Below are 115,343 nucleotides of genomic sequence, written 5' to 3'. Positions count from 1 at the left end.
TGTTGAAATCTTAATGATTTTAGCAGCAGTTGGCTCTTCTATTATTGGCTATTGGGCAGAAGGCGCCATCCTAATTTTTATCTTTTCTTTAAGTGGCGCGCTAGAAACGTACACAATGAACAAAAGTCGGAAAGAAATTACCTCGTTAATGGAAATACAGCCCGAATCAGCCTGGCGCGTTCAAAATGGACAAACACTGCGCGTCCCTTTAGGTGACTTGGACATTGGTGATTATATCGTCGTAAAACCTGGTGAGCGAATACCAGTTGATGGGGTTTTACATACTGGCCAAAGTGCTGTAGACGAATCAGCCATCAGCGGTGAAGCTCTTCCTGTCTCGAAGTATGAAGAAGATGAACTATTTGCAGGGACAGTCAATTTGTCAGGTGCCATCACGATAGAAATGACGAAGCCCAGTTCTGAAACTTTGTTTCAAAAAATAATTGATTTGGTTCAGTCCGCACAAAGTGAAAAGTCCCCTTCTCAGCAATTTATCGAACGCTTTGAAGGTCGTTATGTGAAAGTCGTTCTTGCAGGTTTTGTCATCATGCTATTTGCGCCACATTACGTTTTCGGTTGGGATTGGAACACAACACTTTATCGCGCTATGGTCTTACTTGTAGTAGCTTCTCCTTGTGCACTTGTCGCTTCTATTATGCCTGCCACGCTTGCGGCCATTTCTAACGGCGCAAAAACAGGAATTATCTTCAAAGGTGGTATGCATTTAGAAAATCTGAGCTTGGTTCGTGCTATCGCTTTTGATAAAACGGGCACATTAACACGCGGTCAACCTGAAGTTACAGACTTTGTTATTCGCAAAGGCGCAGATCCTCAACTGACAATGGCAAGAATTGCAGGAATTGAGACACAATCGAATCATCCTTTAGCAAAAGCTATTAGTGATTTTGTTGTTTCTAAAGGAATTGTTCCATTGCCTAACTTATTAATTGAAGATATTCCAGGTAACGGCTTAAAAGCACTGATTGAACAAGAAGAATTTCTCGTCGGTAAGCCGAAATTTGTTGGCGAACAGCTAGCAGAAGTTTTTGAAAATGGGCTATTGGCGAAACTAGCCAATCAAGGAAAAACGGTGACCTTCGTTCGAGACCGCGAAGGAATTCTTGCCGCTATGGCGTTAAAAGATACAGTTCGTACTATTACCAAGACAACGATTAATGAGTTGGAACAACTAGGGGTTTACTGCATTATGCTAACAGGTGATAACCACAAAACAGCAGCGGTGATTGCCAAAGAAACTGGAGTCACTGACTATGTCGCAGAATGCATGCCTGCTGATAAAGTAGAAGAAATAAAAAAATTGTTAAAAAAGTATAAATACGTTGCGATGACAGGTGATGGCATAAATGACGCACCTGCTTTAGCAACGGCAACAACTGGCATTGCGATGGGTGCTGGAACCGATATTGCACTGGAAACCGCTGATGTTATTTTGATGAAAAACGATTTATCACGCATAGTCTACGCAATCAAGCTTTCACGCAAAATGCAGCGGATCGTCAAACAAAATATTTTCTTTTCTGTTTCAGTCATTATTTTATTGATCATCTCAAATTTTTTTCAGACGATTACTTTGCCCATTGGCGTCATCGGACATGAAGGCAGTACCATTTTAGTTATTTTAAATGGGTTGCGTATGTTGAATCGCAGCATATAAAAAGAAGGCATTCTGAATGAGTGACAATTCAGGATGCCTTCTTTTTGAAATGTCGCCGTTCTTTCATGACAGCGTTAATCTGCCCACCAATTATTAATACCATAGCCGAAATATAAAGCCAAAGCATTAAGATAATCACGCCTCCGATGCTACCGTAAGTTGCTGAAAAATTACCAAAATTGCTAATATAAATTGAAAATAGATAGGAAATCACCAACCAACCGATTGCGGCGAATGCAGCGCCTCCTAAGACGCTTAAAATATTCATTTTTACGTTTGGAGCTAGCCAGTAAATGATGGCACAAGCAACAAATGTAATAATCGTTGGGATGGTAAAACGGATTGAGCTCCAAAGTGCAAGAAACCCTTCTTCCAATCCTAGAAACGAAAAAATCAACAAGCCAAGCTGTTCACCGAAAACGGGCAATGCTAAAGCAATAATCAAAATCAAAATTAGCAAAATAGTCATCAAAATAGACATACCACGCGCGATGAGAAGCGGACGATTTTCTGTTACTTTATAAGACGTATTCAACGACTTGATTAACGAATCCATCCCTAAACTTGCTGACCAAATCGTCGCTAAAATCCCAAAGGACAACAATCCAGTGTTTTGACTTGTCAAAATCTCTTGTAATGTGCTTTCAATCAGCACATAAACCTCTCCAGGTACCACTTCTTGCATATAACTAAAAATTTGCTCTTCTGACAAAGATAAATACGGTAAAAGGGTTACTAAGAAAATCAGTAGAGGGAAAATGGACAATAGGAAAAAAAACGCCAACTGTGCTCCTAGTCCTGGCACGTCGACGTCTTTAATCCGTTGCAACAATTCTTTTAAAAACCCGCTAGTCGTTGTTACATCAAACCTATTTAAACGGGCGCGTTCTTTACTATTAGTTGGTTGTTGCCCTACAGGTTTCATCGGGACAAACAACCTATAATCGATTTTGGGAATTTGAACTCCCATTAGCTTGATTTTTTGTGTGACCGGCATCGTTTGATGATGATCCAGAAGTGCTATCGTTGTCTCCTAAAGAAGTGCTTGGTGATGGATTGTCTTCTTTGACGGCTGATATTACATCATCTTTTGTTTCAACAACAGCAGCTTTTGTATCCATAAATACCTCTTTTGTTTCGAGTGCCATTTCTTTTACTTGTGGCGTCATTTCTTTCAATTCATTTACTTTACTGCCAACGTAAGAAGCATCTTCAGAAATACGAGAATATAGGTTTTGTGCTCTTTCAGCTTGATGCTGGAAAGCCTGTACCAATTCATCTCTATTTGATGCATAGTATTTTGCGCTATTGCTTGCTTTTTTTGATTTTTGAACAACATCGTTTCTAGTATTACTGTCGAGTAATGAAACAATAATTCCTACTGCTGCCCCTACTAATAAACCTGTCATTAATTTGTTTTGACTCATCCTAAATTCCTCCTAAGATAAAAATAATTTTTCACATCTGTTTAGAATTTTCCCTAATCTTAAAAATTTTAAACGCTAATCTAAAAGTTATTTTTAAAAAATAGCTTGACTATCTTTAGAAAATTTCGGAATATTATGTTTACAGGAGGTTTTACAGATAAAAAGGAGAGATAGAAGGGGGAGAGATTATGTCACAAGTTGAAGAGTTATTGGGCACAATTAGCGGTTACATCTGGGGACCGCCTTTATTGATTTTATTAGTAGGTACTGGAATTTTCTTAACTGTCCGTCTCGGTGTTCTACAGCTTCGTCTATTGCCCTATGCCTTGAAACTAGTTTTCACTAAAAATACGGATAAAAGCTCTGAAGGAGATATCAGTCACTTTCAGGCACTCTCCACTGCCATGGCTGCTACAGTCGGTACCGGTAATATTGTTGGTGTCGCAACAGCGGTTATTCTCGGCGGACCAGGTGCTATTTTCTGGATGTGGTTCTCAGCATTCTTCGGGATGGCCACGAAATACGGTGAAGCGGTTCTCGCAGTCAAATACCGTGTAGTGGATGCTAAAGGTCAAATGGCTGGCGGACCTATGTATTACTTGGAGCATGGATTAAAACAGAAATGGCTAGCTGTTTTATTTGCTATCTTCGGTGCCCTTGCTGCGTTTGGTATTGGTAATGGCACACAGTCAAACTCAGTTGCTTCGGTTGTTCGTGATACGTTCAGCGTGCCCACATGGATTACAGGCATTATTTTAACCATTTTTACGGCGTTGGTTCTGCTCGGTGGAATTAAGAGCATTGGACGCGTTACTTCATTCTTTGTTCCTTTCATGGCATTGTTTTACATAATCGCAGGAATTATTATTATGATTTTGAACATGGAATTGATTCCAGGAGCTTTTGCTACAATTTTCAGTGCTGCCTTTACAGGTGAAGCAGCAGTTGGTGGTGCTATTGGTGCCGCTATCCGCTACGGTGTGGCACGCGGCGTCTTCTCCAACGAAGCAGGACTTGGTTCCGCTCCGATTGCAGCAGCTGCTGCCATAACAGATCTTCCGGGACGTCAGGCATTGGTGTCTATGACACAAGTGCTTTTCGATACAATCATCATTTGTTCGATTACAGGTGTCACCATTGTCATGTCGGGTCTTTATAAAGACGAGTCACTGGAAGGCGCTGCTTTAACAACTGCTGCTTTTGAACAATTTTTAGGAAGTGCCGGTCCACTTGTAGTGGCGATTGGCTTAATTTTCTTTGCATCCTCTACGATTATTGGATGGTCTTATTACGGAGAGAAATGTTTCCAGTATTTATTCAAAAATCCAGCATTGTTAGTCGTTTATCGCATTGCTTTCGTAGCTATGGTTTTCGTCGGTGCAACCGTTTCACTTGATGTTGTTTGGACGTTCTCTGACGTGATGAATGGTTTGATGGCGTTCCCGAACTTAATTGGTCTTCTTGGTTTGTCTGGCGTTATTGTCTTCGAGACAAAACGCATCGTTGCTAAAATCAAAGAAGAAAAAGAAGCAGAACGCTCTGGCAATTGACATTGCATTTGAATAATGAAATGATAAAGTATACCCATCCGAAAGGCAGGAACTTATCATGGACTTATCAACACCTTCTCCAGAGAATGTTAGCTTTATGATTGAAGAAATAAAAGCAAAATTACGCATGGTCAATGTAGATGCAATGAAAGCTGAGCATTTTAATGCATCTCAATATGAAGACTTGCATGAGCTTTACGAAGTTGTCGCAAATCGCGATAAATTTAGTACGAGCGAAATGCAGGCCATTGCTACTGAGCTTGGTTCTTTACGTAAATAGGATAATTAAAATCCCCTGAAGGAGTCTCCTTTAGGGGATTTTTGATTTGATGCTGTTAATATGCCTGTCGGAGCAAAACGGTCGTTTCAGCTTTTCTTTTTGGCTAGCTTCAACGACCTGCTCCTCGGGTCATAACCCATCCCGACTATGCGCCTGTAAACATGTCGCTTCGCCGGTCTGGTTTATGCCTGTCGGAGCAAAACGGTCGTTTCAGCTTTTCTTTTTGGCTAGCTTCAACGACCTGCTCCTCGGGTCATAACCCATCCCGACTATGCGCCTGTAAACATGTCGCTTCGCCGGTCTGGCTTATGCCTGTCGGAGCAAAACGGTCGTTTCAGCTTTTCTTTTCATAATGTACGACATACCAGCCGCCTTCTTTTATGACAGTTTGGATGCTGAGTAGTTCGAGTCCTGCTTGTTCTCCCCATTCAGCTAGTTCTTCGCGTTCAGGCAACCGGTATAGGTTGTCGAATGATGAGAAAAAGCTATTAAAGACATTGGCAAAAGGTGGGCTGTCACTACCTCCGGCAATAGGTGTAATGATGGATAACATGCCTTCTTCTCTAACCCAGCTAGCCAATTCGTTGAAAAGTTCTTGACGTTTTTCAAGGTCGATATAGTGAATGACGTTGTTCATCATGACCATATCTTGTGGGTTGTCAGGTTTGTATTTCCAAAGATCTGCTTGTTCGATTGTAATATTTTTGTTTTTTTCCGTTAGTTTCTTCGCAACTTCTATTACTGAAGGGCTGATTTCAATGCCTGTGAAATGTGTATTTGGGAAGCGTTCAGCTAACTTTTTAATGTAGCCACCTTCACCGCAGCCAATATCTAATACTGAATCCGCATGTGTTTCTTTTAAGCGTCTAGCTATTTTAGGTAAGGCCAATACTTCTAACAAACGACTTGTTTCAGCTACTGTCGACGCATGTTTTTCTTCATCGTAATGAAGACGCTCTTGGTTACGCATCATGTCTGGATAACTTAAAAGTGTCGGAATGTGCAATTCCATCATTTCTTTCAGTAGCACACCTGAAGAATTATTGCCCTTTGGTTTTGGCAATTTCCAGGCATTCCACGTTTTGTAGCGATTTCTTTCCACCTCTTTTAAATGACCGATAGAAACCCCAATACTCACCCACTGCGTTAAAAGATCTTCATCAAGTTGCAACGCATCTGACACGTCAAATTTTGTCATGGGTCGATCAAACGCTTTAAACAAATCTAGCTCATAGCCGACATATGCGTGCCAGCTATACAAAAAAGGTTCGTTCCGTTTCATATACATCCTTGCCTTAAACATCTTCATTACATCAATCATATGAGTCCCTCCGTTTTCCATGGATAATCTTCTTCCGGTGTATAATACCTTAATTCTTTCGTATCTTTAGCTAAGTCTTTTATACGGACTGGCATAATGCCTCCTTGAATAAATCGGTCTCGAACGTTTTCTTTCCACATGCCTAGTCCTGAAACATTCAGCATTTGTTTAAAATGAAGAATTGGATCTTCTTCCATTCGTTCAAATGTTCGCTGACGTAAGTAACTCACCGGTTTAAATGGAAACGAATAAGCCAGTGCGGCTAAATGACTTAGCTGGATAACATGGTCCGCCCGTTTATAGCGAACCTTTTCGTACCATTTCAAATTAGTAAGATCGGTTTGTTGCCGTTCAAACATATCTGCCGTTAGTTCGCCGAGAACATCGGCATCTTGAATTGCCATGTTCATGCCTTCTCCGGCCATTGGATGAACCGCATGACTGGCATCTCCAATAATAGCCTTATTGTCTTTTACATATGAATCAGCATGATACATTACAGGAATCATTAATTGTATTTTTTTCCAATCAAGCAATTGCTGTACATAGCCGTCTACTACAGGTGCTAAGTCTGTATAGAGTTTATGAAAATGACTAATTGGTTTTTCTTTTAATGCTTTGTAATCTCCAGGGGGTATTAAATAAACACTGCGAACCTGATCGTCCGGCAGTGGAAAAAGGCCCAAAAAGCGATTGTATGTAGAAATAATTTTACCATCTGTAAAATCTTCTGCACGTGGAAACGTCACTGTTAGAAAGTGGTGGTTGTAAGTAGTTTGTTTGACCTCAACTTCCATCGCTTTACGCGTAACCGATGAACGCCCTTCTGCTCCGAAGAAGAACTGTGCTTCTACTTCAAATTTTTCTGTCCCTTTTTGAAGCAAAGCTGTACCGTCTCCATACCCTTTACAAGCCACACCCTTTAAATAGTGGAAATTATCAAACGCACAAGCGGCTTTTAAAATGACGGTCTTTAATTCTTCATGATGCATCATATAAGCTGCATTGTACTTACCCGGCAGCACACTATAATCCATGAACGATTGATCTTTTACTTGCAAGGAACTTGAAAGTTCCAGCATATCTAAAACTTTTATTTCATTTGAGCGATTGCATATTTGTTCGTACAGTCCAAGACTATCGAATATCTGCATACTTTTTGGCTGTAGCAGTTCTCCCTTATAAGTAGGTGCCTTAACAACCATTCGTTCAGCGAGAACTACATTGACACCACGTTGCACCAATTTCAAAGCAAGCGTCAGCCCTCCAATGCCCCCACCGCCAATGAATACATCTGCCTTCATCCGCATCATCCCCTTGTGGCTCTTTACCCTAAATTCAATGGAATGAAAACCCATTAAATGCTTCAACTAAAAAAAGAAGCCCACGAATGGACTTCTCTACACAAGCTATTTTTAAAGTTTATTGTAAGCTACAGCAAGTTCTGCTCCAACTTTTGCATTATGCTTCACTAATTCGATATTAGCGACCAAGCTTTTTCCTTCAGTCAATTCTTTCACTTTACCTAGAAGGAAAGGAGTTACTTCTTTACCAGAAATGCCGTTGTCATTTGCTTCAGCCATTGCCTGTGCAATGATGCCGTTAATGAATGACTCTTCTAGAGCATGTTCTGCTGGAATTGGATTGGCAATAACTGCTCCGCCTTTGATTCCTAAATCCCATTTCGCTTTTAAGACTTGTGCAAGTTCTGCTGCATCGTCACTGCGGAACGTTAAGTCAAATCCGCTTGTACGCGTGTAAAATGCCGGCATTACATTTGTCTGATAGCCGATAACTGGAACGCCTTTTGTTTCAAGGTACTCCATTGTTAAGCCGATATCCAAAATCGATTTTGCACCTGCACACACAACAGCTACTCCCGTATTGGATAACTCTTCAAGATCAGCTGAAACATCCATCGTCGTCTCAGCGCCTCTATGCACCCCGCCTATGCCGCCTGTTGCGAAAACACGAATGCCTGCAAGTTCTGCACATATCATCGTCGCAGCCACCGTTGTAGCACCGATTTTTTTTGTAGCGATTAATTGGCCGATATCCCTTCTTGAAACTTTAGCAACACCAGGTGTATTGCCGAGCAATTCAAGCTCTTCTTCAGACAAACCAATTTTAATCTTGCCATCCATAATGGCAATGGTTGCTGGAACTGCTCCATTGTCACGGATAATTTGCTCGACCATACGAGCCGTTTCGACATTCTGTGGATAAGGCATACCGTGTGAGATAATCGTCGATTCGAGTGCTACGATCGGTTTTTTGCCCTCTAGTGCCTGCTGTACTTCAGTTGAATAAGATATCATGTTTGTCATTGTAATTCCTCCAGTTCTTTTTGTAGTTGTACTGCCGTCAATTCGTGCCGTACTGTGTCGTTACTTGCTAGCGTTTTTGCTGCATTCATCATACCTGTACGAATAATTGTTTCGAATTCTTGATCCTCCATGACACTGTGGACAATGGCACTTGAAAATGCATCGCCAGCCCCTGTTACATCGGTGACTTGATTGACTTGCATAGAAGGATAATAACGAATGCCGGTAGAATTCCCAGCCATTGCTCCTTCTTTTCCAGCTGTAATAACTACAGCTTCCGCTCCTCGATTTACTAATTGTTGAACTGCTTGTTGCCAGTCATCTAGTGAATCGATGGACACTTGCAAATATTTACTTGCTTCGTCACGGTTTAAGATTAGCCAGCTGATTCCAGTCAAATCTTCACTTAACCGATCCATTTTTGGAGCAGATACGGGAATGACCGCCAGCGGGATTTTATTGGCAGAAGCTAACTGTCTTACATATTCAACAGTTTCCAGAGGACAATTTAAATCGATGACGAGAAAAGCAGCTGATAATAGCGTACTGTCATTTTTAGAAATATACTCCGGTGTCAGAAAATCGTAAATTTTCATATCAGCCATCGCCAACAGCATTTCACCATCGGGTTCTAAAATGGCTGTGTATGTTCCCGTCGAAAATCCTTCGACAGCTTTGGTTAGTTCAGTCGACATAAATGAGTTTGACGCTGACTCGATTAACTTCCATTCTGAATCATTGCCTACAATGGACAAGAGTTTAACAGAATGACCGAGTCTTCCTAGATTCTCGGCTACATTTCTTGCCACTCCACCAACGCTACCGGATACTGATGCAGGATTTGACGTTCCCATCTGCGCTCGATGTTGAATCAGAAATTTTCTGTCGACATTGGCACCACCGATGCAGATCACCGTTTTTTCTTCTGGCAACACATAAGCACGTCCTAAAATCTTTCCTTGTTTCATTAAGTTCGAAATAAAGTTGGCAAGCGACGGTCTAGACATATTCAAGTGTTCTGCCATCTCCTGCTGTGACAAATAAGGGTTTCGCCGGATCAATTCCAACACTTCTACTTCTTTTTGATTCATCGTAACACCTCCAAATTAAACATTTGTTTAAACTATAAACTTTTATAAATAAAATAGCAAGTAAAAATATTAATTCGAATATCGTGATAAATTGTTGCAGGTAGTAACTGAAAATTGCTACTATAGACAGGATGAGAGGAGAGATTTATTTGACATCATTTAATGAAAAGTTATCTCGCTATGCTGAACTGGCTATAAAAGTGGGAGTAAATATCCAACCTGGTCAACAACTTTATATTGCTGCAACCATTGATTCGGCACCATTCGTTCGTTTACTTACAGAAAAAGCATATCAAACAGGGGCTAAACAAGTCTATATTGATTGGGCTGACGATACCGTTACACGGCTGCGCTTTGAATTAGCGCCAGAAGAGTCGTTTACTGAATTTCCTGCCTGGAAAGTACAAGAGCGTGAACAATTAGCAGAGCAAGGTGCTGCATTTATTAGCATCGTGTCACAGAGCCCGGATCTATTGACGGGAATTGATGCGACACGTATTGCAGCTTCACAAAAAGCTACAGGTCAAGCATTGAGTAAATATCGGCAGTATGTCCAATCAGACAAAATTAGTTGGACAGTTCTTGCAGCACCTTCCCAAAAATGGGCAGCTAAAGTATTTCCAGACGCACCAGCAAATCAGCAAGTTGACATGCTATGGGATGCCATTTTCAAAGCTGTACGTGTAGACTTAGATCAACCAATTGAAGCATGGGCTGAGCATGATCGCTTATTGCATACCAAAGTCGATTATTTGAACGACAAAAAATATGCGAAACTTCATTACACATCACCGAAAACAGATTTGGAAGTTGCTCTTCCAGCAGGACATCTTTGGTGTGGTGCAGGTTCAGTTAACGAAAAAGGCGATACATTCATGGCAAATATGCCAACTGAAGAAGTATTCACCGTTCCTCATAAAACGGGTGTAAACGGCTATGTTTCGAGCACAAAACCACTGAGCTATGGCGGCAATATTATTGATGACTTTAAAGTAACGTTTAAAGATGGGAAAATCATCGACGTGACTGCAGCACAAGGAGAAGAAGTCTTGAAACAATTAGTTGCTACTGATGAAGGTTCACACTTCCTTGGTGAAGTGGCGCTGGTTCCTCATCAGTCACCGATTTCTGATTCGAATATTCTTTTCTATAACACATTGTTTGATGAAAATGCTTCAAACCATTTCGCTATCGGAAGTGCTTATGCATTCTGCCTTGAAGGTGGGAAAACCATGTCACAAGAAGATTTGTTGAAAAACGGCTTGAATCAAAGCATCACACATGTTGATTTTATGGTTGGGTCTTCTGAAATGAATATTGATGGGATCTTGGAAGATGGTTCCCATGAGCCGATTTTCCGCAACGGCAATTGGGCATTTTAAGTATCGATAATTCGACACTTATTTTTTGCTTCGATATCGGGTATACTTAATATTGATAATTACAGTTTAGAGAGGAGTTATCATTATGTTTTACGATCTTACCGTAGTACTTGGCTTTATGGCCGTAATCTTCATGTTTTTCTTTACGCTTCTTCACTTTCTTGGGAAAGAGCTCCACACGCACGACGCAGAACATGTAGATCCTATTCCTGAAAAAAAATACTAAGCGATAAAAGCCGGTTTCTTCATTGAAGCCGGTTTTTATGTTTGTTACTATATCTCTTGTTCTATACGAGCAGAAGGTTTTAATAAAATACCTGTTACCAGATCATTAAGTGGTCTAGCCACTCAGTCTACTCTGTATGAAAACAACTGTAATTTTCCCTTCCGCTATGTTTTAGGTTCCTTCGACACTTTCACTTAGTCTTCTATAATGGTAAAATCCGTACTAGTTAGCGTCTTTATTTATAGGAGGAATTCACGTATGTTTTCTGCAACAGCTATTGGGATTGATTTAGGAACTGCAAATATATTAGTGTATACAAAAGAAAAAGGCATCATCATAAATGAACCTTCTGTAGTCGCATTGGATGCGAAAACTCGGAACGTCTTAGCGGTTGGTAATGAGGCGAAAGCCATGCTTGGCAAAGCTCCTGACTCTATTGATGTGATCCGCCCTTTAAAAGACGGCGTTATCGCAGATTTTGATGTAACAAAAGAACTTTTAACAATTATTATGCAAAGAGCTGCTAAGCAATTAGGCAGCGCTTTTCGTAAGCCTAACGTTATGGTCTGTACACCTTCTGGAGCTACCACGGTCGAACGCCGCGCTATTCACGATGCAGTGAAACAAGGCGGTGCTAAGACCGTTCACTTAATCGAAGAAACTGTCGCAGCAGCTATTGGTGCGGATTTACCAATTAGTGAGCCGGTTGCAAGCGTTATTGTAGACATTGGCGGCGGCACAACAGAGGTTGGCATCATTTCTTTTGGTGGTGTGGTTTCTTCAAATACAGTCAAAGTGGCAGGCGATCGCATGGATGAAGATATCATTCATTATGTCCGCAAAAAGTACAATGTCTTAATTGGCGAACAGACTGCTGAAAATATCAAAAAAGAAATTGGCTATGCACCTGTTCCACATGAAGCTGAATACATGGATATAAGGGGCCGCGATATCTTAACCGGATTGCCGAAAAACATCAACTTAAGTTCTCACGAAACACAAGAAGCGCTGAAAGAATCGCTATCTGCCATTTTAGAGTGTATCCGTGCGACCTTGGAAAATTGTCCTGCTGAATTATCAGGCGATATGGTTGACCAAGGTGTCGTTATTTCTGGAGGTGGTGCATTGCTAAAAGGCATGCAAGAATGGTTATCAAAAGAAATTTCGGTACCTGTTCATATCGCGCCACACCCTCTTGAGTCTGTCGCTATTGGCACAGGCCTATCACTTGGTATGATTAAACAACTCGAAAAAATGTCACGTTGATCAGTAAAAACCAGGAGGCTGTCCCAAAAGTCATAAAAAAGACTTTTGGGGACAGCCCCTTTTTTTATTTGTGAGAAAAGACGATTTTTATGTGAAATCTGGAGATGACTTTCCCGATAGTACGGAGAAAGTGTGTTCAGTCCTATCCAAGAGCAATCGGTCGTTCAGGCGATTCCTCTTCCTGGGCCTCGATAAAGTGCATGCGACGTTCGGGATTGTGGCATGGACCTACAATCTCCTAGAAAGTAGCGGGCATTCGACAACTGCTTTCAAGGGACTTATGAGACAGCCCCCTGGTTTTCTTCGGTTCGAGAACCTGTTTTCTAAATTTTTATAAAAGACAAGCCGTTAACAAAAAAAGAAAGTTAATAGATGACTTTTTTCCTGATTTTTTGCATTATGTCAGTTTCAATTCGTATTTTTCAGACATTAAGATTAAACTTAATAAGTATCAGTCGATAAGGGGGAACTATAATGGCTTTATTAGACCAAATCTTAGAGTACAACGAAGCGTTCGTAAAGGAAAAGCGTTACGAGGAATTTATAACGACTAAATTTCCGGATAAAAAATTCGTCATTCTAACATGTATGGATACACGACTTTTAGAAATGCTACCGAAAGCGATGAATTTCAAAAATGGGGATGCGAAAATTGTTAAAAGTGCCGGAGCTGTCATCAACCACCCATTTGGTGGTATTATGCGCAGCCTACTTGTAGCTGTATACGAACTGAATGCAGATGAAATTTATATTGTTGGCCATCATGACTGCGGCATGTCTGCTATAGATCCTGATGTAATCCTTGATAAAATGAAAAAACGAGGAATAGATGAAAAGACCATTGAGATGATGAAGTATTCAGGAGTCAATTTAGAAGGTTGGCTTGGTGGATTTGACGACGTAGCAGAAAGTGTCGCTCATAGTGTCGACATGGTACGTCATCACCCCTTACTAGTCAATACAGTCCCAGTTCATGGCCTGGTTATTGATCCAACTACTGGAAAATTAGATGTTGTTGTTAATGGAAACGAAAACCGCTGAGAGTTTCTCAGCGGTTTTGTTTTTGGTAATAGATGTAATCAAGCGCTATGCCTTCTTTCCCGAATTGCCGTAGCAAAGACGTTACCTGCCCCCTGTGATAGCTAGCATGATTAACAAAAGTGAATAACATTTCTTCTCTAGTTGTGGAAAAATCATCTCCGCGCATATTTCGATAATGGAGCGTTTCTTGCCACTTCGCTTCAGGTAAAGAGGCGAAAAATAATTCCATTTCAGCATGAAGCAACATAAAACTTTCTGCTGCTTGTTCCGTTGTTTCTACATCGAAATGTTCAAATGTCGGATTCGCTACACCTGACATTCGAAGCAACCACAGTTTTTCCACGCCTAAAACATGCTCTGTTGTTTCTTGAATCGAAGCAAAAGAATTGATTCCTTCTTTTTTATAAAGTTCTTCGCCTAAATCTCTAACGTGTTGCAGGCAGGCTAATGTGGCCCATTTGTGATAAGAGAACATTTTGTCTTTGTTCAATTTGCACACCTCTCTCTACCGCTACTCACGATTCAAACCAACGTCGCGTATCTTTCCACCATTTTTTATAGGTGGCCTTGCCCTTTCAAAATTCTTCCTCGATTACTGAATAATAAAAATGGTCTTTCCACTCACCATTTATATAGAGAAAACTCTTCAACAAGCCTTCTTGTCGAAAACCCGTTTTCTCCAACACGCGAATAGAGCCCACATTATCCGGAGAAACATAAGCTTCGACTCGGTGAAGACGAAGCTGTTCAAAACCAAAGACCGTCATTAAGTTGACTGCTTCTGTAGCAATCCCTTTACCGACATACACCTTATCAATCGAATACCCGATCAAAGCACTTAAAAAAGGCATCCGTTTCACGCTGTACACGGAGATGTGTCCAATCAACTTATTGGTATTGTGTTCAAAGATCCCAACGCTATATTCTCGATTTTCTCTCGCTTGATAAATCGATTCCCGAATTTTTTCTCGCTGAACGCTCGCTGAGAAATAGCTGTCTCGATGACGTGGTTCGTAGACAGACCAGTATTCCCGGTTACGAAGCAGCAATTGCACCATTTCCTCTGCATCTTCAACCGCTAAACTGCGCAGATAGCATGTCTGCCCTTCAAAAAGCAAGTTCACACTAGGCCTCAGTAGATGTTAGTGAAATGAATTCCTTGGCATCTTGAACACATAAGGCAATTCCTTTTTCCCAAAACGCCTGTTGTGTAATATCTTCGCCTAAATGCTTCATCGCTAAGTCTTCTGCTGACATTACCGCTGTATCACGAAGTAAAGCCATGTACTTTCCTTCAAAACTATCCCCTTCTTCTAAAGCTTTTGCGTATACGCTCAAAGAGAATAAATAACCAAAGGTGTAAGGGAAATTGTAAAAAGGTACTTGGGTAATATAAAAATGCAATTTGGATGCCCAGAAATGTGGATGCGTTGACGCCAATCCGCCCGCAAATCCTTCTGTTTGAGCCTGCTCCATTAATTCATTTAATCTAGCTGCAGGAACAACACCATTTTTACGTTCTTCATAAAAACGAGTTTCAAAAAGGAAGCGCGAATGAATGTTCATGAAGAAAGCAACACTACGCTGAACTTTATCTTCTAGCAACGCAATTTTCTCTTCATTGGACTTGGCATTTTTCACAGCTGCATCTGCCACAATCATTTCCGCAAATGTAGACGCTGTTTCTGCGACATTCATAGCATACGAACGGTTTAACGCGTGAACTGGACGAAGAGCGAAAGAATGAAATGCATGCCCAAGTTCATGAGCCAAAGTTGCCACATTAGACATCGAGCCACTATAAGTCATGAAAATACGCGATTCTTCACCTAATGGCAAGCTTGTACAAAATCCGCCAGGTCGTTTGTTCGGACGATCTTCTGCTTCGATCCAGCCATTTTCAAATGCTTGCTGTGCGAATTGCTCTAGTTCCGGACCAAATTTTCCAAATTGCTTAAGGATAAATTCTGCTCCTTCTTGATAAGAAAACTGTTGCGTACTTTCCGTTACTGGTGCATCCACGTCATACCAATCCAGTCCGTCTTTTCCAAGTAGTTTTCCTTTTTGGTTTAAATAATCAACAAAAGGCTGTTTGTTTTTACTAATAGCTCCCCACATCGCATCTAAGGTTTCTTGCTTCATGCGATTAATGTGTAAGGGTTCTTGAAGGGGATTGTCCCATCCACGTTTTTTATACGTTTCCAAACGAAAGCCACCAATGGAATTCAAGGTTTTGGCAAAGAATTCTTCTTTCTCTGTCCATGCTTCCTCTAATTTTTGGTAGGACTCTTTTCGAACTGCTGCATCTTTATGAGAACTCAGATTATTCGCTTGTCCTACCGATAATGACTTCTCTTCGCCGTCCACTGTGACTGTAACGTTAATTTCGCCAACTAGCATATCGTATAATTGGCCCCAGCTGTGATACCCGTCAATACTTAACGCGGTAATCAAGCCTTCCTCTTTTTCAGAAAGTAACATTTTTGCCTCGTCACGCCACTCGTTTAAGACAAATGTAAATTTACGTAAAGACTCTTCGTTTAATAGTTCATTCCATATGCCATCCTCGGTCTTTACTAAATCTTGTTGGATTTTCTGAAAAGAGTTTTGGAAGCGCGCAGATAAGGTCGAAGCTTCACTTTCTAAAATACCTGCTTTTTTATCTTGTGTATTTTGTGCCATCAAACAGCCAATAAATGAACCTGCTTGACTGAGATGGCGCATTACATGGCTCATTTGTTCAAGCAAGTCAGCAACTTTTGGTGCATCTTCTTTCGTCGTTAGTACTTCAAACTTTTGGACGTGCGCTTCAAATTCAGAGAGTTTGTTTACTGCTTCGTCCATATGTAACCGCAATTCCCGCGATTCACTTCCTCCTGGAAATAGCGTGTCCAAATCCCATTGTTCTGGATAGGTAACTGTCATAATTTCTCCTCCTGATAAACTAAATTTTCTAAAAACACTTCTTTAGTATATCATTTTTCTTTCCGAAACCGGAACAATATTCCACTCTTCAAGCTAATACTTCACCTTATCGACATGTTTAGGGATTTTTTTGGAAAAGGTTAATTGTTGATTGAAACGACGACAGGTATACTAAAATGAAGGAGGGATTCTGCATGATTCGTATTTTACTTATGACAATTTCTTTTATTGCTGTCGTTGTCATGAATACTTTGGCAAATACCTTGCCGTTAAACGATCAAACTACAGGTGACGTGTCTAACCGACTGTTAGTGTTGTTTACACCAGCCGGTTACGTATTTTCAATTTGGTCCATCATCTATCTTTTGCTGGCTGTTTGGATTGTTGCTTTCTGGATACGTTTAAGAAAAGGACAGACCCCTTCACACAAGATCACTTTGTTTTTTGTCTTAAGCTGCCTGTTCAATATAAGTTGGCTCTTGTTATGGCATTATGAATTTTTTGCCTGGTCCATTGTTGCCATGCTTGGCTACTTGATAGCATTGATTGCTCTTTACCTGCAATATGGAAATTCGGAAAGATCGTTTACTGAACGGCTGCCTATTTCAATCAATATGGGATGGATTAGTGTAGCCACTATTGCCAACATCAGTTTCGTCTTAACTTTTTACAATTGGAGCGGTTGGGGATTGAGCGATCAGCTGTGGACAGTTATTATGTTGACAGTCGCGACTGCAATCGCTTTGCATATTCGGTTTCATCATATGGATATTCCTTTCGCTTTGGTCTTTATATGGGCGTTCATTGGAATTGCTGTTAAACACGGCACAGACGAAATGTTAGTAACAACCGCATCTCTTTTCTTGAGCGGCGTTATCTTAACCGGTATTTTGCTCATAAAAAAAAGAACGGCACCTACTCAATAAATCTGCGAGAGACTCGATTAGAGCGAGCTTGTCTGCAGATTTTTTGCATTCACATTCAACTAACATAAAAAAGAGATTCGGCTATTCCACCGAATCTCTTTTTTATGTTAGCTGTTTAGTTTAGTCAATAAAATCGGTTCACCTTTTGTTACCAATACAGTATGTTCGATTTGCGCGACCAATGATTGATCCGGTGTTATAAATGTCCAGCCATCACCTGACTCGATAATGTGCTCGGCTTTTTGAGAGATAAAGGGCTCTACTGCAAGTACCATGCCTTCTTTTAAAATCGTCGTCTCCCAAGCATCGTAATAATTTAAAATATGTTGGGGCGCTTCGTGAAGTGATTTACCAATGCCATGTCCAGTCAAGTTTTTGATGACGAACAATCCTTGCTCTTTCGCTTCACGTTCAACAGCCTTACCAATTTGGTTGAGTTTTGCACCGGCTTTGACTTTCGTCATCGCGCGGTCAAATGCCGAAGCGGCTGCTTCACAGATTTTTTCTTTTTCAGCATGTCCTTCGCCTACGACAAATGAAATTCCTGTATCAGAGAAGAATCCTTCATATGACCCCGAAACATCGATATTCACAATATCTCCATCTTGGATGACACGGCTACCTGGAATACCATGAGCCACTTCTTCGTTGACGCTGATACATGTATATCCAGGAAAATCATATTCTGATTTTGGACCGGAAACGCCACCCAGCTCCTCAAATAATTGACCGCCCAGTTCGTCGATTTCTTTTGTCGTGACTCCAGCTTTTGTGGCAGCTTTCATCGCTTCCCGAATTTCAGCCACCATTTGGCCAGCTTTTTTTAACATTTCAATCTCTTTTTCATTAGTTGCTATCATCAATGACCCTTCTTTCAAGCTTTTCTATTCAAGAATTATACCACAAAATTAAAAGGGATTCTCTTCTACAGGTCTAACTAGTCCTGAATCCAAAGATTGAAAAGAAGGCTGTCAAAAGACAGCCTTCTACCATTTCAAGCTTCTGCATCTACCAATTTCGGTGCAGCCGCAAAAAGTGCAGCACAGACAAAAGCAGCAAGCAAGAATACCGGTATCATGTAAGTTGCATTATAAATGACCGAATAGATGATCACATTGCCTTCAGCAAACATGCCGAAGAACAAAATACCTGTAATAACATGGACCAAGTAGCGCAACACAGAAGCGATTAGCACTCCCACTACTATAGCCGTTATCATTTTACCCGTTTGCTTAGCTTGCGCATGTTGCATATACTTTGCACGCATAATGCCTGCTACCCCAACAACTCCATACGCTAAAATATAATCCAGCAAGACCTGCATGACAACAAACCCAAACGATAATGGGGTGACAGAGATAAATCCAGAAACGATTTGCAGGAGCCCGACTAAAATCCCAGTTAGAATTCCGGCACCTGCACCTCTTCTAAAAGCAATTAAAACAATTGGAATCATTACCAAGCTGACCGAGCCGCCTTGTGGCATCCGGAAAGAAATGAAATCCAACACAAATCCAAGAGCCGCGAAAATTGCAATTTCTGTCATCAACAATACTTTTTTATTTCTCATGACTTCCTCCTTAGGTGTTGTGTACATCACCAGAAGGGTCGTGAATAAAACCATATTAAAAACGACGTCAGGACAGAGCCTGGCGTCGTTGTAAGAGCCGGTTTCCATCCACATCCCTGCGCAAGTGTTAACTTACAGGTTCAAAGGGTAAGAACAAATGTTCACTCTCAGCAAAAGCTCCCCTTGTGGTGTATACAACTATATTAACAGTCACCTGTATTGTACACAACGCTGTTCTTTTATGCAACATCGTTTTAAGATGATGTGATAGGGTAAAGATGAGAATAGTTACGATACTTGAAAGGTGGTGGAGGCAGCCGGGATATTAGGCTTGCCAAAAGGATGATTGAATTGTTAAAAGAATTGATAAAGATTCAAAGTGATACCAAAGAGGGTGCCAACAAAGCTCTTCTTTTCTGTGCCGATTGGCTAAAAACCAAAGGAGAATCCGTGAAGGTTCATGACAATAAAGGCTACTTGATGTTGACAGCTGTTAAAGGGCAAGGAGAAGAGACGATTGTCTGGAATGGTCACGTTGATGTAGTTCCGGGTCATAAAGAGCAATTTGTACCTGTTGAAGAAGGAGATCGACTTTATGGGCGAGGCGCTGCTGACATGAAAGCCGGAGTTGCAGCCATGATGCAGGCGTTTGTCGAACTCGACAGTTCCCTCGTAACTCGCGAAGTGCAGTTACATATTGTCACTGATGAAGAAATTGGCGGACGCCATACATCCAAGTGGCTCGTCGAACAAGGATTCCACGGTGATTTTGTCATTTGCGGAGAACCTACCGGATTAAAAGTCGGACTTCAATCTAAAGGGATTTTGAGAATGGATATGGTTTTTAAAGGCAAACCTGCTCATGGTAGTCGTCCATGGGAAGGAATTAACGCCATTGAATCTGCGATGAAATTCCATCTGGCCGTCGCCGATTTACCGTTCCGAAAAGAATCCACCGAATATTACGAGCAACCTTCTGTCAATCTGCCCATCATCAAAGCAGGAGAACGCTATAATGTCGTTCCTGAGGTTTGTGAAATGTCTTACGATATCCGTTTTATGCCAGGACAGCAAAAAGAAGAAATCGTTCGACAATTGGTGGACTTGGCTGAGACTTTGAACGTTACTATGGATTATAAAGCTTCGGGATCTACACCTCCTCTAACAACTACAAAAGACAATCCATTTATTCAAAGCTTGCAAAAAGCAATTACAGCTACTACACAACAACAAGCTGTTTTGTTTGGTCAGCACGGCGCAGCCGACACACGTTATTATGCAGCCGTAAACGGCGGTGAAGGTGCCATTGAATTTGGACCAAGTGGTGACGACTGGCATGGCAATGCGGAATATGTAACGATTTCAAGTGTTCACGCATACAAAAACATCTTGCTGGCACATGCGCAACTGACGTAAGAGGTTTGCATCATAGAGAACTCGGGAAAACAACAATCACTACGATTATGAATGGAGAGATTTAAATGGCAATTGGAAGACTACTGAAATCTGCAATCAAATATGGCCCTATAGCATATCCTATTATTCGCAAAGTATTAAACAAAAGAAAACAAGGCAAAGCAGGTCAATCTCCTACTAAACAGCCTACTAAAAAACGCTAATAAAAAACGTTCCGGCATATATGCCAGAACGTTTTTTATTAGCATGAAACAGCTACTCTTCTTACATAAAAAAGTGAACCTCTCAGTATTTAGAGAAAAGTGAATATGCATTTTCGCACATTTTAAACGTAAGGAATTTCTTGCTGTAAAGCCAAGTACCCTGTTTTGTTTTGATCAGAAGGTCGCTTCGCCGTTTCTTCAGCTTCGCTATCTTTTGGTGTCTTCTGTTCTTGCTGTTCTTGTGCTTCTATAATTTCCTCAAAAGACAGTGGGTTTGCTGGTGGCAGTTCAGAATTTTCTATGGTCCACGCTTCTTGATAGTTTTCGAAAAATGCGTTTGCCATCGCCTGGTAACCAATTACGTTCGGATGAACATCGGCTGGATTTGGAATTTTATCCACGCCGTTTGCACCAAATGGTTGGTCTACTGACACAAAAATAGCACCCGCTTTTTCAGCTGACAATCGAAGAATTTCATTAAGTCGATCCAGTTGTTTGGACGTGCCATTTTTTTGACTTTCACGGACGTGAGGGTATGCAAAATAATAGCCCATCACATAAACAGTGGCATCTGGAGATTTTTCGGTAAGCTCAGATAAGATTAAGTCCATATTTTTTCTTGCTCCATTGAGCGCAAAATCTACTTGACGTTGTTGAAAAGTCAAAGAACCTTGTTTCGAGTCGTTTTGTACTAAACGCAACAGATCATTTGCTCCAGCTGATATCGTTATCAGATTAGCTGACCCAAGCACTTTTTCCGCCTCATCTGTTTGTATACTGTCTAACACATCAGCCGTTGTAAATCCAGGAAATGCCAGATCTTTCGAGTAAAAGGCCACGGGTTGATTGCGTGTTAGTTCTTGATGGATCAAATCGGTATAACCCGTATCTATTTGTTGATTGGGTGTTTGTCCTGCTGCTAGTGAATCCCCGATTGCCACATACGCGGCAGGGATTTGTATCGCTGCTTGCGCAGAGGCCGTTCCACTAAACAATAGAAATCCAGCCATTGCTGCCATCCAATACTTCTTCATCTCCATCACCTCTTAGAATGCCCAGTTTCCGTTTCGGAAGATAGGCTCTTTTGAACCATCAATCGTGATGCCATCAATATTCATGTGCTCACTGCCTATCATGAAATCTTCATGGACAATTGACGTGTTAAGGCCGATAGCTGCTAGTTGATTGCGCTCTAAATCGCGTGCACCTTCGTAGCAAGTAGGATAAGAATCACCAATCGCTAAATGATTTGAAGCATTTTCATCGAATAAGGTATTGTAAAACAGAATATTCGAATCGGAAATTGGAGAATGAAATGGCACTAATGCCACTTCTCCCAAATAAGCTGCCCCTTCGTCGGCGCTAATCATTTCGTCTAGAAGTTCTTGTCCTGTTGCTGCTTTGGCCTGAACAATTTTCCCTTTTTCAAAAGTCAGTGTAAATCCATCAATCACATTTCCCTGGTAGACCAGTGGCTTTGTGTTCTGAACGATGCCATCTACTCCATGCTTCAACGGAACGGTGTAAACTTCTTCGGTCGGCATATTCGCAATAAATGGATTTCCTTGAGGCGTTTTTGACGCACCAGACATCCAAATGTGCTTGTCTGGAAGTTCAATAGTTAAATCCGTTCCAGGTGCACTATACTGCAATTTCACGTAACGTTTATCGTTTAATTGCGTAGCTCGTTTCTCTAACAAGGCGATGTGGTTTTTCCAAGCTTCCACTGCATTGCCTTCACCGATTCGTACAGTTTTGAAAATAGCTTGCCATAAAGACTCCATTTGTTGTTCAGCCGGCAAGTTGGGAAACACTTTTTGTGCCCATTTTGAGGACGGAATTGCAACAATCGACCATGCTACTTTATCCGTTCCAACTGCTTGACGATAGCGCTCTAACGCTGTTCCTGAAGCTTTTTGCCAATCGGCCAAACGTTTTGCTGGAATTCCAGTTAGCAAGTCCGGATCTTCCGCATCAATCCACAGGAAAGCCCCACCCGTATTAACAACTTCATCTCGCTGTAAGACAGACCATTCTGGATATTCTTTAAATGTGTCATCAGGAGCTAATTCAAAATGCGTTCGTGTCAATACCGGATCTTCGTAGTTAACCTGTACACGTTTAGCACCTGCTTCATAAGCTTTTCTAACGACAATCCGCGTAAATTCAAGCGTGTCAATTGTTGTATTAATGACGACCAATTGTCCTTTTTGAACATTTAATCCGACATAAACCGTTAATTCAGCGTATTGTTCAAGCTTTTCATGAAAATTCATCGCTTATTCCCCTTCGCGGCAATGGTTTTGCTAGATCCTTCGATTAACTTACCACCATGAACAATTTTTTGAACAGGCTTAGAAGGCAATTCTTTCGTAAATTTTTTATAATGACGTTCATCAGCATACGCCAACAAAGTCAATACTTCACCATCAGCCCCAGCTCTTCCGGTTCTCCCTGAACGATGTAAGTATTGCTCAACGGTTTGTGGAACATCGACGTGAACCACATGCGTCACCAAATCGATATCCAATCCACGTGCCGCTACTTCTGTTGCAATCAAAACGGCGACTTCCCCTTTACGAAAAGCATCTAATGCTTTTTTGCGTTCATCTTTTTTCATTTCAGAATGCAATGTGACGATTTTCGCGTCACGGAATTTCAATTTATTTTCCTTCATTAGCAACTGATCTAAGTTATTCACAAACGCTAATGCTTTCATGTCTGGAATATGCGAAATGCTGCGCAGCAATTCCGTTTTATCACGTTCATCCACTTTGATGAATGAATGCGTCACTTTGCCAAACATTGGTAAATCTGCAGCTGTTACTTGCAGACGCGTTGGATGTTGCATTAACCGTTCGGCAACTACTTCTATTTCTTCTGTAATGGTCGCAGACACAAGAACCAATTGGCGGTCATGTTGCGTTTTTTCAATCAAGTCTTTCATAATCCCACGGTGCTCACGCGCCATTAACTGATCGCCTTCATCCAATACCAACATACGGATTTCATGCATTTTCAATTTTTTCGTTTTCACTAATTCATTTAGACGTCCCGGAGTTCCAACTACAATCGTTGGCTTTTTCTTTAGCTTTTCTAATTGACGCTGCATATTTGCACCACCAATCAACTGCGTAACGGTTACGTCTGTTCCTTCTGTCCACTCACGTAAGACATTAACGATTTGCATAGACAATTCCTGCGATGGCGCAACGATCATTGCTTGTATCGCTGGTTTTTCTGGATTTACTCGTTCTAATATCGGCAAGACATATGCCAAAGTTTTACCAGAACCTGTTGGAGATTCTGCTACGATATCATTGCCTGCTAACATTTCTGGAATCATCTGGTCTTGAATCGGCATTGCCGCTTCAAATCCAGCCTTCTCCCATTTCTCTTGCCATATTGGACTTAGTTCTTTTATAAAAGTCATTTGCGATTCCACCTTTTTTTCAATGCTTTTAGTGTACCATATTTGCTGTTTTATCGCCTTTTTGAAACTGGAAAAGTGTAAGCCTCCGTAGCATCCAATCACGATCAAAGTGCAGTCATTTCTATTTTCTTAAATTCAAAAAGCCAGCCCGGATACCGGACTGGCTCAGTCGATTATTCAGTTGCTTCTTTTCGTCTGTAAACAATTTCTTTTTCGGCTTCAGTGACTGGTCGAACAGGCTTTTTAATAAAGAAAGCCAGTATCAATGATACGAGCGCGATAAAAGTAGAAACGAAAAACGCGAAGTTAATGCCGTCAAGCATGGCTAAGTTCAAAATACTCTCCGGAGAAGTTCCACTTGCCGCCAATTCTTTCGCTGACGATTCGGTGCGTGTGTTCATGATGGTAATTAAGAAAGCTGATCCAACAGCCCCTGCCACTTGCTGCAACGTATTATTGATTGCTGTTCCGTGAGGATAAGATTTTATCGGCAAGGTATTCAAACCGTTGGTCATAACCGGCATCATAACCATTGAAATACCAAACATCCGCAATGTGTAAATTACCATAATACTGACGTAACTAGAGTCTAAGCTCAATTGGCTAAACATATACGTCGTTAAAACAACTAATGACAACCCAGGAATGGCCAACACTTTAGCGCCAAAACGGTCGAAAAGTCGGCCAGTAATCGGCGACATAAAGCCCATAATTAAAGCGCCCGGCAACATTAACAACCCCGAGTTAATCGGTGAAATTCCTTTGATGGTTTGGATATAAATCGGCATTAAAATCATTGCTGAGAACATAGACATGGAAAGAGAAATTGAAATAGCAGATGATAAAGCAAACATCGGATATTTATAAATTCGAATTTCCAGTAAAGGCTCATCTAATTTTAATTGGCGGAACCCGAAAACAATTAAAGATATCACACCTATTGCGATTGTCACTATGACAGTGGCATTGGTCCAGCCGAGCGTTCCGGCTGAACTGAACCCGTATAAAACACCGCCGAATCCTAAACTTGAAAGAGCCAACGAAGCTTTATCAAGTGATATATCTCTATTTTGGAATGTTAGGTTCTTTAATTTGAATATCCCTAAAGTAAGAGGAACTAGTGCGATCGGTAAGACAATCCAAAAGAGAACACGCCATGAGTAATGCTCGACGATAAATCCAGAAAGAGTTGGGCCAATTGCAGGTGCAACGACCATAACCAGTCCGAATATCCCCATCGCAGATCCTCGTTTTTCAACAGGAAAAGCAGCAAGCATAACGTTCATTAATAAGGGCATCATCAATGCTGCCCCAGAAGCTTGGACCATTCTGCCGATTAGCAGAATGCTAAATGTTGGCGATATTGCCGCCAATAACGTGCCGAGTGCAAATAATGACATCGCCACAATGAAAATCGAACGATTGGAATAGCGCTGAATGAAAAAAGCACTAGCAGGAATCAAAATCCCGTTAACTAGCATATAGCCTGTAACTAACCATTGTGCTGTAGAAGCGGCTATATTTAAATCGATCATAATTTCAGGCAATGCAATGTTCAACAAAGTCTGATTAAAAATCGCTACGAACGCGCCGGTAAAGAGAATGGCAATAATGCCATAAGGTGGTTTTTTCTGTTCTGTCATATTTTCATTTCCTCCATACATCTTACGCTTTTTCTATTTCTTCATTTAATTATTCTATACCGGTTGTATATTTTTTTCAAGTCAAATGTTTTATTCATCTTAAATCATTGATTTGAAAGCATTTTTAACTTATTATAAAGATAGACTAACGGTATAAAGGTGAGGTATATGAACCCGAAAAAACAGCAAATTTTAAGCGCAGCCTACAAGCTGTTCATCAATAAAGGCTATAACCCCTCTTCTATCCAAGACATACTCGATGATGCTGGCGTGTCTAAAGGAACTTTCTACAACTATTTCGGTTCCAAATCTGAGTGTCTTATGGCAATCATGGAATCTATTGGCAGTGAAATTCGCCAGCAACGATTAGCCGCAGCACTTGGAATGCTAACCAACGATCCAGAGGTTCTGGCAGAACAACTGTCTATTCGCATCAAGCTGAACCTTGAAAAAAATCTATTTTCTCTCTACGAAAGCATCTTTTATTCACAAGATCCGGAACTAAAAGCATTTTCCATTAAACAATATACGTTAGAAATGGAATGGATTTCTTCACGAATCGTAGATGTTTTTGGCAAAGAAGCAGCTCCTTACGCATTAGAAAATGCGGCTTTTGTCCACGGCTATGTACAGCAACTGATTCATTTATGGCGTCTCGTTTCTGTGGAGGAATTACCGGCAGAAAAACTCTCTTCTTTTGTCGTCCGCCGCTTACAAGCAACGATAACTCTTCAAATAGCAGCGAAAGACCATTTTATTGGCAAGCTCAAATTACCAATCGCCACTTTAGCAGATCACGTTAGCATTGAAGAACTTGCTATGCTATTAGAAGCTTATGCTCGAAACTTAAAAGATCATGCCAACACACAGCAATTAGTGCAGTTTCTAGCAACAGAACTCGCCACAGAAGCGCCGAGAAAAGCGTTAATTGAAAGTGTCCTAACGACTTTAGCTAATGACAAACGGATCGAAGCTGAACTGTCGATACTCATAGAACAAGTATGGAAGCATTTAGACGAGTTGGCATAAAAAAAGCGAAGCCACAACTGGCTTCGCTTTTTTTCGACATTTGCTTTTGTGTGCATTTCATTACTAGTAGCTATATTGTCTGCCAGCAAAATGGGGAGCCCATGCAAATGTGAAATCGTTTCTTTGTACATTAAAACTGATTTTTTCTGAAGTTAAGTTACCAGCTGTCAGTTCTTGCTATATTTCGGCAATCGTCAGTTCAACAAATCGACTCTTGCGATAGGTTGCTGATTTTTCATCACACATGAACATGGCTCCTACTTTGTATCAACCATTGAAAAAAGCCAGAATCAACCGGCTTTTTCATTGTCTGTATAAGTTTTCATTAATTCATAAAGTGAAGTTTCATATAATTGTCTGCCATTGATCTTAAATACATTTTGTTCGACTAACCCTTGAATGATGGTTTCACGTTTATCTGTGAATTTTGACTCGGGCACTTGTTTCATTTTCATCGTTATCTCCTTCTGGAAGTATTCTTTTATCTTTACCCTATGATTTATCTCTTTAAAACCTGTAACTCAGTAAAGTTGTGTCAAAAATAAAAAAAGAGTTTAATCAGCGCGTTTCGCCAATTAAACTCTTTTTTTATTTTTCTAGCTCTAGCCAAGCCACTGCTTCACAATGCGTTGTCTGTGGGAACATATCAACAGGCTGTACTTCTTTTGTGCGGTAGCCACCATCTTCTAATATGCGCAAGTCACGCGCAAGTGTAGCCGGGTTACACGATACATAAACAACACGCGATGGACGCTGCTTGAGAATAGTCCGTAGCAACTGCTCATCACAGCCTTTACGTGGTGGATCGACCACTAAAACATCCGCCTGCTTGCCTTCTTTGTACCAGCGCGGAATCACTTGTTCCGCAGGTCCTGCTTCAAATAAAGTATTCGTTAAACCATTTAGTTCAGCGTTGCGTTTAGCATCTTCAATCGCTTGAGGAACAATTTCTACACCCATAACAAATTTAGCTTGCTTTGCAAGGAACAGAGAAATCGTCCCAATGCCACAATACGCATCAATGACGGTCTCCTGTCCCGTTAATTGAGCGTATTCAAGCGCTTGACCGTAAAGAATTTCTGTTTGTATCGGGTTGATTTGATAAAAAGAGCGTGCTGAAATTTCAAAACGAACGTTACCGATCCGATCTTCAATCACATCTTTGCCCCAAAGCGTTACGGTTTCGTCACCAAAAATAACATTGGTTTTTTCATGGTTGATGTTTTGGACAATCGATGTCACTTCTGGAACAGTTGCTTGAATCAATTCAATTGCTCGTGCTGAATGAGCAAATTTCTTTTTCTTAGTGACTAAAACGACCATAATTTCTCCAGTCGCTCGAGCTTTCCGAACTACTACGTGGCGAAGCATACCGCGGTGTGTGGCTTCTTCGTAAGGTTCAATGCCTATTTCCACTAAGTTGTTTTTCAAAGCGACCATAATCGCATCTGCTTCAGGTGTTTGAATCAAACATGTATCCGTATCTGCAATGTCATGAGAACGCGGCTGATAAAATCCAGCGACCACTTTGCCGTCTTGTGTACCAAAAGGAATTTGAGATTTATTGCGGTAGCGCCACGGATCTTCCATACCTTTAACTGGATGTACCGGCACATCTGGTAATTTACCGATACGCGTAATCGCGTCCCGCACTAATTTTCGTTTAAAAGTCATCTGTCCTTCGTAGGACAAGTGCTGAATTTGACAGCCTCCACATGTATCAAACACTGGACACGGAGCTGTAACACGAAAAGGTGAAGCTTGCTGTATTTCGATTAGCTTTGCAAAGCCATAAGATTTCAAGGTTTTTAACACATGGACCGAGACATCTTCTCCTGGCAAAGCGCCTGGGATAAACAGCGGATAGCCATCAACTTTTGCTACGCCTGCACCGTCATGTGTCAAATCTTCTACATGGACCGTTAGTCGATCGTTTTTGTTTACTGGTTTCAAAAAAATTCACTCCATTTCACATCTACTTATCATACAACAAAAAAACGCGTCAGGCAAAAGCCTGTACGCGTTCCTAATTTTTTTCTTTTCTAGCGGGACCATCTTTCAGAGAGAACCAGAAACCAAAAATAATGGCTCCGAACAACACTAGAAATGGTGCATAAAATATCATGAAATCCTGCATGAATAATGCCTCCTCTTATGCGTGGTAATCTGATTTGCCTTCAACGTAATCCTTATCGAACAAGAACAGACGGAACAACAAGTAAAGCGATGGCAACAACAAGAACAGCCCTGCGATAAATGCAATGATCAAAGCAATCGCCATGGCTTCATTAGTAAAGCTGTCATATATCGTCAAATACGGATACAGCAAGTACGGGTAATGGGATGCACCATACGCGAAGAATGCTGTAAAGAACTGCCCCATTAATAAAATAAAAGCCCAACCATAATGACGCTTTTTCCAAATTAGGTAAACCGTTCCAGCAAACAATAAGAACGACAATGCGAATGCCCACCATAAATCAAGAATGCGAGCGTAATGCTCTGGATTGTGGCCACGCAGTTCGTAAATAATCCCGGTTGCAGTAACGATTGCGGGAGCTGCCCAAACGAGCGCATATTTACGCATCAAATCAGTCGCTTTCGCATCACCAGCTTTCGATGAGTACCAAGTTAAAAATACCGACGAAATATAAAGAACTGCTGTTAAACTCAAAACGACAATACTCCACATTAACGGACTGGTGAACAATGCCCAGTAATCCAAGTAAGGCTGGCCATTATCAAGTTGGATAAAGCCACCTTCAGACATGGCAAGAACTGGTGATAATGCCGCTGGTAACAACAGCCCAGACAACCCATACATATAGATATAACCTCTATGATTGATTTTTGCTCCGTAAGTCGCAAAAGCGTAATAGGAACCTCGAATCGCCAGCAGTATCAATGCTAGACTAGCTGGAACTAATAAGGTTGTACCGTAGTAAAAAGCGGTTTGCGGGAAAAATCCGATAATCCCAACAAAGAAGAAAACAAAGAATACGTTGGTAACTTCCCAAACTGGTGACAAGTAGCGCTGAATAACCCCTGTCAAAATATGTTGCTTGCCAACAAACGAGCTATAGGCATTAAAGAAGCCGGCGCCGAAGTCAATCGACGCCACAATGACGTATAGAAACAGAAACAACCATAAAACAGAAATCCCAATAATTTCTAGAGTCATTCTTCTTCACCGCCTTTGCCATTTTCACGTGCTGCTAATTCTTTTTCAACGGGGTTGCGTCTATACATTCTTGAAAGAACAACAACCGTCCCGATTCCTAGAATCAAATACAAGCCAGCAAACAAAACAATCATCAAGTCCACATGACCACTAGTAGTTGCAGCTTCATCAATCTTCATATGACCTCGAAGAATCCAAGGCTGGCGTCCTACTTCTGTAAACCACCATCCTGCTTCAATAGCCACGAGTGCCAAAGGACCTCCTGCTACTGTTAGCCAACGGAACCATTTTGTCCGTATAAACGACCAGTTACGCCAAGCCGCCACAACATAGACAAAGGAGAAGAAGGCTAGCCACATCCCAATAGTGACCATCGTATCAAAAAGATAGTGAATCCATAATGGTGGAATTTCGTCCTCTGGGAACTCATTAAGACCTGTTACTTCAGCAAATGGATTACTGTGCGCCAGTATGCTTAAAGCATACGGAATCTTAATGGCGTACTTCACTTCTTCACCATCTAGAACTCCAAACATGACCAAACCAGCATCTTCTTCGGTTTCAAAATGCCACTCAGCAGCTGCCAATTTTTCCGGCTGATACTCTGCCAAATACTTACCAGAAAAATCACCAATTAAAGCCGTAGCGACAGAAAATACCAATGCTAATTTCATCGTCAAGAACAAAGCTTTTTTGTGATAAATATGCGTAGAGCCACGTAACATTCGGAAAGCCGCAATAGAAGCCAGTAAAAATGCGCTGGTCATGAAAGCTGTCGCCATAACGTGCGCTACTTTTGTCGGTACTGCAGGACTAAACATCGCCAGCAGCGGGCTGACGTTAACCATTTCACCATTTAGTATCTCAAAGCCCTGTGGTTGGTTCATAAAGGCGTTGACAATGGTGATAAAAACGGACGATGCGGCTGCACCGAGTGCAACCGGAATCAGTAGCAGAAAATGCTTCCGCTGATCTTCAAAGCGATCCCATGTATAAAGGTAAATCCCGAGGAAAATTGCCTCGAAGAAAAACGCAAAAACTTCCATAAACAATGGCAACGCAATGACGTTCCCTGCTAATTGCATAAAATTCGGCCACAGCAGCGATAACTGCAAGCCGATCGCTGTACCGGTTACAACTCCTACAGCTACGGTTATAACAAAGCCTCTTGCCCAACGGCGAGCCATCAAAATATAATGTTCATCTTTTTTCTTAATCCCCACCCACTGGGCGATCATAATCATGAGTGGTACCCCTACGCCGATTGTTGCGTAGAGAATATGGAATGATAAAGTCAAAAGCGTTAGAATACGACTCAGAAAAGCTGGATCTTGGAATTCCAATCTACTCGTCTCCTTTTTTCAAACATGTAATTTACTGTTTCCTTAGTTCCTATTGTACATCAAACGCACTTGCCAAAACTCTTCCTAAGCCTTGGTATCACAGCCAACTTTGAATAAGCTGTGACAAAAACGAAGTAAAAAGAATTGAAATTTTTCTCAATTTTTAGTATTCTATAAAGAACAAAGAAAAAGGGTGATTCATCATGAGAACAAAACGGAAAGTATTTGCTTATATCACAAGAGGCGATGATGAAAATCGTGAATTGCTTGTATTCGAATACAAAGGAGAACCAGAAGTTGGCCTGCAAGTTCCAGGTGGCACAATCGAAGACGGCGAACTATTGATCGATGCATTATACCGAGAAGTAAAAGAGGAAACAGGCTTGCCACGTGAAGTTCTTGACTTTGTAGGGAAAATCCACAAGTATACGTATTATCCTGAACATCAGGATAAGGCATACGAACGGAATATTTTTCAATTTGAATATACCGGAGAACCTATTGAATTTTTTGAACACATGATTAAAAGCCAGGGCCGTGATAACGGCATGACGTTGTTATTCCGCTGGGAATCGATTAAAAATCTGCCGCAGCTTGCAGCAGAACAAGACAAAGCAATCGAACTACTTTAGAATGTCACAAGATAGTAACTAGCAAACGGGGCTGTCCCAAAAAGTCATGAACAATGACTTTTTGAGTACGGCTTCTTTTGTTTCTGAAAATGTACACCGAGTTCTATATTCTTGACAGCAATCCAAAAAACAGACGGTGGAAAAAGAACTCTTTTTCCACCGTCTGTTTTATTTTAGAGACTTACCGGACGACTTATTTTTATTTACGGTCTTTTTCGTTCAATGAATCAATCGGCACATACATCTCAATATGACTAGCTAAGTTTTCGAATACAGCTGGCAGTAACCCACCATACTCTCCATCTAAATTGAGTAATACTCGTTCTTCTGTCGTTACTGTAATTTTGCTGGCTTTAGCATAAATTACATGAGAGTCCGATAAATGTTCACCCCGAAGAGCTAAAGAGGCAACACGGATAAACTCAGCCATATTGAGCTCTTTTAAAATTAATAACGTAAACTTCCCGTCGTTAATACTAGCATCAGGCGCTAATTTTTCAAATCCTCCAACCGAATTAGTCAATCCGATCAAAAACATCATGGCACTGTCATCAAAAACTTGACCATCGTATTCAATCCGAACACGTGAAGATCGAATCGAAGGCAGCATCTCGATGCCTTTTAAATAATAAGCCATTTGACCGAGAACTGTTTTTAACTTGCTTGGAACTTCATACGTTAGCTCCGTCAGCCTGCCGCCCCCTGCAATGTTAATAAAATACCGATCACCATTCATTAACCCTATATCCACAGGAATTGAATCACCTTTAAGAATAATATCAACAGCTTTTGTTATATCGCGTGGAATATGAACAGCGCGAGCAAAGTCATTGGTCGTTCCCATTGGAATAAGACCCACTTTGGGACGATTTTCAAAAGGAGCGATTCCTGAAACAACTTCGTTTAACGTACCGTCTCCACCCACAGCGATTACTAAATCAAACTTCCGCTCTACAGCAAAAGCTGCAGCTTGAATGGCATCGCCTTCACAAGTTGTCGCGTGACAAGATGTTTCGTAGCCCGCTTTTTCCATTTTTTCTAGCACTTCAGGCAAGTGTTTTCGGAATAACTCACGGCCGGAAGTTGGATTGTATATAATGCGTGCACGTTTCATGAGATTCAGCCTTTCTGGACTTTCTGTAAAGATCGACAAAACATTTTCTAGGTAAGCAGTTATAGGTTTTCTAAAAATAGATCATTCATTTATGTTAGTGCTTTTTGAAATGCTTGACGTAAGTCTTCATAAACGATTTGCCAAAAACCATTGTTATATACAAATCCATCTGAAATCTCACCAATAACGGTCTTCAAGTGATGCTCGTATTGGGGATCATCTTTATCCGGAAGTACCGATTTCTTTTCATCGACAAAGTTTTGAACTTTAGGAGCTCGTGGACCCCAAGTACCCAGAACCTTGCCGTCTTCTGAGAGAATAATGTATTTGGGAATTGAACGTCCACCATTGGTTAAATAACGATCCATCAATTCGAGATGTTCATCACGGTATACGCAATGAACCTCTAAATGAACCGCATCTGTGATTTTTCGCAGGATGGCATTATTCATCATCGCATCGCCACACCAATCTTCAGTAATAACCAAAATATGAGGTTGCTTTTCTTTTAGCAACGCCATAAATTCCGTGTCTTCTGGAAGGTTAAACTTCTCATAGATGCTATAGGACTTTTGCTGATTCGACTCCATTTGAGCCATATAACTTTCCAAAGTAATGCCAGCTTCAAAATACTGCTGCTCCGTCATCATACAATCACGTCTCCCTCTTCCTACTTTCTACTAAACAGCCGGTTCCTCTCGAATTAGAAGGTTCATTCACATGAATTCAGTTGAAATTACAAAATACATCAAGCACATGCTATTGATCCAAACTTATCTTTACTACCAGTTTACTGTTATGTAGCAAAGTCTTCAAGGCTTAGGTGAAGAAATGCTGATTTACAGCGGTGTAAGTCACCACTAATTAACGGTCAACTTAAAGACGTCTAAAGTTTAACTTAGTTTCACTAAGCATAAAATTAACTTTTACCTGCAATTCTCCTAACTAAAAGCAACCGGTTCCAGCACGAAGCGCGTCCATCGGCTAAACGAAGCTAAAGACAAACGGCTTTTTCTTAGCTTTAGCGAGAGCAATGCTCAAAGTGGCCGGTATTGCTTTAACTTTACCCAACCCATAAAAAAGGATGATCCATAATGGACCATCCTTTTTTATGGGTAAAGCTTATCTTTTAGCAATTTCTTCAAGAAGAATTTTATTAAGCAATGGCGGATTTGCTTGCCCTTTAGTTTGTTTCATGATTTGCCCGACAAGGAAACCAATTGCTCGATCTTTACCGTTTTTAAAGTCTTCAATCGATTGTGGATTATTGTCAAGAGCTGCTGTAACGAATTCACGCAATGTGTTCTCATCAGAGATCTGAACAAGTCCTTTCGCTTTAACGATATCGTTCGCGTCGCCGCCTTTTTCAATCAATTCCTTAAAGACTTTCTTCGCAATTTTAGATGAAATGGTGCCATCTGAAATCAATTTGATCATACCAGCCAAACCTTCTGGTGTTAATTCCGTATCTTCAAGTTCTTTTTGCTCAGCGTTCAAGTAAGCAGATACTTCGCCCATCAACCAGTTAGATGACAGTTTCGCATCGGCACCAGCAGTTACTGTCGCTTCAAAGAAATCCGAAATTGGTTTTGCTAGTGTCAGAACCATAGCGTCATAAGAAGACATGCCTAGCTCTGAAACATAACGAGCTTTTCGTGCATCTGGCAATTCTGGAATTTCTGAACGAACGCGTTCTAGCCAAGCATCATCAATAACGATATCGACAAGATCAGGTTCAGGGAAGTAGCGATAATCGTCAGATCCTTCTTTAATGCGCATCAACAAGGTTTTTCCTGTGGATTCGTCGTAACGACGTGTTTCTTGCTCGATAATCCCACCGGACAATAACACTTGCTCTTGACGAACTTGCTCATGCTCAATCCCTTTACGAACAAAGTTGAACGAGTTTAAGTTTTTCAATTCGGTTTTTGTGCCAAATTGTTCTTGACCAAACGGACGAAGCGAAATGTTCGCGTCGCAACGCAATGATCCTTCTTCCATGCGTACATCAGAAACGCCTGTGTACTGAATAATGGCTTTGATTTTTTCAAGATACGCATACGCTTCATCAGCTGTACGAATATCTGGCTCAGAAACAATTTCGATTAATGGTGTGCCTTGACGGTTAAAGTCAACCAATGAATGGCCTTTGCCCGTGTGCGTTAGTTTCCCTGCATCTTCTTCCATATGAAGACGGGTAATGCCAATCCGTTTTTTCTCGCCTTTTACTTCAATTTCAATCCAGCCATGCTCACCGATTGGCTGATCAAATTGTGAAATTTGATAAGCTTTCGGGTTATCTGGATAAAAATAGTTTTTGCGATCAAATTTCGTGTGGCGCGTAATTTCGCAGTTTAATGCAAGTGCCGCTCTCATTGCCCAGTCCACTGCTGTTTTATTCACTACTGGTAAAACACCTGGATAGCCAAGGTCAATGACGTTCGTATTGGTATTTGGTTCCGCACCAAAATGAGCCGGTGCTGGAGAAAACATTTTAGATTCTGTTTTTAGTTCAACGTGGACTTCAAGTCCGATAATTGTTTCAAAATTCATTGTGCTGCTCCCTCCCATGTCTGAGGAGTTTTTTTATGGAAATCCGTTGCTTGTTCATATACATCTGCAACGCGATAAACGGTTTCTTCGTCGAAGTGCTTCCCGATAATTTGCAAGCCTAGTGGTAGACCATTTTCAAATCCACAAGGTATTGAAATGGCTGGTACACCTGCTAAGTTAACTGGAATTGTTAAAATATCGTTTGCATACATTGTTAATGGATCGTCAATGATTTCACCAATTTTAAATGCTGGTGTTGGCGTTGTTGGACCAACGATGACATCGTATTTTTCAAATGCATCATCAAAGTCTTTTTTGATCAAGGTCCGAACTTTTTGTGCTTTTTTGTAGTAAGCATCGTAGTAACCTGAGCTTAGTGCATACGTTCCAAGCATGATGCGGCGTTTGACTTCATCGCCAAATCCTTCAGAGCGCGTGTTCATGTAAAACTCAAGAAGACTTCCTGCTTTTTCTGTGCGGTAGCCATAGCGAATACCGTCAAAGCGTGACAAATTTGATGATGCTTCAGAAGAAGCAAGAATGTAATAAGTTGCTAATGCGTATTTTGAATGAGGCAGTGAAATTTCTTCACAAATTGCGCCTCGTTCTTCAAGCACTTTCAAAGCATCAAGAACAGCTTGTTTTGCTGCTTCGCCAACACCTTCAGCAAAATATTCTTTTGGAACACCGATGCGAAGACCTGTAATGTCACCCGTCAATGCCGCAGTGAAATCTGGAACTTCAACATTAGCAGAAGTTGAATCTTTGTCGTCATATCCCGAAATCGCATTTAACAGGAGTGCGTTGTCTTTTACAGTTCGTGTAATTGGACCGATTTGATCTAACGATGAAGCATAAGCAATCAACCCAAAACGCGAAATTCGTCCGTAAGTAGGCTTCATGCCAACTACGCCACAAAAAGCAGCAGGTTGACGAATTGAGCCACCCGTATCTGATCCTAGCGAAAACGGAACTTGTCCTGACGCAACTGCAGCAGCAGACCCGCCTGAAGAACCACCCGGAACAGTTTCAAGATTCCATGGGTTTTTTGTTTTTTTGTAATACGAGTTTTCGTTAGACGAACCCATTGCAAATTCATCCATATTTAATTTTCCGACGGTCACCATTCCAGCAGCTTTTAATTTGTCTACGACTGTTGCATCGTAGATTGGATTAAACCCTTCTAAAATACGGCTAGAAGCCGTTGTTTCAAGACCTTCTGTGACAATATTGTCTTTTACTCCGATAGGCAAACCAAATAAAGGTCCACGTTCAGCAAAAGGCACACTATCCATTTCTTTTGCAAGTTGTGTTGCGCGTTCTTTGTTTAACGCAAGAAATGCATCTACTTTGGGTTCAAGAGCTTCGATGCGTTCAAATGCTTTTTCAGTCATTTCAGCAATCGTTATTTCTTTTGTATGTATCATTTCTTGCAATTGTGCAGCTGTTTTTTCTACCAATGACATCTTTAGTGCCTCCTTCCGACTACTCTAAAATTGTTGGGACTTTAACTTGTCCGCCTTCATGTTCTTTCACGTTTTTCATAACCAAATCACGATCTAATCCTGGGATTGATTTATCTTCTCGTAAAACGTTGACCATTTGCAATACATGCGTCGTTGGTTCAACATTTTCCGTATCCAATTCACTTAACAATTCCATTGCGTTGGTAATTGCTTCTAATTGATCTGCAAAATGTTCCGCTTCTTCATCAGTAATTGCAAGTCTCGCCAAATGAGCGACTTCAATTACTTCTTCTTTAGTCATTTTCGCCATTTTTCTACACCTCCGGATTCAGTAAACATACGCTATATTATACCATTTTTCTAAAAAAATAAATAGGGACAGCCGCATGGCTATCCCTGTTTTAACATAAATTATTCGTAAATGTGAACAAACGGTTTAGTTTCTCCCGCTTTTTTCAAAACCAATGCTTCTGGACCGTTAGTCGAAGTAACACTAACTTCAACTAATACATTTTCAGGAAAATGTTCTGCCACTAAACCAGTCACGTATTGTGTAAAACCAATCACTTCAGCTGCTCCAAAAAATTGGATAGGGATTTCAATTTTCAATTCTTTTAGTTCATTGTTCTGATAAAAACCTGTCCCGATTACACTTGTAAAATTAGAAAAGTAGATTTCCACGTCTTGTTTGAAATTGCGAAAAGCCGTATCGATGTCTCGGTAACGTTCATCTGAACCTGAAGTTGGAAACAGCACATACGCTTCGTTTACTGCATTCCAGTTGGCAACAGTTTGTTTGCCACCCGGTGCAGCACCAGAAGCAAAATACGTACCTGGTACCATTGCATTTCCTGCGTTTTGTTTAAAAAGTCCTACTACGATTGGTACATCCGCTAGTCCTTCTTTTTCGCGTAGGCGTTTAACAATTTCGTCGGCCATGCGCTTGCCTTCTTTTCCGATTTGTGCTTGAGGAATTTCCTGTTCGTAGGACATTCCGCCTTCAGAGCTATAATACATCGTATTCAAGGCCAGACCTATTGAGATACCACCAAGCCGAATTTTCCCCTCATCCGTCTTCACTAAATAGTTCTGTTCGGTAATGTGTGCCAGTATTTCTGCAGGCGCACGTTCACCTGCTTTTTTCTGCTCTTCAGTTCGTTTGTCCGCAGCATTTAAACCTGCTGGATTGTCTGTACTGGTGCGTTGTAGCCAGGAAGTGGCATCTTCATCCGTGATTTTCTGCCCTTCCTGGAAATAATAATCGTCAGGCGAAAATTGTTTTTGCGACAAGCGCAACAACCCATTTTCTGTCTCCACAATATCGTAACGAGAATTTAGGCGATTAACGATTTTCCCTCTTGTGGCACTTTCTTTATATGGCAGAAGCGTACGATAATATTGATCATCCAGCTGCATGCTTGGAATAATCGCCGTCTCTACTTCTTCTTTTTCATTTACTACTTCTGCTTCCTCATCGGTCTCGGAAGGAACACATCCCGTTAGCAGCAGCAAGCTGATTGGAATCCACCACATACGCTTCATGTTAAAATCTCCTTATTTGTTCAATTCCTCAACGAGACGTGCTTCGTCCCAAATCTCTACTTTAAGCTCGCGCGCTTTATCGAGCTTTGAACCTGCTTCTTCACCTGCAATAAGCAAATCTGTTTTCTTGCTCACGCTGCCTGACAGCTTGCCTCCAAGCGCCTCAATTTGAGCGCTAGCCTCTTGACGAGTCATTTGTTCCAGCTTACCTGTCAAAACAATTTTCTTTCCTGCAAATGCATTTGCACCTTCTTCGATACGTACTCGTGTACCCGTATAAGTTAGATTGACGTTCGCTTCGTGCAAACGTTCCACCAATGCACGAACTTCTTCACTATCAAAATACATCACGATAGAATCCGCCATTTTTTCGCCAATTTCATGTATTTCGACTAGTTCTTCTTTTGTTGCTGCGATTAATTGTGCTAACGTTCCAAAATGTTCGGATAAAATACGCGCTCCTCTTTCGCCAACATGGCGGATACCCAGACCAAACAACAATTTCTCCATCGAATTGCTTCTAGAAGCCTCAATCGCTGCTACTAAGTTGGATGCAGACTTGTCACCCATGCGATCCAGTTCTAGCAATTGTTCTTTTGTTAGCTTGTAAATATCAGAAATGTCGTGAACCAAGCCTTCCCGGTACAATTGCTCAATCACTTTTTCACCAAGCCCGTCAATATTCATCGCGTTACGTGACACAAAGTGAATGAGTCCTTCTGTGATTTGTGCCGGACATTGCGGATTGACGCAGCGAAGCGCAACTTCTCCTTCGATGCGAACTAACTCGCTATCACATGCCGGACAATGAGTCGGCATTTCAAAAGGCAGTTCTTCTTCAGTTCGTTGATCAAGAATGACAGCTACGACTTCTGGAATAATGTCTCCCGCTTTTCGAATGATCACTTTATCGCCAATTCGAATATCTTTTTCTTTGATCAAATCTTCGTTGTGCAAAGAAGCACGTTGCACAGTCGTTCCTGCAACCGATACTGGATCTAATATCGCCGTTGGTGTCACAACTCCCGTTCGCCCAACACTCAATTCAATATCGCGTACAGTCGTCATTACTTCTTCTGCCGGAAATTTATAAGCTGTTGCCCATTTTGGACTTTTCGCTGTAAAGCCAAGTTCTTGCTGGTATAAAAATTGATTGACTTTAATGACGATGCCGTCAATTTCATAGGGCAAGTCATTTCGTTTGTCAGTCCACTTTTCAATATACGCCAATACTTCTTCAACAGTCGTACACACTCGGCGTTCTTTATTTGTTTTAAAGCCGAGACCTGCAAGATAATCAAGGGATTCATCGTGGTTTGATAAATTATATGTTTCCCCGTCGCCACCAATTCCATAAATAAAAACATCCAAATTTCGGCTCGCTGCAATTTTAGGATCCAATTGACGTAGCGATCCTGCCGCAGCGTTTCGTGGATTGGCGAATAGCTCTTCGCCTCGTTCACCACGCTCTTCGTTCAAGGCATGGAAGGATTTTTTGGGCATGAAGACTTCGCCGCGCACTTCAAGCGAGACGGCTTCTTTTAATTTGAGTGGGATAGTACGGATGGTTCGCAGATTAACTGTGATATCTTCACCAATGCGACCGTCTCCGCGTGTTGCTCCTTTGACGAATTTACCGTTTTCATACAACAGTGATACCGCAAGACCATCAATTTTCAGCTCGCAAACATACTCAATCTTATCACCTGCACCACTGCGTACTCGTTTATCAAATTCATGTAAATCCTTTTCGTCAAAAACATTAGATAAACTGAGCATTGGACGTTCATGCGTGACTTTATCGACAGTTGAAAGTGGTGCTCCGCCAACACGTTGAGTTGGTGAATCTGGGAAAACCAGATCAGGATAAAGCGTTTCTAAGTCGATTAATTCATTCAGTAATTGATCATATATTGCATCCGGAACGGCCGGTTTATCGAGTACATAATAAGCATGACCATAGTTCCGAAGCATTTCGTTTAATTCATTTACACGTTGTTCTGCTTTTAAGCGATCCATCTAGTTTCCTCCCGATTATACTTTTTCAATCGGCGCAAATTTCGCCAATAAACGTTTAATGCCGACAGGACTTGGAAAGGCAATATCAAGTTCGGTTTGTTCGCCTTCGCCTTTAACGCTAACGACCGTTCCGGTACCCCATTTTTTATGCGTTGCTTTATCGCCCGTTTTCCAACCCAACTTTTCACTGCCTGACTGATTATAGCTAGGACGCGTTACAGCGGGTCGTTTCGGTACTTGTCGATAACTGGTTGCAGCACCAGCACGATGGTGCGCTCGTGTTTGTTCAATCAGCTCTTCTGAAATCTCCGAAATAAACCGTGAAGGCATATTGAAATTACTTTTCCCAAACAATGTGCGTGAAGAAGCATGCGTCAAATACAATCGCTGTTCCGCACGCGTAATGCCTACGTAAGCAAGACGACGTTCTTCTTCTAATTCTTCGTCATCGTTATTTGATCGCGAATGCGGAAAGACGTTTTCTTCCAGTCCAATGATGAATACGACAGGAAACTCCAATCCTTTTGCTGCGTGCATCGTCATTAAAATAATCGGGCCGTCTGCATCTTCTTCGTCATCTAATGAATCGATATCCGAAATCAATGCTAAATCGGTTAAGAAAGCGACTAATGATTTGTCGTCACTTTGCTTTTCAAAAGCTTTCGTGACGGATAAAAACTCTTCCAAGTTTTCTAAACGGCTTTCGCCTTCTATGGTTTTATCGTTTTGCAACATTTGGCGGTAGCCCGATTTCTTCAGTATTTCTTCTACCAATTCCGTTACGGATAAATACTCTTGCATTTGCGTAAAACTATCGATCATCGCGCGGAATTCCAAAGCTGTCTGTGCCGTCTTCGGTGTTAACCCCATAAAGTCAGCTTCTTGCAATGCATCCATAATCGTACGATCTTGTTCAATCGCAAAACGTGCCATTTTCTCGAATGAAGTTGCCCCAATTCCACGCTTTGGCTCGTTGATGACACGAGCTAAAGACAAATCATCGTCGTTGTTGGCGATCAAGCGCAGATACGCCAGTAAATCTTTAATTTCTTTACGGTCGTAGAACTTTGTTCCGCCAACGATGGTATAAGACATATTCGATTTAACGAACATCTCCTCCATAATTCGTGACTGCGCATTCGTACGATACAAAATCGCAAAATCAGAAGTTTTGTATTGTTCTTCCTCCATTAACCGCTGGATCGTTTGAACAACAAATTGTGCTTCCTGTCGCTCATCTCCTGCTTTATGCAAAGTGATTGCTGGACCTTCGTCGTTATCAGTCCGCAATTCTTTCGGATAGCGGCTGGTGTTTTTTTGAATCACGTCATTAGCTGCCTGCAAAATACGCTTTGTCGAGCGATAATTTTGCTCAAGCATAATGACTTTCGCATTTGGATAATCTTTCTCAAACGACAAAATGTTCGTGATATCCGCTCCACGCCAGCGATAAATCGACTGATCTGAATCGCCAACCACACAAATATTTTTGAATTTGCTCGCTAATTTTTGAACCAGCTGATACTGGGCGTTGTTCGTGTCTTGGTATTCATCTACATGGATATAATGGAATTTATTTTGATAGTATTCCAATACTTCAGGAACGGTATTAAACAAATTCAACGTCGTCATAATCAAATCATCAAAATCCAGTGACTGATTTTTCTTCAAGCGTTTTTCATATGCTGTATAAACATCCGATACTGTTTTTTCGTACGGATTAAATTGATTCATGTCCGCTGCAAACTGCGATGCATCAATGCATTCGTTTTTTGAAGATGAAATCGCATTTAACATTGTTCGCGGTTCGTATTTTTTCGGATCTAAATTTTGTTGTTTTAAGACATTTTTAATAACAGTCAATTGGTCTGTCGTATCTAAAATCGAAAAACTTTTCGACATTCCTAACTTATCGATATCGCGTCTCAATATACGTACACACATTGAGTGGAACGTAGAAGCCCACATGCGTTGTCCGGTTCCATGCCCTAATAAGCCATCAATCCGGTTACGCATTTCACGCGCTGCTTTATTGGTAAACGTAATGGCTAAAATATTAGATGGATACACTTGCTTTTCTAGCACCAAATAAGCAATACGGTGCGTCAATACACGTGTTTTACCTGATCCCGCACCTGCCATGATTAGTAGAGGACCTTCTGTCGTTTTGACTGCTTCTGCTTGTTCCGGATTCATTCCGTTTAGTAAACTTTTTGTTATCAATTCCATTTCGCACCACCTCGAACATTTGTTCTTACTAGTATAACGATTCATCAGCCGTTTCCGCAACTGCCTCGACGGTTTCCATCGCTTTTTCGATACTTTCATATATGATGTTGCCGACAACAATGGTATCCGCAATTGCAGATGCTTTTTTTGCCATATTTGCTGAATCAATGCCCCCGCCATAAAACAAGCGGGTTTCACATAGAACACTTTTCACTTTTTCTGTTAACTCCATGTCACCAAACATACCGCTGTATTCCAAGTAAAAAATAGGCAAACGGAAAAAATGTTCAGCCATGCGCGCATATGCCAAAACATCTTCTGTCGTTAAATCTGTTTTTGCTCCGGTTAGTTTTGCTGCTTTACAGTCAGCGTTTAGAATACAGTAGCCTTCTGGAATCAGTTCATCCCAATCTAAAATTTCGCCATATTCACGAATTGCGCTATGATGAAGGCCTTTAATCCACAGTGGATTGTCGCTGTTTAAAACCGTTGGGATAAAATAATAATCAAAGCCAGGCGCCACAGCGGCAATTGCTGAAACTTCGAGCACGAGTGGCACATCGTAGCGCTGTACACGTTCTGTTAAGCAAAGGACATTGTCGAGTGTGACATGATCACTGCCACCAATCAAGATGGCATCAGTCCCGGATCTGCAAATTCGTTCCAAATGTTCATCTGTGATCTCTTTTGCCGGATCTAATTTAAAGACATGTTGCCATGTTTTGAAATCCACCATTTATCACCTAACTTTATCTCAGTTATCATCTATTTAGTATAACAAAAAAACCGAACAGAGTCGGCTCTCTGTTCAGTCTTTTGGAAGTTCAAATGGTTTTTCATCTGGATACAGACGTTCCAACATTCCATCATAAGCGTCATTGCCGTAGTTCAAGCAACGGCGCACACGAGAAATTGTTGCAGTACTCGCGCCTGTTTCGTTCTTTATTTTTTCATATGTTTTTTTCATGCGCAGCATATGTGCTACTTCCAAACGCTGGGACATCGATTGGATTTCACTAATTGTGCATAAATCATCAAAAAAGCGATAAGCCTCTTCTTTATCTTTTAAAGCCAAAACAGCTTCAATCAACTGATCTGTCTGATGGCCTCTTATTTTGTCGACTTGCATGCAGCTTCAACATCCTTTCCTTGCTCTGATCATCAATGCGTATAGCTGACAGTTTGCTCTATTCCTGGGGCAGTCGGAACGATATGAATCCACGTTTTTCCTGGCACTAGTTTTACCGGCTCTCCATTTGCAGTTGGCACGAGCATTCCATCAAGTGAACTCCACTCTATTTCACGAACGCCTCCTGCTTGGAAAAGTAAAGCCGCTCCACCATTCGTCAAATCAATGGATTGGCGCCCTTTCGAATCGATCGTTTGGTGAGGCGCTTCAAACACTAAAATATTTGAAACTTCGACAATTTCTGATGTTTCTTTATCGGTCGTTAGTTTGCCACCGGAAGACCGGCTATACAAATGCGTTTCTCTATCATAGGCATAGTCACTAAAAAACAGCTCATTTGTTCCATACTCCACACTTACCGAAAGAGCCTGTTCCTCTAGTTTAGCATTTTCGAACGAGTCATAGAAATAATAAAGCGATTTCCCACTGTATTCCGTAGAAGCTTGCGTAATCTTCATGGCTCTTGAAACATTTTCCATTGAGATATAGGAGTTGTGAGGCGCCACTCGGTCAGATGATCGCTGAAATAAAGTTCCGTCATGTTGGATACCATTGACATGATCAACCACTCCAGATTCTAGCAGTACTTTGGCATCTGGACTATAGCCGTGAGCTACAAAAAAGCCATCGTATGCCGCGGCCAGTTGGACAAAATATTCCCGTGCACTACGAATTGGCCCCAGTGTTTCTGGAAAATCACTTTGATAAAGCGCAACAAACCGCGTGATATCATATTCGGCAATCATTTCAAAGACCATGTCTGCATTTGTCAGCCCCGTCTGCGGGCGGGCATCTGGATGATTATTAATGACCGCCATGACAGTTCGGCGATTTGTTGGTGGCACTGCCCGTTCTCCCGTGAACGGAGCAGTCGTTAAAACCTGGTCCCCCACTGGCTCTTCAGTGGGATCCTTTTTCATAATCAGCCAAAAGCCTGTAGTAAATGCTACTAGTACTCCGAGGACTAGCAACGTAAAAACCCAATTTTTCATATCGCTTACCTCATAAATGATGGAAACAAGATTTTTTTATTCATGACATCGTAAATGCCCTTTTGCGTAATCCGTACATATGGTAAATGAGTTGCCTGCAAAAACAATAACGTATAAACCGCATCACCATGCTTATAACCACGTTCGTTTAATGACTTTTTTAATGCTTTCTCTTGATCAATCAACTCTTCCATTGGCAGATTTGACATCACACCGCCATAAGGCAGCGGCAGAGATTCGATAATTTCGCCGTTTTCGGTCAGAATAATACCACCTTTAATGCGCTTTAATTCGTTAAACGCAAGCCACATATCTTCGCGATTTTTTCCGATCAGAATAATATCACCTGTACTGGTATACGAAGAAGCGAAGCCGTCCAAGCCCGGTGCAAAACCTTTAATCAACGTATTCACACGCCATTGTCCTTTTTTATCGATAAGCATCAAAAAGCTTTCATCATGCGATTTTGATAAGTTGGCGTCATGTGTATCAACACTGACCGTATAAGGTTTCGTAATGACATCATTAATCATTTCAATTCCAAAAGGCATCGAAAATTGGAAATCACCTTCAGTTAGTTCATAGTCAAGATCAAGGTCAGGCAAAATCGACCAATCGATATTCGACAAAGATTGAACTTTTTTTCCATCTTTTTTCAGCCATACGCCTTTTGAGATAACCCCAGATGGCACCGGATTATCCATGCTATCGAGAATATTCAAATTGGCGTAACGCCCTGTTGCGATTAAACCATGCAAGCTTGTTACATTGTAGTAGCGTGCCACGTTATAAGACGCCATCATATACGCATCAATCGGTGGCACACCGGCCTCAAGTGCAATTTTAATGCACAAATCCATAACCCCGTCTACATGAAAGGCTGGAGTTGAGCCATCAGTCGTCATCATTAACTTGTCAAAAACGTTTAACTCTCGCTCGACAATTCCTTTTAAAAGATTTGGCAGATCAGGTCGAATCGAAGAATGCCGAAGTGTAACGCCATAGCCATGAAGCAAACGCATCTCGACTTCATCTACCGTCATCGCCTCATGATCTCCATCAGCTCCAAGCAGCCTCATCCGCGCCAGAGTCTTTTCCGAAGCACCTGGGAAATGACCTTCGATTTTTTTCAAGCCCATTTTGGCTTTTTGAATCCAATACAACATCTGATCATCGCCTGCCATTAGTTTTGGCCAACCCGTCAGTTCCCCACCAAGTAATACATCTTGGCGATCTAACCATTCGCCCACTGATGTGGAAGTAAATAACTGATCTTCATTATTCAATTCTGTCTGCGAATCAAAACGTGTCCACCAATAAAAGCTAAATGGCAATTTCGCTAATTGATCTAGCAATGAAAACGCTTTCTTGTTTTCTAGCGCTAAAAAGAAGGTTAAGTTGTCCGAAAGGAACATTGTCGTTCCTCCTTGAGCCGCATAATCTGCAAAGCTTTGTGGATTATACAATTGTGAAGGATGAACGTGAGGTTCTATGTATCCTGGAACGATAAGTTTATCCGTCATATCAACCACTTCAGTAGCATCGTCAATTTTCGGCATTTCTTTCCCAGCATAAACAATACGATCTCCAGAAATCCATATAGTACCTGTTACCCATTTCTTAAAAATCCCGTGAAGGTACGTTGCATTTATCAAAACGAGATCCGGCGCGATTTCTTTTGTAACAATCTTCAACTGATTTCGAATCTCTGTGTTCTTCCATAACGGATTTACCATTTGCCGGCACCTACTTTCTAATAGTTCAATACTTAATATCGTAGCATAATTATACAATGAAATACAGTTATTCCCTGTAAAAACAAGCATGTTTTAAGTTACTCAGGACACAAAAAATCCACGCATAGCGCGTGGATTTTTTATCAGCTACTGATTATTGATTGGATCGCTAAAAGGTTTTAAAACGTCTTTTTTCTCTTCTTCTTGGAAAGTCAAAACATCCGTAACAGAATCATATGATTCTCCGTAAAATTGTTCATCTTTATACGTATGGATGTCTTCGTACATTTTTTGCATGCCTTCGAAAATCTGTTCTTCTGTTTCACCGCTTGGCGTCCAGTACAAAATTTCCATGGAATTTTCTTCACCTGTTGCTAATGAACGACGGCAATAGCCAATAGATGACGCATGTTCAAATCCTTCGCGCGCATAAAATCGCAGACGTTTCTCCGTGTCAGTATCTTCGTAATTGACTGGCTCAACTTCAAGAATGATGGGTTTTTTCTTGTCTTTCAACATCTGCAAAGTCTTTCTGCCAAGACCCATTCCACGGGATTCTTTTGACACAAACAAGTAGTCTACAAATGTGAAATGCGGGAACTCTGCATACATTAAGACATGATAAGGACCCTCATCTTTGTAGTAGACGCTCCCTTTTTCTTTTAATAATGCATCCATATGCTCTTTCGACTTCATTTCTTCAACTGGAAAATACTGATTTAATTTTTCATACCAATTCATAGTTTGTCTCCCTTCAATTTTTAAATGCCCTGCTAATTTTGTTTCTGGGGTCTTCATAGGTTTGTCATTCTGGAGTTTATATAGAGGTAAAAGTGGGCTGTTGAAAATCCTCAACTTTAGAATCATTGCCTATTGGGCAGACAATAAAACAAAAATGACACATCTTCTTGTCGAATTTGTGTCATCAACCAGTATAGCATATATGTATATAAACTTCAATTTAGCAGCTTTTTCTCTTGAATATTAGATGATCCAATTAGACATTAATAGCCAGTAAAATTACTACTGGCCATTAATGTGAGATAAAATTATTTTGCACGCCATCCAATGTCTGTCCGGTAGAAAAAGCCGTTCCACTCTACACTGTTCAACTGTTCATAAACTTTTCTCTGAGCGTCTTGAATAGAAGAACCATTTGCTGAAACGAGCAGCACACGTCCTCCGTTTCCAACGTACTTGCCAGATGACAGCTTAGTTCCCGCGTGAGTTACTTCCACTCCAGTGAGTTTCGTCAAGTCTGGTAAGCATGCACCTTTTTTAACAGTCTCTGGATAATTATCAGCTGCAACAACAACACCAAGTACGGCTTGTTCGTCCCACTCTAGTTCAGCCGGTTGACCTTTTAAAATGGCATCCATGAATAGCCCGAAATCTGACTTCATGCGTGGTAAGACAACTTGCGTTTCCGGATCGCCAAAACGCGCATTAAATTCAATCACTTTTGGACCTTTTTTCGTTAAAATAACACCTGTATAAAGGATGCCATTAAACGGTGTTTCTTCAGACGCCATCGCTTTAACTGCAGGTTCTACAATTTCAGTATAGGTTTGATCCACAATTGCTTGTGAAATTTGTGGAACAGGTGAATAGGCGCCCATTCCCCCTGTGTTTGGTCCACGATCTCCATCGTAAGCTCGTTTATGATCTTGCGAAATGACCATTGGATAAATTTGACCGCTATGAACGAAAGACATAAACGAAAATTCTTCACCGTCTAAAAACTCTTCAATAACCACTTTTGAGCCAGAGTCTCCGAACTTTTGCCCTTCTAACATGTCATTAATGGCAAAAACAGCTTCCTCTTCCGTCATTGCCACAACGACACCTTTCCCAGCCGCAAGTCCATCCGCTTTAATGACAATCGGAGCACCGTGGTGACGAACAAATTCAATAGCTGATGCAGTTTCTGTAAAAGTCTCATAGCCAGCAGTTGGAATTCCGTATTTTTTCATCAATTCTTTTGCAAAAGCTTTGCTGCCTTCAATTTGCGCAGCCACTTTAGACGGACCAAAAATGCGCAATCCTTTGGCTTCAAAAAAGTCGACGATTCCTTCTGATAAAGGCTGTTCAGGCCCGACAAAACTAAAATCGACTTGCTGCTCTTTTGCAAATTCTGCAAGACCTGCAAAATCCATTTCATCAATAGCAAGGACTTCAGCATCTTCCCGCATTCCATCATTGCCTGGAGCTGCATAAACTTTAGTGACCGAAGCAGATTTCGAGAACTGACGGACGATGGCGTGTTCTCGCCCACCTCTTCCAATGACCAATACCTTCATACTTGTTTCACCCCGATTAATGTTTGAAATGACGGACGCCCGTAAAGACCATAGCAATTCCGTATTCGTTCGCTTTATCGATCGACTCTTGATCTTTTTTCGAACCACCTGGTTGAATAATCGCTTTTATGCCTGCTTTTGCAGCTGCTTCTACTGTATCATTCATCGGGAAGAACGCATCTGATGCCATAACTGCACCTTCTGCAGCACTGCCTGCTTGGTCTAACGCAATTTTAGCAGAACCAACACGGTTCATTTGACCTGCACCAATTCCTAAAGTCATTTCCGAATTACATACAACAATGGCATTGGATTTTACGTGTTTTACAACATTCCAGCCCAGTTTCAACGCTTCAAGCTCTGCTGCTGTCGGTTGACGATCTGTAGCAACTTGAATAGCCGCATCGTCATAGCCAAAAACATCTGGTTGTTGAATTAATAATCCACCTTCTACTGTTACCGTGTTCCATTTGTCGCTAATTTTACTATCGAATGGAATCGTTAATAGACGGATATTTTTCTTTTGGGTCAGCAATTCAATTGCTTCATCAGAAAATGATGGTGCAATAATAATCTCTAAGAAAATCGTCGCTAATTGTTTGGCTGTATCCGCATCTACTTCACGATTTAAAGCAACAATTCCACCAAAAATTGACGTTGAATCTGCTTCATAAGCTTTACCAAAGGCATCCGCGATTGTTTTACCTGTACCAACACCACATGGATTCATGTGTTTGACAGCAACTGCTGCTGGCATTTTGAATTCTTTAATCATTTGAAGAGCAGCATTGGCATCTTGAATATTGTTGTACGATAATTCCTTGCCATGTACTTGATGTGCGTTGGCAATTGAGAAACTTGAGCCAAGCGGACTACGGTAAAAAGCAGCTTTTTGATGAGGATTTTCACCGTAACGAAGCGTTTGAGACAATTCGTACGTAAGCGTCAATTGATCCGGATATTCTTCACCTGTCAAGTCAGTCAAATAATTAGAGATGTATGAATCGTAAGCCGCTGTATGGCGGAAGACTTTTGCTGCTAAACGTCGTCTCGTTTCAGGAGTTGTAGATTGTTTGTTTTGTAATTCCGTCAATACTTCAGCGTAATCAGCCGCATCGACAATGACTGTAACGTATGCGTGATTTTTTGCAGCAGAACGCAACATGGTTGGACCGCCAATATCGATGTTTTCAATCGCATCATCAACTGTCACGTCTGGTTTTACGATGGTTTCACGGAACGGGTATAAATTAACGCAGACAATATCAATCGGCGAAATGCCGTTTTCAGCCATTTGACTTTGATGTTCTGCATCATCATGTTTGGCTAATAGTCCACCGTGTACAAGCGGATGCAAGGTTTTTACACGTCCACCTAAAATTTCTGGAAATTTCGTAACTTCGTCTACGGCTGTAATCGCAACGCCGTTTTCTTCAAGAAATTTTTTAGTGCCGCCTGTCGATAACAGTTCATAGCCCATTTTTTCCAATTCCTGTGCAAATTCCAAAATCCCTGATTTATCCGATACGCTGAGTAATGCTCTTTTTTTCACAAATAGTCCTCCTATAGATTAAGACCGACAGTTTACCGGTCGAATAATTGCTGCAATGTTGCAGGATATAATTCATGTTCAATCTGATGGATCTGTTGCTCGACTTTTTCACGTCCACGACCTAATACCGGGAATGATTGTTGTGCAATAATGTGACCTGTATCCATTCCAGCGTCTACATAATGTACAGTGACACCTGCATTTATTGCTTCTGCGGCGAGTGTTTGACCAATCGCGTCTTTACCTGGAAACGCTGGCAAAACAGAAGGATGAATATTCACAATGCGATTTTCATATGCTTCAAGTAAAACCGGACCTATCAAACGCATATAGCCTGCAAGGACCACCCATTCCACTCCAAGTGCTTGCAATTTTCCCTTCAACATCTCTTCGTAAGATTGTTTTGAATCGTATTCAGAAGGAATAAAGGAAAAAGAGGCTACGCCTGCTTTTTTCGCACGTTCTAATACAAATGCTTTTGGCTTATCGGTTACAACAAGCATGAGTTCAGCCTCTAAATTACCAGCCGCAATTGCGTCTGCAATGGCTTGAAAATTAGAGCCATTGCCAGATGCAAAAACAGCAATCTTTGTTTTAGTTTTCATCTAATGTGCCATCCTGTTGACCTTGGAATTGAACACCCTGCGAGCTTGAAACACGGCCAATTTGAAAAGCTTGTTCACCATTCGCTTTAGCGATTTCCAACACTTTTTCTGCATCTTCAGGTGCTACAGCTAGAACAAAACCAATTCCCATGTTGAAAACTGAGTACAAGTCGCGGTCTGCCAACTCGCCTTTTTCTTTCAGCAACTTGAAAATATCAAGTACTGGCCAGCTGCCAAGAGAAATTTCCGCGCCTAAGCCTTCTGGCATCATCCGTGGAATGTTCTCGATAAATCCGCCACCTGTCACATGTGCCATACCGTGAATTTCAATCTCCTTGCCAATCGCAGCTACTGCTTTTGCGTAAATTTTTGTAGGAGTTAACAACGCTTCACCAATTGGTCCAAGCGCTTCATAACCTTCAACTTGTTGATCTAGTGTAAATTGATTTTGTTCAAAGACGATTTGACGCACAAGTGAATAACCGTTTGAATGAATGCCGCTAGATGCAAGTCCGATTAACACATCTCCTGCTGCGATTTTTTCGCCAGTTACGATTTTGGATTTCTCCGCAGCTCCAACCGCAAATCCAGCAATATCGTATTCATCTTCTTCATAAAGTCCTGGCATTTCTGCCGTTTCTCCGCCAATAAGTGCCGCACCTGATTGCACACAGCCATCTGCTACACCTTTAACGATTTGTTCGATTTTCTCAGGAATTGCTTTACCTACTGCAATATAATCTAAGAAAAACAAAGGCTCTGCACCTTGTGCAACGATGTCATTGACACACATTGCTACGCAATCGATGCCGATTGTATCGTGACGATCTGCCATGAACGCAAGCTTTAATTTTGTACCAACGCCATCTGTTCCAGACACAAGAACCGGTTCTTTCAAATTCAACTCAGACAAATCGAACATGCCACCAAATCCACCAAACGCACCGAGCATTCCTTTACGCGCTGTACGTTCTACATGCGATTTCATGCGATTTACTGCTTCATAGCCAGCTTCGATATTAACGCCTGCTTTTTCATATGCTTTTGACACACCGGTTCCCCCTTATTTCACTTTTTCTTTTTCGTGCGGTAATACTGTATCGGGATAAATATTGGTCGGGTATTCTCCTGTAAAACAAGCTAAGCAATGTCCACATTTTGATCCGGGATCTGTACGTCCAATATTTTGAACCATACCGTCAACTGATAAGAATGTTAACGAATCTGCACCAATAATTTCACGCATTTCTTCTATTGTATTGTTAGCAGCGATGAGCTCACCTGCTGTACTAATATCAATACCATAAAAACATGGATTTTTGATTGGAGGTGAACTAATGACCACATGTACTTCTGTCGCACCTGCTTCTTTTAGTAAGTTGACAATGCGTCGTGACGTTGTACCACGAACAATTGAATCGTCCACCATAATCACACGTTTGCCTTTCACAACTTGACGCACTGGCGAAAGTTTCATCTTGACCCCTTGTTCGCGCAAATCTTGTGAAGGTTGGATAAACGTACGTCCGACATAACGGTTTTTAATCATGCCGAGCTCATATGGTATGCCGCTTTGTTCCGAGTAGCCAATTGCAGCTGAAATACTCGAATCCGGAACACCTGTGACAACGTCCGCTTCAATTTGTACTTCTTTTGCTAATTGCACGCCTAGACGTTTTCTCGCAGCGTGAACGTTGATACCATCGATATCCGAGTCTGGACGAGAAAAGTATACATATTCCATCGTACATATTGAACGCTCTTCTGGATAAGCAAAGCGTTCTGCACGCATGCCGTCTTTCGTAATGATTAAAAATTCGCCCGGCTCAACTGATCGAACAAATTCTGCTCCCACAATATCAAACGCACACGTTTCAGAAGCCGTCACCCACGCATCGCCCAATTTACCAAGTGATAATGGACGCAAACCATTCGGGTCTAGCGCAATATACATCGCTTCTTCCGTCAAAATCACACATGCAAAAGCACCTTTTAATAACGATAATGCATTTTTTGCTTTTTCTTCAAACGTCGCATAGCCACTTCGTTTAATCAGGTGAGCCAATACTTCTGTATCTGAAGTTGTTTGGAAGATACTTCCTTGACGCTCTAAATGCCCTTTTAATTGTGTGGCATTAACTAAATTTCCGTTATGTGAAATTGCCAAGCTACCGGTAGTTGAATTAAAGAGGAGAGGCTGAACATTTTCAATGCCGCTGCCCCCTGCTGTTGCATAGCGAACATGCCCTATTGCGGCATGTCCTGCTATTTTCTCTATTTTTTCAGGCGTGAACACTTCACTGACCATACCTTCACCTTTTAACGGACGTAGGCCTTCTCCATCAGTTGAAACAATTCCAGCGCCTTCTTGACCGCGGTGTTGTAAAGCGTGCAATCCGTAATACGTCAATTGCGTCGCATTCGGATGTCCCCATATTCCAAAGACACCACATTCTTCATTTAAGCTTCTGATTTCAGCAAGCATGGGATAGCTCCTTTCCAAGCTGAGCGAAGCGTTGCGACGGATTCGTCGATCCAAGTCGTACCGTCTTCACCGTTAATTACAAATTTGTCTCCCGTGACTTGGCCGACTTTCTTAGCATCTGTTACGACTTTCTCGAATTGCTCTGCGTTTTCTGGGCTAACTGTTACCACAAAGCGTGATTGCGATTCGCTGAACAAAGCAGTTGTTGGGGATCCAGACAACGTGACTTCCATGCCTAATCCGTTACCAAAGGTTTTTTCAGCCAATGCGACAGCCACGCCACCTTCAGCAACGTCATGTGCAGATGCAACGAGTCCTTGTTGAATCGCCGATAAAATTTCTTGTTGGCGTTTTGCTTCGACTGTTAAATCGATCGCTGGTGCTTTACCGAAAATACGTCCCTCGACCATCTTCTGTAATTCACTTCCGCCAAATTCTGTAAAGCTTTCACCAATCAAGTAAACAAAGTCGCCTTGTGTTTTAACGTCTTGCGTTGTTACATGTGCAAGGTCTTCAACAAGTCCGACCATACCGATTGTTGGTGTTGGATAAATAGCCGTTCCGTTTGTTTCATTGTATAACGAGACGTTTCCGCCGATAACTGGAGAATCTAAGATGGTACATGCTTCAGACATACCGTCTGCTGCTTTTTCTAACTGCCAGAAGATTTCTGGTTTTTCTGGATTCCCAAAGTTTAAGCAATCCGTGATGGCAAGTGGTTTCGCACCTGATACGACAACATTACGTGCTGCTTCTGCTACCGCAATTTTACCGCCCACTTCTGGATCTAGATAAATATAGCGCGAGTTACAATCCGTCGTCATGGCTAAACCTTTGTTTGTTCCGCGAACGCGTACAACTGCCGCATCCGACCCTGGGCTTACCACAGTGCTTGTACGCACTTGGTGGTCGTATTGATCATAAACCCACTCTTTAGAAGCAATCGTCGGTTGTTTTAATAAAGCTGTTAAGGTTTCATTGAAATCCGTTACTTTTGGCTCTACGTTGTCCATTTGTTGGAACTCTGTAAAGTACGCAGGTACAGCTGAAGGCTTATGGTAAACCGGCGCATCTTCTGCAAGTGCGTCAACAGGAACTTCTGCAACAATTTCACCTTTATGTTTTAAACGCAATGTCGAATCATCTGTTACCGTACCAACTGTCACGGCATCTAACCCGTATTTCTCGAACAACTCAACGATTTCAGGCTCACGACCTGCTTTAACCACGATTAACATCCGTTCTTGAGATTCAGAAAGCATCATTTCGTATGCTGTCATCCCTGTTTCACGCTGTGGAATGTGATCCAAATCCATTTCAATACCAGATCCGGCTTTAGAAGCCATTTCGGCCGAAGAAGAAGTCAGTCCAGCAGCACCCATATCTTGAATCCCGATTAATGCATCTGACTTGATTAGTTCTAAACAAGCTTCAAGTAACAGTTTCTCCATAAACGGGTCACCCACTTGTACTGCAGGACGGTTTTTATCTGAGCCGTCTGTTAGTTCTTCAGAAGCAAAAGTGGCTCCGTGAATGCCGTCGCGTCCTGTTTTAGCGCCAACGTACATGACCGGGTTACCTGTACCTTTTGCAATTCCTTTTTGAATGTCTTCATGATTAATCAATCCGACACACATCGCGTTCACTAATGGATTGCCATCGTAACATTCATCAAATTGAATTTCTCCGCCCACTGTTGGGATTCCGATACAGTTTCCGTATCCCGCAATTCCCGCAACAACTTCTTCAAACAAGTATTTTACTCGCGGCGTTGTTAATTCACCAAAGCGTAATGAGTTAAGTAAGGCAATTGGACGTGCGCCCATTGAAAAAACGTCACGAATAATGCCGCCAACTCCAGTAGCCGCTCCTTGATAAGGTTCAATAGCCGATGGGTGGTTATGCGATTCCATTTTGAAAACGACCGCTTGTCCGTCACCGATGTCGACAATCCCAGCACCTTCACCAGGTCCTTGAAGAACACGTTCACCTTTAGTCGGGAATTTCGCAAGAACGGGTTTCGAGTTTTTATACGAACAATGCTCAGACCACATAACTGAAAACAAACCTGTTTCCGTGTAGTTTGGCAATCTTCCTAAAATCGTTTCAACCATTTCAAATTCCGCGTCCGATAAGCCCATTTGTTGATATACTTTTTGTTCTTTTATTTGAGCAGCATTTGGTTCAAGCATGACTGACATGTGATTCCCTCCACTGTTTAACGATTGATCTAAATAAAGCCAAGCCATCTTTGCCGCCGATTAACTCTGATACTGCACGTTCAGGATGCGGCATCATGCCTAGCACGTTTCCGCGTTCGTTGATGATTCCTGCAATGTTGTTTCGACTGCCGTTAAAATCATCTGCATACGTAAAGACGATCTGATTGTTTTCTTTAAGGTGATTGTATGTCGCATCATCGCAATAATAATTGCCTTCTCCGTGAGCGATTGGAATTTGGATTTCTTCACCTTGTTCGTATTCATTTGTGAACAAGGTATTGTTGTTTTCTACTTTCAATCCAACAGTACGGCACATGAACTTCAAGTTTTTATTTCGTAAAAGAACGCCTGGCAAAAGGCCCGCTTCCGTTAAGATTTGGAAACCATTACAGATTCCAAGAACCGGCTTGCCTGCTTCAGCTGCTTTTCTTACTTCATCCATGACTCCAGAGAATTGAGCGATCGCGCCGCAGCGCAAGTAATCGCCGTATGAAAATCCGCCTGGTAGTAAAATCCCGTCATAGCTGCTCAAATCTTTTGAGTCATGCCATACGTATTCTGCTTCTTCACCTAATTCATCTTTGACCGCATGGTACATATCCAAATCACAATTCGAGCCTGGGAAAACAATTACTGCGAATTTCATTGCGAGACAACCTCCTCAATTTCATAACGGTAATCTTCAATTACAGTGTTTGCTAAAAGTCGATGACATAATTCATTTACTAAAGAATCTACATTGCGTTCGCTGTCTTCAATAACCAATTCTAGGTATTTGCCAATTCGTACATCTGCCACTTCATCATAGCCCATTTTATGAAGAGAGCCCATAACTGCAGAACCTTGTGGGTCCAATACACTTTCACGTAATGTTACGTATACTTTTACTTTTTTCATGAGTGTTGTCCTCCTAGACGAGTTAAAATGAGTTCGTACGCTTCTGTCAAATTCCCGAGATTGCGGCGGAATACGTCTTTATCAAGCTTTTGTTTTGTTTTCATATCCCAAAGCCGGCAAGTGTCCGGCGAAATTTCATCTGCCAATAAGATTTGACCATTTTCATCTCGGCCAAATTCAATTTTAAAATCAACAAGATCTACGCCAATTTCTTTAAAAAAGCCGATTAACACTCCATTAATTTCGCGTGCCTTTTGCTTGAGCACTGCCACTTCCTCTGCAGTTGCCAGCTTTAGCATATCAACATGATCATCTGTAATTAGTGGATCGCCCAATTCATCATCTTTCAAATAGAACTCCACAACCGGACGGCTAATGGCCACGCCTTCTTCAATGCCAAGACGTTTGGCCATGCTGCCCGCTGTGATGTTCCGGACCACTACTTCCAATGGAATGATGCTTACACTTTGCACCAATTGTTCGTGATCAGACAATTGCTTAACGAAATGAGACGCAATGCCTGCTTCCTGCAATTTTGTGAAAATCAGTGACGTGATTTTATTGTTCAAAATGCCTTTCCCGGTAATTTCTTCTTTTTTCTCACCGTTGAAAGCCGTTGCTGAATCTTTATATTCCACCCACAAAATTCCCTGTTCATCCGTTGCATACAGACGTTTTGCTTTTCCTTCGTACAATAGCTGACCTTTTTCCATTTTCAGAAGCCCCCGTTTAGTTTAATCCAAGTCGGTTGAAAATCATGTCTACTTGTTGCAAGTGGTGATTGTAATCAAAGCAATCATCCAACTCTTCTTTAGATAGTTTAGCTGTAATCGTGTCATTTGCTTCCACAATTTTGCGGAAATGCGTTTGGTTTTCCCAAGCTTCCATCGCACATGGCTGAACGGTATCGTAAGCTGCCTCGCGAGCCATCCCTTTATCGATCAATGCCAACAACACACGCTGTGAATAAATCAATCCGAGTGTTGAATCCATATTGCGTTTCATGTTTTCAGGGAACACCGTTAAGTTTTTCACGATATTACCGAAACGATTTAACATGTAGTTAAGCGCAATCGTTGCATCTGGTAAAATCACACGCTCTGCTGATGAATGCGAAATGTCGCGTTCGTGCCATAAAGATACGTTTTCGTAAGCTGTTAGCATGTATCCACGGATTAAACGTGCAAGACCCGTCATGTTTTCAGAACCAATTGGGTTGCGTTTATGCGGCATTGCAGAAGAACCTTTTTGACCTTTTGCGAAAAACTCTTCTACTTCGCGTGTTTCCGATTTTTGCAATCCGCGAATTTCTGTCGCAAATTTCTCAACAGATGAACCAATCAATGCGAGTACACTTAAATACTGTGCGTGACGATCGCGTTGCAATGTTTGTGTGGAAATAGGTGATGCTGCAAGACCTAACTCTTTGCAAACATATGCTTCAACAAATGGATCAATATTAGCGTACGTTCCAACTGCACCAGACATTTTGCCTGTTTCAATTGAAGCTGCTGCCGCTTCGAAACGTTCTAAGTTACGTTTCATTTCTTCGTGCCATAATGCAAGTTTCAAACCGAAAGTTGTTGGTTCTGCATGCACACCATGTGTACGGCCCATCATGACCGTCATTTTATGTTCTTTTGCTTTATTCGCAAGAATTCCGATAAAGTTTGTTAAGTCTTTACGGATAATGACGTTTGCTTGTTTTAACAAGTAAGACAATGCGGTATCAACAACGTCTGTTGAAGTTAAGCCGTAATGAACCCATTTGCGTTCTTCGCCAAGCGTTTCGGATACTGCTCTTGTGAAAGCAACTACATCATGACGTGTTTCTTCTTCAATTTCCAAAATGCGATCTACTGAAAAAGAAGCGTCTTTACGAATTTTGGCTACGTCTTCTTTTGGAATATCTCCAATTTCAGCCCAAGCCTCACATGCTAGGATTTCTACTTCTAGCCATGCATTGTACTTGTTTTCTTCTGTCCAAATTGCGCCCATTTCGGGTCTTGTGTAACGTGCGATCATAAATTAGTTCCTCCAATTATTCTGGCCAAATGCCAGATCTATCTATTTCACCTAAAGTTGCCTCTAAGTCTTCCGTTAATATCGTAACATGTCCCATCTTCCGTTTCTGCTTTGCTTCGTCTTTTCCATACAAATGAATCGACCAATTTGGAAATTGTGCTATTTTTGAAGCAAGTGGCGCGACATGCTCACCTAACACGTTGACCATTACTGCTTGAGACCAAAGGATTGGCTGTCTTAGTGGCCAGCCACAAATGGCACGGATATGTTGATGGAACTGCGATATGTTTGTCGCTTCGATTGAATAATGACCTGAATTATGAGGACGTGGCGCCAATTCATTGACGATAATGCCACCGTCTTCTAACACGAACATTTCAACGGCTAATGTGCCTACCATATTGAGATGAGTCGCAATTTTCTCAGCTGCTTTTTTCGCCTCATCTATTGTCTTTTTATCGATTCTTGCTGGAACAATCGTCTCATGCAAAATATGGTCTTTATGAATATTTTCACCAATCGGCAAAATAGCTGTTTCACCGTGTACGTTGCGTTGAATAATAACGGAAATTTCTTTTGTAAATTCTACAAAAGCTTCAGCAACACATTCGCCATTTGTGAATAATCTTTTGGCTAAAGAAAGTTCTTCTATAGAAGAAACAGTTTGTTGCCCCTTGCCGTCATACCCACCTCGTGCTGTTTTCACAACGAATGGAAATGACAATTGACTACTTTTTTCTTTTAACTCTTCAAACGTAGAAGCTGTAACATAATCTGCCACGACAGCACCAGCTTCAGAAATCGCTTGTTTTTCAACAATTCGATTTTGTGTCACACGAATCAATTCAGAACCTTGCGGCACATAAGCGATTTCTGCTAATTTTGATAGCCCTTCTACATCTATATTTTCAAACTCATAAGTAATGACGTCACTCACTTCAGCTAACTCTTCTAACGCATGCTGATCATTAAACGGTGCAACAATTTGGATATCCGCAACTTGACCTGTTGGTGAATCCATAGCTGGATCGAGAACAGCAATTTTAAATCCTGCTTCTTTTGCAGCAAGCGCCATCATGCGTCCTAATTGACCGCCGCCGATAATGCCAATCGTTTGTCCAGGTAATATGGTTTTTGTCATACCAAATCCCCCGAACTTTCTAGAACTGCTGCTGTGATGCGATCTCTTCTTTCCTGCAATGCTTGTGCTGCCTGCTCATCTACCGTCCCCAGTATTTGCGCTGCTAGTAACCCCGCATTTACAGCTCCAGCTTTGCCGATAGCGACAGTCGCCACTGGAACTCCGCCAGGCATCTGAACGATTGATAATAAGGAATCTAAGCCGTTTAACGCTTTTGATTGAACAGGTACACCGATAACTGGTAAAGTTGTTTTGGCTGCTACCATACCTGGCAAATGAGCAGCACCGCCTGCCCCTGCAATAATCACGTGCAATCCACGTTCACGTGCTTGTTCTGCATAGCTAAACATTAAATCCGGTGTCCGGTGTGCTGAAACCACTTTCTTCTCGTAGCTTAACCCCAGTTCATCTAATACATCACACGCATGCTTCATTGTTTCCCAATCACTCGTACTTCCCATAATGACGCCAATTCGCGGATTCATCGATTGCACTCTCCTTTTAAAAAATAAAAAGTCCTTAAGTAAACTGCTCACATTACGTGAAAAGCAGTTTACTTAAGGACTGTAAATGATACGAATTTTAAATGATGGCATAAAGAAGCACATCCTTCGCTTTACGACCAATAAGTTGCTTTCCCGCATAGTCCGGACATTTACGGTGTCCTGGTAGAGACGCAGAAGCCAATTCTTCTGCATATATGGGGTATCCTCACTTATCATAACAAGACGACGAAACTACGTCAATGATAAAGTCGAACAATAAGTTATACAATTATTTAATCGTTCGTCTTTATAAGGTCTGACTTATCTTTATTCTAGTTTATCTCCTTTAAACTTGACGATTTGCCTAATAGGTACTGGTTGGCCATTTACTTCCTGAAACAGAGGCTCCTCTTTTCGTCCAACTGCTGCGTAGCCTTCCGCTTTCATCCGATCCAGACATTCCGAAATAGATTCATGTTCTTCAACTTCAAACCACACTGTATTCTTACTCATTTAAATAAGTTACCCCTTTTCACTGACTTTACCCAAAATCCGCCATGAATTGTTTTAGGTTCATACGCAATAATAAAAGCTTTTGGATCGAGTTCTTGAATCGCTTTGTATAGCTTTAGTTCCATTTTTCGCGGAGTTAAAATTTGCATCGATTGCCGATCCCCGTCACGCCCATTGGTATTCCAATCCGTGACACCGTAGCCTTTTTCGCGAAGTTGCTTAGGCAAATACTCTCCGGCTTCACTCGTAATAACGTTTACCGTAATATAACCAAGAGCCATTTTTTCCTCGATTTTAGAACCGATAACAACCCCTGATCCATAACCTAATGCATAAGCAACCAAGTTTTGAATTTGATCAAGATTATCAAGAACCAATCCAAGTCCTACTATGTATATAACAACCTCTACCATACTAACGGCTGCTGCTAAATAGCGATAGCCTTTTAACGTCATAATCATTCGCAATGTGAAAAAAGTTACATACACAATATTGATCGAAAAAATTATTAGCACCATAATCCATGGGTTTATATCCAATCTCTACACCCCTCTGATTTTCATTAACAATTAATTTTCATACTATGTTAAAAATCTTAAGAATGCAAGAGAGAAAAGCCTTGTGTATTAAGTGTTTGTCTAATGCTTCATATTTTTCTACTCCAAACGTTAGCACATCAAATTGGCTATAGCGAGTAACTATCAATTGGCTCTTTGTAGAGATAATAGAATTTTTATAAAATTAGTTAGGTAACGTGGCGGTAGTCGGTACTAATAGTGTGTCTTCGACTAACTACTTACTTTATTCTAAAAAATCCTTGAAAGTCAATTTCTAAAGAAACTCTAAAGAGTTTCAGGCTGTCGAGAAACCCTCTCGACAGTCTTTTTTTGTTTATTTCGATACTTTTTTGATGTAAACTGAAAGAAAAAAGAAGGAGCGAAGTCCCATGATTGGTCCCGTCAAAAATCACCGTCATGAACAGGTCACCGTCTCAATTGATGAACTCGTGCCACACGACCATTTTCTTCGTACCGTTGATGCCCTCATTGATTTTTCTTTTATTGAACGGATTGCTTCGCCTTATTATTGTCCGGATAACGGCCGTCCCGCCATTCCGCCCATTACCTTATTCAAAATGATTTTCATCGGCTATTTTTATGGCGTTCGTTCAGAACGCCAACTGGAAAAAGAGATTCGGGATAACATCGCTTACCGATGGTTTTTGGGCTATTCCCTCGTCGACCGGATTCCAGATCACTCCACCATCAGTTTCAATCGGAAGGGCCGATTTGAAGACACGTCGGTCTTTGAAGAAATTTTCGACGAAACGGTTCGTCAGGCAAAAGCCCACGGCATGGTGAGTGGCCGCGTGCTTCTATCCGATTCCACGCATATCAAAGCGAATGCGAATAAGAACAAGTTTATCCGAAAAGCAAAGGCGGAAAAAGTGGTGAGCTACCTGGGGGAATTGGAAGAAGCGGTCGTAGCTGACCGGGAGGCCCATGGAAAAAAGCGCTGAAGCCGAAGGTGATTCGGCCCGTTGCCAAAACCAAACCGGCGATGACCCGCGAAAGCGTGACCGATCCAGATAGTGGGTTCCTCATGCGAAACCAGAAACCTCAAGGTTTTTTCTATCTCGACCACCGAACGGTGGATGCCAAATACAATTTCATCACGGATACGTACATCACGGCCGGCAATATGCACGACGCCGTTCCTTATTTGGACCGGCTCGCTGTACAAAAGAAGAAGTTTGCTTTTCCGGTGGAAGCCGTCGCCTTGGATGCCGGCTATTTTACCGGCCACATCTGTAAAACGTTAAACGAAGCCGGAACATTTGTGGTCATGGGCTACCGCCGTTTCAAAGGCGGTAACCCGAAAGTGCCGAAACGGTTATTTACGTATGTCCCTTCACTGGATGCGTATGCTTGCCCCATGGGCTGCAAGTTGTCCTACGCCACCACAGATCGAGAGGGATATCGGCAGTACAAAAGCCGGCCGGAGGATTGTGAACATTGTCCACTGCGCTCGGATTGTTTTTCCGCGAAAAGCAAGCAGCGCTCGATTTTCCGGCACATCTGGGAAGACGAAAAAGAAAAGGTGCGCGCCAACAAGCGCACCCCCAGCGGAAAAAAGCTATACAAGTTACGAAGCCAGACCATCGAACGGAGTTTCGCCGATGCGAAAGAACTCCATAGTTTCCGTTACGCAAGGCGACGAGGGCGCAAGTCTGTCCAAGAACAGGCTTATCTGACAGCCGCAGTGCAAAACATCAAAAAAATGACCCTTCTGCTTAGCAGAAGGGTCTAAAAACTTCACGTTCTTTTGTTTCTTGACCAATCCACTGAGAAGATAATCGATAAAACCTTAGTTTCTCAACAGGCTGAAACTCTAAAGAGTTTGATTTCCTGATTTAGTTGCTCGAAGTCTTTTAAATAAACTAACAGGTAAACAATCACTTTGATTTCGATTTACCGACGTTAGACCTAACTCTTTATATGCGATACCCAAACACCAATTCTTCGGTAAGCTTTACTACCTGTACAACACAAAATAACAATGCATAGAACTATGGCAAGTTACTATAGATAGATACAATAGCGTGTATTGTTTTCAAATTCACTCCAAAAGTTTCTTATAGAAGAACAGATTCCCGAACTTATCAGGTACTAAGATACTGCACAAAAACTTCCTAAGGACAAATAAGATGAAGTACTTGGTGACGCAGCTTCTCCTACTGCCAGCAGTTTCGGAAATGGTGGAACTTCCGCAGGAGTAGTACTCAACGCTTTCCAAAAAGAAAATATGATTATAAACAAATACAATCGGCCAGCATAACGTGTGCTCAAAATTCTTAACTCGCTCTTTTTAGTGCATTCCACTCCCCTTATCGCAGGGAAAAATCGTCTTTCATAGGTGCTTTATCACAGCGAAAGGCTCGGCATTAAGCTCCATGTAAGCTACGTGCCGTATCACGTGGTAGAAACACCGGTCTGATACACGATGGACCGATTAGCGAAAATTTGTCGACTCTCGGCTCATCCCGTTTCAAAACCCTATCTATTTCAACAGCAAATAAAATTTCGTTATCCAGACGAAAGAGAATGTCGTCTTATCGACCGCCTGCTGGAAAAAATGTATTGTCACACGCGACTTTACTTACCCGCTAAGCACGTCACAATCGCGCTCACTGAATCGGCATCGTCTCTTCTTTTCACCTGGCCTTGAAGAACATGAAATCCGGGTTTCACCAGTCTGTAACGTTTCGGTCAAAGCAATCGCTACCATGTGTAAAACGCGCTGGGGCCATCTAATCCTTTTCTCCTAAATCAAACAACACTTCTATGTACTAAAGCTTCTCAGTCAAACGTATAAGACACAAGCATCTAGCTGTTTGAGATACCGATTATGTGTCTTTGTGAAGTTGTATTCGTAAATTGTCAATTCAAGTCGAACATGGCAAGAAATTCATGAACACTTCAAAGGGCGTATTGTAATTCAATATTTTCCGGGGAACCTGGTGGAATACCAGTAGAAAGTTTGAGATCTCTTTTTAGGTCATGCGGCTAAAGTCGATGCCTTTTGGATACGTGCGCCGAATACCACCGTTACTCTTCTCATTCGTGCCACGCCGACCAGGAACACTCGAATCCGAGAAGTAAAACGGGATCTCTACGCTTTCTCCACATCGATCTAGCCGTGAAATTCCATGCCCCGGTCGACGGTAATGGGTTTCACCACTTTTTTTGGCAGGTTTTTCAACACATGGATGATGGCCTGTGTGGTTTCACTTGCCGTTTTCGCAGCTAACTTATAGTTCTTCTCAAAACGGGTGGTACGTTCCGTCAATGTGAGAATCTGGCTCTTGTGCGATTTGCCGATAACGCTATCGATTTCCCAATGTCCCACTTGGCTTCGAGGCGCCAAACGTACATGGATCTTTTTCAGACAAGGCAGCTTGCCTCGCGGTTCACCTCGTTACTCTTTAACTTTCTTTGCGGATTAGTATCTTTTGGGACAGGTTGAACAAGCCGAGAGTCCCGTACCGGTAATGCTCGAAACACGGATGGGAAAAGATTTTTGATGCATTTTCCAGTACCGTCCGACGAGGCATTCTGGTGACCAGTCGAGCTTTAGTTTGACAGATTATAATCGACATCTTCTTGATTGACCGATCGTCTATCACGTCTGGCCTTGTGATCAGCCTATACCAACAGAGCGTGGCAAAGCTTACAGCGTTTCACTTCATAGTGGAGAGTGCTTTTGCTTCGTTCTAGCTGTTTCGCTATATAGGACAGTAGTTTTTCTTTCAGGCAATAACACTCGATTCGCACACCTTCCCGTAATATCACAGGGGCATCGCTCATTTGGGAACACTCCTTTAGTTGATTCGCGTTAACTACGGTGTATCCACTTGAGCTATTTTTATTTTCTAAGTGTTTGACTGGCTACGATAATCTACAATTTTCTTTTAAGAAACTGTCCAAACACCAGTTTTGTCGCTTATCAGCTTCCGACGCATGCTGTTGACCGACAACTTTATATGTGATTTGACTGTAAATCCTTATGGCATTTTTGCACGAGCAGTTTGTATTCAATAGCACAACCCTCATGTATTACTTAATCAAAGTGCATGAAGATTTACTTCATTATTTTCTTCACACAAAAAAAGCCGTTACCGGAATCGGTAACGACTTTTTTTCATGTGCCCAGCGACGTCTTACTCTCACAGGGGGAAACCCCCAACTACCATCAGCGCAAAAGAGCTTAACTACCGTGTTCGGGATGGGAACGGGTGTGGCCTCTTTGCCATCATTACCAGACTGAATTTATTTTGAAAGACAAGTTTTATTATACCATTAGTACCGGTTTTTTCAAGCTTTTTTTACAAAAACTTTCTTATTCTTTCAAAACTGGATAAACGACAGGTGAAACAGGCAAGTTTTTCGCATACAGTATGTTGGTTAAGTCCTCGATCGATTAGTATTCGTCAGCTGCACGTATCGCTACGCTTCCACCTCGAACCTATCTACCTCATCGTCTTTGAGGGATCTTACTTGCTTGCGCAATGGGAAATCTCATCTTGAGGGGGGCTTCGTGCTTAGATGCTTTCAGCACTTATCCCGGCCACACATAGCTACCCAGCGATGCCCTTGGCAGAACAACTGGTACACCAGCGGTGTGTCCATCCCGGTCCTCTCGTACTAAGGACAGCTCCTCTCAAATTTCCTGCGCCCGCGACGGATAGGGACCGAACTGTCTCACGACGTTCTGAACCCAGCTCGCGTACCGCTTTAATGGGCGAACAGCCCAACCCTTGGGACCGACTACAGCCCCAGGATGCGATGAGCCGACATCGAGGTGCCAAACCTCCCCGTCGATGTGGACTCTTGGGGGAGATAAGCCTGTTATCCCCGGGGTAGCTTTTATCCGTTGAGCGATGGCCCTTCCATGCGGAACCACCGGATCACTAAGCCCGTCTTTCGACCCTGCTCGACCTGTACGTCTCGCAGTCAAGCTCCCTTCTGCCTTTACACTCTACGAATGATTTCCAACCATTCTGAGGGAACCTTTGGGCGCCTCCGTTACTCTTTAGGAGGCGACCGCCCCAGTCAAACTGCCCGCCTGACACTGTCTCCCAAGCCGATCAGGCTTGTGGGTTAGAATTTCAATACAACCAGGGTAGTATCCCACTGACGCCTCCTCCGAAGCTAGCGCTCCGGAATCTCAGGCTCCTACCTATCCTGTACAAGTTGCACCAAAATTCAATATCAGGCTACAGTAAAGCTCCACGGGGTCTTTCCGTCCTGTCGCGGGTAACCTGCATCTTCACAGGTACTATAATTTCACCGAGTCTCTCGTTGAGACAGTGCCCAGATCGTTACGCCTTTCGTGCGGGTCGGAACTTACCCGACAAGGAATTTCGCTACCTTAGGACCGTTATAGTTACGGCCGCCGTTTACTGGGGCTTCAATTCGCACCTTCGCTTGCGCTAAGCACTCCTCTTAACCTTCCAGCACCGGGCAGGCGTCAGCCCCTATACGTCACCTTACGGTTTTGCAGAGACCTGTGTTTTTGCTAAACAGTCGCCTGGGCCTATTCACTGCGGCTCTCTCGGGCTATTCACCCTACCAGAGCACCCCTTCTCCCGAAGTTACGGGGTCATTTTGCCGAGTTCCTTAACGAGAGTTCACTCGCTCACCTTAGAATTCTCTTCTCGCCTACCTGTGTCGGTTTGCGGTACGGGCACCTCCCGCCTCGCTAGAGGCTTTTCTTGGCAGTGTGAAATCAGGGACTCAAGGGTAAACCCTCTTGCCGTCACAGCTCAACGTATTAGAAATGGGATTTGCCTCATTTCACGCCTCACTGCTTGGACGTGCACAACCAACGGCACGCTCTCCTTATCCTTCTGCGTCCCCCATTGCTCAAACGGCGGGGAGGTGGTACAGGAATATCAACCTGTTGTCCATCGTCTACGCCTATCGGCCTCGACTTAGGTCCCGACTAACCCTGAGCGGACGAGCCTTCCTCAGGAAACCTTAGGCATTCGGTGGACGGGATTCTCACCCGTCTTTCGTTACTCATACCGGCATTCTCACTTCTAAGCGCTCCACCAGTCCTTCCGGTCTGACTTCAACGCCCTTAGAACGCTCTCCTACCACGGATCTCTAACGAGATCCATCCACAGCTTCGGTAATCCGTTTAGCCCCGGTACATTTTCGGCGCAGTGTCACTCGACCAGTGAGCTATTACGCACTCTTTAAATGATGGCTGCTTCTAAGCCAACATCCTGGTTGTCTAAGCAACGCCACATCCTTTTCCACTTAACGGATATTTGGGGACCTTAGCTGGTGGTCTGGGCTGTTTCCCTCTTGACTACGGATCTTATCACTCGCAGTCTGACTCCCAAGCATAAATCACTGGCATTCGGAGTTTGTCTGAATTCGGTAACCCGGGATGGGCCCCTAGTCCAAACAGTGCTCTACCTCCAGGATTCTCAATCTTGAGGCTAGCCCTAAAGCTATTTCGGAGAGAACCAGCTATCTCCAGGTTCGATTGGAATTTCTCCGCTACCCACACCTCATCCCCGCACTTTTCAACGTGCGTGGGTTCGGGCCTCCAGTAAGTGTTACCTTACCTTCACCCTGGACATGGGTAGATCACCTGGTTTCGGGTCTACAACTGCATACTCTGTCGCCCTATTCAGACTCGCTTTCGCTGCGGCTCCGCCTTCTCAGCTTAACCTTGCATGCAATCGTAACTCGCCGGTTCATTCTACAAAAGGCACGCCATCACCCATTAACGGGCTTTGACTACTTGTAGGCACACGGTTTCAGGATCTATTTCACTCCCCTTCCGGGGTGCTTTTCACCTTTCCCTCACGGTACTGGTTCACTATCGGTCACTAGGAAGTATTTAGCCTTGGGAGATGGTCCTCCCAGATTCCGACGGAATTTCACGTGTTCCGCCGTACTCAGGATCCACTCTGGAGGGATAGGGTTTTCGGCTACGGGGCTGTTACCCGCTGCGGCGGACCGTTCCAGGTCGCTTCGCCTAATCCTATCTTTTGTAACTCCGTATAGAGTGTCCTACAACCCCAAGAGGCAAGCCTCTTGGTTTGGGCTGATCCCGTTTCGCTCGCCGCTACTCAGGGAATCGCATTTGCTTTCTCTTCCTCCAGGTACTTAGATGTTTCAGTTCCCTGGGTCTGCCTTCTCATGTGCTATAGATTCACACATGGATACTACCCGATTAAAGGCAGTGGGTTCCCCCATTCGGAAATCTCCGGATCACAGCTCACTTACAGCTCCCCGAAGCATATCGGTGTTAGTGCCGTCCTTCTTCGGCTCCTAGTGCCAAGGCATCCACCGTGCGCCCTTTCTAACTTAACCACTGGTTAATTAAAAAGTTGTGACGAAATCGTCACGCGTACTTGAATTACTTGCATTTGTTTCAATGTCGTTTTATCCAGTTTTCAAAGAACAAGGTTGAAAGTCACAAAAAAAGGCGTTGCCGCCTGAAGGTGAACCTTCAAAACTGAACGCAAAACGTCAACCCCGAGCCAAGCTCGGTTCCGAATTTATCCTTAGAAAGGAGGTGATCCAGCCGCACCTTCCGATACGGCTACCTTGTTACGACTTCACCCCAATCATCTGTCCCACCTTCGGCGGCTGGCTCCACAAGGGTTACCTCACCGACTTCGGGTGTTACAAACTCTCGTGGTGTGACGGGCGGTGTGTACAAGGCCCGGGAACGTATTCACCGTGGCATGCTGATCCACGATTACTAGCGATTCCGGCTTCATGCAGGCGAGTTGCAGCCTGCAATCCGAACTGAGAACGGTTTTCTGGGATTGGCTTGCCCTCGCGGGGTTGCAGCCCTTTGTACCGTCCATTGTAGCACGTGTGTAGCCCAGGTCATAAGGGGCATGATGATTTGACGTCATCCCCACCTTCCTCCGGTTTGTCACCGGCAGTCACCTTAGAGTGCCCAACTGAATGCTGGCAACTAAGATCAAGGGTTGCGCTCGTTGCGGGACTTAACCCAACATCTCACGACACGAGCTGACGACAACCATGCACCACCTGTCACCACTGTCCCCGAAGGGAAAAGTGTATCTCTACACCGGTCAGTGGGATGTCAAGACCTGGTAAGGTTCTTCGCGTTGCTTCGAATTAAACCACATGCTCCACCGCTTGTGCGGGCCCCCGTCAATTCCTTTGAGTTTCAGCCTTGCGGCCGTACTCCCCAGGCGGAGTGCTTAATGCGTTAGCTGCAGCACTAAGGGGCGGAAACCCCCTAACACTTAGCACTCATCGTTTACGGCGTGGACTACCAGGGTATCTAATCCTGTTTGCTCCCCACGCTTTCGCGCCTCAGCGTCAGTTACAGACCAGAAAGTCGCCTTCGCCACTGGTGTTCCTCCACATCTCTACGCATTTCACCGCTACACATGGAATTCCACTTTCCTCTTCTGCACTCAAGTTCCCCAGTTTCCAATGACCCTCCACGGTTGAGCCGTGGGCTTTCACATCGGACTTAAAGAACCGCCTGCGCGCGCTTTACGCCCAATAATTCCGGACAACGCTTGCCACCTACGTATTACCGCGGCTGCTGGCACGTAGTTAGCCGTGGCTTTCTGGTGAGGTACCGTCAAGGTACCAGTAGTTACTTGGTACTTGTTCTTCCCTCACAACAGAGTTTTACGATCCGAAAACCTTCGTCACTCACGCGGCGTTGCTCCGTCAGACTTTCGTCCATTGCGGAAGATTCCCTACTGCTGCCTCCCGTAGGAGTCTGGGCCGTGTCTCAGTCCCAGTGTGGCCGATCACCCTCTCAGGTCGGCTACGCATCGTCGCCTTGGCAGGCCATTACCCCACCAACTAGCTAATGCGCCGCGGGCCCATCCTGCAGTGACAGCCGAAACCGTCTTTCCGTGCAGCCTCAGGAGAGGCCGCAAACTATTCGGTATTAGCACCGGTTTCCCGGAGTTATCCCGATCTGCAGGGCAGGTTGCCCACGTGTTACTCACCCGTCCGCCGCTAAACAATGGGAGCAAGCTCCCAAAGTTCCGCTCGACTTGCATGTATTAGGCACGCCGCCAGCGTTCGTCCTGAGCCAGGATCAAACTCTCCATTATAGAGTAGTGTTGATTGCTCAATACTGCTGGCGTATCGCCGTCCGAAGACGCACGATTCGCTTTGATCTGCGCAATGCTGATCAGTAAGTTATCGTCACGAACACCGAGAAGGAAAACAACTTTACTCTGATTGCCATAAGGCAACCTTCGCAAAAGCCGTTCTCGCACCGAAGTGCTCGTGACGTCTTTCGTTGACGTTTTGCTGTTCAGTTTTCAAGGTTCAGTTTGCCGCGCTCATTGGCGACTCAATTAATATAACACGGTTCCATATATAGAGTCAACACTTTCATGAAGTTTTTTTCACAACTTTATTATAACAGAAAACTCTTAATAATTAGATTACGAAATTGTTACAAATTTGAAAGGAGATCCTCTCTTTACATTGAAGACTACTCCTTATATTTAAGGTATTCCCACTGTTGGTCGTCAATTGAAATTTTTCTGTAAATAAGTCCTGACAAGACTGCTCCATTCCCGTTTCATAAGTTCTAATTCTTTCTAGCACAACCTAAAACAAGAGAAGGTTTTCGAGTTTCTTCTATAATAGTATATTGAATACAACTTTTAATTTCGCTAATACAAAAAGCATTGCACTCAAGAGGTCTTGAACAATGACTTTTGAGTGCAACCTTTTTAACTGTAACAGAGTAAGTTGATGTCTATTGCGATGGACATTTTTTGTTAGCCCTGCCTAAGCCGATTGCACCGCCTTCACGATACACTGTTCTTGCAGGAGTCACCGTCTTTATTGTCATCATCCCCCTGGGAATCTAAAAAAGTCCACTTCTGTAAAGGACAAAGCCGCTCTTAAAAATGACACGAGTACGCAAAATTAACCGATAAAGTGTGTTCGTGCCTATCAAGGGCAAGCGATCATTCCATAGAATTCACCTCTAGAACCTTCAAAAAGTACATATCGAGTTTGAGATTGTGGGATTGGTCCACACTCTTCTATAAGCAGCTGGCATCCCTTAGCTACTTGCTGCATTCTCGGCGACGATTCAAAAAACAGACGGAGAAAAAGAGTTGCTTTTTCTCCGTCTGTTTTATGTTTGAGACTTATGAGATAGCCCCTTTATAATTACACCAAGAAAATGAAGTAAAGAACGAAAATCACAAACAAGCCATACATGATTGGATGAACCTGCTTGCCTTTTCCTGCTACGACCATTGTAATTGGATAGAAGATAAATCCAATCGCGATGCCTGTTGCAATACTATAACCAAGTGGCATAGCTATCATCGTTAAGAATGCCGGAACAGCGATTTCAAATTTCGTCCAATCTATTTTTCCTAAAGCTGAAACCATTAACACCCCAACAATAATCAAAGCTGGAGCTGTCACAGCACTAGTGATGACTTCGAGTACCGGATAGAAGAGAATCGAAATGAGGAACAGCAGTCCCGTGACTACGGCTGAAAATCCAGAGCGTGCTCCAGCTGCAACTCCTGCAGTCGACTCGATATAGGAAGTCGTTGTTGACGTTCCGAAGATTGCTCCACTGACCGTCGCAATTGAATCTGCCAATAATGCTTTGCTTGCTCTCGGGAGTTTGTTGTCTTTCATCAAACCTGCCTGATTGGCAACAGCTACTAGTGTTCCGGCTGTATCAAAAAAGTCGACGAATAAAAATGTTAATACGATAACAAGGAATTGAATATTCAACAATGAACCAAAATCGTTAATGATTGGATCAATCGCAACACCGAAAGTCGGTGCCATGCTCGGAACATTAAGATCAATAATCGCGCTTGGCAAATTAACTACACCAAAAATCATACCGACAACTGCTGCAATTAAAATCCCAAAAAAGATTCCGCCTTGAACACCACGGACCATGAAGATGACAGTAATAATTAAACCAAAAATAGCCAGTAGTGCTGAGCTATCTGATAGATCACCTAATCCGACTAAAGTAGCCGGATTATCGACAATAATATTAGCGTTTTGCAATCCGATAAAAGTTATATAAAGTCCGATTCCTGCTCCAACCGCATATTTTAATTCAGCAGGTATCGAGTTGATGATGAGTTCACGAAGACCTGTTAACGTAAGAAGAATAAAAATAAGACCTGAAAACAAAACTCCTGTTAAGGCCGTTTGCCATGGAATTCCGTAAGTCAGGATAACTGTGTAAGCAAAAAATGCATTTAACCCCATTCCTGGAGCAAGTGCGATTGGATATCTCGCCAGTATTCCCATCATTAAACATCCGACAGCTGCAGCCAGAGCGGTTGCCATAAATACAGCTCCGTAATCCATGCGTAGTGCATCATCAAAATCCGGAACCGATTCCAGCGTTAAAGTTAACGGATTGACGACTAAGATATAAGCCATCGCTAAAAATGTTGTTAAGCCGCCGATAATTTCCCGACGGTAATTTGTTCCCAGTTCTTCAAACTGAAAATATTTTTTCATATTGATTCCTCCGAATGCCTGTGCATAATTTCTACAAAAGAAAAACGCATACAGCAGTTTGCCGTATGCGTTCGATTTACCCCTTCAACAGAAGTGAAGGGCATCCTACTCAACTAGGAGCGGATTAAAATCGTAGTCGAGTCATTTACGGTGACTCGGTAGAAACTTTCGGGCCATATTCCCGACATTATACGACAAGCTTATTTGATTTCTATCGTAATATATCATGTATAAAATCATTAAACAATACCAAACACGAACATTTATAAAGAATAAATGAAAAAAGTTCGTAAAAAAGGTGTCAGCTAGTTTAGCTGACACCTCAAAAAAATTATTCCCACTCAATTGTTGCAGGTGGCTTACTCGTAATGTCATACAATACACGGTTAATGTGATCGACTTCATTGACTAAACGGACACTGATTTTCTCTAAAACATCCCATGGAATGCGAGCCCAGTCAGATGTCATGCCGTCAATTGACGTTACTGCACGGATACCGATTGCGTAATCATATGTGCGGGCATCGCCCATTACACCTACACTGCGAAGGTCCGGCAGAACAGTGAAGTATTGCCAAATATCACGATCAAGACCCGCTTTTTTGATTTCATCACGCAAGATCCAGTCAGACTCGCGAACGATCTCCAACTTTTCTTCTGTAACTGCTCCCATAATACGTATTCCTAATCCTGGGCCTGGGAATGGCTGGCGCCAAACGATTTCGTCTGGCATACCAAGTTCAGCTCCAAGTACGCGCACTTCGTCTTTGAACAATGTGTTCAATGGCTCAATCAATTTAAACTGCATGTCATCTGGCAATCCACCAACATTGTGGTGAGATTTAATAGTTTGTGCCGTTGTTGTGCCACTTTCAATAATGTCCGTGTAAAGCGTTCCTTGTGCAAGGAAATCCATACCTTCTAATTTTGAAGCTTCGTCATCGAATACATAGATAAATTCGTTGCCGATAATTTTACGTTTCTTCTCTGGATCTGTAACACCTTCAAGTTTGCTCATGAAACGATCGCGCGCATCGATTTTGATCACGTTCATATTGAAACCATCAGCAAAAGTCTTCATGACACTTTCCGCTTCTCCTTTACGAAGAAGGCCATGGTCGACGAACATACAAGTCAATTGGTCGCCAATTGCTCTATGAATCAGTACAGCGACTACCGATGAATCTACTCCACCGCTAAGTGCACAAAGTACTTTTTTGTCGCCAACTTCTTCACGAATTTTTTCGATTTCCAACTCAATGTAGTTTTCCATCGACCAGTCATCCTTCATGCCACAAACATCATAGACGAATTTGCGAAGCAAATCGTTGCCATGCATTGTATGGCGGACTTCTGGGTGGAATTGAACACCGTAGAATCCGCGACTTTCGTCAGCCATCGAAGCAATTGGGCAACTAGCACTTGTTCCAATAACATCAAAACCTGGAGGTGCAGCCGTAACTAAGTCACCATGGCTCATCCAAACAATTTGCTCTTCAGGAAGACCATTGAAAATTTTACTTTCCTTAGTCAGCTTTAATTCTGCTTTGCCGTACTCTCGGTTTTGCGCTTTTTCTACATTGCCTTTAAGGTGCAACGCCATTAATTGCATACCGTAGCAAATCCCTAAAATCGGCAAGCCCATTTCAAAAATAGCATCATCGATTGAAAATGCATTGTCGTCATAAACGGAGTTTGGTCCACCTGAGAAAATAATCCCTGTAGCATTCATGTCTTTGATTTCTTCAGCAGTAACTGTATGTGGATGAAGCTCGCTGTATACACCGATTTCGCGGATGCGACGAGTAATCAACTGATTGTATTGACTTCCAAAATCCAAAACGACGATTTTTTTCTGTTCTTTCAACATTGGACTAACTGGCAAAACCTTCACCTCTTCTATTTAATTTAGGTTTCAAAATAACAAAAGAACGCGAAAATTGGACCTCGCGTTCTTCTGCTCTACATCAAAAAGGCGAATGCACATGTCAAAAAGCATGCGTCATCCACCTTCATAGTCAAGTCATTTCCGGGGACTTGGTAGAGACATCCGATCCATATTACCGGACATATATGAGGGCACCTGTAATTTATAATTTAATCAATTGTACAAGTTAAAGCTTGTAAAATCAACCGCTTGTCCGATTGATTAAGTTTTCCCAACTTTCCCTCAACTCATGCCAGTCAATGGATTCACTATCATTGCCGTAAATCATCCGCTCATAGGCCTCGGTTAATTCCGTCATTTCTTTCGTGCCGAAAAACGCATCGATATATGCTGCATAAGATTTTAATGTTTGTCCAGGTCTCTTATTAATGCCATACAATTCCAATTGCTTTAATAACCGCAGATAAGCCTTTTCAAAACGTTCGGGTCTATCTCCGCTCATTCGGTAATAAGCAACTAATAACTTTGGCATCCATTTATGACGGATTTTGAAAAGAATCGCTGCAAGTAGAACCGTCCCCACAATCGTCCAGACAAGTTTCCACCGATTCATAGAAATAAAATCAGTCAATCGATCCCAAAAAGACGGCCCAGAAACTACAGTGGTCTCTTCGGCTTCTGCGGTATCGGGTTTTTCAGCTAACGGTTGTTCTTGCTGATCAGGCTGTTCGGGGTCTGTTGCATCTAGCTCCAAGTCGAAGTCGATAGATGAAGATCCTGTAAACCCAATTGTTGGTTCGAACAACATCCAACCAACTCCTGGCATATAAGCTTCAACCCATGAATGTGCATTATTGTTTGTTACTTGGTAAACGTTGGTGTCTCCTCCCGAGTTGATGAGTTCTCCTTCGTTAAATCCTTTGACCCAACGAGCTGGAATATCAAGAGAACGGAGCATTACCACCATCGAGGTTGAAAAATTATCGCAATACCCTCTTTTTGTTTCAAATAAAAATTGATCTACATAGTCTTGGTCCGCTTCAGGAACCGGAATGTCTGTTTGACTGTATTCAAATCCAGCAGTACTGAAATATCGTTCTATGGCACGTGCTTGATCATAAACTGATTCAGTACCGTCTGTAATTTCAACAGCTAAATCTCGGACACGTTCCGGCAACTCGTCCGGCAATTGTAAAAACCGGTCGAACTCGATAGGCAATTCAGCTAAGTCGACTTGGCTTGTCTCCCTCAATGCCGTCAAACTAAAATTCGGTTCGTTAAAGGATACTTCGTATGCCTTAGGTTCGAATTTTTCACCGTTTCGGTAAGTCTCAAAACGTTGATCTGCTGTACTGTATTGATAGTTCGGTGACTCTTCCATTGAAAAAGATTTTGTTCCATAGGGATATAGCACAAACGGGAACTCTTGCTCCATCGCCAATTGAGCTGATTCGAGCTCTTCTGCGGGAACAAAATCAGTATCAACCGTATCGCTGTTTCCATAAACAACAGATTCCCCTATATTTCCTGTCAATTCCCATCCCTTTGTTGTATATATGTCTTTCGATTCGACTTTCCAATATTGACCTTCTGATACTTCGGCACGAAAAACAGCGGTATCGTCTCCGACAAAAGATCCGCCTAGTCGTGAATCATCTACTCCGTAGCCAATTCTACCAATGGTTCCTCCACTACCAGCCCCACCTTGGCCAGAAAAGGTGGTGAGAAATGGCACAGGATCCGGCCAAACTGGATCTGCTTTGGGCAAATATAACGCCAGTGCTGTCGAAGCCGCTACCAGCAACACGAGGGGTACAGCAAACAAAGCCATTTTATCCGTACGTTCTAAAATACGATGCCCTTCCATCCAGCGTACCAAATACAATAGACCCGCAAGAAGAAGTCCAATGACCATAATTCGAACAATCGCCGTTTCTCCTGAATACGGACTAAAGGTATCCAGCACAGCGATAAAAATAACTGTTAATAGATAGAACAAGAAAATACTTAACCTAACACTAACCCAGTAATGGATTAAGTAAATAGCCATCCACAACAAAACAAAAAACAAGACCGTTCGGAAAACATCTGTCGTTTGCTCCCAGTTCTGACTCGTTAAAGCTGAGAAATTCAAACCGACATCAGTTTGAAGAAACGCAATGGCATCAGCTGTAAAAAACACGTGACCGGTATAGACATAGACAACGAACCATAAAATATAAAGAATTTTTATCGGTCCGGAAAACCACCATGGAACCCGCAGAAAAGCCATCAACAACCCAACAGCAATAAAAATCAAAAACAGCGCTTTATGTCCTGTTTCGGTTAATACAATAACTGGCGTCAGCCATTCGGCTAGCATGAAAAAAACCAGTACATATAAAATAGCCATAAAGACTTTATTCTTTCTTATGGAAGTCATTGGCGGCTCACCTCCGTAAATACTGTTGCAAAGTTTTCAGGACTTACACGTTTAACAACAAATCCTTTTGAGCGAGCATATTGATGTACCTTTTCTTCCTCTGCCAGCAAATTCTCGCCTTTAGTTGCGACAACTAAACACATGCAATTGCTCAAATTTTTAGCGTTCTTCCGAATAGACTGAACCATATCCATCGAGAGTTGACTCGTGACATATAGTAAACTCGATGTATTCATCTGCTGCAACTCACGACCGATCGCTTGGTCAACTGGTTTATCCAAATCATCTTGCACTTTCGCCAAATGATACATAACTCGCTGCAAGTGCTCTTCGGTTTGAACTAAAGGGAAATGATTACGGTTTCGACCCACTGATAGATAAGCTACGCTCGAATTTGCGCGTACGATCGATTGCAAAATAGAAGCAACTAATTCTACTTGAAGTTCAAATTTCTCGGAATTTCTTCGATCGTCTAGCAAAAAAAGTTCTTGCGACTGGCGATCCTCAAATTCTTTCGTCCGCAATGTTTGCGTTCGCGCATAGGATTTCCAATGAATCCATGATACACGGTCTCCGGGTTGATAATCACGAAGTCCACTAGTCATGGTCGTGTCTTTTACTAATGTGAAAGGGGCAGCCATCGTTCCCTGATCGTAACGTGACTCCATCGGCCGATAAACGATATCCACTGTATTCGGATATACTAAAATTGTTTGCTGAACTGGCAATAATACAGTCTTTTTTACCCACCCAAAAAAATCAGCAACTTCTAGGTGAATACCTTCTAGCACATGTTCCCCTCTTGGCATTTGATCAATAACATATGTCCAAGAAGAGACTTTTCGAAATCCTGGAACTACCATCTTTTGATGTTGCCCTGCCATTTGCTTGTTGAGAGAAGGAGAGTGGGTTTGTTCACTGGCAACAGTATAAAGTAGCGGAAAAGGAATTTTCCGGTAAATAGTGGCGGTAGCAGAAAAACTTCCGCCTTTTCTGACCTGAGTCGTGTGAATTTCTCTCGAAGCGACAATGTGTTGTATGGGATATAATGCCAGTAACACCGAATAAATAGTAAACGGCAGAGACATATAAAAAATAAACCAGCTGACAAAGCCTCCTTGAAACATAGCAAAGGCGAAAGTTAAAAAAAGAATCAGCACTACTGAAGTCAAACGTCCCCATAAACCAATATTTTTTTTCATTCGGCTCATTGACCGACAAGCCTTTGAACAGGTACATGGGTTTTTGCCAATATTCGTTCTGTGATCTCTTCTGCAGTAATACCATCATAACGAGCCTCCGAACGCAACATAATTCGGTGACCGAAAACGAATTTCGCCAAATACTGGACGTCGTCTGGCGTTACATAATCTCGTCCTTTCAATAATGCGTAAGCCTGTGAGGCTTTCATCAATGCAATCGACCCTCGCGGACTCACGCCTAAATAGACATAAGCGTCTTGACGAGTTTGTCTAGACAAATCGACAATATAGCTGCGTATTGTTTCATCCACTTTGATCAATTTCGCTTGCTCTTGAAGCTCCAAAAGTTCGCTCAATGAAATGACCGAAGTTAACTCTTCGATTGGCGCCGCAGCGCGTGCTCGATTTAATACTTCCATTTCTTCTTTCGGTGTAGGATAGCCCATTTTAATTTTCAATAAAAACCGATCAAGCTGTGCTTCAGGTAACGGATAGGTGCCTTCATATTCGATGGGATTTTGCGTAGCCATCACAAAGAATGGTTTAGGAATTTGCATTGTTACTCCATCAATTGTGACGGAAGCTTCTTCCATCGCTTCAAGAAGAGAGGACTGTGTTTTCGGAGAAGTTCGGTTTATTTCATCAGCCAATATAATATTGCCCATAATTGGCCCTGCTCGAAAATGAAATTCCATGTCTTTCGGATTATAAATCGACACACCAATCACGTCCGATGGCAATAAGTCAGGCGTAAATTGGATTCGTTTAAAATCGGCGCCTACTGATTTTGCTAATGCTCGGACAAGCATCGTTTTACCGACACCCGGTACGTCTTCTAGTAAAACATGACCATGAGACAGCATGGCCACGATACTCAATTCAGCAATATCGCGTTTGCCGATAATAACTTTTTCGATATTGTCTATTACTCTTTCCAATAGTTGTTTGGCATCCATCTATAGGTTCCTCCAATATAAATCAAAAATGTTTGAATTATCGCAATCTTATCGTAATCATAACGAAAAACAAGTGATAACTCAACTGCATAAGATCTTTTCCCACGATTTCCCTAAAATAAAAAGCAGGAATCCCTTAAGGTTTCCTGCTTTTTATTATTTATTTCCAGAAATCATCGAAAATAGTAATCGGCAAATGACGTTTATGCTGCGTTCTCAAGTAATGGCCTTCTAACTTTTCCTGCGCATCTAGCGGAATTTTCTTACCTTCCAAATAATCATCGATCAATTCATAAGTCACTCCCAAAGCCACTTCGTCAGGGAGCGCTGGTTTATCGTCTTCTAAATCTGCGGTCGGAATTTTCATGTACAGGTGTTCAGGACAACCAAGTTCTTGCAACATTGCTCGTCCTTGTCGTTTGTTTAAGCCAAATAATGGCGTTAAATCAGCAGCACCGTCGCCAAATTTTGTGTAAAACCCAGTTATTGCTTCTGCTGCATGATCTGTTCCGAGCACGGCTGCACTGTGCATCGCTGCCGCTGAGTATTGGGCTTTCATTCGTTCACGGGCTTTTTCGTTGCCTTTGGCAAAGTCAGTCAACATAATGCCGGCGTTTTCTAAAGCACGTTCACTGGCATCAACTGCTTCTTTTATATTGATGGTATACAGTTTAGTCGGTTGAATAAACTCCAAAGCGTCTTGTGCTTCGTGTTCGTCTACCTGCACACCATATGGCAAGCGCATGGCATAAAAACCGTATTTAACGTCAGTTGATTCTTCATTTAACTGATTGACTGCTAGTTGTGCTAGCTTACCGAGCAGGGTAGAATCCTGTCCGCCAGAAATACCTAAGATATATCCTTTCAAGAATGGATGATGCTTTAAATACTCTTTTAAAAATACTACAATCTGTTCAATCTTTTGTTGCGGTTGAATCAGAGGCTCTACTTTTAACTCATCAATAATTCGCTGTTGCAAAGTAGACATTAAACTCCTCCTTCCTCTTCAATAAAGTCATGAACTGCTTCCCGTACTTCTTGAATATTTTTCATTTTATTGTTCCAGCATTTCTGACTTAAGTCGACTGGGTACTCTTCAGGATTTAATGACCGTTTGTATTCATCCCACAATAAATCCATATTTTTAAGTCCATAGCTTTGCATTTCCTGCACACTTGGATTGTCATAAATGATTTCACCATTTTCAACAACTTTTTGATGGATATTGATTGCATCGAAATTCGTCACAAACTTTGATACGAAGGTATGAACCGGATGGAACATTTTTAAACGTTCTTGAGAAGCCGGATCTTCGTCGTGCATAGCAATATAATCGCCTTCAGATTTACCATTTTCTCTATCAATAATTCGGTAAACTTTTTTCAGGCCCGGCGTCGTAACTTTCTCAGCGTTTCCGGAAATTTTAATGGTATCTTCCATTTCACCACTGTCGTTTTCAATAGCTACTAATTTATAAACAGCTCCTAATGCTGGCTGATCGTATGCCGTGATTAGCTTTGTCCCAATACCCCATGTATCTACTCGAGCACCCTGTGCCTTTAAATTCAATATCGTGTATTCATCGAGATCATTTGAAACTACAACTTCTGTATCCGTGAAGCCTGCAGCATCTAGCATTTTCCGCGCTTCTTTCGATAAGAAAGCGATATCTCCACTATCTAAGCGTATTCCTTGGAAGTTGATTTTATCGCCTAATTCTTGCGCTACCTTTATGGCAATAGGCAGTCCAGATTTCAAGGTATCGTATGTATCAACTAAAAACACACAGTTTTTGTGACGTTTAGCATATGCATGAAATGCAGCATATTCATCCTTGTATGCTTGCACCATTGAATGAGCGTGCGTACCTGCTACTGGAATACCGAATTTTTTTCCAGCTCGTGCGTTGCTAGTCGCTTCAAGTCCACCGATATACGCAGCTCGAGAACCCCAAATTGCAGCGTCCATTTCTTGGGCACGTCTTGTTCCAAATTCCATGACCCGTTCTTTTTTTACGATTTGTTTAATGCGACTGGCTTTCGTGGCAATTAAGGTTTGGTAATTAACGATATTCAATAGTGCAGTTTCAATTAATTGCGCTTCTACGAGAGGAGCCTCGACACGGATCAACGCTTCATTTTGAAAGACTAGTTCGCCTTCTACTACCGAGTAAACATCTCCGGTAAATCGGACGGTACGTAAATATTCGATAAAATCTTCCTTGTAGCCGAGTTCTTCTTGAAGATAATTCAAATCACTTTCTGTAAATTTAAAGTTTTTCAAGTAATCCAAAACACGTTCCAATCCAGCGAACAGTGCATAACCGTTGCCGAAAGGCAGTTTGCGGAAAAATAATTCAAATACCGCTTTTCGTTCATGCATCCCATCTGCCCAATAAGTCTCCGACATATTGATTTGATATAAATCTGTATGTAGCGCCAAACTGTCATCCGCATAATGCTTATCCATAAGATTCTCCTTCTTCCACCATCAGTAATGCTTCCAATTATACACCAATAATCCACAGACAAAAATAAAAGTCATTCATATGTAGAGAACTAATGCTACTTTTTTTCTAACCCCTTCAAATCAACACTTTTTTTGCAAAAATCTGTAATCTCACATTTCAATCTTCTAGTTAATCTATCGACTACAAATGTATATGCTTTTTCTACACAATTGACAAAAAGTATATGACTACCCACAATTAATCATATGCCTTGACACTTTTCACCAAACATGAGATACTTATTTGGTTAACAAAAAGGTAACTGGTAAATTTTGATAATCTGGCATTCTACGATAATGTTTTTGAGAATACTTATTCACACTGGAGCGATTTAAGGATCGCAAGGACGTAAAAGAAGGTAGGGTTTACGTTGCTTAGGTTAGAAAGCACCCAGTGGAACAATGACCGCGGTACTGAAAGTAATACTTTCAATGGAAATGATTCCCCAGTAACATGGGTTGAAAAATTGAGTCAAAACAAATTATGGTTACCTTAAACAAACAAAGGGATGTCCTCTACTTGAGGGCATCCCTTTTCCAATTCTTTAGCTGTTAATATTTGAGCGCTACATTTTTTAAAATGGTGTAATTGCGCAAAGCTTCAAGTCCTTTTTCACGTCCAAATCCACTTTTTTTATATCCTCCAAACGGCATCTGTACTCCACCACCCGCTCCATAATTATTAATGAATACTTGTCCCGCACGAATTTTACTGGCTACTCGATGTGCTCTAGCCCCATCTTTTGTCCAAACTCCTGTCACAAGTCCGTAATCTGTGCCATTGGCTAAGTCAATTGCTTGTTGTTCCGTTTCAAATGAAAAAGCCGTAACCACGGGTCCAAAAATTTCTTCTTGAGCAACGTAGCTGTCTGGTGACAGTCCATCAATCACAGTGGGTTGAAAAAAGTAACCATCTTCGAGTCCAACCGTCTTCTGTCGTTCACCTCCTATTAAAAATGTGGCACCTTCTTTTTTAGCTATATCCATAAATTCAAGGATACGCGTAAATTGTTTTTCATTTAAAATTGGGCCAAGATCCAAATCATCTAATCCTTTGCCAATTTGAATTGTTTTCATTTTTTCTACTACCTTTGCTAAAAACTCTTGCTTGATGGTTTGTTGAACCAAAAGACGAGATCCCGCTGAGCAGGTTTGCCCGGCATTTTGAATAATCGACCGAACAACCCAATCCACCGCTTCTTCTTGATCGCAATCATCAAAAACAATATTCGGCGATTTTCCGCCAAGTTCTAGCGTAACTGGCTTAACATTTTTCGCTGCTCCCGTCATGACAGCAGAACCTGTTTGAACAGAGCCGGTAAAAGTAATATGATCCACATCTGGATGTTCAGAAATTGCGGACCCCGCTTCAAAGCCATAGCCTGTCACCAGATTAAACACACCTTTGGGCAGGTCCGTTTGATCAAAAATTTCAGCTAATTTGATCGCAGTTAACGGTGTGTCTTCTGCTGGTTTTGCAACGACCGTGTTGCCTGTTGCAATCGCTGCGGCTGTTGAACGAGAAATGATTTGTAATGGATAATTCCATGGAATGATATGTGCCGTTACGCCAATCGGCTCGCGCAGTGTGTAATCTAAAATCCCAGGTTGAACGGGTATGGTTTCGCCGAAAATTTTATCCGCCATTCCAGCGTAATACTCAAAATAGAGAGCAGAAGCCTCCACATCTTTACGTGCCTGTGTCAGTGGTTTTCCCGTATCAAGTGTTTCTAACAAGGCGATTTCTTCTATGTCTGCGCGTAAAGCACAGGCTACTTTATGTAAAATTCGTCCTCTTTCAATTGGTGGAAACAACTGCCATTCTTCGGACTCGAACCTTGTGCGAGCCGCTTGAACCGCGGCATCCACATCTTCTTTTTTGCCTCTTGGTACTTCTGCTAGTATTTCGCCAGTTGCCGGATTTTTTGTTTCAAATCGCTCTTCGGTTAGACTATCTAGCCATTTCCCATTTACATACATTTGCTGTTTTTTCACTTTCCTGTTCCCCTTCTCTGTTAGATTCCACGTCCTCCGTCAACGTTTACTACGCTGCCCGTCATCATTTTTGCTAAATCAGAACTGAGGTATAGCACACAGTTCGCAATTGCTTCAGGTGTAATCAATTCACCTAATGGTACACTTTTGCGGAATACACGCTCTTTTGTATCTCCTTCATCACTGCCGGATGCTGTAAATTCACCAAGCATCTTCGTATCGGCTGGACCTGGATTGATGGCATTTACTCTTATGTTGTAAGGAGCTAGTTCAATGGCCAACGCTTTTGTCAAAGAAATCGTTGCACCTTTGGAAGCTACATAAGCATTCAAACCCGGACGCGGCCGGTCTACGGAAACAGAAGCAATGTTAATAATCGATCCACTTTTTTGCTGTTTCATATATGGAACGGTCGCGCGTGAAGTTAAAAAAACCGCCGTTGAATTAATTGCCATAATGCGTTCCCAATCTTTTAAAGACACTTTTTCAATATCTGTCGCTGCCTGTGCAATTCCGGCAACGTTTGCCAAGACATCAATCTGCCCAAATGTTTCAGCCGTTTTTTTCACCGCATCTTCCACACTTTGTTCGTCTGTTAAGTCTCCTTGAATAACTAGTAACTGCTGCGGATATTGAGTCTTTAATTCATTAAGACCGTCTAAGTCGAGATCGATTGCCGCTACTTTTGTGCCATGTGTTAAAAATTGTTCGACAACTACTTTACCCATTCCACCGCCGGCACCCGTAATGATTGCTACTTTATTTTCTAGATTCATCTATCTTTCTCCCTCTTTGGTCAGCAAATGATAGACTTTTTCTGCAATTGCTGATCCGACTTGTTGCGTTGTGGCAATACCACCTAAATCCGGTGTCAGCACTTTGCCTTCTTGAATTACTTGTTCGATGGCGCTTACAATTGCAGTCGATAAATCTGCACGTCCTAAATGATCCAACATTAATGCAGCTGACCAAATTTGCGCAATCGGATTGGCAATTCTTTTGCCCGCAATATCTGGTGCCGAACCATGTATTGCTTCGAACATAGAAGGGAAATTACGTTCTGGATTGATATTGCCTGACGGGGATACACCTAGCCCTCCGACTAAGGCGGCTCCGAGGTCTGTCAAAATATCCCCAAATAAATTGGATGCAACAACCACTTCAAACGATTCTGGTCGCATGACGAAATACGCAGCCAAGGCATCAATAAAATTGCTTTCAAGTTCAATATCCTCGTAATCTTTCGCGACCACTTCCACGACTTCGTCCCATAGCTTCATTGAATGGATGATAGCGTTGGATTTTGTCGCACTCGTCACTTTCGATTTGTTGTTTTTTCGAGCATATTCAAATGCGTATTTTGCAATTCGCTCGACGCCTTGTTTGGTGATCACGGTGTTTTGAATGGCCATCTCTTGCGACTGTTGCTGGTATAAGCGACCGCCGATATTCGAGTATTCACCTTCTGCATTTTCACGGAATACCATGAAATCAATTGGTAAATCATTTTTCAAAGGAGATTCAATACCGGCCAATCGTTTAATTGGTCGCATGTTGACGTACTGTTGAAATTTTTTGCGAATCGGCATGATTAGTTCCCATATAGTAATTTCATCTGGCACCCGTTTGTCTCCAACAGCACCGAACAAAATAGCATCAAAGTTCTTTAACTGATCTAGTCCATCCGCAGGCATCATGTGCCCATGTTCCAAGTAATATTCACTGCCCCACTCGAATTGCTGAAAATCAATGTTAAAAGTAGGGTCTTGTCGCTTAAGAGATTCTAATACTTTGATAGCTTCTTTTGTAACATCTGGTCCAATTCCGTCTCCAGGAAGGACCGCTATCTTATAAGTTGTCATATATTCTCCTCCAATTGCTTACTCTCCAAGAAGGAATAAACTAATTCCTGGAATAAATGAAATAATAAGTACATCGACAATCATCACCAGGATGAATGGAATAATCGCTTTCAACAAACTTTCAAACTTTGTTCCAGCGATATTTGCAGCTACAAATAAATTGAGTCCAACTGGCGGTGTAATAAATCCGATTCCTAAGTTAACAATCATAATAATTCCGAAATGCACCAAATCGATTCCAAGTGCACTAGCAATGGGTACGAGAATTGGCGTCAAAATAATGATTGCCGCAGAAGTTTCCAAGAAAACTCCGCAAATCAATAGTAAAAGATTGATGATCAATAATGCGATAATCCAATTATCCGTCACGCTAAGCATTAACTCAGTCAACTCAGCCGGAATCCGCTGTCGCGTTAAGTAATAGCCAAATACTGAAGCACCCGCAATGATGAACATAATCACTGCTGTTACTACAACAGAAGAAGAAAAAATACTTGCCAAGTCTGGCAGCTTAATTTCTCTATACACAAAAATCCCTACAAACAAGCCGTAAACAACTGCCACAACAGCAGCTTCTGTTGGCGTAAAAATTCCTCCATAAATTCCGCCCAATATAATAACAGGCATCATCAATGCGAGAAATGCATCTAAAAATGCTTTGAAAAAGTCTTTAAAACCGAACTTTTCGCCGCCCCCGTATCCTTCCTTTAAAGAAATCAAATACACCAGTAAAATCAATGACACCATTACAAACAAGCCCGGCACAATTCCTGCGATGAATAATTCACTAACGGAAACACCTGCCGCTACTCCGTACAGAACGAGTGGCACACTCGGCGGAATCATAATTCCAATTGTCCCTCCAGCCGCTTGAATAGCAGTCGCAAAGCTTTTGTCATAGCCTTTATTGACCATCGCAGGAATCATCAACGCTCCTACTGCCGCTGTTGTTGCAGCTGCTGAACCTGAAATAGCTGCAAAAAACGCACAGGCAACAATCGAAACGATTCCGAGTCCTCCTCGAACACGACCAAAAATAACATTGGCTAGGTGAATCAGCCTGCGAGAAATCCCGCCACTTTCCATTAATTTACCGGCAAGAATAAAAAAGGGAATTGCCATAAGTGGGAAGGAGTCCACCGAATTGAACATTCGTTGGATAATCACGATCAATGAAACGTTTCCATCAATAAAGAAAACGAGTGTTGAAGCCAGTCCAAGTCCCACAGCAATTGGAACATTTATTAAAAATAAAACGATTAATAAACCAAATAACACCAACGCCATCTTTAGACACCCCCGCTTTTAAAGTCTTTTGAAAACTGCGAGGTCATGTTAATAATCAAAATTACACCACTTACTGGAATGATCATGTAGATCATCCCCATCGGAATCCGTAAAACTGGCGAGGTTTGAGACATGCCTTGCATCGCTAAATCATAGCCTTCAACTACCATTAACAAGAAAAATAGCAAACTTGCAAACGTGGCGATAGTGTAGAATACCTTGCGTACAGGAACTGCAAATAATTTCACAAAAAACTCCATTCCGATATGCGCCTTTGATGACATAGCATACGATGCCCCTAAAAACGTTAGCCAAATCAAACTATAGCGCGCTAACTCCTCAGTCCAAGCAAGAGGCGAGTTGAGGATAAAACGGAAAATTACTTGAAGAAAAACGACGGTGACCAATAATGCCATAATTAGATTCAATACATGCTTAATGCCAACGTTCATATAACCGATCCATTTATTCATCGTCATGCCTCCGATATAAAAAAGAGAGAAAGGATTCTCTCTTTTTTGAGTTAATTATTTTTTTACTGAGCATCCAGAATTTCATTTAATAGATCTTGATACTCAATTGTTTCGTAAACTGGCTTTACAGCTTCCTGGAATGGCGCTGTATCAATATCTTCTATTATTTCCATGCCATTGTCTTTCAATGTTTGAATCGATTCTTTTTCCATTTCTACGATTAATTCACGCTCTCTTGCGCCTGCTTTTTGTCCTTCTTCCACAACAATGTCACGCAAATCTTCTGGCAATTCATCGTATGTTTGCTGACTCATCATATAGATGGCTACAGAATAAACGTGACCTGTTAAACTCATGTATTTCTGGTTCGCATCATACAAACTAAACTGGTCAGCAACAATTGCTGGGTTTTCCTGAGCATCTACTACACCTTGTTGCAATGCTGTAATTGCTTCTGTCCAAGCCATTGGAGTCGGTTGTGCACCAAGTGCTTCAAAAGCAGCTAAATGAATTTCATTTTCCTGCGTTCTGATTTTCAACCCTTTCAAGTCTTCCGGTGTTTCGATTGGACGTTTTGCATTGGTAATGTGACGGTAACCATTTTCTCCCCAAGACAAACCTATTATACCATTTTCTTCCATTTTAGCGAATAATTCATCTCCTATATCACCTTCTAGAATTTCTACTGCCGATTCCCGGTCTTTAAATAAGAATGGTACATCTAAAACACCTAACTCCGGCACAAAGTTCGTAACAGGAGCAGTTGAAGATACCACCAAATCGACAGTTCCAAGACCCATACCTTCTGTCAATTCTCGCTCAGCTCCAATTTCACTGTTTGCGAAAACTTCAATCGTTACTTGACCGTCTGTCCGTTCTTCAACAGCATCAGCCATTTCCAAAAGTCCCAGATGGTACGGATGATCATCCGGCAACGAATGCCCTGCCTGCAAAACAAATTTTTCTTCTGAGTCTTTTCCTCCTGATGAAGAATCACTATCAGAATCACCGCATGCCGTTAAAGCCAATGTACTTGCCAACATTATTGAAACAAATCCAAATTTCTTCTTTGCCATCTTTGTTTCCCCCTTTTTTCATCTTGCTCTAGCGCTTTAATAGATTCTACTTTTACAATAAAAGAAATTGTCTATAAAAAGACAAAATATTCCGTTTTTTATATTTTATAAAAATTTAGCGGGATGCAGTATCCCGCTGAATTCTGTTTATACTTGTTCAAGCAAGCGAAAATGCGCAGTGGATGCAGAACGTACTAATGCAGTGACCTACCTTACTTATCGATTCAAATAATCGGTTACTGCTCCTTGAGAAGAGCAAGATACATTATGCGCATATTTGCCAAGTACGCCTTTTTTATGAAGTGGCGGTGCTACCCAGTGTTTGCGACGTTCTTCTAGTTCTGTTTCGGATACTTCCATCGAAATTTCCTGCAAGTCAGAATCGATCGTAACAATGTCTCCTTCTTCTAGCAAGGCGATTGGTCCGCCAACTTGTGCTTCTGGTGCAATATGTCCAACTACGAGGCCGTGGGTTCCGCCTGAGAAACGTCCATCAGTTAATAACGCTACAGATGCATCCATACCTTTCCCAACAAGAATTGCCGAAATTGACAACATTTCTGGCATGCCTGGTCCACCTTTTGGTCCCACGTAACGAATAACTAGCACATCGCCTTCGTTTATTTCATTTGCCATTACAGCTTCTGTTGCTTCTTTTTCTGTATTGTAAACGCGAGCTGGGCCCGTATGACGTTTTACTTTCACGCCCGAAACTTTTGCTACGGCCCCACTTGGAGAAAGGTTTCCTTTCAAGACGATTAAAGGCCCATCTTTACGTTTTGGCTGTTCAAAAGGCATGATGACTTTTTGACCTTCCTTAAGAGCTGGTGCTTCCTGCAGATTTTCTGCTACCGTTTTACCCGTAACCGTCATGCAATCTCCGTGAATATAACCTCCCTCAAGCAACATTTTCATCACAGCTTGAACGCCACCGACCTCGTGCAAATCCTGCATGACGTATTTGCCGCTCGGCTTCAAATCAGCCAAATGGGGTACCCTTTGTTGTAGGCGATTAAAGTCGTCAATTGTTAAGTCTACTTCGGCTGCATGAGCAATCGCCAATAAATGAAGAACCGCATTTGTCGATCCGCCAAGTGCCATGACAACGGTAATCGCATTTTCAAAGGCTTTTTTTGTCATAATATCTTTCGGATATATATCCAGTTCTAAAAGATTATGTACTGCTGCTCCAGCCTTTTCGCAATCAGCTAATTTCGCTGCTGATACTGCCGGATTAGAAGAACTTCCTGGTAAACTCATTCCCATTGCTTCAGCAGCAGATGCCATCGTGTTCGCTGTATACATGCCGCCACACGATCCAGCTCCTGGGCAAGCCCCACATTCAATACTGCGAAGTGTATTGTCGTTGATGTCGCCGTTATTATGCTGACCTACACCTTCAAACACTGAAACAATATCAATATCTTGTCCGTTATGGCGTCCTGGAGCAATGGTTCCTCCGTAAACAAAAACAGCTGGAACTTCAGAGTTCGCAATCGCAATCAAACAGCCGGGAATATTTTTATCACAGCCCCCAATTGCGACTAACCCATCCAAGCTTTCTGCTCCTACGACTGTTTCAATTGAATCGGCAATCACATCTCGGCTGGAAAGAGAATACTTCATGCCTTCTGTTCCCATTGAAATTCCATCAGAAACAGTAATTGTATTAAAAATAAACGGGACGCCTCCAGCATCTCTAGCACCTTTTTTCGCGCTAATCGCTAAGTCGTCAATATGTATGTTACACGGTGTCACTTCACTCCACGTACTAGCGACGCCAATCATCGGCTTTTTAAAATCTTCGTCTGTTACACCTACTGAACGAAGCATCGCTCGGTTAGGTGCTTTCATGGCTCCATCAAAAACCTTACTGTTGATGCGCAAATCCTTTTTCATAATTATCCAATCCTTTCTTTTCTATTTATTATAGAACACATTTATCAGAATTCAATGAATAAAAAAATAATAGTTAGATATTTTTTTATTTGTCTAACAAGTCACAAATGTATCCGTTTTCATGTTATTATAACGTACTCACTCTTGATGTATGCAATATATAGCTTTATAATTACCATGTCTACAATAACTTTTTAGACATTGAACTGCAGATTTTTTTACATGCCTCTTCACGCACTTGTCATTTTACCTTTTCTAAGACCTTGAACACCGGTCGGAATTCTGAGTAACAGGAGATGGTCTTTTGTTGATTCGCGAAGCCAAAAAAAATGAGTTTTTTTTACTAAAAAAACAACGACTTGCTTCCTATAAAATTCACAAAGAAAAACTATCATCAAAACAATGGGCTATGCTAGAAACTCATTTATCTTCTGACATTAACCACCAGCCAGGCGTTGAAGTGTTTGTTGCAGAAATGGATGGGCAAATTGTTGGGAGTGTAGCCTTATTTCCTGCTGACTCCAAATCCTACGCAGGAACTTCCCAAGCAGTTGAATGTCCTGAGATTAGAATGTTGGCTGTCAATCCCGATTTCCGTTCCCATGGAATCGGCAAGTTGTTGGTCGAACATTGCATTGATATTTCTAAAATTCGCAAACAAAAATTCATTGGTCTATATACTGGCTGTTTCATGAAGCACGCCATTGCACTTTATGAAAAAATGGGATTTGAGCGAATTTCTTCACTTGATTTTTCACCTTTAGATGACGGAATTTTCGTTAAAGCTTTCCGTTTTTATTTATAAACCAACAAAACAAGCCACAAAGCTATCTTGAAACGATGGCTTTGTGGCTTAGTAACTTCAGTAAATTTCTTTTTTCAAAAAGTAAACACAGGCTTCGTATGGCTGTAATACGCCTTTTTCACGCTTGTCATAGTTACTTAGAAGAAGTTCCGCATCGTAAGGGGTATTCCACGTACAGACATGTTCACTTAGATTTGAAGCAATGAGCATTTTTGTGTATTGATCTTCACGGATGTAGGCGTATACATCTGGACATCCAGAATCCGCTAAATCGGTCGTCCCATAAATCAGAACCTTCCAGTTTTGGCGTAAATGAATCATTTTTTTATAGTAGGCCCAAATAGATTTCGGGTCATCTTTTTGAGCCTCTACATTCAACCATTTGTAATTTGGGTTTACTGAAAGCCACGGCGTAACTGTAGAAAATCCAGCAAACTTCTGATTGCTCCATTGCATCGGTGTCCGAGCATGATCTCGGCTAATTTTCTTAATAATTTCCATTACTGCTTCGTGAGACAGTCCTTCTTGTCGCTTATACCGATAGATGTTTTTTGTTTCGATGTCTTCGTACATGTCAATATCATCAAAGGGTGCGTTGGTCATCCCAATTTCTTGACCTTGGTAGATAAAAGGCGTGCCCTGCATGAAAAAGTACATACAAGCTAGTGCTGTAGCGCTTTCGAACCAATAATCTTGGTCATTTCCCCAAATAGAAACTGTTCTTGGGCGATCATGATTTTCCACATAAAGAGAATTCCACGCAATGCCATATGTTGCTTTTTGCCAACGGTCTAAAACCTCTCGTAATCCCTCTACGTTTAATCCGCTATTCAAACCACCACTGGCCGCTTTTATCGCTTCTAGTTGGAAAATCATATTGAACTTCCCTTCTTGCTCACCGATCCATAGCCCCATATTTTGTGATGTGACGCTATTCGCTTCGCCTATCGTGACAATATCATTATTCGAAAAAACGCGATCTCGCAGCTCTGCCAATATGTCCTGTAACCCTTCTACGTCAGTAAATCTTTCCCAAGCAGGAACATAAGGAGAAGATTGAGAAGGAGGCATGTCCCGATAATCTTTTTTCAGATGATTACTGGCATCTACGCGGAAGCCATCCACTCCTTTAGCTAGCCACCAATGGCTCATCTCGTATATGGCATTACGCATAGCTTTATTTTCCCAGTTTAAATCTACTTGGTTTTTAGTGTAAATATGCAAATAGTATTGCGCTGTCTTGGGATCAAATGTCCAGGCCGGCCCTCCGAAAATACTTTCCCAATTAGTTTGCTGATCACGCCATACGTACCAATCACGCTTTGGATTATCTTTAGAGGAACGGGATTCTATAAACCACGGGTGCTGATCACTCGTGTGGTTCACTACTAAATCAAGAATAAGTCTCATTCCTCTTTTATGCACTTCCTCTAGCAAGCGATCAAAATCTGCCATCGTCCCCATCTCTTCCATAATCGCTTGGTAATCACTAACGTCATACCCGTTATCAATATTTGGAGATTGGTAAATCGGGCAGATCCAGATGATGGTAATGCCCAGTTCATCCAAATAATCTAGTTTTGCTGTTATGCCATTTAAATCGCCCATGCCATCGCCATTCGAATCGTTGAAGCTCCTTGGATAAATTTGATAGACGACTGCTTCTTTCCACCATACTTCCTTCAACGTCATCTCCCTCTTCCCGATACTAGAATGTGCTGTTGTTAAACCGACTTTCTAAATCTAGTTGAGCATACTTACAGGCTGCCATTGAAATTATGGAATGATTTATTATTGGTTTATATTCAATATTCTGATGAAAATCCCTGCAATTAAAATTTGGTTTTGGCTCGTAGCCTTCTTATATACAAAAAGCCACCAACAATAGATGTCGGTGGCTTTTTTCTTTTACTCAGCTTTATAGTTTTCAAATACCTTGGTTGCAAATCCAGCAACATAATCACTGCCACCGTTTTCTTCAATTGATTCAATCATCATCGCTAAAATAAAATCCGGGCTTTCGGAATCATAAGCAACAAAAAAGCCATTTTCTTGTCCTTCTTCTCCAATCGCACCTTTCAACTCAGCTGTACCGGTTTTGCCAGCAATCTTGACCGTTTTACTGTTTGCCGATTGTGCATAGCCATCTACGACGACATTACGCATCCCAGTGCGGAGAACTTTTGCATTTTCTGCGCTAAGCAATCCTTCTTTCCAAACTTGGCTTTTTTCTTCATCCATAAACAATAACGGTTTGTACATCGTACCGTCCGTTAAGAAGGGCTCATACATAGAAGCCAGGTGAAGGATATTCGTCAGCATTTGACCTTGACCAAATGATGTATCGGCCAACTGTCCTTGTGACCCGAGTGTACCTTCATTTGAAATTTGAGACGATTGCAATTCTAAAGCAAAGGGAATTTCTTCTCCGAAACCAAAGCGCTGCAAACCAGAAACAAATGCTTGATTGCCCATTTCAAGTGCTTGTCGTGCAAAGTAAATATTGTCGGAATAGACTAACGCTGTATTCAAATCAACTGGATTCGGTGCTTCTGGATGAAGACGAGTAACTCGGTAATCTCCCCAGGAACCGTCTTTTTGCCAGGTTGCTCCATCAATCTGTAACCCAACTGATGGTTCTAGTGTTCCTGCTTCCATTCCGATTGCTGCCGTTATAGGCTTGATTGTTGACCCCGGTGCATAGGCTGCACCAAAACGATTGAATAACGGATTTAACGGATCTTCACTTAGTTCTTTAAAGCGATCCTCGCTAATCCCTAGCATGTATTCGTTTGGATTGTACGCTGGTGAACTGACCAATACTAAAGTTTCTCCTGTTTTTGGATTGACCGCAGCACTTGTGCCAGCTTCGCCTTCCATCGCTTCATAAGTGGATTTTTGCAATTCGGCATCAATCGTTAGCACAACGGTTTCTCCATCTTTTGCGGGAGTTTCAGCGATCGTTAACTCTTCTCCTGTATCGCCTTGTTTTTTAATCAGAATTTTTAGACCATTTTCGCCACGAAGACGTTCTTCAAGCGTTTGCTCAAGTCCTCTTCTACCAATCAAGTCCGTAGACGTATACCCTTGGTCTTTAAGTTCTTCTAATTTTTCGGCAGTCATTGGTCCGATATAACCGCTTAAATGGCCAAGAGCTTCTCCATATGGATATTCGCGCATAGTTGTTTCTTGATAAGTTGCTCCTGGAACAGCTTTTACTTTCTCCAGTAATTGCGTGTTGTCTTTAGCTACTTTTGATATGGGCACGAACTGATTTTCTTGAACCCAACTTTGGTTTAATTTTTCGTCTATAGATGCTACTGACACTCCCAAAACTGTGGCTAGTTCTTTTTTAGCAGATGCATCTTTGAAGTTTTCAGGAACCACACCCACGTTATAGCCTGTTCCATTAATGGCAATTGGTTGTTCATTGCGATCTAAAATTTCACCGCGCTTTGCACGTGTTGCCGAGACACGAACTTCGTCTCCTGTTGCCAATTGCTCAAAGATAAAAGAAGGATCCCATTCAATAAACCAATCTTCTTTGTCTTCTGCTGTTTCATACAACAAAGTCATATTTTTTTCAAACTCGATTGGTCCAGCCATCGTATCCATCTTCACCTGTACCGGAAAATCTGCAGGTTTTTCAGTATCCCAGTTTTCATCTTTCGAGGGCTTGGTATAAGTCACTTCAATATTTTCAATTGCCAAGTCTGTATACAGTTTTTGCTGTCGTTCGACAAAATCTTCTGAAGCATAAGCTTCTTTCGTGCCTTGGTTTAAATACGTACTGTACATTTCTGAGAACTCTTCCTTGTTCCAATGCCCTATGTATTCCTTCAGCCTTTCTTCAGGTGACGCTTTTGGTTGACAACCTGCAAGAAAAACCAAGAAAGCCAGTGCTAGAATGACTGCTAATTTCTTAGTCACATGATAACCCCCAATTGTTTTCTTCATTTTACCAAAAAAAAACAATAAGTTAAAAGAATAAAAGCTCTAGAGTAAAAATGACTCGAAGAATCGCTTTTTTCTTGCTAACTTTTAGCGTTAAATTTATCTTGTGATCAGCGTAATGGATTTCTGTTTTTTTGCTTATTGCATTAGCTGGCTGCGCAATTGCCGCTTTAAATATGGTAAACTGATAAACAAATGATAGGAGGATGAATATGGTTGAACTTACATTTTCAGAGTCAATTGGAGCAGGTTTAACACTTGAAAAAAGAGCGCATTTAAAACAGATTCACGAAAACCTTTACAACAAAAAAGGGAAAGGCTCTGACTTTCTTGGGTGGCTAGACTGGCCGAGCAAACTCGATGAAGAGTTTTTGAAGAAAGTTGAAAAAACAGCAGTGGAAATTCAGAATAAGGCAGATGTATTAGTAGTGATTGGTATTGGCGGATCTTATTTAGGCGCTAAAGCTGTGTTGTCCGCACTCGCTCCTTATTTCAGTAAAGAATCAGGACTCGAAGTGGTTTTTGCAGGTCACCAAGTTAGCGGTGAGTATTTAAAGCAATTGCTTGCTCATCTTGATGGCAAACGCATAATGGTCAATGTGATCTCCAAATCAGGGAAAACAACAGAGCCTGCTATCGCTTTTCGCTTCCTAAAAGACTATATGGAAAAGCGCTACGGCCAAGAAGCAGCAGAGCGAATTATTGTAACGACTGATGCTGAAAAAGGTGCTTTATTAACACTTGCTGAAGAAAATGGTTATAAACGTTTTGTCGTTCCTGCTGACGTAGGCGGACGCTATTCTGTTTTCACTGCTGTTGGACTTGTTCCGATTGCCGCTGCGGGTTATTCCATACGCGAGTTGATGGCTGGAGCTGCAAATGCAGAAGAACTTTACAACAATACGAACTTTGATGACAATGCAGCAGCACAATATGCAGCAGTTCGTCACCAGCTTTATGTAGAAGGCTATACGACAGAAGTAATGGCAACATTCGAACCGAAACTATCGTTCGTTCAGGAATGGTGGAAGCAATTGTTTGGCGAAAGTGAAGGCAAAGAAGGCAAAGGTATTTTCCCGGCATCTGTTTCCTTTACAACCGACTTGCATTCGATGGGACAGTATATCCAAGATGGCAAACGCAATTTGTTTGAAACTTTCTTACTCGTTCAAGAAGCAAACGAAGACTTGTCGATTGTTGAAGCTGAAAATGACGACGATGAATTGAATTATATGGCGGGACTTTCTTTACAGGAGTTTAATCACGTCGCGTACAAAGGAACATCAAGTGCTCACTTAGACGGTGGTGTACCGCAGCTTAGTTTAACGATTTCTAAAATCGATGAATACCATCTAGGTCATTTATTGTATTTCTATATGCTTTCATGTGCCTACAGTGCATATATGCTCGATATTAACCCATTTGACCAGCCGGGCGTAGAAGACTACAAGAATAATATCTTTAAGTTATTAAATAAACCAGGATTTTAAAATTATAGCAAAAAGCTGACTTGTAACGAGTCAGCTTTTTTTGATTGTATTTTTCTCCTTTTAAATGAGTTAACCATAAAAATAAATAAGTTGACTTAAATAAATCATCTCTTTATACTCAATTTATATGAAAAAAGTAGGAGGAAATATAATGACCACAACGACGACTAGATCGGCTAATCACTCCCGCACTCTGCAATTGGTACATATCGCGTTATTTTCTGCCTTAATGGCCATTGGCGCAAATATTGCTTCGTTTCTGATTATCGGTGGCGTACCAATTACGCTTCAAACTTTCTTTGCAATTTTAGCAGGCATTCTTCTTGGTAGTCGCATGGGTGCCGTTTCTATGATTGTTTATGCATTTATCGGTCTTGCAGGCGTCCCTGTTTTCGCAAAATTTTCTGGTGGCATGGACACGTTGATTAGTCCAACTTTTGGATTTATTGTGTCTTATGTTTTTACCGCTTATTTAGCTGGACTCATTGCTGAAAAATGGTCTACTAAAAAAGGATTTGTTATTGCGGCACTCGTCGGCATGACGGTCAATTATTTGTTTGGTACCAACTGGATGTATGCAGCCTACAAATTATGGTTTGCAGCGCCTGAAGGCTTTACGTATAAAATGGCTTGGGCTTGGATGGCTGTACCGCTTCCAAAAGATTTAATCCTCGCTGTACTTGCCGGTTTGTTCGGTTATCGTTTAAAACCTATTATTCAAAAATACCTTTAAAAAAACCCGAATGCCTCGGTGGCATTCGGGTTTTGGTTTTATTATCTGCGGCGTGGTTGTTTGAATGGAGCTGCTTTCCATTGCTCTTCTAACCATTTTTCGAAATCTTCGCCTTTGTCGCCTTTATACGTATCGTAAATATCGCTACGCATTTTTTGCAACTTTTCTTTAAATTCTTCATAGCTATGCCCTACTGGCAAACTTTTTTTGATTCGCACAAGTACTTTAGAAGTGTCTTTGATCAAATCAAATTTCTTACGCTCTGGCATATGAACGTTTTCACCAAAGTTTTTAAGTTGTTCATAAGCAGCTTCTTGTACTTGATAAACAGAATCGTGATTCATGCGATGTGTCAAAAGGTCGATTGTTGGCTCGCTCTTCCAGTTACCAAGCTCTTCAACCGCAGCCAAACGCTCTTTCCAGTTAGCCTGCCGGTTCGCCGCTTTTTTCAATTCGTCGTAATTCGGTGGTAAATTCGTCGGTTTGTTATCAGAGTTGCTGTTCGTTTGTGTCAAAATTTCATTCTCCTTTGTTTATGTCCCTTTGCGGGAAATAACGTAATGCTCTCCGTTGGCGGAACAAGTTCCTACCAGTATACCATCATCTAGAGCAAAAGGAAAAAAGTCGATTATTCATACTACAGTTTAAGTAAACTCTTTAATAGCGCCAATTAAACGATCTACCTCTTCTTCTGTACTATATGGAGCAAGACCTGCACGCACCCAGCCACCACTGTCATTGACGCCTAGAACCTCACCAAGTGTCGATGCGTAGAAATGACCTGCGGCAACAAAAATACTATGGTCTTCAGCTAGCTTTTTGCAAATTTCTCCTGGTTCAACACCAGCAACTTGGAAAGCGACTGTCGGCGTTTTGGGTACATTTGCTGCAGCTTGTGTAACTATCACACCTTCAATAGCTGATAAGCCTTCCCGCAATCGATTTGCCAAACTGTTTTCGTAACTTTCAATATGCGCCACACCACTCAAAATACGCGCTCTTCGCGTTTCGCCTTCTCCAAAACCTGCAAAAAACTCAATAGCTGGGCGAATTCCGGCAATGCCTTCATGATTTTGCGTACCGGTTTCTAGCTTATCTGGGTAATAACTTGGAGAAGTGGTCAATTTGTACGGCTCCAAATCTTTGAAAATTTCCTCTTTGATTGCAGCGATGCCGATATGCGGTCCAAAGAACTTGTAAGCTGAGCATAATAAAATATCAATTTCCATGTCGTCTCTGTCCATCGGTACATGTGGTGCAGCATGAACAGCATCAGCTATTAATAGGGCTCCAACCTTTTTTGCTCGTTCCGCAAACGGTTTAAGATCGACGATTGTGCCAATCGCGTTAGATGCCATCCCAATAGCGACAATTTTTGTCTTTTCATTGATGAGTTCGTTTAATTCTGTCAAATCGAGTGTTTTTGTTTCAGTATCAACTTTGACCCAGCGAACCGTTAATCCTCGATCTTCTGCCATCATGATCCACGGATCGACATTGGCACGATGATCCATTTCAGTGACCACAATTTCGTCACCTGCTTTGAATTTTTTACCGAGTGCGTTGGCGATGGCAATCGTTAATGTTGTCATGTTCGCTCCAAACGCTATTTCCTTGGCTTGGACATTTAGAAAGTCTGCGACCGCAAGTCTTGCTTCTGAAATCACTTCTTCTGTTTCCCAACTAGATGGAAAAGCACCGTGGAGATTACCTCCGCCTCTTTCCATATAACGAGCGATTGCTTGAATCGCTGAACTGACAACTTGCGATCCGCCTGGACCATCAAAATAAGCAACCGCTCTCCCGTTATAAGTTCTCGTTAAAGCCGGAAATTGTTCACGTACTTTAGCAATTGGATAATTCGTTGTTGTGGCTATTTTCATGGCTTGCAGCTCCTTTTCGAGTAAGGTACTGTTACCGTATTCAATTTTCGAACGCAATTCCCTTTATTTTTTAATGTTTTTGAAAATACTGTCCGATTGGGAGCAAATACTGTCCAGTTCACGCTAAATACTTGCCAAACCCGATTTCAACCAAAAAACGCCGCTTATCGCGACGTTTAAACAGCTTTTTGACAGACGACGATTTCCCGCAAGAACAACCCTTTTTTAGCAATACAGCGGTCAGTGATGGCAAATCCCGCTTCTTTGATCATATGATCCATTGTCTCGATCGTGACGACCACTAACTTTTCAGTAATCGGATATGCAGCTTTTAAAATCCCTAATTGGTCTGCGGGCGTTGCGTGTGTGTATAGGTTATACGGCATATCAATGATGGCCACGTCATAAATAGCTTCGACTTCCGCAATCGGGCCTAGTGCTACTTCACCAGTCAATCCAAAATGAGCGATATTTTCTCTAGATCCATCGACAACTAGCGGATTCATATCACGCCCAACAATGTCGATTCCCATTGATAGTGCTTCCACTAAAACTGTACCAATACCACAACACGGATCAATGGCTTTGATACCTTCTGGTTGTGGTACGGCAATATTAGCAACTGCGCGAGCAACGCGCGTACTTAATGCCGTTGAATATTCGCGCGGTTTTTTCATATGCTTAAACCAAACAGGCTCGCTTTGAAGATAGCGCCCGAGATACCAGCGACCTTCAAAAGGAATCAACCCAAATGTTACATCTGGATGATGGACGTCTGCTTCACCGGTAATAGCGGAACCAATTTCTCGCTCAATGTTTCGTTTACCTGAATAATCAACTTGGTCCTGCTCAGTCAAGCCATTGATTTTCAAAAAAATGACCTTGAATGTTAACTGGTCCATATCTACTTCTGCTGATTGTCTCAAAATTTCTTGCAAGCTATCACCTTCAAGCAATACTTCAACTCGTTCTTTAATAAACGGGCTCCGACTCGGATCGATTGCGACTCCGCTTTTGATAATTTTGCTACTGGTGTCTTTTTCGAAAAAAGATCGCATTTCTAATTGACATAAATTTTTTTCATCATTTGTATAAGCATACGTGTAGATGTAATCGCCTGTTGCAGTTAATTGTTTCAATTCATCCCGTCCTTATCTGCCCTTTTGTTCAGGACAACATCTCCTAAGTATAGCAGAATTCTTCAGAAGTTAGTCGACTTGCAGGTCATAATTTGCTTCAATGACTCGAATGATTCCCGTGATCATTTCATTATATGGAGTTGGTATGCCGTGGTATTTGCCAAGTTTGGATACAGCGCCATTGATCGCGTCAATTTCTGTTTTTCGCTTATGTAGAATATCCATTAACATAGAAGATTTATTGGTGGCAATTTCTTCGTTGCCCATTTTTATGCACTTGGCGATTGTCTGTTGTGCGTCTACAGAAACACCTTCCGCTTTAGCTACCTGCAGTGCTTCTGTTATGATACGTTCGAGCAACTGTTGTCCTTCATTTGTATGGAGAATATCACCATTTCTCAAGCGCGTTACTGCCGTCAATGAATTAAAAGCAACGTTAACAAACAGTTTATTCCAAATAACGGTTTGAACATCTTCTGCTAACTCCGTTTCCAGACCGGAGCAATTCAACGCTTCGATGAATCCTCCTATTTTCTTTTGAGCAGCAACATCTTTAGAATGACCAATCCAATTTTTCCCCCAGCCCCGGTGAAGAATCCGTCCAGCACTTTCTACACTAGCACCACAGCCCATCGTACCGGCAACCACAGGATTGTTCGGGAAAATGGCTGAAATAGTTTCTAAGTTTCCAAGACCATTTTGCATGGTCACAAATAAGGTATTCACAGAAAATGAATCCTTTAATTGGGTTAACACATTTTTCGTAGCATGCGTTTTCAACATCACTAATACAAGATCATACGAAGCACCTGAAACTTCGTGTACGACTGTCAAAGGAACCATTGTCTCCTGGTTATCTCGTTCAACAATCGTTAATCCACTTTGATTGATTTTATCAACATGAGAATTTCTCCTATTATATAGAAAGACATTAGCTCCTTGTTCTTTTAAACGTCCCGCGAACAAACTCCCCATTGCTCCCGCTCCGATAATTAATACATTCATGCAATCCCTCTTTTCTATCTAACTTTAGCGACTTTATATGAAAAATAGTATAGTTAATTTTGGAAGATCGACAAGCAAAATTATTCAGTCGATATATCTAGCATGAATATACCACATAAAAAAACTCCTTGCTTTTACAGTCTTTTTAGATTATCCTACCTTATTAGTAAACATAATTAGAGAGGTTGGGATCGTATGGAGCAATTCGATCAATCCCTCGAAACATTCATGGATAACGTCGGTTGGTTGGCACCGCTTCTTTTTATACTTTTGCATTTATTACGGCCACTGTTATTCATACCGGTTATCGCTGTTTGTATTGCTGGAGGCTACCTTTTCGGATTTTTTGAAGGAGCTCTTTTGTCGTTTATCGGCTTAACGTTAATGAGTTGGGTATCTTACGTATTAATCAATAAATTTCCGAAATTCCAAGAAAAAATGGGGAAATTGAAAGATAAAATATTCCCCAATCGCACTTTGTCTGTTGCTCAAGTGATGATTCTTCGGATTATGCCTTTTGTTCATTTTCATTTATTATCTTGGTACTTGATGGAAATGACTAAGTCACTTAAGGAATACATGGCTATTTCTGCTCTTGGATTAATTGCACCTGCCATTCTGTATACCGCATTTGGGCAGTCTATTTCAGAGTTTCCTTGGTATGTCACCGCAAGTATGTTCATATTGCTTGCAGCGATATTCAGCTTTATTGAAAAATGGCAGAATTCTCGTCCGCAGTCTGATTAAATAGAGGCAGTCCGTAGTAGAACTATGGCACTGATATCTACGATAGTTAACGAGTACAACTTAAAGTTGTGCTTTTAATTTTCTTAATTACAGGGTATTACATGTCATAGATGATTGATAAAGGAGAATGATTATGCCCGTTTTCACCCACAACGGAATCGAATTATTTTACGAAGATATCGGAGAAGGACAACCGCTTCTCTTGCTTCATGGACTGACAAGCAATTCAGCGATGTTTTATCGCGAAATGGACTTTTTCAAAAGTGAACACCGCATTATTGCATTGGATTCACGCGGACACGGCAATTCCAGCCGTCTTGAACAATACACTTTGCAAGATCATATAGACGATGCCCTTGCTCTTCTTGCTCATCTCACACTTGATGCGGTTCATGTGATTGGTGTATCGATGGGCAGTTATATTGCACAGGGAATTGCAGCTCAACAACCGGAAAAAGTTGCAAAGCTTGTACTAGTTGCGACTAAATCTTACGGCGAACAATCCTCTATGGCTGAGCTTTTTGATCGTTATCCTGAGGAGTTTGACGGTTTGAGCATTCTTGAAAAATTCAAGACTTCCTCTAGCTATATCTATCACAACCAAAATCGGATTGATGAATGGCTCAAAAAAACGGCTCAAAAAAGCCGTCAATTGACTATGAAAGAGCAAGCTATTGCAGCGGATGCTTTAAAGAAATTCGACTTTCGTCAACAACTTCCCCAAATTTCTGCCGAGACATTGATCATTAGCGGCAAATTCGACGGATTAAACCCGCCTGATAAAGGACGCGAAACAGCAATTGCCATTCCCGATGCTACTTTTATGGAATTTAAACGTTCTGGACATGCACCAAATGTGGAGCAACCCAAACTTTTCCTTGGAATTATTGAAAATTTCCTTGACTAATCTGCCCTAGCTACGTCTATAAAACGACAAGAAAAACCCGTTCGGCACCTATTATGCTGAACGGGTTTAGTTTATTGAGCGGTATAGCCACCATCTAGCACAACAGCTTGTCCCGTAATACCTGACGCTTTGTCACTAGCTAAGAACATCGTATAATCTGATACTTCTTTTACCGCCAGTAGACGCTTTTGAGGAATTAAAGGATATAGCACTTCTTCAAATACTTTTTCAACTGGCACTTGACGCGTTTTTGCTAAATCGTTCATCTGATTTCGGACAAGTGGCGTGTCGACGTAGCCTGGACACATGGCATTTACGGTAATGCCATGCTCAGCGCCTTCGAGTGCTGCAACTTTCGTCAAGCCAATGACGCCGTGCTTGGCACTATTGTATGCAGCTTTTCCTGCAAAACCAACAAGTCCATTGATGGATGCCATGTTAATGATGCGTCCAGAACCTTGTTTTTTCATAATTGGGAAAGCGTGCTTTGTCGCGATAAACGGTGCAATTAACATAATCCGAATCAATAATTCATACTTCTCTGTTGGAAATTCTTCAATCGGTGAGATATATTGCATTCCGGCATTATTGATAAGAACATCCAGTGAGCCATAATGAGCAACTGTTTGTTCAATAACATTTTTAATATCTTCTTCATTTGTTACATCGCATTTGATGCCGAGGCAATCCATCCCTTTGGCTCTCAAAGTTTCTGCTGCTTTTTGTACTGCATGCTCATCAATATCCGATAACACAATTTTTGCTCCAGCTTGTGCAAAGTCTGAGCTGATTTCATAACCTATTCCACTAGCGGCGCCTGTTATCAATACTACTTTGTTGTCTATCATCATTTGTTCCCTCCGTAGCTGTTGTTAAATTCCAAGTCCTAGTGAAAATAAAATGATGGCAATTGCAAGTCCCAGTAACGGAACAATGACTGTCACAGCACCAACAGGTCCATAAGCGGCTTGATGTGTTTCGCCACAAATCCCTCGAATCGTTGTAACGACGTACCCGTTGTGAGGTAATGAATCAAGTGCTCCTGATGAAATAGCAATTGTTCGGTGAAGCGCTTCTGTATTAACACCCATATCGATATAATGTGGTGCAAGAAGTGGCAAGGCGATAACTTGCCCACCTGAAGCGGATCCAGTTAGTCCAGCAATGACGCTGACAGCAATCGCCCCACCGATTAATGGGCTTCCGGGAATACTTGTCATCGCATCTACTGCTACTTGGAACGCTGGGACAGATTTGGCAACACCACCAAAACCAACGACAGCCGCCGTATTACCGATTGCAATTAATGCACCGATTGTTCCATCTGATAAAGCTTTGCCTAGATTAGAAAAATACGTACGGTTCAATAAATACGTTGTCAAAACGCCGCCTAGTAAAGCAATAATCAACGCAGATGTTTTTAATGAATCATGGAAAATAAAGGAGATTCCAAGAACGACAACTAGTGGGATTAAGCCCATAATCGGGTTCGGCAATTCTCGATTCTTAACAACTGGATCTGTTGAACGGGCTTCAAAACGCTCGCCTTTCTTAACAGCTTTACTAATCATGCGTTTTAACCACCAGTAACCAAACACGGCCATAAAGACAGCGACTAAAATACTAACTTCCCACCCTGCATACGGGCTCGTCTTTAAGTAGTCAATCGGAATCCAGTTTTGAATTTCAGGTGAACCCGCGGACGTCATTGTGAATGTTACTGAGCCCAAAGCTAAAGCTGCAGGAATAAAGCGACGTGGAAGATCGGCTTGTTTGAACAAGCTAAGCGCCATTGGAAAAACCGAGAACGCGACAACGAACAAACTCACTCCACCATAGGTCAAGACAGCACAGGCGATAACAATCGCAAGTACAGCTTTCGATAAACCAAATTTCCCAACTAACCATCTTGAGACGCTATCAGCAGCTCCACTATCTTCCATTACTTTACCAAAAATTGCACCGAGTAGGAACATCGGGAACCAAGCAGTGATAAATCCAGAAAAACTAGTCATATAATTTGTTAATAGGTTTGCTTCTCCTTCTCCTACCAATTGCGGAAATAATGGTAGTCCGCTGAAAAGTGCTACAAATAATGCGGACAATGGACCCGCAATCAATAAGTTCATACCTCTCATCGTTAAAACAATAAGAAGTACCAGTCCACCAACCATTCCAATCATACTCAACATTTAAAATCCCCCTTTTCTTTTACTTACCAAATGAAAACGCTTACTTACTTAATTTCATAAAGTGATTTAAATTTCTGAAAATTTAGAGCTGTTTGCTTTTATTAGTGTACAACTCTCTTAAAGATAGGTAAAATGAATAATTACTATAAGTTCTATAATAATTAGTTATAAGTAGAGGAGAATAGTATGGATATTCGTCAATTAACGTATTTCGTTGAAGTTGCCAAACATCGAAGTTTTACAAAAGCTGCACTTACTCTTCACGTGACACAGCCAACTTTGAGTAAAATGGTAAAAAACCTAGAGGACGAAATGGAAGTTATGTTGTTCGATCGGTCAGCCCGTCAAATCAATTTAACTGACGCAGGCGTTGTTGTTTATGAACAAGCTCAGAAAATCATTCACAGTATTGATGATTTATCGGCTTCTCTGTACGATGTCATGAATTTGAAAAAAGGCAAAATAAAAATTGGTCTTCCACCAGTTATCAGTACGTTATTCTTTCCGACCATCATCGCCGAATTTCAATACGCTTATCCCGACGTTACCGTCATTCTTGCAGAAGATGGTGCCAAAACAGTAGAGAGAAAAGTATACGAAGGCGAAGTTGATTTGGGATTTGTTATGCTGCCAGTTGATCAAGAAAAATTCGATGTCGTCCCCTTTGTTGACCAAGAAATTAAATTGCTCGTTCACGAATCACATCCTCTTGCCTGTCACGATGTTATTGATTTAATTCATTTTAAAGATGATCCATTTTTGCTCCTTAGCAAAGAATTTACTTTGAACAGCCGAACGATTGAATTTTGTATAAGTGAAGGATTTACGCCCAAAATTGCCTATGAAAGTTCGCAATGGGATTTTATTGTCGGAATGGTAGAAAAAAACTTAGGTGTTACGTTAATGCCCAAATTGATTTGCGACCGCGTTAAAGATGGTCCATTTAAAATGATTTCACTGACTCATACTTTTCCTTGGAGACTGGGCATTATTTTAGCGAAAAATCGCTATGTCCCTTATGTATCGCGAGAGTTTATTTCTTTAGTAGAAAAGTTACCGATTGTTTGATACAAAAAAGGAGCCTCCACTTGGAAGCTCCTTTTTTGCTTATTATAAGAAAACAATAATCGCCAACACTGCAGCCAAGACCAATCGGTAAATAGCAAACGGCATAAGCTTTATGCGAGAAATCAGTTTTAAGAAGAAACGAATGGAAATTAACGCAAAGACGAAAGCAGATACGAAGCCGACGACGTAAAAGGATAAATAATCCATCGATAACGTATCCCAGTTTTTCATTACCGATACAAGGCTCGCCCCAAACATAATCGGAACAGCCATGATGAACGTGAAGTCCGCCGCAACTCGGTGATTTAACCCAAACAACACACCACCTGAAATTGTGGCACCAGAGCGAGAGAATCCCGGCCACAGCGATAAGCATTGCACGAGGCCTATTTTCAATGCTTGAAAATAGGTAATTTCATCTAAAGAATTGACTGTTGGCTTTTTAGGTCCGAACTTGTCTGCAACAATCATCAAGATGGCTCCGGCAACTAGTGCATAGATGACGGTCTCAACACCAAACAAGTGATCATCGATTAAATCCTTAAAAGCAAATCCGAAAATCACTGCTGGCAGCATGCCAATAATAACGTGTAGTAAATTGAAGCTCGAGCTTGCTTGTTGACCCTCTATTTTATAAAGGCCTACTAAACTGAATAGACGTTTCCAAAAGACCACAACAACTGCCAGTATTGATCCTAGCTGAATAACAATTTTAAATGTATTCGCTGGGTATTTCCCTAAAAACTCCTGTGATTTTAACCACATGTCATCAACGATGATTAAATGACCTGTAGAAGAAACAGGAGCAAATTCTGTCATCCCTTCAACAAACCCTAATATTAATGCTTTTAACAAGTCAAACCATTCCATGTAAACGAATCCTGCTTTCTGTAATAAAATAAATGCTGTATCTATTATACGGTCAATAAAGGCGTATGAGTTGCTGAATTTTTGTCATTTTGATTTTCTTTTTAAAGCATTTGTACTGCAACGATTAAGAAAGAACGTATAGACTTTTGTTCAATTACTATAGAACGCTGTATTCAGAAAAAGGTTGCATCTATCCCAATAAAAAACGAGATGCACACGTAGTTCAAACTAAAAAGACGTTGCGATATGCTCTTATTAGCACATTACAACGTCTTTCCAGTTATTCTTCTACAAGACTTGCGTAGACAATCAAACGTTCTTCTCGTGTTCCTCGATCAAAATCGTAAGTTCCTGAACAAGTAATCAGTACCAATTCAGGAGAAGAAGTATAGCCAAAAACATTCGAGACATCCGCCAAATCAAGCGCGACAGACTCCATCGTATGAATTTTGAATATCAACGTTCTGTCTTTCCCTTCAACTACCACTTTGTCCCCTAACTGGAGTTTAGAAAGATCCCAGAAAATTGCAGGACCGTCAATACCATCGACATGACCGGCAATTACAGCGCGACCATTTTGACCAGGTTGGTATCCTGGAGAAAACCAACTAACGTCTTCGATATTATCCGGCACTGCCATATCACCATTCTCTGTTACCCCCAGATGTTGGACTTCCGCTTGCACATTAATAGAAGGAATTTTTAATGAACTGGGCTCAATACCTGTTCGCTTTAACCCATTAATCGGGTTTTGGGCTGGAGCCGCCTGCTGGACATCGACTGTAGCCGGTTCATCGAGCGTAAACCCTACGCTTTCTGAACGGACACTTACTTCATCCACAGGTTGCTGACAACCCGCTAACAACAAAAGAGTTGGAACTACCAGGAGCTCTTTATTGAAACCGTTTTTTCCATATAAGCGTACTAGCTCCGATAAGAACAAGCGCTCCACCTAACAACAACCAAGTAGCCTGAGATTGATCAGGCGTACCAAGACCTGTAGTTGGCATGCCGTCCGGTGATCCAGCTGCTTCATAATCAACAAGCGCAATTACTTCCAATGAATCAACCGTGTTTACTGCAAAGACGCTATAAACAGTGTTTGCAGCTAACTCCGTGCCTTCGAGTGGCAACACTTGTGTGCCATCTGGTAAACGGATTTCCAAGTCATAAGTACCGGCATCTAATTCTGCATAATCTGTAATTCCAGGGAATTCTGCTCCACTGAACAAAGCATCTCCACCAATTACACCAACATCAACTGCTGGAGCGTCTGGAGACAAGTGTCCAACGCGTACTTTTGTTTTCCCTTCTGTTACTTCCATTGAATCTTCAGCAACTACAAATTCAATAGATTCCAGCAAGTTTGCTGCAGCAACCGTATAAGCTTTGCCTGCTTCAACAGTAAGGTCTGCCTGCAATACGCCTTCACCCGCTGCATATTCCGTTCCGTTTGCAAAAACTTCTACATCATGTGTTCCGGCTGGCACTTCTAGGTAGCCTGAATCTGCCTTAAATGGTACATTTTCGAGCGTTAAATCACCATTAACATACACATCGACAGCAGGTGCATCTGGTGAAGCGTGAACCACTCTGACTTTAGCAGTATGACTATCTGCTAACACACCAGCAGCGAGCAGTGAGAATACAAGTGCCATAGCAACTGAGAATGAAACTAAAATTTTCTTCATTTTTTCCCCTCCTTCACGTGTGTAGTTTTTGCACAATTATTGTACAACTTATTTATAACCTATTTCCGTTGTTTTTACAACACTAAAATCAGACTATTCTGTTTTTTAAACTAATAGTACTATCCATCATCTACATAACTAGTAGCTTACCCTAAAAATATTCCATATTTTCGCATTTCCTCTCTGTACAACCTTCCTGCATGACTAGCTTACACACAATAACATTTTCCCTATAAAAAAATGGACAGAGTTGCATGACCCTGTCCATTTCTTTTCGCTTACACATAGCGAACTTAACTTGTAATTTCAATTAAAGCTGCAATAGCTATACCGTTCAACGCTTGCGTAGCTAGTTTATCTGCTTCTGAATTCTCTTTGCGCGGTATTAATTGGTAATCAGTTTGAATGCCCAGCTCGTTTATTTTTATTCTATTTCGTTCTATCCAAAGCTTTAATTGTTTTTCTGTTACGAGCCATTCATTGGTCATGCCGTTTATGACAATGCGAGAATCGCCGACAAAGCGAACGAGTTGATGGTGGACTTCTAGCTGTTCCAGTTGCTGCAGACAAAAATACAACGCTGCATATTCCGCTTCGTTATTCGAAGTCAGCTGATCCAATTTGGTATTTGTCCGAAGGCGATACGATTTGCCATGTTGCTCATAGTAAATCACACAACCAAGACCGGCACTTCTTGAAATACGTTCATAACCTCCATCAAAATAAACAATGACATGATGCGGTTCTGTTTCTATTTCTATTTCTATTTCTATTTCTTTTAAGTATGCGTTCACTTCTTTTAACGTCCAGCTACTATCAAAACGATCTACAAAACGAAGATTTTTAGCTCGACCTGTTTGCTCCAGATCTTTGGCTACTAAAATCGCGGCAGCTGCTGGTAGTTCTTCTGAAAAGAAATTCACTTCTGGGCCTTTAGGCGTTTTATGCGTCCACTCTATCCGCAGCTCCATCCGTCGTCCTCCATTCTCTGTAAACTAGTCTACTTGCTCAACTTCTCTTGTACGCACGATTCCCATTCAGTAAGCTCACTAAACGACTACTTAAGCAGCAAAAAAGCCGCCTCCATTGCGGAGCCGGCTGTCTTTATAATGCTTTCTCTTCTAAACGCTTTAAATCATTTTTATGTCCCATAACAATTAATACATCGTCTTGTTCCACCATATCGTCAATTGCTGGTGCGATATTAACATCTTCCTCTTTTTTTATCGCCAATACAATACAATTGAATTCTTTGCGAATGTTTAAGTCAATCAATGTTTTATTGGCCATCTTACCAGAAGCTACTAGCTCGATGATGCTGTAATCGTGGGACAAATCGATGTAGTCGATAATTTTATCCGAATCGACGTGATGCGCCACCCGGATTCCCATTTCTTTTTCCGGCTGAATGACACGATCTGCTCCGACTTTGTGAAGAATTTTCTCATGCTGGAGGTCACGTGCTTTTACCCACACTTTCGGCAAGCCAAGTTCTTTTAACATCAAAGTGCATAGCACACTTGCTTGAAGATTATCTCCGATAGCTACGATGGCATGTTCAAAATTCCGTACGCCTAATGATTTCAGTTGATTTTCATCAGTAGCATCTGCAATCACGGTAAAAGCTGCATACTCTCTTAAGGCATTCACTTTTTCTGGGTCTGTATCTATCGCCATGATTTCATGTCCCATGCTATGTAGCTCTTTACAGACACTGCTTCCAAAGCGACCTAATCCGACGACCACAATCTGTTTTTTCACAGGCTTCCCTCTTTTCTCTCATATAGCTACTTTATTCCCAAAACGAATTGTTTGCAATCGAAGACATTGGACTTTTTGATGGATAACTGATAAAAATAAACTAATAAGTAGAATTATTCAGAAAAGGAGGATTACTATGCAAACGTTAACCTATACATTAGTCGACGTGTTTACTGCACAATTTTTTGGTGGCAATCAATTAGCCGTTTTTCATGATGGTTCCGGCTTAGACACGAAAATCATGCAGCGGATTGCTAACGAACTGAATTTATCGGAAACTGCTTTTATCTGTCCTCCCCGCAAACCACAACACCAGCTAAGTTTACGGATTTTCACGCCCCAAGTAGAATTACCGATAGCGGGTCATCCTACGATTGGAACAGCTTTTGTTATGGCCTACCTAAACATGTTACCTTTATACGACGGAATGAATGAATGGATTATCGAAGAAGAACTTACCGACATCGCGGTGACCGTCCGCAAAGAAGGAGAGAAAATAACAACAGTAGAAATGATTCAACCTCTCCCAGTTTTCGGAGAAGTATTTGAAAGACAAGCTTTGGTTGCAGACTTGCTGTCATTGCCAAAAGGAGAATTAGATACACGCTTTCCTATCCAGACCGTTTCGTCCGGTATTCCCTTCCTGTTCGTACCCCTTCGTTCCCTCGCCGCCATGAGAGAAATAAATTTCCGAACCGATGTTTGGGAACGCCACTTTAGTGGGGATTCCAATCGCCAACACATCTTCACCTTCACAACAGAAACCGAACACGATGACTCAACAGTCCACTGTCGAATGTTCGCCCCTGCTATGGGCATTTCAGAAGATCCAGCAACTGGTGCTGCTTGTGGTCCACTGGGTGCATTTTTAGTTGAACACGGTGTTATTGACAATGGTGATGAAGGCCATTTTTTTATACGCAGTGAACAAGGAATAGAAATGGGAAGACCTAGTTTTATCGATATCACTATCACTAAGAACAGCGAAACATATCAGGAAGTTAAAATTGGTGGTACTGCTGTCGTCGTCGGACGAGGTGAACTTTACATTCCCTAATTTTCAAAAAGAGCTGTCGACTTCTGAATCATGAAAGAGAATCTAGCTGCGAAATAAACAACAACTAGCTTTAACTTATAGTTGTTGTTTATTTTGTATTTTTTGCATACAAGTTTTCCTGTTGTTCACCGCGTTTAGCAATAATTTTTACAAACGGCACAATCAATGTTGAGACAACCAAAATCCGGAATAGCTGAAAAGCTGTCACTACTGTGACGTCTGCATCCACGGATGCGGCAATAATCCCCATCTGGTCAAGGCCACCCGGCACTACACTTAAAAAACTAGTCGAAAAGCTTAACCCGTATAACTTCTGCAACACTAGGCTCACGATAAAAGCAAAAGCAATCAGTACACTGCTTGAAAAAAAAGAGTAGAAGACCATGCGCTTAGTTAATTTCAAATCTTTCTTTTGCAATAATAAGCCGATATAGATGCCAATAAACAATTGCGCGATATGCAAAAAAGAACTTGGCATGACCGGAACTACCACACCAGTCAAGTTAAGCAACATAATAAAAAAAACAGGTCCCAACAAAAAAGCTGTCGGTACGTTTATTTTTTGTGCGATCATTCCAGCGCCATAACAAAGCGCTAGTAACATCAGCAATGACAGCGAATAGTTTCCCTGCCCTAATTTTTCAACATGTGAAGATCCACCGTCAGCAACAATAAATGGCACAATGGCGACAATGAGCAACACGCGTAGGACATGATAAAACGTTACGGCTGTCAAATCAATTGTTTTCTGTTCTTCTGTAAAAGTGACAATTTGTGACAATCCACCCGGCACACAACACGTCATCGCCGTTGCCCGATCAACTTTCGTCTGAGAAGCCATTAATGAACTGATAAATAAAAAAAGAACAAAAAACGCTAAATTGATTACGACCATCGCTAGAAAATATTCTTTCATTCCTTGCAATGCTTCCACAGTAAAAGCAAAGCCGATGACGTATCCTGCAATTACCAATCCACTATTGCGAAAGCGAGGATGCCATTTCAGCTGCAGTGGTGTAAACAATTGCATGAATAAGACAGCGAACAACGGACCTAGCAACCAAGGCATGGGTGCTCCAACCATTATAAAAATCCCAGCACCGGCTAAGCCAATTAGAAATGTTTTCATCATTGGATAAATCACCATTTGATCATCTTCTTTCTTAACATTCACAGCTGATGTATTCATTATAGCTTTTCAGGTCTTAATATAAAATCATCACATATCTGTTAGATAGCATTACTGAGTGATTTACTTTGTCGTTACGCTACATAAAACCTTAAACGTCCTTGAAAGTCGAATAGATGAGGCTGTCCCATAACCCTCTAAAATAAAACAGACGGAGAAAAAGAGCTCTTTTTCTCCGTCTGTTTTTCTGAATCTCGGCCCACAATCTCGAACTCGATGTGTGTTTTTCGAGATTACAGTAGTGCAACCGGCTGAGGCTCTACTCGCGGAAAGCGGCTGTCGCAATGGACATCAGCTCGGTCTTTCAATTTCCCATCACTAAAGGACACGTTGGATCACTTATCCATTCATTTAACGACCCGTCGTAAACAGCGACGTTTGTTTGACCGAGTGTATTAAGTATCAAAGCGGTCCACGTTGACGCAAGTCCACCACCGCAGTAGGTGATGACTTTTTTATCTAGATCTAACGCTCCTATTTTTTCAAATGGTTGACGCAGTGCGGCATCGGCATGCATTTTTTGTGTCTGTTGATCGGCATGATCACCAAAAAAAACATTGACGCTGCTCGGAATATGCCCTTTTCTGGGATAGGCATCTGTTGTTCCTTTAAAATCTTCAGGTGACAAGCTGTTGATGAGAATGACATTGTCATCGTTCATCGCACGTTTAACATCTTCTTTGCTCGCAAGCAGCTCGGTACGACGCTGTCCAGTACAAACTGTCGATGGGTAATTCCCGGGAACTGTCGTTAATGGACGCCCTTCTTGTTTCCATTTAGGCAGTCCTCCATCTAAAATCGCGATATTTTCGTAGCCTTCATAGTGCATTTGCCACGCTAGCCGTGAAGCCCAATAAGCAGCGATAACTGGATTTTCCACCAATGCCCCTTGATCGTAGATAACGGTATAAGTGCCGTCACCTATGCCCAGTTCAGTCATCTTTCTGCAAAAATAATCGCGCGGAGGCACTGTAAACGGTAACGACGATTCAGGATCTGACAATTCGTTTAATAAATCAATATGAACTGCTCCACTAATATGCCCTTGTTCATAGGAAGGTTTGCCTGACAAAATCGAAGGTGGGCCTCCATCTCTTGGAATATCCATAAAGGCCGTCGCATCTATAATTCGTAACTTCGGATCATCTAATCGCTGTTCTAGCCATTCTGTACTAACTACTAAAGGTATTTTTTCCATTTCTTTAACATCCCTTTCTTAAGCCGACAAATCCAATATGATTAACAAATGTGCGTTATACTAGTACAATAATAGCTAGGTTGCACGCCGTCAATTGAAAGACGCCGTTTATTTCTACAAAATTCGCGTGTTGATTTTTTAAACTAAGAAAGGTTGTTATCTACGTGAAACCCTATAATAATATTACCGAATTGATTGGCGATACGCCTGTCGTAAAACTAAATCGTATAGTGCCAGAAGGTGCAGCGGACGTCTACGTTAAATTGGAAATGTTTAATCCATCGAAAAGTGTCAAAGACCGTGCTGCCTATAATATGATCAAAATGGCCGAGGAAGATGGGTTATTAACAGAAGGCGCAACCATTATCGAACCAACAAGTGGCAATACCGGTATTGGCTTAGCCATGGTTGCTGCTGCACGAGGCTATCGCTCTATCTTGGTACTGCCGGACAACGCAACAAAAGAGCGAATCAATTTATTGAAAGCATACGGCTCTGAAGTTGTCCTCACACCAAGTGACGAAAAGATGCCTGGCGCTATTGGCAAAGCACTTGAGCTGCAAAAGGAGATTCCAAATAGTTTTATCCCGCAACAATTCGAAAACAAAGCAAATCCCGATATCCACCGGACAACGACAGCGCTAGAAATCTTGGAACAAATGGACGGGAAACTGGATGCCTTTGTAGCATCTGCTGGCACTGGCGGTACTATTACAGGGACTGGTGAAACATTAAAAGAGCATCTGCCAGAGCTGTACATCGCAGTCGTGGAACCGAAAGGATCTCCAGTTTTGTCTGGTGGAAAACCTGGCAAGCATAAATTAGTAGGCACGAGCCCTGGATTTATTCCGAGCATCTTAAATACTAAAATCTACGATGAAATCATGGCAATCCAAGATGAGGATGCGATTGATATCTTTAAACGAGTTGCTCGTGAAGAAGGTATTTTTGTCGGACCCTCTGCAGGCGCGACAATTTATGCAGCGATTGAACTTGCGAAGCGCCTCGGTAGCGGCAACAAAGTATTATGCATCGCACCCGATACCGGTGAACGTTACTTAAGTATGAATTTATT

98 protein-coding genes, 3 rRNA genes and 4 riboswitches (2 of these 105 running past the window's edge) are annotated in these 115,343 nt (G+C 41.8%); of the genes, 21 read left to right on the top strand and 80 right to left on the bottom strand.

What is annotated here, in order from left to right:
• Positions 1 to 1,675, top strand: the 3' portion of a protein-coding gene (locus tag AJGP001_RS04830; RefSeq protein ID WP_071153276.1) for a heavy metal translocating P-type ATPase. It extends 194 nt beyond the left edge of the window; 1,675 of the gene's 1,869 nt are visible here — the last part of the coding sequence; the start codon falls outside the window, past its left edge; the stop codon is at positions 1,673 to 1,675.
• A 28-nt stretch (positions 1,676 to 1,703) separates the two neighbouring features.
• On the opposite strand, the gene AJGP001_RS04825 is transcribed toward AJGP001_RS04830, so the two are convergent.
• Positions 1,704 to 2,600 carry a YihY/virulence factor BrkB family protein gene (locus AJGP001_RS04825; protein WP_071153304.1) on the bottom strand — a complete coding sequence of 299 codons (897 nt, stop codon included), beginning with the start codon at positions 2,598 to 2,600 and terminating at the stop codon, positions 1,704 to 1,706.
• Positions 2,601 to 2,613: 13 nt separating this feature from the next.
• Entirely contained in the window at positions 2,614 to 3,102 is a 489-nt protein-coding gene (locus AJGP001_RS04820) for a YtxH domain-containing protein (RefSeq protein ID WP_058386017.1), read from the bottom strand.
• A 188-nt stretch (positions 3,103 to 3,290) separates the two neighbouring features.
• On the opposite strand from AJGP001_RS04820, the gene AJGP001_RS04815 reads away from it, so the two are divergent.
• Positions 3,291 to 4,652, top strand: a complete 1,362-nt coding sequence (locus AJGP001_RS04815) for an alanine/glycine:cation symporter family protein (RefSeq protein WP_058386018.1) — start codon at positions 3,291 to 3,293, stop codon at positions 4,650 to 4,652.
• A gap of 58 nt (positions 4,653 to 4,710) precedes the next feature.
• A complete protein-coding gene (locus AJGP001_RS04810; protein ID WP_058386019.1) occupies positions 4,711 to 4,932 on the top strand; it encodes a DUF1128 domain-containing protein in 222 nt (73 codons plus the stop codon).
• Positions 4,933 to 5,266: 334 nt separating this feature from the next.
• Here the strand turns inward: AJGP001_RS04810 and AJGP001_RS04805 are convergent, their stop codons facing one another.
• From AJGP001_RS04805 to AJGP001_RS04790, 4 genes are all read right to left on the bottom strand, one after another.
• Positions 5,267 to 6,253: a class I SAM-dependent methyltransferase gene (locus AJGP001_RS04805; RefSeq protein ID WP_078080214.1), complete on the bottom strand. Its 987-nt coding sequence runs from the start codon at positions 6,251 to 6,253 to the stop codon at positions 5,267 to 5,269.
• Positions 6,250 to 7,557 (bottom strand): FAD-dependent oxidoreductase, encoded by a 1,308-nt coding sequence (locus AJGP001_RS04800; protein ID WP_078080213.1) that lies wholly within the window; start codon positions 7,555 to 7,557, stop codon positions 6,250 to 6,252. Before AJGP001_RS04800 ends, AJGP001_RS04805 begins: the two co-directional genes overlap by 4 nt.
• A gap of 111 nt (positions 7,558 to 7,668) precedes the next feature.
• Complete coding sequence (locus tag AJGP001_RS04795; protein WP_071153275.1) at positions 7,669 to 8,580, bottom strand: pseudouridine-5'-phosphate glycosidase; 912 nt, start codon at positions 8,578 to 8,580, stop codon at positions 7,669 to 7,671.
• Positions 8,577 to 9,671 carry a carbohydrate kinase gene (locus tag AJGP001_RS04790; protein WP_071153274.1) on the bottom strand — a complete coding sequence of 365 codons (1,095 nt, stop codon included), beginning with the start codon at positions 9,669 to 9,671 and terminating at the stop codon, positions 8,577 to 8,579. The genes AJGP001_RS04795 and AJGP001_RS04790 overlap by 4 nt, the downstream gene beginning before the upstream one ends.
• Before the next feature lie 149 nt (positions 9,672 to 9,820).
• Between AJGP001_RS04790 and AJGP001_RS04785 the strand changes: the two genes are divergently transcribed.
• From AJGP001_RS04785 to AJGP001_RS04775, 4 genes are all read left to right on the top strand, one after another.
• Positions 9,821 to 11,053 (top strand): aminopeptidase, encoded by a 1,233-nt coding sequence (locus AJGP001_RS04785; protein ID WP_078080212.1) that lies wholly within the window; start codon positions 9,821 to 9,823, stop codon positions 11,051 to 11,053.
• A gap of 85 nt (positions 11,054 to 11,138) precedes the next feature.
• Positions 11,139 to 11,279 carry a hypothetical protein gene (locus AJGP001_RS17475; RefSeq protein ID WP_169793158.1) on the top strand — a complete coding sequence of 47 codons (141 nt, stop codon included), beginning with the start codon at positions 11,139 to 11,141 and terminating at the stop codon, positions 11,277 to 11,279.
• 258 nt (positions 11,280 to 11,537) lie between these two features.
• A complete protein-coding gene (gene mreBH, locus AJGP001_RS04780; RefSeq protein WP_071153273.1) occupies positions 11,538 to 12,545 on the top strand; it encodes a rod-share determining protein MreBH in 1,008 nt (335 codons plus the stop codon).
• A gap of 474 nt (positions 12,546 to 13,019) precedes the next feature.
• On the top strand, positions 13,020 to 13,586 hold the full coding sequence (locus tag AJGP001_RS04775) for a beta-class carbonic anhydrase (protein WP_071153272.1): 567 nt from the start codon (positions 13,020 to 13,022) through the stop codon (positions 13,584 to 13,586).
• A 7-nt stretch (positions 13,587 to 13,593) separates the two neighbouring features.
• Here the strand turns inward: AJGP001_RS04775 and AJGP001_RS04770 are convergent, their stop codons facing one another.
• The 3 genes from AJGP001_RS04770 to AJGP001_RS04760 form a co-directional block, all read right to left on the bottom strand.
• Positions 13,594 to 14,085 (bottom strand): DinB family protein, encoded by a 492-nt coding sequence (locus AJGP001_RS04770; RefSeq protein WP_245830237.1) that lies wholly within the window; start codon positions 14,083 to 14,085, stop codon positions 13,594 to 13,596.
• Between the two features lie 76 nt (positions 14,086 to 14,161).
• Positions 14,162 to 14,710, bottom strand: a complete 549-nt coding sequence (locus AJGP001_RS04765) for a GNAT family N-acetyltransferase (RefSeq protein WP_058386027.1) — start codon at positions 14,708 to 14,710, stop codon at positions 14,162 to 14,164.
• Between the two features lies 1 nt (position 14,711).
• Positions 14,712 to 16,511, bottom strand: coding sequence for a M3 family oligoendopeptidase (locus AJGP001_RS04760; protein WP_078080211.1), 1,800 nt, complete (start codon positions 16,509 to 16,511; stop codon positions 14,712 to 14,714).
• A gap of 194 nt (positions 16,512 to 16,705) precedes the next feature.
• On the opposite strand from AJGP001_RS04760, the gene AJGP001_RS04755 reads away from it, so the two are divergent.
• The gene (locus AJGP001_RS04755; RefSeq protein WP_078080210.1) at positions 16,706 to 17,437 is read left to right on the top strand and encodes a TspO/MBR family protein; all 732 of its coding nucleotides are present in this window, start codon (positions 16,706 to 16,708) and stop codon (positions 17,435 to 17,437) included.
• Positions 17,438 to 17,544: 107 nt separating this feature from the next.
• Here AJGP001_RS04755 and map read toward each other — a convergent pair whose 3' ends face one another.
• Positions 17,545 to 18,297 (bottom strand): type I methionyl aminopeptidase, encoded by a 753-nt coding sequence (map, locus tag AJGP001_RS04750; RefSeq protein ID WP_058386030.1) that lies wholly within the window; start codon positions 18,295 to 18,297, stop codon positions 17,545 to 17,547.
• Positions 18,298 to 18,431: 134 nt separating this feature from the next.
• Complete coding sequence (gene thiT / locus AJGP001_RS04745) at positions 18,432 to 19,007, bottom strand: energy-coupled thiamine transporter ThiT (protein ID WP_071153269.1); 576 nt, start codon at positions 19,005 to 19,007, stop codon at positions 18,432 to 18,434.
• Between the two features lie 96 nt (positions 19,008 to 19,103).
• Positions 19,104 to 19,201, bottom strand: a riboswitch (TPP riboswitch).
• Positions 19,202 to 19,349: 148 nt separating this feature from the next.
• Between thiT and AJGP001_RS04740 the strand changes: the two genes are divergently transcribed.
• Entirely contained in the window at positions 19,350 to 20,423 is a 1,074-nt protein-coding gene (locus tag AJGP001_RS04740) for a M20 family metallopeptidase (protein ID WP_071153268.1), read from the top strand.
• Positions 20,424 to 20,488: 65 nt separating this feature from the next.
• The gene (locus tag AJGP001_RS17470) at positions 20,489 to 20,626 is read left to right on the top strand and encodes a hypothetical protein (protein WP_169793159.1); all 138 of its coding nucleotides are present in this window, start codon (positions 20,489 to 20,491) and stop codon (positions 20,624 to 20,626) included.
• A gap of 122 nt (positions 20,627 to 20,748) precedes the next feature.
• Here the strand turns inward: AJGP001_RS17470 and AJGP001_RS04735 are convergent, their stop codons facing one another.
• The 4 genes from AJGP001_RS04735 to AJGP001_RS04720 form a co-directional block, all read right to left on the bottom strand.
• Complete coding sequence (locus AJGP001_RS04735; RefSeq protein ID WP_071153267.1) at positions 20,749 to 21,660, bottom strand: SGNH/GDSL hydrolase family protein; 912 nt, start codon at positions 21,658 to 21,660, stop codon at positions 20,749 to 20,751.
• 12 nt (positions 21,661 to 21,672) lie between these two features.
• The gene (locus tag AJGP001_RS04730) at positions 21,673 to 22,902 is read right to left on the bottom strand and encodes an aminopeptidase (protein WP_071153266.1); all 1,230 of its coding nucleotides are present in this window, start codon (positions 22,900 to 22,902) and stop codon (positions 21,673 to 21,675) included.
• Entirely contained in the window at positions 22,899 to 24,059 is a 1,161-nt protein-coding gene (locus tag AJGP001_RS04725) for a DEAD/DEAH box helicase (protein WP_071153265.1), read from the bottom strand. Before AJGP001_RS04725 ends, AJGP001_RS04730 begins: the two co-directional genes overlap by 4 nt.
• A 173-nt stretch (positions 24,060 to 24,232) precedes the next feature.
• Positions 24,233 to 25,702, bottom strand: a complete 1,470-nt coding sequence (locus tag AJGP001_RS04720) for an MDR family MFS transporter (protein ID WP_071153264.1) — start codon at positions 25,700 to 25,702, stop codon at positions 24,233 to 24,235.
• Positions 25,703 to 25,870: 168 nt separating this feature from the next.
• Here AJGP001_RS04720 and AJGP001_RS04715 point away from each other — a divergent pair, with 168 nt between their 5' ends.
• Positions 25,871 to 26,731, top strand: a complete 861-nt coding sequence (locus AJGP001_RS04715; RefSeq protein ID WP_071153263.1) for a TetR/AcrR family transcriptional regulator — start codon at positions 25,871 to 25,873, stop codon at positions 26,729 to 26,731.
• A 290-nt stretch (positions 26,732 to 27,021) separates the two neighbouring features.
• Here AJGP001_RS04715 and fbpA read toward each other — a convergent pair whose 3' ends face one another.
• The 5 genes from fbpA to AJGP001_RS04700 form a co-directional block, all read right to left on the bottom strand.
• On the bottom strand, positions 27,022 to 27,186 hold the full coding sequence (gene fbpA, locus AJGP001_RS17340) for a Fur-regulated basic protein FbpA (protein ID WP_143039503.1): 165 nt from the start codon (positions 27,184 to 27,186) through the stop codon (positions 27,022 to 27,024).
• A 133-nt stretch (positions 27,187 to 27,319) separates the two neighbouring features.
• On the bottom strand, positions 27,320 to 28,684 hold the full coding sequence (rlmD, locus tag AJGP001_RS04710; RefSeq protein WP_071153262.1) for a 23S rRNA (uracil(1939)-C(5))-methyltransferase RlmD: 1,365 nt from the start codon (positions 28,682 to 28,684) through the stop codon (positions 27,320 to 27,322).
• A gap of 73 nt (positions 28,685 to 28,757) precedes the next feature.
• Positions 28,758 to 28,868 carry a cytochrome bd oxidase small subunit CydS family protein gene (gene cydS / locus AJGP001_RS17765; RefSeq protein WP_410477416.1) on the bottom strand — a complete coding sequence of 37 codons (111 nt, stop codon included), beginning with the start codon at positions 28,866 to 28,868 and terminating at the stop codon, positions 28,758 to 28,760.
• 15 nt (positions 28,869 to 28,883) lie between these two features.
• On the bottom strand, positions 28,884 to 29,912 hold the full coding sequence (locus AJGP001_RS04705; RefSeq protein WP_058386039.1) for a cytochrome d ubiquinol oxidase subunit II: 1,029 nt from the start codon (positions 29,910 to 29,912) through the stop codon (positions 28,884 to 28,886).
• Positions 29,909 to 31,255 (bottom strand): cytochrome ubiquinol oxidase subunit I, encoded by a 1,347-nt coding sequence (locus AJGP001_RS04700; protein WP_058386040.1) that lies wholly within the window; start codon positions 31,253 to 31,255, stop codon positions 29,909 to 29,911. The genes AJGP001_RS04705 and AJGP001_RS04700 overlap by 4 nt, the downstream gene beginning before the upstream one ends.
• Positions 31,256 to 31,458: 203 nt before the next feature.
• Here AJGP001_RS04700 and AJGP001_RS04695 point away from each other — a divergent pair, with 203 nt between their 5' ends.
• A complete protein-coding gene (locus AJGP001_RS04695) occupies positions 31,459 to 31,887 on the top strand; it encodes an NUDIX hydrolase (protein ID WP_071153261.1) in 429 nt (142 codons plus the stop codon).
• Between the two features lie 199 nt (positions 31,888 to 32,086).
• On the opposite strand, the gene AJGP001_RS04690 is transcribed toward AJGP001_RS04695, so the two are convergent.
• The 27 genes from AJGP001_RS04690 to AJGP001_RS04560 all read right to left on the bottom strand — a co-directional run bounded on the left by AJGP001_RS04690 (position 32,087) and on the right by AJGP001_RS04560 (position 61,470).
• The gene (locus AJGP001_RS04690) at positions 32,087 to 33,001 is read right to left on the bottom strand and encodes a diacylglycerol kinase (RefSeq protein WP_058386042.1); all 915 of its coding nucleotides are present in this window, start codon (positions 32,999 to 33,001) and stop codon (positions 32,087 to 32,089) included.
• A gap of 89 nt (positions 33,002 to 33,090) precedes the next feature.
• Entirely contained in the window at positions 33,091 to 33,651 is a 561-nt protein-coding gene (locus AJGP001_RS04685; RefSeq protein WP_071153260.1) for a thioredoxin family protein, read from the bottom strand.
• Positions 33,652 to 34,123: 472 nt separating this feature from the next.
• A complete protein-coding gene (gatB, locus tag AJGP001_RS04680; RefSeq protein ID WP_071153259.1) occupies positions 34,124 to 35,554 on the bottom strand; it encodes an Asp-tRNA(Asn)/Glu-tRNA(Gln) amidotransferase subunit GatB in 1,431 nt (476 codons plus the stop codon).
• Complete coding sequence (gatA, locus tag AJGP001_RS04675; protein WP_071153258.1) at positions 35,551 to 37,020, bottom strand: Asp-tRNA(Asn)/Glu-tRNA(Gln) amidotransferase subunit GatA; 1,470 nt, start codon at positions 37,018 to 37,020, stop codon at positions 35,551 to 35,553. Before gatA ends, gatB begins: the two co-directional genes overlap by 4 nt.
• 19 nt (positions 37,021 to 37,039) lie before the next feature.
• Complete coding sequence (gene gatC, locus AJGP001_RS04670; protein WP_058386046.1) at positions 37,040 to 37,330, bottom strand: Asp-tRNA(Asn)/Glu-tRNA(Gln) amidotransferase subunit GatC; 291 nt, start codon at positions 37,328 to 37,330, stop codon at positions 37,040 to 37,042.
• A 101-nt stretch (positions 37,331 to 37,431) separates the two neighbouring features.
• On the bottom strand, positions 37,432 to 38,562 hold the full coding sequence (locus tag AJGP001_RS04665) for a CamS family sex pheromone protein (RefSeq protein WP_071153257.1): 1,131 nt from the start codon (positions 38,560 to 38,562) through the stop codon (positions 37,432 to 37,434).
• A gap of 12 nt (positions 38,563 to 38,574) precedes the next feature.
• On the bottom strand, positions 38,575 to 40,581 hold the full coding sequence (ligA, locus tag AJGP001_RS04660) for an NAD-dependent DNA ligase LigA (RefSeq protein ID WP_071153256.1): 2,007 nt from the start codon (positions 40,579 to 40,581) through the stop codon (positions 38,575 to 38,577).
• Positions 40,582 to 40,596: 15 nt separating this feature from the next.
• Positions 40,597 to 42,810: a DNA helicase PcrA gene (gene pcrA, locus AJGP001_RS04655; protein ID WP_058386049.1), complete on the bottom strand. Its 2,214-nt coding sequence runs from the start codon at positions 42,808 to 42,810 to the stop codon at positions 40,597 to 40,599.
• 28 nt (positions 42,811 to 42,838) lie between these two features.
• Positions 42,839 to 43,543 carry a heptaprenylglyceryl phosphate synthase gene (gene pcrB, locus AJGP001_RS04650; protein WP_071153255.1) on the bottom strand — a complete coding sequence of 235 codons (705 nt, stop codon included), beginning with the start codon at positions 43,541 to 43,543 and terminating at the stop codon, positions 42,839 to 42,841.
• 75 nt (positions 43,544 to 43,618) lie between these two features.
• The gene (locus AJGP001_RS04645) at positions 43,619 to 43,939 is read right to left on the bottom strand and encodes a YerC/YecD family TrpR-related protein (protein ID WP_008432175.1); all 321 of its coding nucleotides are present in this window, start codon (positions 43,937 to 43,939) and stop codon (positions 43,619 to 43,621) included.
• A gap of 32 nt (positions 43,940 to 43,971) precedes the next feature.
• Positions 43,972 to 44,991, bottom strand: coding sequence for a DUF3048 domain-containing protein (locus AJGP001_RS04640; RefSeq protein WP_071153254.1), 1,020 nt, complete (start codon positions 44,989 to 44,991; stop codon positions 43,972 to 43,974).
• 5 nt (positions 44,992 to 44,996) lie between these two features.
• Entirely contained in the window at positions 44,997 to 46,727 is a 1,731-nt protein-coding gene (locus AJGP001_RS04635; RefSeq protein ID WP_071153253.1) for an adenine deaminase C-terminal domain-containing protein, read from the bottom strand.
• 147 nt (positions 46,728 to 46,874) lie between these two features.
• Positions 46,875 to 47,468, bottom strand: a complete 594-nt coding sequence (locus AJGP001_RS04630) for a GNAT family N-acetyltransferase (RefSeq protein ID WP_058386944.1) — start codon at positions 47,466 to 47,468, stop codon at positions 46,875 to 46,877.
• A 308-nt stretch (positions 47,469 to 47,776) separates the two neighbouring features.
• Positions 47,777 to 49,027, bottom strand: coding sequence for a phosphoribosylamine--glycine ligase (purD, locus tag AJGP001_RS04625; RefSeq protein ID WP_071153252.1), 1,251 nt, complete (start codon positions 49,025 to 49,027; stop codon positions 47,777 to 47,779).
• Positions 49,028 to 49,043: 16 nt separating this feature from the next.
• Positions 49,044 to 50,579, bottom strand: coding sequence for a bifunctional phosphoribosylaminoimidazolecarboxamide formyltransferase/IMP cyclohydrolase (purH, locus tag AJGP001_RS04620; RefSeq protein WP_071153251.1), 1,536 nt, complete (start codon positions 50,577 to 50,579; stop codon positions 49,044 to 49,046).
• A gap of 32 nt (positions 50,580 to 50,611) precedes the next feature.
• Positions 50,612 to 51,184, bottom strand: a complete 573-nt coding sequence (gene purN / locus AJGP001_RS04615) for a phosphoribosylglycinamide formyltransferase (protein WP_071153250.1) — start codon at positions 51,182 to 51,184, stop codon at positions 50,612 to 50,614.
• Positions 51,174 to 52,235 carry a phosphoribosylformylglycinamidine cyclo-ligase gene (purM, locus tag AJGP001_RS04610; protein ID WP_071153249.1) on the bottom strand — a complete coding sequence of 354 codons (1,062 nt, stop codon included), beginning with the start codon at positions 52,233 to 52,235 and terminating at the stop codon, positions 51,174 to 51,176. Before purM ends, purN begins: the two co-directional genes overlap by 11 nt.
• A 12-nt stretch (positions 52,236 to 52,247) precedes the next feature.
• Positions 52,248 to 53,669, bottom strand: coding sequence for an amidophosphoribosyltransferase (gene purF / locus AJGP001_RS04605; RefSeq protein WP_038705370.1), 1,422 nt, complete (start codon positions 53,667 to 53,669; stop codon positions 52,248 to 52,250).
• Positions 53,645 to 55,870, bottom strand: coding sequence for a phosphoribosylformylglycinamidine synthase subunit PurL (gene purL, locus AJGP001_RS04600; protein WP_071153248.1), 2,226 nt, complete (start codon positions 55,868 to 55,870; stop codon positions 53,645 to 53,647). The genes purF and purL overlap by 25 nt, the downstream gene beginning before the upstream one ends.
• The gene (purQ, locus tag AJGP001_RS04595; RefSeq protein ID WP_049695147.1) at positions 55,854 to 56,537 is read right to left on the bottom strand and encodes a phosphoribosylformylglycinamidine synthase subunit PurQ; all 684 of its coding nucleotides are present in this window, start codon (positions 56,535 to 56,537) and stop codon (positions 55,854 to 55,856) included. The genes purL and purQ overlap by 17 nt, the downstream gene beginning before the upstream one ends.
• The gene (gene purS, locus AJGP001_RS04590; protein ID WP_058386059.1) at positions 56,534 to 56,788 is read right to left on the bottom strand and encodes a phosphoribosylformylglycinamidine synthase subunit PurS; all 255 of its coding nucleotides are present in this window, start codon (positions 56,786 to 56,788) and stop codon (positions 56,534 to 56,536) included. Before purS ends, purQ begins: the two co-directional genes overlap by 4 nt.
• A complete protein-coding gene (gene purC, locus AJGP001_RS04585; protein WP_071153247.1) occupies positions 56,785 to 57,501 on the bottom strand; it encodes a phosphoribosylaminoimidazolesuccinocarboxamide synthase in 717 nt (238 codons plus the stop codon). The genes purS and purC overlap by 4 nt, the downstream gene beginning before the upstream one ends.
• A 16-nt stretch (positions 57,502 to 57,517) precedes the next feature.
• Positions 57,518 to 58,813, bottom strand: coding sequence for an adenylosuccinate lyase (purB, locus tag AJGP001_RS04580; protein ID WP_071153246.1), 1,296 nt, complete (start codon positions 58,811 to 58,813; stop codon positions 57,518 to 57,520).
• A gap of 16 nt (positions 58,814 to 58,829) precedes the next feature.
• A complete protein-coding gene (purK, locus tag AJGP001_RS04575) occupies positions 58,830 to 59,954 on the bottom strand; it encodes a 5-(carboxyamino)imidazole ribonucleotide synthase (protein ID WP_071153245.1) in 1,125 nt (374 codons plus the stop codon).
• Complete coding sequence (gene purE / locus AJGP001_RS04570; RefSeq protein WP_078080209.1) at positions 59,951 to 60,439, bottom strand: 5-(carboxyamino)imidazole ribonucleotide mutase; 489 nt, start codon at positions 60,437 to 60,439, stop codon at positions 59,951 to 59,953. The genes purK and purE overlap by 4 nt, the downstream gene beginning before the upstream one ends.
• Before the next feature lie 138 nt (positions 60,440 to 60,577).
• Positions 60,578 to 60,678, bottom strand: a riboswitch (purine riboswitch).
• An 88-nt stretch (positions 60,679 to 60,766) separates the two neighbouring features.
• Complete coding sequence (locus tag AJGP001_RS04565) at positions 60,767 to 60,952, bottom strand: NETI motif-containing protein (protein ID WP_058386064.1); 186 nt, start codon at positions 60,950 to 60,952, stop codon at positions 60,767 to 60,769.
• Positions 60,949 to 61,470: a DUF2179 domain-containing protein gene (locus AJGP001_RS04560; protein WP_058386945.1), complete on the bottom strand. Its 522-nt coding sequence runs from the start codon at positions 61,468 to 61,470 to the stop codon at positions 60,949 to 60,951. The genes AJGP001_RS04565 and AJGP001_RS04560 overlap by 4 nt, the downstream gene beginning before the upstream one ends.
• Positions 61,471 to 61,898: 428 nt before the next feature.
• Here AJGP001_RS04560 and AJGP001_RS04555 point away from each other — a divergent pair.
• A protein-coding gene (locus AJGP001_RS04555) for an IS1182 family transposase (protein WP_425439663.1) occupies positions 61,899 to 63,262 on the top strand; the annotation gives its coding sequence in 2 pieces (ribosomal slippage) (positions 61,899 to 62,468 and positions 62,471 to 63,262; 1,362 coding nt in all).
• 1,383 nt (positions 63,263 to 64,645) lie between these two features.
• Here the strand turns inward: AJGP001_RS04555 and AJGP001_RS17335 are convergent.
• The 18 genes from AJGP001_RS17335 to ilvD all read right to left on the bottom strand — a co-directional run bounded on the left by AJGP001_RS17335 (position 64,646) and on the right by ilvD (position 90,579).
• Positions 64,646 to 64,879, bottom strand: coding sequence for an IS30 family transposase (locus AJGP001_RS17335; RefSeq protein ID WP_071153244.1), 234 nt, complete (start codon positions 64,877 to 64,879; stop codon positions 64,646 to 64,648).
• 780 nt (positions 64,880 to 65,659) lie between these two features.
• Positions 65,660 to 65,775: ribosomal RNA gene (gene rrf / locus AJGP001_RS04550) — 5S ribosomal RNA — on the bottom strand.
• A 137-nt stretch (positions 65,776 to 65,912) separates the two neighbouring features.
• A 23S ribosomal RNA gene (locus tag AJGP001_RS04545) occupies positions 65,913 to 68,844 on the bottom strand.
• Between the two features lie 198 nt (positions 68,845 to 69,042).
• Positions 69,043 to 70,592: ribosomal RNA gene (locus AJGP001_RS04540) — 16S ribosomal RNA — on the bottom strand.
• The 16S, 23S and 5S rRNA genes sit together here, the layout of an rRNA operon.
• Positions 70,593 to 71,673: 1,081 nt before the next feature.
• On the bottom strand, positions 71,674 to 73,011 hold the full coding sequence (locus tag AJGP001_RS04535) for an NCS2 family permease (protein WP_071153695.1): 1,338 nt from the start codon (positions 73,009 to 73,011) through the stop codon (positions 71,674 to 71,676).
• A 113-nt stretch (positions 73,012 to 73,124) separates the two neighbouring features.
• Positions 73,125 to 73,226, bottom strand: a riboswitch (purine riboswitch).
• 116 nt (positions 73,227 to 73,342) lie between these two features.
• Positions 73,343 to 74,881, bottom strand: coding sequence for a glutamine-hydrolyzing GMP synthase (gene guaA, locus AJGP001_RS04530; RefSeq protein WP_058386946.1), 1,539 nt, complete (start codon positions 74,879 to 74,881; stop codon positions 73,343 to 73,345).
• A 125-nt stretch (positions 74,882 to 75,006) separates the two neighbouring features.
• A riboswitch (purine riboswitch) is annotated at positions 75,007 to 75,108 on the bottom strand.
• 32 nt (positions 75,109 to 75,140) lie between these two features.
• A complete protein-coding gene (locus AJGP001_RS04525) occupies positions 75,141 to 77,321 on the bottom strand; it encodes a DUF4129 domain-containing transglutaminase family protein (RefSeq protein ID WP_071153696.1) in 2,181 nt (726 codons plus the stop codon).
• Positions 77,318 to 78,532 carry a DUF58 domain-containing protein gene (locus tag AJGP001_RS04520; RefSeq protein WP_078080208.1) on the bottom strand — a complete coding sequence of 405 codons (1,215 nt, stop codon included), beginning with the start codon at positions 78,530 to 78,532 and terminating at the stop codon, positions 77,318 to 77,320. Before AJGP001_RS04520 ends, AJGP001_RS04525 begins: the two co-directional genes overlap by 4 nt.
• Positions 78,529 to 79,479 carry an AAA family ATPase gene (locus AJGP001_RS04515; RefSeq protein ID WP_058386069.1) on the bottom strand — a complete coding sequence of 317 codons (951 nt, stop codon included), beginning with the start codon at positions 79,477 to 79,479 and terminating at the stop codon, positions 78,529 to 78,531. The genes AJGP001_RS04520 and AJGP001_RS04515 overlap by 4 nt, the downstream gene beginning before the upstream one ends.
• A 160-nt stretch (positions 79,480 to 79,639) precedes the next feature.
• On the bottom strand, positions 79,640 to 80,467 hold the full coding sequence (gene nadE, locus AJGP001_RS04510) for an ammonia-dependent NAD(+) synthetase (protein ID WP_071153697.1): 828 nt from the start codon (positions 80,465 to 80,467) through the stop codon (positions 79,640 to 79,642).
• On the bottom strand, positions 80,467 to 81,948 hold the full coding sequence (locus AJGP001_RS04505) for a nicotinate phosphoribosyltransferase (RefSeq protein WP_078080207.1): 1,482 nt from the start codon (positions 81,946 to 81,948) through the stop codon (positions 80,467 to 80,469). The genes nadE and AJGP001_RS04505 overlap by 1 nt, the downstream gene beginning before the upstream one ends.
• 591 nt (positions 81,949 to 82,539) lie before the next feature.
• Positions 82,540 to 83,982, bottom strand: coding sequence for an aldehyde dehydrogenase family protein (locus AJGP001_RS04500; protein ID WP_078080206.1), 1,443 nt, complete (start codon positions 83,980 to 83,982; stop codon positions 82,540 to 82,542).
• 20 nt (positions 83,983 to 84,002) lie between these two features.
• A complete protein-coding gene (locus tag AJGP001_RS04495; RefSeq protein WP_071153698.1) occupies positions 84,003 to 84,758 on the bottom strand; it encodes an SDR family NAD(P)-dependent oxidoreductase in 756 nt (251 codons plus the stop codon).
• Entirely contained in the window at positions 84,759 to 85,844 is a 1,086-nt protein-coding gene (locus AJGP001_RS04490; RefSeq protein WP_078080205.1) for a tartrate dehydrogenase, read from the bottom strand.
• Between the two features lie 18 nt (positions 85,845 to 85,862).
• Positions 85,863 to 87,131: a TRAP transporter large permease gene (locus tag AJGP001_RS04485; RefSeq protein WP_058386075.1), complete on the bottom strand. Its 1,269-nt coding sequence runs from the start codon at positions 87,129 to 87,131 to the stop codon at positions 85,863 to 85,865.
• Between the two features lie 2 nt (positions 87,132 to 87,133).
• Positions 87,134 to 87,604: a TRAP transporter small permease gene (locus AJGP001_RS04480; RefSeq protein ID WP_071153699.1), complete on the bottom strand. Its 471-nt coding sequence runs from the start codon at positions 87,602 to 87,604 to the stop codon at positions 87,134 to 87,136.
• A gap of 62 nt (positions 87,605 to 87,666) precedes the next feature.
• Positions 87,667 to 88,680 carry a TRAP transporter substrate-binding protein gene (locus tag AJGP001_RS04475; RefSeq protein WP_058386077.1) on the bottom strand — a complete coding sequence of 338 codons (1,014 nt, stop codon included), beginning with the start codon at positions 88,678 to 88,680 and terminating at the stop codon, positions 87,667 to 87,669.
• Between the two features lie 216 nt (positions 88,681 to 88,896).
• Entirely contained in the window at positions 88,897 to 90,579 is a 1,683-nt protein-coding gene (gene ilvD, locus AJGP001_RS04470) for a dihydroxy-acid dehydratase (RefSeq protein ID WP_071153700.1), read from the bottom strand.
• A gap of 304 nt (positions 90,580 to 90,883) precedes the next feature.
• Here ilvD and AJGP001_RS04465 point away from each other — a divergent pair, with 304 nt between their 5' ends.
• Positions 90,884 to 91,384: a GNAT family N-acetyltransferase gene (locus AJGP001_RS04465; RefSeq protein ID WP_078080204.1), complete on the top strand. Its 501-nt coding sequence runs from the start codon at positions 90,884 to 90,886 to the stop codon at positions 91,382 to 91,384.
• 57 nt (positions 91,385 to 91,441) lie between these two features.
• Here the strand turns inward: AJGP001_RS04465 and AJGP001_RS04460 are convergent, their stop codons facing one another.
• Both AJGP001_RS04460 and AJGP001_RS04455 read right to left on the bottom strand, forming a co-directional pair.
• Positions 91,442 to 93,076 (bottom strand): alpha-glucosidase, encoded by a 1,635-nt coding sequence (locus tag AJGP001_RS04460; protein WP_058386080.1) that lies wholly within the window; start codon positions 93,074 to 93,076, stop codon positions 91,442 to 91,444.
• A gap of 216 nt (positions 93,077 to 93,292) precedes the next feature.
• Entirely contained in the window at positions 93,293 to 95,314 is a 2,022-nt protein-coding gene (locus AJGP001_RS04455) for a penicillin-binding transpeptidase domain-containing protein (protein ID WP_078080203.1), read from the bottom strand.
• 230 nt (positions 95,315 to 95,544) lie between these two features.
• On the opposite strand from AJGP001_RS04455, the gene AJGP001_RS04450 reads away from it, so the two are divergent.
• Both AJGP001_RS04450 and AJGP001_RS04445 read left to right on the top strand, forming a co-directional pair.
• Positions 95,545 to 96,828: a glucose-6-phosphate isomerase gene (locus AJGP001_RS04450; protein WP_071153701.1), complete on the top strand. Its 1,284-nt coding sequence runs from the start codon at positions 95,545 to 95,547 to the stop codon at positions 96,826 to 96,828.
• A gap of 151 nt (positions 96,829 to 96,979) precedes the next feature.
• The gene (locus AJGP001_RS04445; protein ID WP_058386083.1) at positions 96,980 to 97,561 is read left to right on the top strand and encodes a biotin transporter BioY; all 582 of its coding nucleotides are present in this window, start codon (positions 96,980 to 96,982) and stop codon (positions 97,559 to 97,561) included.
• Between the two features lie 41 nt (positions 97,562 to 97,602).
• Here the strand turns inward: AJGP001_RS04445 and AJGP001_RS04440 are convergent, their stop codons facing one another.
• From AJGP001_RS04440 to AJGP001_RS04425, 4 genes are all read right to left on the bottom strand, one after another.
• Positions 97,603 to 98,076: a HEAT repeat domain-containing protein gene (locus AJGP001_RS04440; RefSeq protein WP_058386084.1), complete on the bottom strand. Its 474-nt coding sequence runs from the start codon at positions 98,074 to 98,076 to the stop codon at positions 97,603 to 97,605.
• A 129-nt stretch (positions 98,077 to 98,205) separates the two neighbouring features.
• Positions 98,206 to 99,444 (bottom strand): cysteine desulfurase-like protein, encoded by a 1,239-nt coding sequence (locus AJGP001_RS04435; protein WP_071153702.1) that lies wholly within the window; start codon positions 99,442 to 99,444, stop codon positions 98,206 to 98,208.
• Between the two features lie 176 nt (positions 99,445 to 99,620).
• Positions 99,621 to 100,583: a TRM11 family methyltransferase gene (locus tag AJGP001_RS04430; protein WP_071153703.1), complete on the bottom strand. Its 963-nt coding sequence runs from the start codon at positions 100,581 to 100,583 to the stop codon at positions 99,621 to 99,623.
• 69 nt (positions 100,584 to 100,652) lie between these two features.
• Positions 100,653 to 101,588 (bottom strand): ketopantoate reductase family protein, encoded by a 936-nt coding sequence (locus tag AJGP001_RS04425; protein WP_071153704.1) that lies wholly within the window; start codon positions 101,586 to 101,588, stop codon positions 100,653 to 100,655.
• Between the two features lie 195 nt (positions 101,589 to 101,783).
• Here AJGP001_RS04425 and AJGP001_RS04420 point away from each other — a divergent pair, with 195 nt between their 5' ends.
• Entirely contained in the window at positions 101,784 to 102,335 is a 552-nt protein-coding gene (locus AJGP001_RS04420) for a TVP38/TMEM64 family protein (RefSeq protein WP_071153705.1), read from the top strand.
• Between the two features lie 133 nt (positions 102,336 to 102,468).
• Positions 102,469 to 103,242: an alpha/beta fold hydrolase gene (locus AJGP001_RS04415; RefSeq protein WP_071153706.1), complete on the top strand. Its 774-nt coding sequence runs from the start codon at positions 102,469 to 102,471 to the stop codon at positions 103,240 to 103,242.
• A gap of 71 nt (positions 103,243 to 103,313) precedes the next feature.
• On the opposite strand, the gene AJGP001_RS04410 is transcribed toward AJGP001_RS04415, so the two are convergent.
• Both AJGP001_RS04410 and AJGP001_RS04405 read right to left on the bottom strand, forming a co-directional pair.
• Positions 103,314 to 104,090: a 3-hydroxybutyrate dehydrogenase gene (locus AJGP001_RS04410; RefSeq protein WP_058386947.1), complete on the bottom strand. Its 777-nt coding sequence runs from the start codon at positions 104,088 to 104,090 to the stop codon at positions 103,314 to 103,316.
• Between the two features lie 24 nt (positions 104,091 to 104,114).
• The gene (locus AJGP001_RS04405; RefSeq protein ID WP_071153707.1) at positions 104,115 to 105,434 is read right to left on the bottom strand and encodes a GntP family permease; all 1,320 of its coding nucleotides are present in this window, start codon (positions 105,432 to 105,434) and stop codon (positions 104,115 to 104,117) included.
• Between the two features lie 186 nt (positions 105,435 to 105,620).
• On the opposite strand from AJGP001_RS04405, the gene AJGP001_RS04400 reads away from it, so the two are divergent.
• The gene (locus tag AJGP001_RS04400) at positions 105,621 to 106,502 is read left to right on the top strand and encodes a LysR family transcriptional regulator (RefSeq protein ID WP_078080202.1); all 882 of its coding nucleotides are present in this window, start codon (positions 105,621 to 105,623) and stop codon (positions 106,500 to 106,502) included.
• Positions 106,503 to 106,544: 42 nt separating this feature from the next.
• Here AJGP001_RS04400 and AJGP001_RS04395 read toward each other — a convergent pair whose 3' ends face one another.
• The 5 genes from AJGP001_RS04395 to AJGP001_RS04375 all read right to left on the bottom strand — a co-directional run bounded on the left by AJGP001_RS04395 (position 106,545) and on the right by AJGP001_RS04375 (position 110,824).
• Complete coding sequence (locus AJGP001_RS04395) at positions 106,545 to 107,372, bottom strand: undecaprenyl-diphosphate phosphatase (RefSeq protein ID WP_071153708.1); 828 nt, start codon at positions 107,370 to 107,372, stop codon at positions 106,545 to 106,547.
• Between the two features lie 280 nt (positions 107,373 to 107,652).
• Positions 107,653 to 108,213 (bottom strand): class F sortase, encoded by a 561-nt coding sequence (locus AJGP001_RS04390; protein WP_245830235.1) that lies wholly within the window; start codon positions 108,211 to 108,213, stop codon positions 107,653 to 107,655.
• A 52-nt stretch (positions 108,214 to 108,265) separates the two neighbouring features.
• Positions 108,266 to 109,063, bottom strand: coding sequence for a DUF4397 domain-containing protein (locus AJGP001_RS04385; RefSeq protein ID WP_071153709.1), 798 nt, complete (start codon positions 109,061 to 109,063; stop codon positions 108,266 to 108,268).
• A gap of 293 nt (positions 109,064 to 109,356) precedes the next feature.
• A complete protein-coding gene (locus AJGP001_RS04380) occupies positions 109,357 to 110,034 on the bottom strand; it encodes a reverse transcriptase-like protein (protein WP_071153710.1) in 678 nt (225 codons plus the stop codon).
• A gap of 133 nt (positions 110,035 to 110,167) precedes the next feature.
• Complete coding sequence (locus tag AJGP001_RS04375; protein ID WP_058386095.1) at positions 110,168 to 110,824, bottom strand: potassium channel family protein; 657 nt, start codon at positions 110,822 to 110,824, stop codon at positions 110,168 to 110,170.
• A 136-nt stretch (positions 110,825 to 110,960) separates the two neighbouring features.
• On the opposite strand from AJGP001_RS04375, the gene AJGP001_RS04370 reads away from it, so the two are divergent.
• Positions 110,961 to 111,881 (top strand): PhzF family phenazine biosynthesis protein, encoded by a 921-nt coding sequence (locus AJGP001_RS04370; RefSeq protein ID WP_078080201.1) that lies wholly within the window; start codon positions 110,961 to 110,963, stop codon positions 111,879 to 111,881.
• An 88-nt stretch (positions 111,882 to 111,969) separates the two neighbouring features.
• Here AJGP001_RS04370 and AJGP001_RS04365 read toward each other — a convergent pair whose 3' ends face one another.
• Together AJGP001_RS04365 and AJGP001_RS04360 are read right to left on the bottom strand one after the other, a co-directional pair.
• Entirely contained in the window at positions 111,970 to 113,070 is a 1,101-nt protein-coding gene (locus tag AJGP001_RS04365) for an AbrB family transcriptional regulator (protein WP_245830234.1), read from the bottom strand.
• A gap of 304 nt (positions 113,071 to 113,374) precedes the next feature.
• Positions 113,375 to 114,268 carry a sulfurtransferase gene (locus tag AJGP001_RS04360; protein ID WP_071153711.1) on the bottom strand — a complete coding sequence of 298 codons (894 nt, stop codon included), beginning with the start codon at positions 114,266 to 114,268 and terminating at the stop codon, positions 113,375 to 113,377.
• A 164-nt stretch (positions 114,269 to 114,432) separates the two neighbouring features.
• On the opposite strand from AJGP001_RS04360, the gene cysK reads away from it, so the two are divergent.
• Positions 114,433 to 115,343, top strand: the 5' portion of a protein-coding gene (gene cysK / locus AJGP001_RS04355) for a cysteine synthase A (RefSeq protein ID WP_071153712.1). Its footprint extends 10 nt past the window's final position; 911 of the gene's 921 nt are visible here — the first part of the coding sequence; it begins with the start codon at positions 114,433 to 114,435; its stop codon lies off the right edge, out of view.

Source organism: Planococcus faecalis (assembly GCF_002009235.1).
Classification (GTDB): Bacteria; Bacillota; Bacilli; order Bacillales_A; family Planococcaceae; genus Planococcus; species Planococcus kocurii.
Note: the sequence above shows the minus strand (reverse complement) of the source record. Positions and strands in the feature narration are given on the sequence as shown.

Coding starts and splice junctions, on each gene's coding strand:
- AJGP001_RS04825 (WP_071153304.1), bottom strand. CDS start 2,600: ATGAAACCTGTAGGGCAACAACCAACTAATAGTAAAGAACGCGCCCGT.
- AJGP001_RS04820 (WP_058386017.1), bottom strand. CDS start 3,102: ATGAGTCAAAACAAATTAATGACAGGTTTATTAGTAGGGGCAGCAGTA.
- AJGP001_RS04815 (WP_058386018.1), top strand. CDS start 3,291: ATGTCACAAGTTGAAGAGTTATTGGGCACAATTAGCGGTTACATCTGG.
- AJGP001_RS04810 (WP_058386019.1), top strand. CDS start 4,711: ATGGACTTATCAACACCTTCTCCAGAGAATGTTAGCTTTATGATTGAA.
- AJGP001_RS04805 (WP_078080214.1), bottom strand. CDS start 6,253: ATGATTGATGTAATGAAGATGTTTAAGGCAAGGATGTATATGAAACGG.
- AJGP001_RS04800 (WP_078080213.1), bottom strand. CDS start 7,557: ATGAAGGCAGATGTATTCATTGGCGGTGGGGGCATTGGAGGGCTGACG.
- AJGP001_RS04795 (WP_071153275.1), bottom strand. CDS start 8,580: ATGACAAACATGATATCTTATTCAACTGAAGTACAGCAGGCACTAGAG.
- AJGP001_RS04790 (WP_071153274.1), bottom strand. CDS start 9,671: ATGAATCAAAAAGAAGTAGAAGTGTTGGAATTGATCCGGCGAAACCCT.
- AJGP001_RS17475 (WP_169793158.1), top strand. CDS start 11,139: ATGTTTTACGATCTTACCGTAGTACTTGGCTTTATGGCCGTAATCTTC.
- mreBH (WP_071153273.1), top strand. CDS start 11,538: ATGTTTTCTGCAACAGCTATTGGGATTGATTTAGGAACTGCAAATATA.
- AJGP001_RS04775 (WP_071153272.1), top strand. CDS start 13,020: ATGGCTTTATTAGACCAAATCTTAGAGTACAACGAAGCGTTCGTAAAG.
- AJGP001_RS04760 (WP_078080211.1), bottom strand. CDS start 16,511: ATGACAGTTACCTATCCAGAACAATGGGATTTGGACACGCTATTTCCA.
- AJGP001_RS04755 (WP_078080210.1), top strand. CDS start 16,706: ATGATTCGTATTTTACTTATGACAATTTCTTTTATTGCTGTCGTTGTC.
- map (WP_058386030.1), bottom strand. CDS start 18,297: ATGATAGCAACTAATGAAAAAGAGATTGAAATGTTAAAAAAAGCTGGC.
- thiT (WP_071153269.1), bottom strand. CDS start 19,007: ATGAGAAATAAAAAAGTATTGTTGATGACAGAAATTGCAATTTTCGCG.
- AJGP001_RS04740 (WP_071153268.1), top strand. CDS start 19,350: ATGATTGAATTGTTAAAAGAATTGATAAAGATTCAAAGTGATACCAAA.
- AJGP001_RS17470 (WP_169793159.1), top strand. CDS start 20,489: ATGGCAATTGGAAGACTACTGAAATCTGCAATCAAATATGGCCCTATA.
- AJGP001_RS04735 (WP_071153267.1), bottom strand. CDS start 21,660: ATGAAGAAGTATTGGATGGCAGCAATGGCTGGATTTCTATTGTTTAGT.
- AJGP001_RS04730 (WP_071153266.1), bottom strand. CDS start 22,902: ATGAATTTTCATGAAAAGCTTGAACAATACGCTGAATTAACGGTTTAT.
- AJGP001_RS04725 (WP_071153265.1), bottom strand. CDS start 24,059: ATGACTTTTATAAAAGAACTAAGTCCAATATGGCAAGAGAAATGGGAG.
- AJGP001_RS04720 (WP_071153264.1), bottom strand. CDS start 25,702: ATGACAGAACAGAAAAAACCACCTTATGGCATTATTGCCATTCTCTTT.
- AJGP001_RS04715 (WP_071153263.1), top strand. CDS start 25,871: ATGAACCCGAAAAAACAGCAAATTTTAAGCGCAGCCTACAAGCTGTTC.
- fbpA (WP_143039503.1), bottom strand. CDS start 27,186: ATGAAAATGAAACAAGTGCCCGAGTCAAAATTCACAGATAAACGTGAA.
- cydS (WP_410477416.1), bottom strand. CDS start 28,868: ATGCAGGATTTCATGATATTTTATGCACCATTTCTAGTGTTGTTCGGA.
- AJGP001_RS04705 (WP_058386039.1), bottom strand. CDS start 29,912: ATGACTCTAGAAATTATTGGGATTTCTGTTTTATGGTTGTTTCTGTTT.
- AJGP001_RS04695 (WP_071153261.1), top strand. CDS start 31,459: ATGAGAACAAAACGGAAAGTATTTGCTTATATCACAAGAGGCGATGAT.
- AJGP001_RS04690 (WP_058386042.1), bottom strand. CDS start 33,001: ATGAAACGTGCACGCATTATATACAATCCAACTTCCGGCCGTGAGTTA.
- AJGP001_RS04685 (WP_071153260.1), bottom strand. CDS start 33,651: ATGATGACGGAGCAGCAGTATTTTGAAGCTGGCATTACTTTGGAAAGT.
- gatB (WP_071153259.1), bottom strand. CDS start 35,554: ATGAATTTTGAAACAATTATCGGACTTGAAGTCCACGTTGAACTAAAA.
- gatA (WP_071153258.1), bottom strand. CDS start 37,020: ATGTCATTGGTAGAAAAAACAGCTGCACAATTGCAAGAAATGATACAT.
- gatC (WP_058386046.1), bottom strand. CDS start 37,330: ATGGCGAAAATGACTAAAGAAGAAGTAATTGAAGTCGCTCATTTGGCG.
- AJGP001_RS04665 (WP_071153257.1), bottom strand. CDS start 38,562: ATGAAGCGTATGTGGTGGATTCCAATCAGCTTGCTGCTGCTAACGGGA.
- ligA (WP_071153256.1), bottom strand. CDS start 40,581: ATGGATCGCTTAAAAGCAGAACAACGTGTAAATGAATTAAACGAAATG.
- pcrA (WP_058386049.1), bottom strand. CDS start 42,810: ATGGAATTGATAACAAAAAGTTTACTAAACGGAATGAATCCGGAACAA.
- AJGP001_RS04645 (WP_008432175.1), bottom strand. CDS start 43,939: ATGCAAGTCGACAAAATAAGAGGCCATCAGACAGATCAGTTGATTGAA.
- AJGP001_RS04640 (WP_071153254.1), bottom strand. CDS start 44,991: ATGAAAAATTGGGTTTTTACGTTGCTAGTCCTCGGAGTACTAGTAGCA.
- AJGP001_RS04635 (WP_071153253.1), bottom strand. CDS start 46,727: ATGGTAAATCCGTTATGGAAGAACACAGAGATTCGAAATCAGTTGAAG.
- AJGP001_RS04630 (WP_058386944.1), bottom strand. CDS start 47,468: ATGAATTGGTATGAAAAATTAAATCAGTATTTTCCAGTTGAAGAAATG.
- purD (WP_071153252.1), bottom strand. CDS start 49,027: ATGAAGGTATTGGTCATTGGAAGAGGTGGGCGAGAACACGCCATCGTC.
- purN (WP_071153250.1), bottom strand. CDS start 51,184: ATGAAAACTAAAACAAAGATTGCTGTTTTTGCATCTGGCAATGGCTCT.
- purF (WP_038705370.1), bottom strand. CDS start 53,669: ATGCTTGCTGAAATCAGAAGCTTAAATGAAGAATGTGGTGTCTTTGGA.
- purL (WP_071153248.1), bottom strand. CDS start 55,870: ATGTCAGTCATGCTTGAACCAAATGCTGCTCAAATAAAAGAACAAAAA.
- purQ (WP_049695147.1), bottom strand. CDS start 56,537: ATGAAATTCGCAGTAATTGTTTTCCCAGGCTCGAATTGTGATTTGGAT.
- purS (WP_058386059.1), bottom strand. CDS start 56,788: ATGAAAAAAGTAAAAGTATACGTAACATTACGTGAAAGTGTATTGGAC.
- purC (WP_071153247.1), bottom strand. CDS start 57,501: ATGGAAAAAGGTCAGCTATTGTACGAAGGAAAAGCAAAACGTCTGTAT.
- purB (WP_071153246.1), bottom strand. CDS start 58,813: ATGATCGCACGTTACACAAGACCCGAAATGGGCGCAATTTGGACAGAA.
- purK (WP_071153245.1), bottom strand. CDS start 59,954: ATGACAAAAACCATATTACCTGGACAAACGATTGGCATTATCGGCGGC.
- purE (WP_078080209.1), bottom strand. CDS start 60,439: ATGAATCCGCGAATTGGCGTCATTATGGGAAGTACGAGTGATTGGGAA.
- AJGP001_RS04565 (WP_058386064.1), bottom strand. CDS start 60,952: ATGAGTAAGAATACAGTGTGGTTTGAAGTTGAAGAACATGAATCTATT.
- AJGP001_RS04560 (WP_058386945.1), bottom strand. CDS start 61,470: ATGGTGCTAATAATTTTTTCGATCAATATTGTGTATGTAACTTTTTTC.
- AJGP001_RS04535 (WP_071153695.1), bottom strand. CDS start 73,011: ATGAAAAAATATTTTCAGTTTGAAGAACTGGGAACAAATTACCGTCGG.
- guaA (WP_058386946.1), bottom strand. CDS start 74,881: ATGTTGAAAGAACAGAAAAAAATCGTCGTTTTGGATTTTGGAAGTCAA.
- AJGP001_RS04525 (WP_071153696.1), bottom strand. CDS start 77,321: ATGACTTCCATAAGAAAGAATAAAGTCTTTATGGCTATTTTATATGTA.
- AJGP001_RS04520 (WP_078080208.1), bottom strand. CDS start 78,532: ATGAGCCGAATGAAAAAAAATATTGGTTTATGGGGACGTTTGACTTCA.
- AJGP001_RS04515 (WP_058386069.1), bottom strand. CDS start 79,479: ATGGATGCCAAACAACTATTGGAAAGAGTAATAGACAATATCGAAAAA.
- nadE (WP_071153697.1), bottom strand. CDS start 80,467: ATGTCTACTTTGCAACAGCGAATTATTGATGAGTTAAAAGTAGAGCCT.
- AJGP001_RS04505 (WP_078080207.1), bottom strand. CDS start 81,948: ATGGATAAGCATTATGCGGATGACAGTTTGGCGCTACATACAGATTTA.
- AJGP001_RS04495 (WP_071153698.1), bottom strand. CDS start 84,758: ATGAATCTAGAAAATAAAGTAGCAATCATTACGGGTGCCGGCGGTGGA.
- AJGP001_RS04490 (WP_078080205.1), bottom strand. CDS start 85,844: ATGACAACTTATAAGATAGCGGTCCTTCCTGGAGACGGAATTGGACCA.
- AJGP001_RS04485 (WP_058386075.1), bottom strand. CDS start 87,131: ATGGCGTTGGTGTTATTTGGTTTATTAATCGTTTTATTTTTAATAAAT.
- AJGP001_RS04480 (WP_071153699.1), bottom strand. CDS start 87,604: ATGAATAAATGGATCGGTTATATGAACGTTGGCATTAAGCATGTATTG.
- AJGP001_RS04475 (WP_058386077.1), bottom strand. CDS start 88,680: ATGGCAAAGAAGAAATTTGGATTTGTTTCAATAATGTTGGCAAGTACA.
- ilvD (WP_071153700.1), bottom strand. CDS start 90,579: ATGAAAAAGGATTTGCGCATCAACAGTAAGGTTTTTGATGGAGCCATG.
- AJGP001_RS04460 (WP_058386080.1), bottom strand. CDS start 93,076: ATGACGTTGAAGGAAGTATGGTGGAAAGAAGCAGTCGTCTATCAAATT.
- AJGP001_RS04450 (WP_071153701.1), top strand. CDS start 95,545: ATGAATATGGTTGAACTTACATTTTCAGAGTCAATTGGAGCAGGTTTA.
- AJGP001_RS04445 (WP_058386083.1), top strand. CDS start 96,980: ATGACCACAACGACGACTAGATCGGCTAATCACTCCCGCACTCTGCAA.
- AJGP001_RS04435 (WP_071153702.1), bottom strand. CDS start 99,444: ATGAAAATAGCCACAACAACGAATTATCCAATTGCTAAAGTACGTGAA.
- AJGP001_RS04425 (WP_071153704.1), bottom strand. CDS start 101,588: ATGAATGTATTAATTATCGGAGCGGGAGCAATGGGGAGTTTGTTCGCG.
- AJGP001_RS04420 (WP_071153705.1), top strand. CDS start 101,784: ATGGAGCAATTCGATCAATCCCTCGAAACATTCATGGATAACGTCGGT.
- AJGP001_RS04415 (WP_071153706.1), top strand. CDS start 102,469: ATGCCCGTTTTCACCCACAACGGAATCGAATTATTTTACGAAGATATC.
- AJGP001_RS04410 (WP_058386947.1), bottom strand. CDS start 104,090: ATGATAGACAACAAAGTAGTATTGATAACAGGCGCCGCTAGTGGAATA.
- AJGP001_RS04405 (WP_071153707.1), bottom strand. CDS start 105,434: ATGTTGAGTATGATTGGAATGGTTGGTGGACTGGTACTTCTTATTGTT.
- AJGP001_RS04400 (WP_078080202.1), top strand. CDS start 105,621: ATGGATATTCGTCAATTAACGTATTTCGTTGAAGTTGCCAAACATCGA.
- AJGP001_RS04395 (WP_071153708.1), bottom strand. CDS start 107,372: ATGGAATGGTTTGACTTGTTAAAAGCATTAATATTAGGGTTTGTTGAA.
- AJGP001_RS04385 (WP_071153709.1), bottom strand. CDS start 109,063: ATGAAGAAAATTTTAGTTTCATTCTCAGTTGCTATGGCACTTGTATTC.
- AJGP001_RS04380 (WP_071153710.1), bottom strand. CDS start 110,034: ATGGAGCTGCGGATAGAGTGGACGCATAAAACGCCTAAAGGCCCAGAA.
- AJGP001_RS04370 (WP_078080201.1), top strand. CDS start 110,961: ATGCAAACGTTAACCTATACATTAGTCGACGTGTTTACTGCACAATTT.
- AJGP001_RS04365 (WP_245830234.1), bottom strand. CDS start 113,070: ATGAATACATCAGCTGTGAATGTTAAGAAAGAAGATGATCAAATGGTG.
- AJGP001_RS04360 (WP_071153711.1), bottom strand. CDS start 114,268: ATGGAAAAAATACCTTTAGTAGTTAGTACAGAATGGCTAGAACAGCGA.